The sequence below is a fragment of the Chitinophaga filiformis genome (assembly GCF_900102545.1).
In the GTDB taxonomy this organism is placed as follows: domain Bacteria; phylum Bacteroidota; class Bacteroidia; order Chitinophagales; family Chitinophagaceae; genus Chitinophaga; species Chitinophaga filiformis.
Map to the genome: position 1 here is coordinate 668,477 of NZ_FNBN01000001.1, position 115,343 is coordinate 783,819.

Sequence of the window (115,343 nt, forward strand, 5' to 3'; positions counted from 1 at the left end):
GCAGCGAATGATTGCGTTATATGCATATCCCGATTGTACACAACTGGGAGATTGCACCCACCCGGGGTTATCATCCCAACCGGGGTTACACCCCGCCCGGGGTTGCACCCCGCGCTATAAACACGCAGCTCCTAGCGGAGCGGATCGCAGCGAATGATTGCGTTATATACACCCGGGATTGTACCAAACGGAGACATGGTGCTTATTATTCTCACATCGTCCAGTGTTCACGGCGGATAATATCTTCCAGCCGAGCCTTATCTGCCCCCATCTGGGGTTCCAATCCTAATTGCTGCATCAGGCTGTAGCTGTTAATTACACCCTCCTTGAACCAGGGCATTTCTTTGCTTAACACCATCAGCTTTGCGAATCCCTTCATATGCTCTCCTTTCTGGATCAGGAAATACGCATGGGCGGCCCTGAAATGAGGATAATGATAGAATTCACCAGCTATGTTGTCCCAGGTTGCTTCGGTGACAGCCGGATCGGCTTTCAGTAACGAGATAGCATATACGGGGGAATGTAGCAGGTCCTGTTCAAAACAGACCAGTTCCGGAATCGTCAGCGATTTCCGGTTGTCGTTCAAAAACCGGATACGCAGTACTTCGTTATATAGTTCGTGGGCACGTTCTTCTTTATGGGTATAATGCAGGATATCCCCCAGCAGGATCTTTGCTTTCAGATGATTAGGCGCCAGGTTAAGGGCTTTCTCGGCACGTTCTTCCGCCTCTTTGTATTTAGTGAGGATGAAATAAGACCTGGCCACTGCCATGTGAAAATTGGCATCCGTAAGATCAGGGCCGGTGGCATGTTCTGCCGCCATCTTCAGGGCATGCTCCGGATAGCGGTCTATATTGAAACGCTCTATTACCTGCCAAAGCTTCATGGAATCACCAATAGAATTGTCTAAGATCTTATAAATGATACCACGCCTATCCCAGATGGATTTCACTTCTTTCCAGGCTTCAAACTCCTCAGGAAAAGCGATGGCGAAAGGGATTACTTCATTAGTTTCTTCTGAGCGGACCCTCATACTCATCTCTTCTTTGGGTCTGCTGGTATAACGTGCGGCAGCTGCCAGGAATTCTTTGTCAAATAACTCTATATCTGTCAATACCGGGGCAGGAATGCCCTGCCTGTTCCTGTTGTTTCTAAGGCCAAATAAGTTAGCGAAAATGCCCATATCCGAAAATCTGAAATTGTTTTGCAAGATATACAAAATATATACATATTATTTATAATACCATTTGAATAAATTAAAGGGAACAGTCGCCAATTATCTTTAAATTAGGACAGGAAGCGAAGTATTCAGGATTTATCATATATCAACCAAATGTCAATTTCAAGAAGAGCCTTCTTATCCCAGACAGGGAAAGTAGCCGCTGCCTATCCCGCTATGCTGGCACTGGGAATGTTACAAAAAGCCCCCGCCCATGCCTTTGACCTGCAGGGCAATGGAAATGGTAAACGTATCATTATCCTCGGAGCAGGACTTGCCGGTCTGACAGCTGCTTATGAGTTAACGAAGCTGGGATACCAGTGTACCATCCTGGAGGCACGTAACAGAGCCGGTGGACGATGCTGGAGTATCCGTAAGGGTACCGTTCATCAGGAAACAGATATCGCCCCGCAGACTGCCGCCTTCGACAGTGATCAGTACTTTAATGCAGGCCCCTCCCGCATTCCGCATCATCATGAGCTGACTATGCATTACTGCCGGGAACTGGGTGTGCCCATACAGGTATACAATAATGTGAACGAGGCCACCTATTTCTTCAGTGAAGGTAAAGGGCCTCTCTCCAATAAGAAGATCAGGGCCAGAGAGATCCATAATGACCTGCGCGGTTATACGAGCGAACTACTGGCCAAAGCCATTGATCAACAAAAGATTGATACCGCGCTGAGTAAAGAGGATACTCAAAAGATCCTGGAATATCTCAGGGCCGAAGGCGGACTGGATATCGACAAGCTGTATAAGGCATCCGACAGACGCGGGTTTATTGAATCCCCCGGGGCAGGTGATAAACCAGGCAAGATAGGTGATCCTCACCGGCTGGCGGATATCATTTCCTCCGGACTGGCAGACCCCGACTTCTATAACGTGGCGGAGTATACGTATGAACTACAGATGACCATGTTCCAGGCCATCGGTGGTATGGATAATATCGCCAGGGCTTTTGAACAACGGGTAGGTAAGATGATCCGCTTCGGATGTGAGGTAACAGATATTCTGAATCAGCCGGAAGGCGTGAAGGTCATTTATAAGGATAAGAAAGGCAGCAACGAACTGCAGGGTGACCTTTGCATCTGTACGCTGCCATTGCCGGTATTGAGCAATGTCCAGCATAATTTCTCTTCCGATGTGAGCCGCGCTATCGATTATGTACCTTATATGGTCACCGGGAAGATCGGCTTACAATTCAAAAGAAGGTTCTGGGAAGAAGATGAGCAGATCTTTGGTGGTATTACTCATACCAACAATGAACTGACACAGATCTTCTACCCTTCTTACGACTATCTCGGTAAAAAAGGTATCCTGCTGGGTTACTATAACTTTCACGACAAAGCAAAGCGGGTAGGCAATCTCACACATACAGAACGGGAGAAACTGGCGCTGGAGAAAGGCAGCCTGATACATCCGCAGTATATGAAAGAGTTTGAAACCTCCTTCTCAGTGAGCTGGCATAAGACTCCCTACAGCATGGGAGGATGGGCATTGTACACCGGCGCTACCCGGCAAACAAACTACAAGAGCTTATTACAAGCAGACAAACAGGTATACTTCGCAGGTGAACACACTACCTACCTGAATGCCTGGATGGCAGGAGCATTTGAATCGGCCAGAAGAACAGTAGCTGATATCCATGCCAGGGTAACAGAACAACGTATCACTTATCCCACTGCTACAGGCAGTTGATGACATAGATTTTTTTACAACCAAAACGAATTGCTATGAGTACCACCAACTCCATGAACAGGCGTGACTGGCTGAAGACCACAGCACTGTTTACCGGAGGATTAACAATGCTTCCTCCGGCCCTCAGCCAGCTGCAGGCAGCACCTGCGGTTCCTGTCGCCAGTACTAGCCCCGCTTATGCCAATGACATGGCTATCGGCCCCAAGCTACCTGCCAACTTAAAAGCCAGACTGTTTGCCAACGAGAATCCATTCGGTCCTTCTGCCAATGCGAAAAAGGCTATTATGGACAGCATTATGACCAGCTATCAGTATCCCATCAGATTGATGCCGGAGCTGGAAGAGAAGATCTGTGCATATGAAGGCATCACACCGGAAATGCTGATGCTCAGTTCCGGTTCTTCTCCCCTGCTTTTAGGTACTGCTGTGAGTCTGTGCAGGGATGGCGGCAACATTGTTACCGCCGATCCTACTTATGACGATCTTCCTACCCGCTGTGAAAAGGTGAACGCCAAATGGATCAAAGTCCCGCTGACTAAAGAATATACACATGACCTGGATGCTATGGAGAAAGCTATTACACCAGATACTAAGCTGGTGTACATCTGCAATCCTAATAACCCAACAGGTACAATTGTAGATAGCGATAAGCTGAAAGCATTCTGTGAAAGAGTGTCGCAAAAGACGACTGTATTTGTGGACGAGGCATATATAGATTATCTGCCGGATGCCGCTGGCACCACATTGATCAGCAGTGTAAAGAAAGGACAGAATATCATTGTGGCCCGTACCTTCTCAAAAGTATACGGACTGGCAGGATTGCGGTTAGGTTATATTGTGGCACAACCAGCCACCATAGCGAAACTGCAGCCGCATACATCCTGCAGCTGGGCGGCGCTCTCTGCACCGGCTATCAGCGGTGCATTGGCCAGTTACCAGGACAAGGCCTATATGCAGGAAATAGTGCAAAAAACAACAGAGAGCAAACAGTTCCTGTATGATACACTGAAGGCGGAAGGCTACAGTTATATTCCGTCACACACGAACTTCGTCATGTTCCCGCTCAAAATGGACGGTGAACGTTTTGCGGAGGAAATGCTGAAAAGAAGTGTAGGCTTACGCAACTGGAAGATGAACAACCAGGAATGGTGCAGAATCAGTATCGGACGTATGGATGAAATGCAGGCATTTGCTGCTGCATTCAAGGAATTATCTTAACTAACAGACTGTATGAAAAAATATCTGCTTACATTAATCTCTTCTGTTTGCATACTGCAGGCAATGGCGCAATCCCGCCCTATCACTACTGCTGAATATGTGAAGGCAAAGTCGTTTACGGTGAAAGACCTGGATAACGATACTTATGTAAAGTTCAACAATGCCTATGTATTAGACCGCTATGAAATGCGGAAACCTTATTTCATTACCGGCGATGATGGTCAGAAAAAAAGGATAGACCTGTACCGGTTGGTAGCGAAAGATAGCATGCAGGAGATTGCAACTGTCATCTTTTACACCAATGAAAGCGGCAAGCTGTATACTGCTGTAATGCCACTTTTCAACAGCAATGCTGATATCTGGAACCAATATTTTGAGGATATTCATGCTATTGATAAAGTTGAGAAGAACTATGTGCTGAAACTGTCTTATGTATTGTCCAAAGAGTTCAGTTATCAGTTGTACAAAACCATGAACGCAGGTAAGAACGTGAAAGAAGAAGCAGGCACTTATGGTACGGATATCTGTTTCCCGGGAGACCAGCTGGTTACATTAGCCAATGGAACGCAGAAAGAATTGCGGGATATCCATCCGGGAGATGAGATCATCAGTCCTGATGCAGCTACTCACCAGACCAGCATTATTCGTGTAAAGGAGCTGGTGAAACATACCGCTGAAAACTATGCTATCACGCGTTTGCTGGTTATGCATGCAGCTGAACAGGAAGCCGCAGGTGCACATGTCGTTACCTTGTCAGGCAAGGTATTACAGGCAACACCGAACCATCCCGTGCTGACGATTGCAGGTAAAAAGCAGATGGGTACTGTGACAGCAGGCGATCAGCTGCTTTGTATGGATGAACACACCAAAACACTCGTCACATATACCGTTGTAAATAAAACAGAAGCTGCCGGGGGCAAGCAGGCTGTCTACAACATTGTAGCAGAAGGCGGAGACGCCTTTATGATGAACAATATCATGGTATTACAGAAATAGAAAAAGAGGGAGCATCAAAAATAAATTTGTGTCCTTAGAATTGCTTAAATAACTACCTGTCACCATCAGGTACCCGAATAAGAAGAGCCTGCATCATGTTTTTGATACAGGCTCTTCTTCTTTGTTAGTGTTCCACCAGTATTTTACTGGCAATACTATTCGGTACCAGTTGATAATCCTGGAATGTAACAGATGCAGCAGCTCTTCCTGAGGAAAGCGTACGCAAGGTGGTCACATATCCGAACAGATCTGACAAGGGTACTTCCGCTTTGATATACTGGGCACTCGCCTTCATCTCCATTCCACGGATCACACCACGACGCCTGTTCAGATCACCCGTGATAGCGCCGGTATGTTCTTCCGGCAGGGTCACTTCCACACTCATGAAAGGCTCCAGCAAACGGGGAGCCGCTTTCGCAGCTGCCACACGGAAGCCCATCAGGGCAGCATGTTCAAAGTCCAGCGCATGAGAGTCTTTCTCATGGATATCGCCGTCCAGCAAGCGCACCCGCATGGATTGTACTGGATAACCCGCCAGCACACCATTCTGCATCGCTTCTTCAAAGCCTTTCTTCACAGAAGGGATGAACTCACGCGGGATAGCGCCGCCGGTGACTTCATTAATAAACTCCAGACCTGGTTGTCCGTCTTCACGCGGCGACAGTTCAAATACGATCTCCGCAAAGTTGCCAGAGCCACCGTTCTGTTTCTTATACACCTCTTTGTGTTGCACTGTGTTGGTGAACACTTCTTTGTAAGCGATCTGCGGTTGGCCTTTGTTGATCTCCAACTGGTAATTGGTGGCCAGTTTTTCCAGCACCACTTCCAGGTGCAACTCGCCCATTCCTTTGAGGATGGTCTGACCGGAAGCCGCATCGACGGTTACTGTCAGGGTAGGATCTTCTTCCACCAACTTCGCAAGCGCCTCACCCAGTCTGTTCACATCCTTGGCTACCTTCGCCTCGATAGCATAACCCATCATCGGTTCAGGGAAGCTGATCTTCTCCAGCAATACAGGTCTGTCCGGATCGGACAGGGTATCGCCGGTACGCACATCCTTCAGACCTACTACCGCACCGATATCACCAGCACTGATCACATCTGCGGTTTCATATTTGTCAGACATGATACGCATCAGACGACTGATACGCACCTTCTTACCGGTACGACCATTCCATACAGTATCACCTGTACGTAAAGTACCTGCGTATACTCTCACAAAGGTCAATTTGCCGGCATAATCATCAGAGATGATCTTAAAGGCCAGGGCAGCAAACGGACTTTCTTCTGTAGTAGTGACCTGCATGCTTTCCTCCGTTTCCGGGTCCGTAACATGTATCTCTTTCACATCTGCCGGAGCAGGGAGATAGCGGACTACAGCATCCAGCAATGGCTGTACACCTTTATTGCGATAGGCAGCACCTGCCAGTACAGGAATAACCTGCATCTGTAAGGTAGCACTGCGCAAGGCACGATAGATTTCTTCTACGGATACAGTAGCAGGATCAGTGGTATAGCTTTCAAAAATGCGTTCGTCATATAATGACAGCTCTTCCAGCAATGTAATACGTGCCTGTTCAGCATCCGCTAGCATATCGGCCGGGATGTCTGTAACGGTATATGTTTTACCATCCTGACTATCCCATACATAAGCCTTCATCGTGATCAGATCAATCACACCGGAGAAAGCATCTTCTGCACCAATAGGCAATTGCACGGGCACTGCATTCGTATGTAATACATCACGGATCTCTTTCACGACGCGACGGAAGTCAGCGCCCTGTCTGTCCATCTTATTGATCATCACAATACGTGGCACATGATAACGATTGGCCTGTTGCCATACCGTTTCAGACTGTGGCTGTACACCTGATTTCGCACAGAACACCGCAATGGCGCCATCCAGTACACGCAGGGAGCGTTCTACTTCTGCAGTGAAATCAACGTGACCCGGCGTGTCTATAATATTCACCTGGTATTTATTACCATCGAGTTGCCACCAGGTAGTGATAGCCGCAGAGGATATGGTGATACCACGTTTCTCTTCCTGCGGATCGCTATCCATGACGGTATTTCCTTCATCAACACTACCTAACTTGTGTGTAAGTCCTGTGTAATACAGCATGCGTTCTGTAACGGTTGTTTTACCGGCATCCACATGCGCCATGATTCCTATATTTCTGAACAGTTCCTGTCGTTTCATTTCTATTAATTTTAAAGCAATAAAAAAAGCCTTCCGCTCTGGTAACGGAAGGCTCGCTGCAATATGCATAGCACTATACGTTACCGGACATGCCGTGTAAAGAATATTGTCAATGTTTTGATAATGGCTATCATATTGCGTGTTATAAATGTTGTTAATGAAAATTTAGTTGAAGCTTAGTGTACGGATATACATATCCCATGTAACAGTTGTTTGTAACTGCTGATGACATGTAACTAAACATTGCTGACTGAAGAATAGGGGGAGACAAATAAAAAGGCCCCTTCGGATGAAGAGGCCTCTGAAGAATATCCAGACACAATAATTAACCTCTCATATCCGGGCAAGGATCTGCCTCCCCGTCTTTAATTAAGACAATGCAGGTGCTTGCAATTACTGCTCTGATGGCAGCACTTGCGTTGAACGCTGATTGATATGAAAGAATCTTTTTCATTGTGATTAATGCTTTTAAATTTCGCGTACAAATGTACGAAGAATTTCGATATAAACAACAGTGCATATAGTCAGAAGGTAGTTGCATACAACTTCAACTACCTCTTAATTATTGCAGGAACATTGCTGTTCAAGGATTGTAATAACGTTCACTGGAAGCTTCTGCAATGCTGAATGCTGTATATCTATCTCATTGTCCACAGCTTATTCAAGTATATGAGTTTTGCATTTACAGTTGTAATTGAGTATCTACAATATTCAGCTGTCTGTCTTTTTCATTATTGATCATCCATGCTCCCATATTAAACCAGGCAGCACATTCATCCAATATCCAGGCATCTGAACTACAGACTATTTTATCACCTGTTATCAGGAATTTATCAGGGGAATTTTCAAGATGTATTTCCCAGGGGAATTGATGTTTCTCCGCCAGTTCATAACAAAAGCCTTTCAATTTTCCGCTATTGGAAATGGGTGCATCGAAAATCCAGATCGCTTTTGCTACTTCCAATCTGCGAAGCATTTCACCGATCAATACCAGTACATCTCCGGTTTGATTGATCATTTTATAGGCGCCGTGAACGGATGAGATGTCGCGATAGCATCCGTCCAATCCTTTAAATACAAAACCACCGGAATAAGCTGTTTCTAACAGGATTAGCAGATTAAAGCCATCTATATAGATCGTTTTGCTGCGTAATGCTTCAGGAAGTAGTTCTTTCTGTTTCCGTTGTTGCAGTTGCAGCCCGGAGCAGCTCATTCCCTGTAAAGCCGTCAACTGCCGTTTGACCAGGTTATACCTGTTGCCGACTAAAGCCAGCGAAGCCTTTATCGGATAGTCTCTGTTGATCAGATAATACATATCTTCCAGCCCCTGCCGTAGTCGATCCTGTGCAGCAGGGTCGCCGAATAATGTATGGTCTTCCGGATGCTTTTCTTTGTTTCTGTCGGCTTGTATCCCGTTGTTGTCCATAGCAGGCAATCGCAATTTAAGGTGCCAGATTAAGCTTTTTCCCTGAAGTAATGGCCTGGATATCTAACTAATATAATAAACCGGTTTTCCGGCCTCAGAAATGCGAAATGTGAGATTGATACGGGCACCGATCTTTCTGGACGTTTTAGGGATATGATGTTCGTAAAGCTCCTGCATGGCTTCTCCCATCAGCAGGAAGCTGCCATGGGTTAAGGGGATGTCCAGGAGGGCCACTCCCACATGATTCTTAGGTCTTACCTTAAAAAGCCTGGTTTCTCCGAAGGTGACAGAGGCTATAGGGTGGTGCCTGCCGTCCTTGGGTAATGTATCACTGTGCCAGGAAACGGAATCATTTCCGTCCCGGTAGTAGTTCAGCAGCACCCGGTCAAATTCGATACCGCATTCTGCTTCAACTTTAGCTTTGATCTCCAGCAGCTCTGCCGTCCATTCCAATCCCTTGTCGCCTCCATAATAGGCGGTTAAACGGGGATCCGGGAGGATTCTGTCATACATTTTCCGGGTTCGCTGTTGCCAGGGGGGGGTGTCTTTGAGTAATTTGAAGTATTTATCTGACTCGGCCTTAGAGAAAAATTGCTCCCAGAGTCTGAGCTCTGTACCGGGTAATTGAAAATCTACATAACGCCTTGTCCCCTCATCAAACAGTTCACAATCATCAAAAAGTTGCATAGGGTACAAAGGTACGGGAATAATATCAAAATGCTAAAAATATTAGCATTTTGATAACTTCGCCGAGGGATATCCGACACGCTTTATACACGGCGTATACACGGGATATACACGACGCATCCCCGACGCATACGTGGACCGATAACATTTTGTGACGGACACCACACGGGGCCGGGCCGCCGCCCGCATTTTGTCCCCGGGGTTATCACCCCGCGCTATAAACACAAAGACCCCTACCGGGGTCTATGGACGCGGATAATCCGGTATTGTTAGTATGTCTTGCTTAGTGAGGGCCTCCAGTCCCGCGGTAATGCCCACATTTTTATGCCAGTTTGACATTAATCGCTTTACCGTCGGAGATTCGACGCTAGTTCGACGCTTGTTCGACGCTTGTTCGACCACTGATATCGGCCCCAAAAATGCCAGTTTTGCAGCATCACACTGAGAAAGACCTAGTCCTTCTCCTCTCTTAGCCTTTTTAGCTTATCGCGCCCTCAATATAACCAATACAATGATGGCAATAAAGGCGATGATTGTTCCGATATCCATGTCTCTATTACTTTATAACCATATCAGTGGATGCCGTATGGGCAGATTACGCACCACCTCGGCATTGGACGGCTGGTGGTCCAGTTTTTTCCAGGTATCTAACCATTCCTGTTGCTGATACGCCTCAGCGCCAAATACCAGGAAAGGGTGTGCTACCGGCCATTCGTCCCAATACATGACATCTTTTTTATAAGGCCATTTTCCCTTGTCGGCTACATATGGGTACAGGAAAGTGATCCCTTTTTTAATGCTGCGGCCGTCAGGTAACTGGTATGTCCATAAGTCATTTTCCTTGTCGGAAAGGATCTGGCAGGTAGTGACCATGGCATCCAGGTTGAACAGGGAGTACCCGTAAGGCTTCGTTCTGGCCAATTCCAGCGGGAAGCTGCCATCGGCAGCCATCTGGTTAGGTAGTAGCACCTGTTTGTACCTGTCCCGGCAAAAGCGCAATAAAGCCGTATCACCGGTGAAGCGGGCAAAACAGGCTGTCTGCATCACCCAGCAGGTGCCGTGATTGTTCTTCGCATTCATCTCATCCTTGCCATACTGATGGGTTGTCAGCCAATGCAGGTAATCTGTAAACCATCCCCGGATACCTTTTAACAACCTTTTATCAAAGGCAGGGGCATCCTGCATGACAAATACTCCCTGGGCCACCTCCATGAGGTGGATGGCGTCAATAATACCGATGCCCCTGCCGGAGAATCTACCCTTAATAGCCTGGGCATATTGCAGGTTAGGATGCATAAGGGTAGCGGTATCTGTGAACCATGCACGTAAATGCGGCAAGGCTTCCCGAACATAGACGGTATTACCCGTAATACGATAGGCAGACGCTAATGCGCCTATGATCCGGCTGAAACGGATCATCGCATGACGATGGGCAACAAAGTTGTCAGGGTTAGTCATACCATCCTTTTGGATATAAGGACTATCCGGATGAGCAGGATTAGGCCACCAATAATCGCCTTCAGAGTAAAAATCATGCTTACCTCCTACACTGCGTGAACAGGTTTCTGCTGTTACCGTGACAGGTTTCTGCTGTTTCGCCCAGGCAGCTTCTTTGAGTACCTGCTCACGCAATACATTGACGATGGTTTTATCCGGTAGATTAAATGCACTGCATATCAGTAGTATCAGTAAAATCGTAACGTGTTTCATGGGTTATCAACATTCTGTTCTACATAATACAAAAACTCCTGTGATAATTTTTGCTAAATTGCCCGGATGAGAAAAGGACTACCTATATTTATCCTGACTGCCTGCATATTGGGTGCATTCTCCTGTTCAGGACAGACCCTCAAGCCGCTTGATGTAGCCAAAGCGATCTTTGACCCAAAAACTACTCCTGATTTTGTCAATCAACATAGTACCGGCGATTATAGCGGCCACCCGAACGGACTGGATATGCCTGCAACAGCAAACGCGTCTTTCCTGCTTATCCAGCAGACAGACAGTAATGCAGTAGTCGCGATGAACACCCAGGACAGTAAAGGAAAGACAACAGATAAATATCTTTTCTTTACAAAAGACAGTTCCCGCTGGAAAATGTATGCTATGGCAACTCCTACACTTGCCCGCCTGCACGAACATAGAAAGCAGGAAATGGAAGCAATATCTTCAGCTCAGCTGGATAGTCTTATCGCTATTTATCAGCACCAGGAGTATTCGCCCTATAAAAGTAAAGAAGAGTTTTTCTTTATACTGAATAGCCTGCGCCTGAAGTTAGCTCCTGATGATAGTCTCGTTGCACATTTCCATCGACATAAAGCAACATTTAACCAGCTATTGAAGGAGGTAAATAAGACGTCAAAATCTCCCGAAACAGAAACTCCGACATTAGTAAATACGCGAACACCAGCGTATAGCCCGCTATTGATCAGCAATGTTACCACTGGTGGATTCCTGCCTGCTGAATGTATCGACTTTCATATAATGAACGATCAGGTGGGATATCTTTATACTCCTCACAAAAAATATCTGCCTGAATTACGACCAGACAAGGTCATCATGTTAAGATCGCTGGGAGGCGGATGGTACTTATATAAAGTGAATATCTATTTATAGCATGTTATTTTTTCTCCTGGTATCAAAGTATGTTTTAACGGTGTTGTCTAATCTTTAAACATCCATTTAGAAATACAAAAAGGATAACCATGAGAAAAACACAATTGTTAAGCTATTGCCTGTTGGCAATGGCAGGGATCACTGCATGCTCAAAGAAAAATGATGCACAGGAACCCAAAAAGAATGAGACAGCTATTGTAGCAGCAGAACCACCTACCGTACAGGTACCCGGTGTTTGCGAATATGACCTGAACGAGGCTACATTAATCTCACAAGGCTATACGAAAGTATTTGAAGACAACTTCAATACGCTTGACAGTACAAAGTGGGACCGCTGGAACAGTGGTGCTTATAATAACGAACTGCAGCTGTATACTCCTAAAAACCTTCGCATTGTTGATGGCAAGCTGGTAATTAAACCTGTAAGAGAGAAAGTGACCGGGGCTACCGATCCTGATGATCCTACGAAGAAAACATTCAATTTCACTTCCGGCAGAATTGAGTCCAACTATAATTTCAAGGCATCTACGGCTACTCCCAAAGTGCGTATCTCAGCCCGTATGAAGCTACCTTTGGGTCTTGGTATGTGGCCGGCATTCTGGTCGTACGGTGGTGAATGGCCAACCAATGGTGAACTGGATATCCTGGAAGGATTTGGAGAAAGAGATCTCTATAACACCAATATCTGGTATGGCGCCCAGGCTGGCACTCCTGATCACGATTACACACTTTCTATGACCTATGTAAAGTCGCAGTCCGATCAAACTACCTGCTATCACGTATATGAAGCGATCTGGCAGAAAGATACCGTTACCTTCCTGTTTGATGGAAACATTATAAGGAAATTAGTGTCATCAACGCCTGCGGGACAATTCATTCCAAAGTTCTTTAACAGAACACAGCATATTACTTTGAATGCAGCTATTGGCGGGGATCAGTTTGGAACACTTGATCCGGCAAAAATTGTATTGGGTGATACTTATGTTGACTGGGTGAGAGTGTATACTGCAAAATAATTAAGGTAAGACAGCCGGCCTGGTGGTTGCCGGCTGTCTTATCTTAATTCGCTTCTTCTGTTATTAATCCAACAGATTCATACTCACAGGTAATAAAAAAACCTGCTAATAAGCAGGTTTCAATATTTTATATCTAGTAATCAATTTAGTGATTACTCCATCTTTCTATTAAGGATACTTCTATACAAGTATGCATTTGTATCCATCTGAATGATTTTAGCTTCAGATCTTTCTTTCGCTGTAGAATTGGTAAGAGTACTACGACTACTCAAGTCTTTGTCACCAGTGTTTCCCTGGTCTAAACATTGTCCAGACGTGTTGATATTACTGGTATTATCCTTCTTATCTTTCATCAGTTTTAATTAAATGCTTACTTTTCAATTCCTTAATAACTTCCTTTTCTAAAATAGGAATCGCTTGCAAAGATATGGTTTTCTTCGGCAAGGCATTTTTTTTCTCTGTTACTACCTTTTTCCCCTGGTCCTTCCTTATATGACCAGAAGACATTTTAAAAAGTTCAAGGAACCGCCTTGGAGAAACTCCATCAAATAAAAGAATCCTGAGTTTATCCTCTTCTGTTTCATTTTCAGTAATAGAATCATAGTGCAACTTCAGCGCCAAACTTTTCCGATAAGGTTCAATATAGTAAACCTCTGTAATACCAGCAGCAACAATATGCCTCGCACAATTGTGGCATGGATAGGTTGTGCAATATAATTTGCCTCCTCTCATCCCTTGCGCACCTTTCTGGCTGCCCTCTATGATAGCATGCATTTCAGCATGAACAGCCCGTGAAAACTCTATCAATTCCTTTAAGCGGGAGCTTTTTATAACGGCAGTAACCTCTGCTATATCTTCTTTCTTAACAAAGTTCCTTGCCACAAGTTCACTGACCAGGACATCACGTATTAAAGCTTTTTCCTCATCATTGGAGCACTTGCCTCCCTCAAAATTCATACATCTGTGATCTTCCTGCCCTAATGGATCCTGTACTATTGATTTATATACTCCTCCTTTAAATCTCGGTACATCATTCCAACCAACCGAGATAATTTCGCCTTTTTCATCTATGATAGAGGCCCCTACCTGCCTACTTAAACATGCTGAATTACCTGCCGCGGCAAACGCCTGATACATAGCCGTCTCATGGCTTGTCGGAGTTACAATATCTGAGTTAAATATTAAGTTTAAGAAACGTGATATTTTAGATACAATAACAGGAGGATGAGATTGTTCCAAACGAAGAAAAAAATCTGCCTGAACAAATGTTTCAGAGACTCTTTGACCAAATTTCAATTCTTCGCCTGAATCCCTGTCTATCAGATTATATATATCCTCCTTTTTCAATCCCTTTTTCTCAAGATTTTTCTCTCGTGTCTGAACATTTGAGAAAACACCAACAAAGTAAAAAAGTTCTGAGTAAATAAGCCGGAATAATTCCAATTCCTCGTGATTCTTGATAGAATCCACGATATAGCACACCCTTTTTGTTTTAAATGTGTCGTCTTGTGCTTTTAGTTTCAATTTTTCCCTATGGATAGCAATCTCACTGATGGCCAATTGGGCTAGTATATTAGCTCCATTTTGTTTCCTAAAATCATTTCCCGCATTGATTAACGCTTCAAGCTCCGCATATTTTGAAGCAAGAACTGTTGACGGTCCCCCATGTGCATTCTTCCTGATAATCGAACTGAGTTTAATAATACGACACTCATAATTATACTCATTTTCCAAAATACGCTTAAACTGATCCGCCACGAAATGAATGTCTGTTCCAATTGGACCACACAATCCTATTATAAGCTCTTCTGTATGTGTGGAAGATATTCTTTCCTTCAACTCCTTTTCCTCAACCTTTTTTCTGGTATTATTAGCTTCATCACTCGACTCAACGATCTTAAGTGCTGGTTCTGGCATAAGACTAAATTTAAATAATTGATTTATTGATTATAATATCCTGTTGCTATAACCATAAAATCATAACATTCATTCCATCAATTATTCTTAGTCGACTACCAATACAGTACACAGCACATCGCCAACGGTGTATAAATTCAATGTGAATAAACAAACATTACAGAACTAGTATTCACTTTAATCTTTTTAAGGGTGGACAGGCTGCTATAATACCATCGTTTGTTATCAGCAGTTCTGTAAATGCAAGGCCAGGAGGCAGACCATTACTACTCTTCTCCCAACTGCCACCATTATTATCAGACTTATATATTCCATCCCATTGGCAGGCGATCAGTCTTTCCTCTGTGCGCTGTAACTGAAATGTATATAACTCAGGTAATCCTTTATCTGATTGTATCCAGTGTGCACCATCATCTTTTGTTTTCAACACAATCGGGCCATAACAAAGTGCAAATATGTATTCACCATCATTGGAGATATTATGCAAAGTATGTGCATTGAAGATGGAACGCCAGCTATCACCGTTATCCACAGATAATAAAATACCCTTATTGACACCTGCATAAAGCTTCCCATTCAGCGCTGTAAAACCATTGACCTGCATGTCTGCTAATACATGCTTCCATGTTTTCCCCTTATTGCGGGAAATGAAGATACCGTCATTAGTACCAGCCAATATAGAAGTACCATAAACATATAAACAGCGTACCGTCCTATTTGTCAATCCATCGTTGGAAGCATGCCAACCCGCGCCATTATCTGTAGAAACATAGATACCATGTTGATTACTACCTAATACCAGCACGTCGCCTATTCCTTCAATAGCATCTATCTTGATATCAGCCGGAAGTCCGGTTCCTGTTTTGTTCCAGCTACGCAAATGATCTTTGCTTACATACACGCCATGCCCTTCGGTACCTGCAAAGTACATCCCTTTATGAAATGCAAAGTCATTTACAACAGCTGCAGCAGGGAAACCCTTATCTATGTGTTGCCAGCTTTCGCCCTGATCAACAGAACGATAGATCCTGCCTGCTACCACAGGTGTATTTTGGCCATGGCTGGCCGGTATGAAGATCATCAGTACAGACAGGAATACCAGTACGCTGTTCAGATATTTCATGTAATACAATTTATAACGTTATCTACCAACTACCGGAAACTGCGAAATCCTGAGTCTTGTACAACCATAAGGCACCAGAATAATATCCTCCGCTTCTCCTGTCTCTAATCCATACGTCATAGTATATGGAATAGGCCCGCTCATTTCATTGTATAAATTCCAGGAAGGAATACGTTTTGCTTTAGTTCTGATCAATACCGGCGCATGTTCCAGCTTCCACGGATAACTAACCGTACTATCTTTTTTTTCCACAATATAACTCTCCTGCAGTTTATCATCAGGTACTTCTATCAGGCCATAATTCCAGGGAGTGGTAGGGCGTACTTCGAAATAAGTGCCTCCATATTCTATCGGGTCTTTATCATTTGTTACTTTTTTTATCTCTTCACCTATTTTCAATGCGTAAGTAATAGGACCACGCTCAACAGACATGGAATTTTCATACCATCTGCTTTTGGAGATCTGCATAGGTAGCAACAGTTCCACTACATCTCCAGCATTCCAGGTACGATCAACCTTTACCACCTGGTTGCCTTCTACTTCTTTCCATACCTGTCCGTTCACTTTCACAGTGGCCTGCTTACACCAGGCAGGAATGCGCAGATGAAAAGGGAATGCCACCTTTGTATTTTTCTTTCCGGTGGATAAGGTGAAGCGGATGGATTCTCCAAACGGATAGCTGGTCTCCTCTTTAAAAGAGATTTCTGTATGATCTCCTACGTAGGTAGTCACTTCGCTGGGCGCATACAGCAATGCAGCAATGCCTTTATCTGCGGTAGCATACCAGAGGTTCTGGGTGAACTTAGGCCAACCCTGATGCATATTGGAAGTGCAGCAGGGATACCCTGAGAGTAGACCATAACAAAGATCTGTACCGCTATGGTTCACATCAAAATTGCGGGTATACCGGGTAGCCATCACCTGGTTGGCCTGCTGAAAATATTGTCTTTGTATAAAGTCTTCCGCGATCTGCGAAGGCAACGCATTGAATGCAATCTTCTCCAGTTGATCTGCATAACTAACATCACCGCTGATCTCCAGTATGCTTTCCAATGTGAACATCATTTCCACAGCTGTACAAAGTTCAGATCCCTGGGTAGGATTATTGCCATGTAAGGCTTCATCTCCGCCGTACAAGCCATGAGCCATGCCATTATATCTCCGCAGATCTTCAAAGCCTGTTTTTGTAGCGTCCAGGTATATTTTATCCGGATGTTGCTGATAATATATCACAGGTTCTTTCATACCCTGCGCCAGGTTCACGCCATGAATACTGCCGGGACGGCGCAACATATCGCTGTGTAAAAAGGCCGTTGTAAAGTCGAAGGTCTGTTTGTGCATCAGGTTAGCAAGGTCCAGCAGGAACTGGTCGCCGGTAATATTATACAACCAGTATATCACCATCAGATTATCTCCGGCACGGTACCTGCCCCAGAAAGACCAATGATCCAGTGGGAAGGTGGGTAATTGTTTCAGCTGATACCTGAAATAATTGGTCAGCAGGGTAATGACCCGCTGATCGCCGGTAGCGGAATAGTATTGTTTCAGTACTTTCAGCATGACCATCTTAGGCCACCAGTCACGACTATTGTCACGTTGTATACCCGGCTCATAAGGATAATCCCTGGAGGGACCAAAGTAGCCATCTGGCTGCTGGCTTTTGATCGTCCATTCCACCCAGGGTTTTACCCGGGCGATCAGCATCGTGTCTTTCAGGATGTAGGCCAGCGGCAGCAGTCCGTCAATCCAGTAAGGACCACGTTCCCACTGATCGCCATCACCACCCAGCCAGCCATTTCGCGGACCCATTACCAATGGATAAAGCTTATCAAGCTGACCGGTAGCGCCTTCCTTCTGATTGACGAGCATTGTTTTCAGCCACCCCTGCGGTTCGATAGCTCCTAAAGGTAGCTCGATGTAAGGTTTCTGATAGAGTGGAGCGCGGTTGCCTGTGTACTGTGAGACCTGCGGGACTTTTTGTTGTTTCTTCTTCACCTGACCTGTAGCGGTGTAAGAGAGGCCCATAACGAGTAGTGGAATAATAGCAATGTTCTTCATATAAAGTGCTTAGAATAAAAATAAGAGGACGGGTAATCCTCCGGCATGAAGAACTAAAATATAAATAATTGCCTGCTTATCAGAACAGAATTTATGGATGGTGAATGCCATCTACGGCTTGATTAAAATAACTGATGATCTTCTCTTTATAAGCTTCCTTGTGCGGTGATTTCATCATCAGGATATGATCAGCATTTTCAACGGTCCACAGTTCTGTAGGCACCGGACTATTCCGCCTGAGTCTTTCGCCCATTTCCACAGACACCAGCTCGTCTGCATAAGAATAAATAAGCAGCAGGGATTTCAGGTTCTTCGCATCTTTGATACGGTCTATCACCCTGACCTTCCTCGCATACCGGGGCATCAGATAATTCAGGACCTTCAATATTTTATATGCAAGCGGATATCTGAACCAGAACTCTTCCGGTGTGGTAACAGCACTTTCAATAATAGCAAATTCAAATGGATGCTGGTTGTCGGCAAATGCAACGATGCCCCATTGCCCGCCTAAAGAAATGCCATGGTAACCAACAGGAAGATCAGGAATGATCTCTTTTGCTTCTTTACCGATAGCAATAATATCTTCAAAATAAGAGAAGCTTCCGTTCGTGCTTTCACCAAAGCCATTAAAGTCAAAGACAAGGGTATGAAAACCATTGTCTCTTAGCAGATCCGTATATCCATTCTTGAGGAAATATGCTTTTGCTTCTCTTTTCATCGGATGTCCCAGCACGATCGTAGCCTTAGCTGTTTCTGTTCTTGCTGCGGCAAAAAGCGCCTGTATCATACCACCAGACCTACTCTTAACAGCAATAGGCTGCCAGTCGCGTTTTTCCAGCTCCGTCAACGGGCTTTGCCATTTTACCATATACGTTCCGACGAAAGGCCATTTGATAATCTTAAAAAGCATAGTTCTCTTTTTGGGTATCCAAAGCTGGTAAACGATCTGGTGAAATTCTACAAATAAAAGATAACTACAAATCCCCAAATCCGGGGGCCCTATTCTATCTAATGCAAAAGAGGAAAACTCAAAAGTAAAAATAAGCGCTGAGAATCGCTTAAATGACTACCTGACTCCATCAGGTACCCGAATAAAAAGAGCCTGCATCATGTTTTTGATACAGGCTCTTCTGATTATCAAAGTGAGGCGTTATTCCGTCACGGTGAACGATACTTCATTTACTTTGGTAAGACCACTCATACCGCTGTCCTGGTAGGTTACTTTATACGTTCCGGGAGCAGTGATCCTGTAGCCTGTCAGCAGGTCGATCTCGGAAGATACCTTACCCTTTGCAGGTACTTTGATGTAAGCATCTGCAGGGGGTGGCATGATCCTTTTAGCCATGATACCCTTGTACTGTACAGGCTCGCCTTTGCTGTCCTGGATCTCAAAGTAAGAGTTCATGAACTTCTCAAATGGGGTATGCCATTTACAGAACTGCAATTCCTTGCCGGAATTATTGTTGACTGTAAATTTCAGCATAACAGGGCTACCCACTTTTACTTTTTCAGGTACAGACATAGTGGTTACGAGTTCCTCTGCAGTTGACGGGGCAGATGTTGTAGTGGCTGCTTTCTGCGCATGTTTGCAGGCAGTGAATGAAAAAACGGACAGACAAGCTGCCAAAGTGATAAGCTGGTTTCGCATTTAAATAAATTGAGGGAGGAAAATTAAATGAAATAATTTAATTATTCTTATCTAGCCGTCAGGTTTAGCGTTAAGGCTTCGTGAAAATTGAAAGTTTCTTACACCTGCACAGCGGAAAGAAATGACGATTTTTGATACATGGAATTCAATACAATCATCGAGGGAGCACATGGTGTATCTTTAAGAAACCTGGAACCGGCAGATGCGGATCCCATGTCAGTGCTGGCCAATAATCCGGCGATTGCCCGCAATTTAAGGAATGCATTTCCCCATCCTTATACACGGGAGGATGCCCTCTTTTACATCGAAAAGGCCCGGGAGGGCGCATGGGGATACTGTCAGGCCATTCATTATCAGGACATATTTGCGGGCGTTATCAGCCTGGTACCACAGCAGGATGTGTACCGGCATACTGCAGAGATAGGGTATTGGCTGGGAGAGCCTTACTGGCATAAAGGCATTATGACGGAAGCGATCCGTCTTGTGTGCCATCATGCTTTCCGTCAGACGGGTATCATCCGCATTTACGCAGGTGTGTTTTCCTACAACCGGCATTCCGCAGCGGCGCTGGAAAAGAATGGATTTGTACTGGAAGGGATTAAAAAGAAAGCTGTATTAAAGTATAACGAACTATTTGACGAGCATTTTTATGCACTATTAAAATCTTGACATGCAGGAGATCTTAGAGAAAATACGACACAGAACAGGCATCGATCTGGTTACCATCCTGGCAGAAGAGCTTTCAGGATCAGCATTGAATTCGCTGTTACTGGAAGTTTTTGACCGGAAAGCCAGGCAGCTGAAACCTTCACAGCTCTTACAGCAATACCGCATGAACAGGTTTGTACAGCCGGCGGCTGTAGACGTACTGCAAGTTCGGGCTAAAGAGTTAAGTACACTACAATGGCTGCAGCAATGCGGTTTTGTGCCGTTGGAGCTTTCCCCTGTTTCACCGTTGGGAACCTGTGCAGCCGTGGGGCCTGTTAGTCAGAAGAAAATTATCAGCGCCATCAGGGGCACAGAAGTATTGTCTGACGCAACAAATGCGATAGCCTTGCATATTGCTGATCAGAAGAAGAGAAAGAAAAATACCGATCTGCTGAAGTTTTGTACTACCCACCGGCATGTACGTACACCGCCGGTAAAGGTCAAAGGACATAGTCCGCATTTTACCATTGCCTGTTGTGTCAGTGCAGGCATAGATACCGGCAATCTGGCTTTCGAGATAAATGCTGTCAGAGAACATTTTCTTGCATTACAATCCGTGCTGCTACAGGTATTTCAGACCGAAGTAAAATACTTTAAATTACAACCAAGAGCAGGATATAAACAGGGCGATCAGCTGGCGGGCAGGATATTTGATGAGATCAAAAACATGTTCCCTGTTGTAGTAGATACAACGGCAGTGCCAAATGATTATTACCAGGGCATCCAATACAAAGCTGTTATCAACGTGCATGGGGAAGAAATAGAAATTGCAGATGGAGGATTTGTAAACTGGACACAACAGCTATTGGAGAATAAAAAGGAACGGTGTTTTATATCCGGTTTAGGTATCGACTATCTTAGTCAAATAATGTAAGGCATGATAAAAAGAGGTCAGCTTTTAACAGAAGACGCAAAGGAGCATTTCTTTAAAATTGCTTATCCTTATGCTCCTTTCCAGGAGTATGTTGACTACTATTTTGAAATCAGCACCAGTACTGATGCCGCTGACTTCTATATCAACGGTCTGCCATCTTCCAATACACTGATTGCTTTTAACCTGAATAAGCAGTCATGGTGTTCGCTGAGGGATGGAGGTGATACGCCCACCATTTTCAGCCATGCGCACCTGTTAGGACATACATCTATATTGCATACCGGCATTTATGCCGGCGGCATGCATACTTTCTTTGTAAAGCTAAAGCCCGGTATCGCAGCATTACTATTCAGAGAAGAGGCGGCATCGTTTGTCAATACGCATATAGACCTTTCCTGCTTATGGAAAAAGGAGTTATCGTTAGAGCAGTTAGTGGAAGCGGGTAGCTTCAGGGAAAGGATAACATTGTTTCAGCATGTGCTGTTGAAACAATTTGTCAATGATCGTCACCACATAAAAGTGCAACGGCTACATCAGATGATGAAGGCCTTTCACTCGCTGCAGCTAAAAGGGGAAAAGGAAATAGAAAAAATATGTCAGGCTAGCTGGGTGAGTTATGCATCAGCCAGAAGGGATTTTTTGAAGTACATCGGATTTACACCTAAATATTGTCAACGGATCAGCAGGCTAAAGCGTGCGCTGAAAGAATATAAAAAGCAGGGGTATCATTTCTATTATGAAGATTTTGGCTACACTGATTTTTCCCATTTCGCAAAAGATAGCAGGCAAATAACAGGACGTCCTCCATCCTTATTAATATAAGATGATCGTTGATGAAAAATATTTTTATGAATTAGAAATATGCCTTAACTTAACAATACAACCGTGCATTGCGCTATTCGAATTACACCTCAAAGAAACACCTTAAAATAACATTCTACCATTAACGTTCACCAGACAACATTTATAAGCTGCTTGTTTTTACATAACAACGTTTAACGCGTCAGGCAATATCCATGAACTCAATGCCCGGTAGCTATTAACCGGAAGGGAAAGTATTTTTTCTCACCACTCGTCAGCATCATATCCAAACCATTAATTCTTTTAATGATGAAAAACTCTATTATCAACACTCCCGATCAGCATGGGTTTATATTGAATGGCACAGGGGCATTGTACATATGCCATCTGCCTATGTTCAATATGAAAAACCATATGTACCAGGTAACCCTGGAAGTTACTATTTCACCTGAAGCGAAAGCAGCCTATCTGAAAGACCGGCAAACCAATCCCGGCAATTATTATGTATTAGGCAACCTACAAACTGATCTGTTCACTATTCCGGATGTCATGCTGGGCAAAACCCAAAACTTCCAGGCAGACATTTTCAGGGGCATGCCTGCAGATCCCAACAAAGACAAGCCGCTTATCCACAATGTAACAACAACGATCACAAGGATTGTATATGCACGTCATTTCGATTATACCATCCCTTATCCTGATGATATGACTTATATCATTTTCGGGAATGAGAAAGAAGCCTTTATCGATCACTATCTGACAGAAGAAGACGACTTTCTGCATATTATGTCGCTGTACAAAGTTCCTGACTGGTTACCCATTGATCAACTGGCCATCTCAGCCAATGTAGGTTTTATTGGCTTACCGTCTACTCCCATGCCGGAAAATCCACCACTGGCCACCGGCAGTTATAAAGTGACTTTCCAGGGACAGGGTCAGGTGTATGAATTGCAGGTCGGAGATGAAATTTTCTTCGACACGGAAATCGTGAACATGCCTGCCGAGCAAACGGCCATGAAAGGCTTCTATGTTTATTAAGGAAGACCATTACTTCACATTCACACCCAATCAAACGTTACCGTCATGAAACAGCCTTTAAGCTCTCAGCAAATCTTTGCGCGTAACCTGACGCAGCAACATGAAGAACTTTTATCCAAGCTTAAGAGAAAGGGAACCGGTTCCGATGATCTTGCCGGTTGGTTCCTGGGACCTAAGGCAGAAAATACAGAACTCCTGAAAGAGCTGATCCGGCAGGCGTTGGACAATCATTGTAATGACCGTAAGAACCTTTATCCCAATGATCCGGTATATGTGACAGAAGAGATGAAACAAACACCGGAATACCAGGAAACCGTAAGAATACTGAAAGACAAACTGGACATACTGCTGCAACAGCTGAAAGGCTCTGTACCTTTCTGGAGTTACCGCTGGCAGTCGCATATGAACTGGGACACTACTCTACCCAGCATGGCCGGTTATTTCGGCACTATGCTGTACAATCCTAACAATGTTGCTGCAGAGGCATCTCCGGTTACAACAGTGCTGGAAATGATTGTTGGTGATGAACTGTGCAAGATGCTGGGATATAACATTTCAGGCGAATCGAAGACACAGGGGCCTAAAGCCTGGGGACATATTACCTGCGATGGCTCCATTGCCAATAACGAAGCGATGTGGGCGGCACGTAACCTGAAGTATTATCCCATCAGCCTTGCTGCTGCTATCAAAAACGAGCCGTTACTACAGAAAGCCGGCGCTTTGAAAATAAGACTGGCGGATGGTTCTGTTACGACTATTGCCCAGGCAGACAGCTGGGATCTGCTGAATCTTTCTGTTGATGAAGTATTAAGTCTGCCAGATAGGCTCAACTCAGAATTTCACATCAACCTGGATCTGCTTAATGATGTCATGAACGACTACAGCATCCAGAATATCGGGTTTGATGGTCTCAATAAGTATATCGATAGCGGTATCAAATCGCCTGTGCTGATGGCTGCATCCACCTGTCACTATTCGTGGCCTAAATCGGCCGCAGTACTGGGCATTGGCGCCAATAACCTGATCAAGATCTATGTGGATGAAAATGCACGGCTACACATAGGCCGTTTAAAAGAAGAGCTGCAAAATGCCCTGGACAACCGTATGCCCGTACTGATGGTAGTGGCAGTCATAGGTACTACAGAAGAAAGTGCGGTAGATCCGTTGAAAGATATTGTAGAGGTAAGGGAAGAGTTCAGGAAAAAAGGATTGAACTTCGTTATCCACTCTGATGCAGCCTGGGGTGGTTATTTTACGGCTATTCTCCGGCAACCGGAACGTCAGATATCCAACAGGTTTGTATTATATACGCCTACACTGACCATGAATGCGTATGTGACAGAACAGTATGCACATATTCACCAGTCAGACTCTATTACCATAGATCCGCATAAAGCAGGATATATTCCTTATCCGGCAGGAGGACTATGTTATAAGAACGGGGCGATGCGAAACCTGGTAGCATTCGCAGCACCTGTTGTATATCATGGTGGTGTAGACCCAACTGTGGGCATCTATGGACTGGAAGGCTCCAAGCCTGGCGCCGCTGCAGCAGCCGCGTATATGAGTCACCAGGTGATCCCGCTGGACCAGAGCGGTTATGGTCAGATCCTCGGTAAATGTCTCTTTAACAGCAAACGCCTATACAGTGCCTTTATAACAATGGCAGAACCGGATGATCCGTTCATCATTGTACCATTCCAACGGCTGCCGGCAGAGAAAAATGGCGAAGGACCTGATAAGATCAAACAACAATATGAGTTCATCAAAGAAGAGATTGTGCCTAAGACCAATGAACAGATCATGGCCAATCCGCAAGCTGTGGCCTTATTACCGGAACTGGGCAGTGATCAGATCATTATTACCTACACTTTCAACTTCAAAGAAAACGGTGTGCTTAACAAGAGTGTAGATAAACTGAATGAGCTTAACCTGAACATCTTCCAGGCATTAAGCTTGTCGCCGGGCGATCATGATCATCCATCCAAAACCCCGATGTATTTAACACAATCACAGTTTGACAATGAATCGTACGGCAAGTCATTTGTCGATGATTATAAAAAACGATTGGGTCTGTCCATTGATAACGATGAACCGGTAAATATCCTGATCTCTACAACCATGAACCCATGGTTGACAGATACGTCTGAAGGTAACTTCATCCCCGAGCTGGTGAAGGCTTTACGTCAGACAGTATTGGAGCAGGTAGAAAAGCTGGTTGGTGCACTCGAAGAAGCATAAGGATCGGTTAAAAAGGGTGTCATAAAAACGAGAAGCCACATCAATGCGATGTGGCTTTCTGATATGCCAAGATTCAATAAAAGACAGTAGCGTTTGTCACCGAAGTTTGGGCGAAACCCTCACCGATTATGTGGTATGTCCCCGTATTGCATATCCGATCGTCATAGGAGGAAACCATACTATGACAAAAAGAACAGACAAAATTATCTACCTGGCAAGTACCGTCTTTGTGGCACTGTTTTCTGCACTGGGGGCCTGGGGTTTACTTGCGTTACCCTTTTTTATTGACACGGTGAATGCTATGGGATATCCTCGTTATTTCAGGATCACACTGGCGGTATTCAAGATACTCGGCGGTATTGTAATATTGCTGCCGGTTCCCGCCAGAATGAAAGAATGGGTTTATGCCGGGATTGGCATTAATGTCATATCGGCTATTATTTCATTTTGTGCCATCCAGGCGCCGGTGTCCAGCTTTGTATCGCCTGTTATTGCGTTGCTGGCGTTAATCATTTCTTACGTTTACTTTTGCAGAACAGCTCAGGTGTCCCCCCTGGGCACTTTCGATCGTCATGAAAGGGTACAATAAAATTCATAGTAATGAAAGAGTTCGTATTAATTTTCAGGACCAGCAACCATGCTGATTTTAAACCATCGCCAGAGCAGATGCAGGAAAGAATGAACTGGCTGGCGGGGATTGCTTCTCAGAACAAACTGGTTGATAAAGGCAATTCCCTCTCTCCTGTCAGTGCCAGGACGGTGAGGTCAGGTAATGTTGTAACGGACGGCCCTTTTACAGAGATCAAGGAGTTTGTTGCCGGTTATGTGATTGTCAGAGCTGAAAGTATTGATGACGCGGTGGAACTGGCTAAAGACAATCCTGTATTGAAGTCTGGTGGCAATGTGGAAGTCAGGGAAGTGTTAAAACGCGATAGCAACAATTAACGCCAATGGAAGGAAAGGTAACATCTCAACAGCTTTTGCCCCATCTGTTCAGGTTGGAGTACGCTAAAATGACGGCCGTGATATGCCGTCATTTTGGCTTGCAACATATAGAGATAGCTGAAGATATTGCCAGTGAAACATTCCTGAAGGCAACGGAGGTCTGGGGTGTAAATGGGATCCCTGATAATCCGACGGCCTGGCTTTATACCGTGGCAAGAAACAAAACTAAGGACTTTCTCAAAAGGCAGAAGATCTTCGACACACAGGTGAAAGAGAATATCCAGGCAGATGAGCGGCAACCTGCACCTGATATCGAATTCACACAGCAGCTATTTAATGATAGCCAACTGGCCATGATCTTCGCTGTTTGTAACCCGGCTAATTCTCCCGGGTCGCAGATCTGTCTGGCGTTGCAAATCCTTTGTGGTTTTAGTGTGGAAGAAATAGCGGATGCTTTTCTTACAAAAACCGAAACTATCAAAAAGCGATTGCTGAGAGCGAGAACAAATCTTCGTAATGACGATTTCAGGATTACGACTTTACAGGAGGATGTGATTCAACCCAGGCTTGACACGGTGCTCAGAACTTTATACCTGTTATTTAATGAAGGATATTTTTCTGCATCTAATAATCATGTTATCCGGAAAGAGCTCTGCTCGGAAGCTATCCGGCTTACGCTTATATTGACAGAGCATCCATTAACTAATGGTACGAAGGTGAATGCGCTTCTTGCGCTGATGTGTTATCAGAGTTCACGACTGGATGCAAGAGCTGATGAAGCAGGGGAAACCATTCTGTTTGAACAACAGGATAAGGAGTTGTGGAGCAGAGAGCTGATTGACAAGGGGAATTACTACCTGGTGAATGCCTGCTCAGGGAATGAAGTGTCGAAATATCATCTGGAAGCGGGTATTGCGTATTGGCATACAACACCGACTGACAGTAAGAAATGGGAGCATATTCTGCAGTTATATAATGAGCTTATATTGATTGAATATTCTCCGATGACTGCGCTGAACAGGACGTTCGCTTTTGCGAAAGTGTATGGGTATGATAAGGGGATTGCAGAAGCGGAGAAGTTGCAACTGGAGGCTAATAGTTATTATCATTCGCTGCTGGGATATTTGTATGCGGGCAGGGATGTTAATAGAGCTATTAGCCATTATAATACAGCGATTAGATTGACCAAGTCAGCGGCGGAGAAGAAGACGTTGAGGAAGGAGGTAGAGCGGTTGAAGTCATCGTTTTCCTAAATCAAGTGATCGATATAAAATACTCAGAAACGTTGGTTATGATGCTTTCAATATTCCCTTTGTAAAAACCAGCCCCGTTCATACATCCACATTCTACAATAAAATATTCATCCCCACATAAACAAACATCCATCACGAATACATCATGAGGGGTATACTCCTGGCATCTCTGTTCCGCAAAAGTTATTACAGCAGCAGGACATCCTTCTTCCTTCCTTAGTTTAAAATACTCCCTGTACTTAGAGGCAGCAACAACTTTCTTATTGACAATCCACAGCCGCCATTCATATTGTATATTATATGGCTCTGATACTACAATCTTACTTTCAGCGGATAAAGTACTATTTTCTACCCCTATAAGCATGTTGAACCATCCTTCTATTTCATCAAATCGTTTTGTTTCACCGGCAAAGGATTTACTATCATCATCAGGACGAATAAACAGCAATTTATCAGCAGTATGCTGCCTGCTTTCCATGAGCTCCTTAAAAGTGCAGATACTTGCTTCATAGTTTAGCATATACTGCCCCCACTGACCGTTATAATTCTCAATTGAGAACTTATGCTTATCAAAGAAGATTCCTTCACGTAGTGTGTCATCCTCATAAGCTAATGCATTAAAAGTGGTTGATCCATAAATGATAGACCTGCAACTTCTATCAAATTGGGGAAGTTCTGCGGTAAAAGGAATAATATCTAATGCTATAAAAGGCACTCCGATCTTTCCACAGGCCATCTTCATTCCTTCAAAATCTGCCTGACTTGTCAGGTTCCGTTGTACAACCCATTGAATGCGCTTATACTTTTCCATAGGAGGGATTTATCAGCGAAAATAAGAATATGCATTAAATTACACCCACAATCACTCCATTATGCTGCCAATTAAAATAGCTACTGCACAGTTTGAAAACCGAAGTAACGACAAAGCTTATAACCTGAGTATCATCCGTTCCCTTTCTGCACAAGCGAAATCTCAGGGCGCACAGGTGATCGCTTTCCATGAATGCGCTATCACCGGTTATACTTTTGCCCGGCACCTGGACAGGCAACAGCTAACTGACGTTGCGGAATTCATTCCGGATGGTGAAAGCATACAGGCTTTAATTGCCATTGCAAAAGAACTGGATATTGTAATCCTGGCAGGGTTGTTTGAAAAAACAGATGACGGTAACCTGTATAAAGCTTATGTATGTGTGGACAAAACAGGCCTGCTGGCTAAATACCGCAAGCTGCATCCTTTCATTAACCCACATCTTACACCGGGCGACGAATATGTTGTATTTGACCTGTTGGGATGGAAATGCGGTGTATTGATCTGCTATGACAATAACATCATTGAAAATGTCAGAGCCACTGCTTTACTGGGCGCTGATATTATTTTCATGCCACATGTGACTATGTGTACGCCATCTACCAGGCCGGGAGCAGGATTTGTGGATCCGGCATTATGGGCTGCCCGCGAGACGGACCCGACGTCCCTGCGTGCGGAATTCGACGGATTAAAAGGCCGCAGCTGGCTGATGAAATGGCTGCCGGCAAGAGCATATGATAATGGCATTTACGCTATCTTTTCCAATCCTATTGGCATGGACGATGATCAGTTAAAGAATGGCTGCTCTATGATACTTGATCCATTCGGAGATGTGATTGCAGAATGCAGGCGCTTAGGCGATGATATTGCTATTGCGACACTTACACCAGAGAAGCTCACGCAATCCGGTGGCCACCGGTACAGGAATGCAAGAAGGCCTGAGTTGTATGGAGACATCCTTTCTGCTCCCCATCAATCGGTACAGAAAGTGGTCTGGATGCAGGCGACCGAAGAATAAAATCATTAAAAAGGTCGCCCGAAAGCGGGCGACCTGATACATTATCACTGTTTCCTATTGCATTGTCAGGGGGCGGCGCAGAATCTGCACCACGAGTGTGTCTTTATTATTCTGCTGACTTAATTTAGATGTTACATTACGATCGAAAAGCATGGCAGGGCCTGCAAGGTGTTTGAAGTCGGTCAACTCCATTGGCACTCCAAATGGCGAAGGCTCCCACCAGGTTGATGTAGCTGTAGCCACTACATATGCAAAATAATATTGCCCATTTACAATCCTCACAGGGAACTTCCTCCTGTACTTACACGGAGCAGTGTAATAAGTCGGGCACTCTGACGCGGGACCACCCAATTGCGCCAGATTGATGATTGAGTCAGCCACATTCGTATTAGGATAAGGACTGTCTTGTGTATAATCTACTGCCGCAAGCATCATTAATGTATCGTTTTTGCTAATGATCTCTGTTTTTATGTTGCCCAGTAACACGTTTTTCTCATCCTGGAATTCCAGGGTATATGAGGAAAGGTGCGCTCCTGAGCCGGTTGCAGCATCTAATATGTAAGAGGAGGCCTGTCCCCTGCGTGTCAAATAGTCCTTTATGAGCGCTTTATCATATATCGGCGCACCACCAGTATACATAACAGTTTCATCCACCGTTACTACATCGCTGGGGCTGTATGATTTTTTGGAATCAGGAGAGTTTCCGTCGTCTTTACTGCAGGCAAATGCACAGGCACATATCACTACTAAAATCAGTATCTTTTTCATGGTTTAATCAGGCTTTACTTTTAAACTTGTTTAAAGGTGAATTCGCGAATATTTACAGTAAAGACAGGAGACATTAAAAAACTCCTACGCGGTGACAGTGTTTTTTTTAAAAAAAGTTCCACAGGATAAGTATAGGGGTCCTTCCGTATGATTATCTATATAATAAAAGAAAAGGACAGCATAGCCCAGTGCCATGCTGTCCTTCCATTCATCTGATAATATGGTTATTCTACAACCAGTTTATAGTTAGATTTAAATCCTTTGTTACCTATTACAGTTACATAATACAATCCCGGCTTTCTGTTACTCAGATTCAACACCACTTTCTGAGCGCCTCCGGCAACAGATCTGATAGTAACAGGATTATCAACCGTACGGCCCTGTGCATCATATATTTTTACAACAGCCTGCTCGTTTTTGCTCAATGTTATATTTATCGTTGCACTGCCGCTGGTAGGGTTCGGATAGATACCTGTAGATATCTGACCTTCACCTATATGATCAGGCATTGATAAAGCGGTGGTATTTGCTGTCAGACCAGCGCAATTTGCCGCAGATGGTGCATTTCCTGTTATCTCAATCCAGTCAATATCAGCGGTGGCGCTGGATGCTACTGATTGCAGACGAATAGTATTAGCACCAGCTTTTAGTGACACCGTAGCGGTTGTATTTGCAAATACTGTACTCCCACTCGTTCTGGGGAACGGCTGGGCGTTATTAACAGTTGTACCGTTTATGATCAGCGCCATGGTATAAGTATTACTGCTGCTGCTATTCACATAACGCCAGTTAAGCGCATAAGTACCTGCAACAGGTGCATTCACCATCCAGTTCACTCCTTTACCAGCGGAATTGGTCAGGTTAATTACCTTACCATTGCTGGCGCCACCGTTACTACTAATAGCGCCTTCATATACGCAGAGTCCCTGAGCAGTCGTTGCATTGTCTTCAATTCGGATGGTATTGGAGCCACCTGGATCCTGTGCCTGGAAGTTTGCGGTGACGGATTTATTGCCATTCATTGTTATGCTTACGGAAGTAGCTGTTCCTGACGCAGCGCCACTCCATCCTGTAAAAGTATATCCAGATGCAGGTGTTGCAGTTACAGTTACCACTGCTCCGGAATCATACGTTCCTGCCCCTGTTACAGTGCCACCAGCTGTGGGCACTGTCGCTGTACTGAGTGTATAGGTAGTGGGATTAGGGTTAGGATTAGTGCCACAGGTGGGACTTGTTAACGTAGCACCTGCACTGGCGCTAACAAGACCTTTCACCTGCGCAGCGGGTGTTACAGTCAGGGAATAAGGAGGCGTGAATGCCGTACCGCTACCTGCAGTATTACCGGAGGTATTGGTAAAGATATTATTCCGGGAAGTGATAGCAGTAAAGGTGTTATCCATCAGATCAATGGGGCTGGTTACATTTTCAAATACATTACTTTCAACCAGCAGATCTGCTTCAAAGCCGGCCATTACACATTGTGATGCAACAGTACTGTTGAACAGATTGTTGACTACATGCACCTTTCCAAACCGCACCCTTGGCATACGGGCCTTGCAACCCTGCGCCCACCAGCAATACTGCATAGTGATACGCAGCTTACCTCTGTCGCCCGTAGCGCCATCGCTGGACCCGAAAAGATTAGAGAACCTGTGATCATCTGAACCGCCAGATCCGCCAGGTCTTGGAGCTTTGTTGTAGATGAACTTACACCAGGTGACAGAAATATAATCCGAAGCGTTCTTAATATCGAGGTTACCATCTACTCCGTCCTGAAATTCGCAGTGATCCACCCAGATATTAGTACTCGCATCCACGGTAACATTATCCCAACCATCAGTGTCATAAGCACCAGGACCTTCAAATGTGATGTTTCTGAAAATAATATTAGAACATCTTTTCACACTCAATATACCTGAACCGTCTTTTGTCTGATCGCTTGATACTAAGCGGGAACCTGGTAAACCATAAATCGTCTTTCCTGACTGATCCTGGAAACTGATACGTCCTCCCGCAGGGAAAGTGATAGTGCCGGATATATGGACAACTTTCACAGCAGAAGAAGTAACAGCAGTTTTAAAATCATTGTAGTTGGTGACAACTGTGGCAGCGGCTGTTCCGCCACCTGTTACGCCACCATTTTGACTTGCCCAGCCAACTAAATTACATTGTTGGCTATGCGCAGATAAACCGGCAAGGCATATTACAGCACTTAATGCCAGTGAGAGTAAACGGCTTGATTGCATAGGGTTTGTTTTATGATATTGGTTAAAAAAAACTCATAAAGTGGAACGGCAGTTAAAATGCCACAGCGCTGGGCCAACGTAATTGTTCACAGTGTCAAGTTCCTTCTTTTTTGCTGTTTTTTCTTTTCCTGATGATAATTTATTTACGCAATCGTTGCCGGAAATATTGAGCAGTATACAGGTTCTAAAGATGCAAACTCATGCTATATAAAAAAGAAACAGCCCGGAAACGGGCCGTAACTTCTCCTTTCATTTTTTACCCTCCTATTATTGTTTCTTTTTATGCGGCTGCATTAAATTTTCAGGTGATTGTTTATAGGAATCAATGACTGTTTTAGTGGCTCTGCTACGAGTCATTATTGATCCCAGATAAATGATCAATACGACAATAACGACTATCGGCCATATTCTCTGTTTGAGAATTTCCTTCATTGTTTGCAGGATAATTTGGTTATGTATGACGCGAAGAGACAATAGCTTTACAGGCAGCTGTTAGTCCTGCCGTGTATGATTGAATGAATAGTTATGATGTATTAAAGCTTCAGGCTATTGCCGTGCAGTTTATCAAATAAGGTTTTGTTAGAAAATAGCGTTCAAGATTGATTAATGATGTACTATGGTTATGGTTTTCTGAGTGTATACTTTTTTGAGGTCAGTCTTGATGTTAAATATACTGATTATTTACGTACAGAATGAAAAAAATTTAACCTAATTATTTTAGAATGAAGTAGTTATTATTAATCCATTTTATCAAATGTGAGGGAAACTTAATTTATCATAGAGGGTAAACTTAGAAGGAAAGTTATTTTAAATATCTTTAAAAGAAAATTCGCTTTGATTGACAGGAAGAAAAAGCAGATCAATTGAATGGTGGATAACATCTGTTCAAATCCTATTTATTAAATTCGGCGATGTAAACAGAATTTCTAATTTAAATTGAAATATATGAAGCAAACAGTACCTGCTTTTATCCTGCTGCTTACCCTGGCCGCATGTGGTGGCGCCTCAACTGACAAGGCGAAAACAGAAGAAAAGAAAGAAGCGGCCGCAACTACCGGCGCAGCTTATACTATTGACACAACAGCTACTACTGTCCAGTGGCGTGCTACTCACAAAGGTGGATTTGCTCCACGCTTTGGAAGCATTAAAGTCGTAGATGGTAGCCTCAATGTTGAAAACGGCGCTGTTACCGGTGGTAGCTTTGATGTAAACATGAACACACTGCTTACAGATCCAGCATCTGTTACCGAGCCTGATAAGAAATCAACTGATCTGGATGGTCATCTGAAAAGCCCTGACTTTTTCGATGCAGCCAAGCATCCAACTGCTAAATTCGTTATCACCAGCGTTGCTCCATATGACAGCACCAAGGAGAAAAGCCTTCTTCCTGGCGCTACCAATCTTATCAGCGGTAACCTGACCCTGAAAGACAGTACGCTGAACATCACTTTCCCTGCACAAATCACTGTTGCTGAAAATGACGTTACTGCTAATGCAAAATTTGTGATTGACAGAACTGCATGGGGTATTAACTACAAAACAGAGGGTAGCCCTGAGAACTGGGTGATCAGCAAAGATGTTGAAATTGGTTTCAGCCTGAAGGCTGTGAAGAAATAATATTTGACGAAGTTGGCAAACAAAACAGCCTGGCATTATGTCAGGCTGTTTTGTTTATTCGTTCTGAGCATCTCATAAATGACTAACGACTTCCGAATAGAAAGAAAGTGTATCGTACTTAGAATACACCCTCCTATACAGCGCCTCCTCAGGCCATATTAACCTCTTCCACCAAAAACGCTACCTGGTAGAACGTATTTACCTGAGCAATGGGCTTTAAGCGAATATAAAAGTTCTCAGTAAACTCTTTAAACGCTTTGAATTCATGCATGGGAACGTTGAATTCATCAAATAATATAATATCCCCTTTTTTGAGTAAAGGATAAAGCTGGCTTAAAACGAAAATAGTAGCAGAATACAAATCTGCATCACAATGTATTATTCTGATTTCAGCGTTCTTTATCTGCTCACTATAGCGCTCAATAAAGCCCGGTAAAGTATTTTGAAACAGCCCTTTGAAGAAAAGCCCTCTTTTATCTGAGATCTCAGGAATAGCATTACTCATGGATCCTTTCTTGAAATGCATGCCCCAGTCCTCCGGTAAGCCTTCAAAAGTATCAAAGCCCGCAAAAAAGGATTGTTCATTTTTATTTCGTTCAAGCCACCACTTAAATGAGAACCCGGCGGCAACTCCAAATTCCAGATAGCTAACCTTTGATTGTTCTAATTGATAGTGATTTTTAACCTGATCGTACAATTCATACCGTAAAGAATAGTCCCTTGTTAGTTTCAAGGGGCTTTTAATAATGAGCTCCTTTTTATTTTTCAGTATCCACATGTTCAATTCCGTCAGATATGAAGAAAACAGGAAGAATTTTCTAAAAGGATATAGAACCAGGCTAACTGGAAATAAAAGAAGGAAATTCTTTATGATTTGTACGATTTTTAACATGATCTAGCTGTTGTGGGCTATTATTCTTTCGGTTTAAAATTGCGTATAAAGATATAGTTTATAGGAGAAAATATTATGCAATCCAAAATAATGTAACACGCAATTGATGTGTAGGCATAAAGCAAAAAAGGAGATCATTTCTGATCTCCTTTCTGTCGGGGCGGCAGGATTCGAACCTGCGACCTCCTGCTCCCAAAGCAGGCGCGATACCGGGCTACGCTACGCCCCGAACCCGTTAAACATCTCGCTTTGTTGCCATCGCTTTCGATGTTTGGGATTGCAAAGGTAGACGATTTTTTGATATAACCAAAAATGATTCAAAAAAAATATCAGATTTTTTAAAATAACTTTCGGACGCGGTCAGTGAGACGCATTCCCCCAAAGGGAAAATGTGCATGTACACTCGAGAAATGAAGAACACTATGAGCCTTGCTAAACTATTCTGGCTGGGTAGCCTGGCGCTCGCCCTCCAATCCTATGGACAAACAAAAAAATTGCCGCTGGTAAGAGAACAACTCTTCGACGACAACTGGCGGTTTAAAAAAGACAGTCTGACCGGAGCGGAACAACCTGACTATCCTGACGCCGGCTGGCGGATGCTGCACCTGCCGCATGACTGGGCGATAGAAGATCTCCCCGGACAAAACGACAGCACCATCATCGGTCCATTCTATAAGTACAGTCCGGCGAAAGAAGAAGGGGCCTACGTTGTGGGGGGCACCGCCTGGTACCGCAAGCAATTTATCTTACCGGCCCTTCCTTCCGGGCAAACCGTTGCCATTCGCTTCGATGGAGTGTACATGGACAGCGATGTCTGGATCAACGGACATCACCTCGGTAACCACCCATATGGTTATACGCCCTTTACATACGACCTGACGCCTTACCTCTCAGCTCCCGGACAAAAGAACATATTGGCCGTCCGGGTAAAAAATGAAGGACTCAATTCACGCTGGTATACCGGGGCGGGTATCTACCGGCATGTGCACCTGATAATGCCTCCTCCCGTACACCTGATAAAAGACGGCATCTTCATTACCACTCAGGAAGCCGGGAAACAAAAAGCCGTGATACAGGTAGCCGCAGCGATGACAGGTAGCGGAACAGGCGCCGCTAACCGAATGTTCCAGATCCGTCTGAAAGACAGTACCGGCCAGGTGGTTGCCTATGCATCACAGCCTGTTAGTATTCTGACAGACGACACTACCACCGTCATCAAACAACTCACTGTGAACAACCCGGCCTTATGGTCGCCGGGAAGACCTTACCTGTATACCACGGAAATCAGACTGCTGGATACCACGAATGCCAAGCAAACCAGTGCCGCAGACCAACTGGAGATTAAAACCGGTATCCGGAAGATCAGCATTAATGCCACCAAAGGACTGACCATCAATGGAGAGAAAGTGCTGCTGAAAGGAGGTTGCCTCCATCATGACAACGGCCTGTTAGGAGCTGCCGCCTTTGACCGGGCAGAAGAAAGGAAAGTAGAACTGATGAAGGCTTATGGGTTCAATGCCATCCGCACCAGCCATAACCCTCCTTCTGAGAAATTCCTGGAAACCTGCGACAGGCTGGGTATGCTGGTAATCGACGAGGCTTTTGACATGTGGATGGACCAGAAACATCCGCAGGACTATCACCGGTTTTTTAAAGCATGGTGGCAGCGCGATCTGCAAAGTATGGTACTACGCGACAGGAATCATCCGAGCATTATTATGTGGAGTATTGGTAATGAAATACCCGAACGGGCAGATAGTGCAGGACTCATACTCACCCGGCAGATGGTGAAAGCAATTCGCCGCCTGGACAGTACCCGTGCTATTACAGAAGCCGAGAACGATTTCTGGGAAAGACCCTATAAATGGACCGCCACAGATGCCTCCTTTGCATTGCTGGACGTTGCAGGATATAACTACCAATGGCGGAACTATGCAATAGACGAAAGACGTGTGCCTGGTCGTGTGATGTATGGATCAGAAACCGTTCCGGCAGAATTATACCATGCCTGGAACCAGGTGCAGGGACTTCCTTTTGTGATCGGCGATTTCGTCTGGACTGCCATGGATTACCTGGGAGAAGCAGGTATAGGGCATAGTACCTACACCGGCAATGGCTCCGGAAGGCTCACCTACCCCTGGTTCAATGCCTGGTGTGGCGATATAGATCTGATTGGTAATAAAAAACCTCAATCCTATTTCCGGGATGTGGTGTGGGGCAAAAGCACAGTGGAAATGCTGGTGCATGCTCCCATCCCTGAGGGATCGAAAGAAAAAGTCAGCTGGTGGGGATGGCCGGATGAAGTACCTTCCTGGACATGGCCCGGCATGAATGGTAAAAACATGCAGGTACGGGTCTTTACGAGAGGAGAAAAAGTAGAGCTTGTATTGAACGACTTCCGGGTGGCGACAAAAAACGTAACTGATAGTACACCGCTCACGGCCACTTTTGACATTCCTTATACACCCGGCGTACTGACGGCCTTTGTATATGATCGCAAAGGCAATGAGATCGGCGTCAAAACCCTGGCGATGACCAATCCGCCACAGGCCATCAAGCTGACGGCCGACCGTACACAGATAGCTGCAGACGCTAACGAATTGGTATATGTGAATGTGGATATTGTAGATGACCTGGGAAGGGTGGTACCGAATGCAAATGTACCATTGAAGCTCACCGTCGGCGGACCAGCCACGCTGGCAGCTGCGGGTAGTGCCTGTCCAAACTGTCCGGCCAGTTTCCAACAATCGGCTCTGACCACCTTCAGAGGACGCGGATTAGCCATTTTAAGGGCAAATGGACGGTCAGGCAGTATAACACTCCAGATTGAAGGTCAGGGGCTAAAAATGGCTAAAATCAGCATCCGGGCAAAATAAGTGTGCTTGTTCTCTCCGTCTTCTCTGCTTGTTCTCTGCTTGTTCTCTGCTTGTTCTCTGCTTGTTCGACGCATCTTCGACGCTTGTTCGACGCTCATACTCTCATGGCTATTCCGGCCTCCCTCTTCCTATCTTGATTTAGATAGATTGGGATTTCCCGATATGTTTGAATAATTTTGCACCCTTAAACGTGGATAATGGAAGCTAATATGACGACCCGCCAGTATTGGTCACTGATACTTATATTGGGATTAATGACGGCCCTTGGGCCATTTTCAATTGATATGTACCTTTCCGGCTATCAGGCTATTGCGGAAGACCTGCACACGACGACAGCCAGGATCGGACTTTCACTTGCCAGCTATTTCATCGGTATATCTGCCGGGCAATTACTATACGGTCCATTACTGGACCGCTTTGGCAGGAAGAAACCGCTCTATGTGGGATTGATCGTTTACATCCTGGCTTCTGCCGGTTGTATCGTTGCCAGATCACTGGATTTCTTCGTAGCAGTACGTTTTATACAGGCTGTAGGCAGTTGCGCCGCTACTGTGGCATCTGTAGCAATGGTGCGGGATTTCTTCCCGATAAAAGACAGCGCAAAAGTATTTGCCCTGCTCATGCTGGTAGTGGGCGCTTCTCCCATGCTGGCGCCGACCATAGGGGGCTACATCACAGCAGCCTGGGGCTGGCAGATTATATTTGTCGTGCTGGGACTCATGGGATTGCTCCTGATGCTGGCCTGCTTTTTCTTCCTGCCGGAAAGCCATCAGCCGGATACTTCCATGTCCCTGAAACCAGGTCCTATCATTAATGGTTTCTGGTCAGTAATGAGAGAGCCGCAGTTTTACACTTATGCATTGACGGGAGCACTCGCCTTTTCAGGATTGTTCGTATATGTGTCTTCTTCACCTGTAGTGTTCATGGATATTTTCCATGTATCTGAACGGCACTTCGGCTGGATCTTCGCAGGTCTGTCTGTTGGATTTATTGGCTCCAGCCAGTTGAACAGCCTGACTTTACGTTATTTCCGCAGTGAGCAGATCATCCGCATTGCCCTGTTTGGACAAGCATTTGTCGCGATTGTATTCTGTATCGGCACCTATATGGGATGGCTGGGATTAGGTACTACCATTTTCATGCTGTTCCTTTTCCTGAGCTGCCTGGGATTTGTTAATCCGAATGCTTCTGCACTCAGTATCGCACCTTTTAAAAAGAATGCGGGAACTGCCGCGGCGCTCATGGGCGCACTGCAAATGGGTATTGGCGGACTCGCATCCACAATAAGCAGCCTGTTTGATATGAGCACCGCTGTGCCTATGACCGTTATCATGGCCGCTACTGCTGTGTTGTCGCTGACAATGCTGCTGGCAGGAAGCACACGCATCACTAATCCTGTTTTACTGCACGAGGGAGGAGACGCTGTGGTCATTCACTAAAAGATGCTATCTTGCAGTCAGCCATATATCCTATGAAAAAGACTTTCTTATTTCTGCTTGCCCTATTGAGCTTTCAATGTAACAGGCATACTGCCAATAAGAACTTCGATCTGAAGATCAATGTAGATATTGGTAACTACAAGTATACAAGTCATCCTGTTACGGAAGCGGAGTTTCATGTTTTGAAGGCGAATATCGCGAAAACATGGCCGCAGCAGATACTGACCAGCAGCAGGACTACAACGGGGAGTAATCAGGAAGCCACTTCGGTGTTGCCATCAAAATATTCTATAGAAGAGTATATCCGTATCGCCAACGATATGGAAACTTTCAAAAAAGCACTCGTTGCTCCCGGTCAATATCTGAAAAGTACTGCGGCTTCACCGGAAATAGCCGTGCTGGAATACAACAAGGTGTTTGCGTCTTTATCTGATGAATGCATCGCCGAACCTGTCAACTATAGTGATCTGATCACTACTGCTATGCAGCCCATTCTGGCCGACAACAATATCAAACTGGAGATCTGTTATGGTTTCAAACAGATCTCCACCTTTGAAACCAAGTATACCATCTACGCCAAACTGGACCACACACTGCATACGGTCACTTTCTCCAATACCAAAGGATGTACTCCTGATAACACTTCCATTTACCTGTTGCTGAATAAAATACTGATGAGCACTGAGATAAAAGAGCGCCTGGTCAGATACAGCGATCATAACAGCCTCATATTTGTGCAGCCGGCCAGGTATGAAAGACTGGCAAGAAGACTTGCACAACCCTGATACGACTGCCTCCACTGCTGCCAGGTGAATGTAAAATTTTATACATTCACGTTATAAACACGTTAGAAAAAGATGACCATGTCAATAACCGGAACCCCAGTCGCCCTGCTCTATCAGGCGCAGCAGCCACCTGCCAGAAATGGCATTCTTAAGCCTATGAAACCCGGAGGCTATTCAGACAGCGGTGCAGATATTGCTTATGCGCTGCGCGAAAAACAGGTGCCTATAAGTACGCCTGCCATCCATCCACAACTCTCCATCGACCTGGATTGGGTATTTCCCGACACGGAAGCCGGTATACTACATGCCCTGGCTAAAGGTGCGCAGGTATTGTGGCTCAATACGATCTTATTTAACGGGCATCCTGTGGAAGCATTTCTGAAAAAAGGTATTGCTGCAGTCGGACAACTGCCCCATAATACAGACCTGTATGACGATAAGTGGATCACCAATAAACTACTGCAAAAAAATAACCTCCCTATTCCACCAGCCGTTCTGATCAGCAAAGACAATATGTACGATTATCAGCTGTCTTTTTCCTTTCCGGTAGTGGCCAAGCCTATACGCGGCAGGGGAAGCGAAGGTGTTATCGTTGCCAATACCCAGGAAGAACTGGATGCGATACTGGAAGAAATGCTGGCCGGAGAAAAATATGGTAGTGCTGTTTATGTAGAGAAATTCCTCGAGGGACAGGAAGTAACGGTGACGGTAATGCCGCCAGGTAAATATGAGATCAAAGGGGTATGCCAGGAAAAGATCAACTACTGGAGCCTGCCGGCCGTAGAACGTTTCAATCACCAGAATGGCGTAGCTCCTTACAACGGTGCTGTTGCTGTTGTTCATAACAGCAGGGTGTTGGACGATGCACAACTGCAATCTCAAAAGATCATTGCACTCTGTAAACAATGCGAATCTGCTGCGGCGCTGGTAGGAGCGAGAGCACCTGTAAGAATAGACTGCCGGCAGGATGAGCAGGGAAATTACTTCATCTTCGACCTGAATATGAAACCGAATATGACCGGAGCTGCTCGTCCACACCGGCAAGACCAGGACAGTCTATCAGCATTGGCAGCTCGGAAAATAGGCTGGACCTTTCCAGACCTGCTGGTCAATATGCTGCGGCAGCAATGGCGTCTATAGGGCACCTGCGCGTTTGCAGCAACCATGCTGACAGACAACAGCGCCTATTTGATCTTCAGCTTCTGCAGCATTTCTCCGGTAAAGGCATCAGAAGAAGCGCCATAACCCGTTACCAATACACCCTTGATACCGTTGGTGGATTCTATGGCATATACGGCCGCTTCATCTGACGGATCCGTATTGCCTTCATAACGATACACATCTACGATGTTGAAATCATTCACGCCAATTTTATTCCCCTCATTTACCAGGTAATCTCCTTCCAGGTTAAAATCAACGGTAAATCCCTGCCGTTTCAGGGAATTAATTGCATTGGAGACAGTGTCATAATGATATTCCATATCTGTTATTTTAGATAATAGTAATTGTTAATTGAGGCCTGCCGGACTTTTCTTCCATATGGCCTGTATCTTCAACAGCTTAATCAGATAAATGATCAGCAACACAAGTTCCAGCCTGAAAGAAGCGATATAGCTGCCGGTGCCGAACATTGTATAGAAACCTACAAACAGGCAAACAAGAATACCCACCGCTGCATCAACCAGCCCTATTTCAATGGCCCAATCCTTTTCAAGCAATAAACCATAAGCAACAGCTCCTTTTAAAAGGAACAATACGACTACTGCCAAGGTGATGAAAGAACTACGGTCTGAGCTTTCCAATCCATACAAAGCTACCCTGTAATCGTTCTCCATCAGGAATGCCAGTGGGTACATTGCCAGCGCTGCTACTCCTGTGAATAAAAAGAGATAACTGAATATCTTCAACCACCAGGTTAACAGCGTTCTTCTTCTTGGCAGCAACAGTTCTTCCAGGTCATCCAGTTTGTCGGCGATGATAGACTTGTCTTTCATACACTCGGGTATTAAGGGTTACTCCAGACAAATATACGAACTACCGCTGCAGCCTGCCGTAAAAAAAGGACCGTTCCTGGAGAGAAACGGCCATTAACAATCAAGCTCCACTGTATGAATAAAAGGAAGGATATACTTTGAAAATAATATCGTAGCTCATCACATTCCATACTGGCATTCCATAGTCGATAGACTAATAGTTCATAGTAAAACACCGGTTAATATTCCTGGCTAGTTTAACTATGTCTGATTGGGCTGATGTTCATTGTTAAGCGCTATCTTCTATGAACTATTGCCTATCGTCTACAGATTGCTCACTATCCTTATAAGCTACTGACTGACTTCCGTCACACACTGCCAAAACCCTCGTTCATCCTCTTTACCTATGAGTTTTACTGTCTGTTGATCCCTGTTTTTTACTGTTCGTTGATTTCTCTACAAAACTACCCTCATAGCGCCTGAATGTCAATTGCCTAATCACCTGTTCTGTTGTACTTTTTATGGAGAACTTTATAACGTATGCCGCTTCACAATACCGAGTTTCTTCATCTTTGAAGCGAGTGTGGAAGGCGGCAGGTTCAGTAATTCTGCTGCTCCACCCGGACCGGATATTTTGTGATTACACTTTTTCAGTACGCTAAGTATATGTTCTCTTTCTAATTCTACAATTGTCTTAATATCTTTTTCGGCAGTAACTACTACCGTTTCTTTCTTGGCAGATACCGGCAGCGATACTTCTTTGATCATGCTGTCACGTGCCAGCAACACACTTCTCTCTATCAGGTTCTGCAGCTCACGTACATTACCTGGCCAGCTGTAGTCCACCAGTTGCTTCAATACTGCCGGCACTATTCCATCCACCACTTTTCCTGTTGCCGCAGCATACAAACGGATGAAATGATTGATGAGTAGCGGAATATCTTCCCGGCGCTCGCGTAGCGCTGACAGCATGATAGGGAACACATGCAACCTGTAATACAGATCGAGGCGGAAGCGCCCTTCAGCGATCTCTTTTTCCAGGTTACGGTTGGTCGCTGCAATGATGCGTACATTGACTTTCAGGGGTCCGTTACCACCGATCCTTTCAATCTCCTTTTCCTGTAAAACACGCAATAGCTTTACCTGCAGATCGGCCGGCATATCCCCTATTTCATCCAGGAAAATAGTACCACCATCTGCTCGTTCAAACTTCCCGATCCTTTTCTCGAGTGCACCGGTAAAAGCGCCTTTCTCATGACCGAAAAGTTCTGATTCTATCAAGTGCACAGGCAAGGCCGCACAGTTCACTTTGACGAGTGGTTTTGCTTTACGGGGCGATAACTTATGAATACAATTCGCCACGCCTTCTTTACCGGTTCCGGTTTCTCCCAATATCAGCACAGAGGTATCCAGCGGAGCTACCTGGCGGATCAGTTCAAATACCCGTAACATGGGAGTGCTTTGCCCGATAATGCCTTCAAAGTTGGGAATAGGCGGCAGCTTGTCTTGTTGCGCCTCCACCACTTTATCCGGCTGGAACGCAGGCAGACGCGGAGGTTCCATCAGCTGTTCGCTACCTGGCTGTATATTTAACGCACGATGATGTTCATAACGATAGCGGGCAATATCCAATGTTACCAGCAGGTCTTTCTCCCGGAATGGCTTCACTATAAAACCATAGGGCTGGGTTATTTTTGCTGCTTCCAGCACCTGGCGGTTGCAATTGGCAGAGAGGTACACAAAAGGTATGTTTGCTTTATTCAGTTCTACTGCCAGGTCTATGCCTGTCTGGTCTCCTTTCAGGTAGATGTCCAGCAATACGAGGTCTGGCCTTTCCGTTTCTATGATCTCCAACGCCCGGTGTACAGAACGGGCCACGCCTGAGACCTTATAGCCAGCGCGCTCCAGCGTTAACCGTATGTCGCCCGCAACAATCAGCTCGTCTTCTACGATCATAATTTTTTCTTCCATACTAAGCAGTTTTGTTTACTAATTTCAGTAAGCCGGGAACTTTTTCCCTGGTATGTTGTGGTTTAAATATCATAATGACGGATACTCCATCCTTATTCTTAACGGATAGTTTTCCCTCCAGTTGCTCGCTTAATGTTTCCATGAGGGTGATGCCCATGGAAGCATGTCTCCTTTTTTCAAAATCTGCCGGTAGTCCTTTCCCGTCGTCTTTCACTGAGAGCAGGACATTATTATCTGCGATATAATGCAGGTTAACTGTTATGGTTCCTTCACTACCGGCCGGGAATGCGTATTTGAATGAATTGGTGATAGCCTCATTCAGGATCAGCCCGATTGGGACGGCCTGACAAACCTCCAGGTATACATCGGCTATCTGCAAATCAAAAGAAATCTGCTGTAATCCGGCAAAGCTATCTCTAAAATATGCAACAAGTTCCCTGATATATATATCCATATCAACTACGGCCATACTTCCGGACAGGTACAATTTCTGATGAATGAGAGAAATGGCCTGCATCCGGTGCCGGCTTTCCTGGATGGCCGCCAGCGCATTTTCATCGTCCAGGTGGGCCGCTTGTGCGTTCAGCAGCCGCATGATGATCTGCAGGTTATCCCTCACCCGGTGATGGATTTCCTTTACGAGCCATTCCTTCTCTGCCACCAGTTTGCGTTGTGTGCAAAGCAATACATGCAGGGATTTATGTTGCTCATGGATCTCCCGCTGCTGTAAATGCAATTGCCGGTTGACGTTCTGTTTCAGCTGATAACGGTTATAACCCAGTATCAGTAATATCACCAGCATCAATGTGCCTCCTATGATCACATTTCCTTCCAGGCGGGCCCGTTGCAGATCGTTCTTTTGCAGCAGTCCCTGGCGGGTCAGCAATTGTATGCTCTGTTCCTTCAGCAACAGGTCCTGGTCTTTTTTCTCGATTTCATATTGCATCTGCAGCTGTGCGATCTCCCTTGTTTTTTCTTCACCGTAGAGAGAATCCTGCAGCGATTTATACTGTTGATAATAGACGATCGCATCAGCATAATTTCCCAACGCAGAATCTGCCCGGAAAAGGTACTTGTAATCATTTAACAGCTCGTAAGTATACCCACCGTTTTTACAATAGATCTCATAGTTTTTCCCGTACCACTTTACTTGTTCATAATCTTTTGTTGCCAGGAAATATTTGATCATAGCCACATATATTCCATCCTGCATATAGTGGGAGGCGCCGAACAGCCTGGATAAACATTTTAACTTTTTCACACGGGCATAAGCTTCTTCATACCGGCCCAGGCTGAGATAGCTGTTAACCAGTCCCGCTGACAAAGTGATCTTGTCTTCATCAGAAGTAATATGGTAGTGTTTCTCCATATCGTTCAATATGTGAATAGCCTCCTCCGATCTGCCCAGGCTTTGCAGCGTGTTGGCAATGTTCGGAAGCAAGGTCAGAATAGAAGTCGTATCATTCCATTTCTTTGCTACGCCCAATGATTTTTTAAAATATGTCAATGCCTGTGCATAGTCTGCCAGGTGATAGAATGTAAGTCCTAACCTGTTGTAAATGGTACAAAGCATCAGGGTGGTGTCCTGTTGACTTTCTGCAGTTTTTACCGCCAGAAAACCATTCTTCAGGGCTATTTTATAGTTACCCATCTGGCCGTGTACATTTCCCAGCAGGTCATAAATACCCTGCAAATTGGGATACTGTATCTCCTTATAAATAGCCAGTGCCTCTTCCAGTGCTGACAGCGCTGGTGCCAGCACACCCCGGTGATTATGGCAGTCGCCCAACATCTGTAACGCCATTGCCTCTTTCAGCTTGTTAGCAGCTGTTTTATACAGTGCAACAGCCTTTTCATAACAGGCAATTTTTTGTGTCAGTCCATCCTCCGAATAGGTATCATATCCTCTTGCCATTTCCATCCAGGCATCTCCGATCCCTTCGGGCACAGGATGCTGCACCTTCTGCCGGGTAGAAAGTGACTGTATCAAATTTAGTTGTGCAACTACTACAGTGGGCCAGGAACATAATATCACAAAATAGAGCCGCAGTACCCATGTATAGCAACTGCTAATATGGTCCCCATGTCTTTCAGGCATAGTTCGTGATTTCCTCCTTAAATTCTGCTGGTCCGGTAAAAGCTTGTTTTTCCCGGTATTTAAAGTTGACCGTAATTATTACACCGTTATGGTGCTGTATGTTCAATGTGCCCTCCAATTGTTCACTCAATGTATTTATCAGCGTCATTCCCATTGACTTTTTACGGAGCGTCCCGCCGTCGGCAGGGAAACCCTTCCCGTTATCTGCCACAACAAGTGTCAGTTGCTGATCGCCTGTTTGCTGCAGGGAAACGAGGATCGTACCATTGCCAGTAAACGCATATTTAATGGCATTGGTAATTGCTTCATTCAGGATCAGCCCCACAGGTACGGCCTGCGATACATCCAGCTTTACGGGTGCGATCTGCAGGTCGAAACTGATCCTGTTCATACCCGGAAAGCCATCCTTGAGATAGATCACCAGCTCATGGATGTAGGTATGCATGTCTATCAGCGCCATATTCTCCGACTGGTAAAGCTTCTGATGGATCAGGGAGATGGCCTGCATCCGGTACCTGCTTTCCCTGATGGCATTCAGTGCATCCTTATCATCCAGGAAGGCGGCCTGTGTATTCAACAAGCTCATAACAATCTGGAGGTTATTCTTCACCCGGTGATGGATCTCTTTCAAGAGCCACTCCTTTTCTTCCAGCAGTTTATCCTGGGTGCTGATCAGCTCCTGCAGGGAGAGATTCTGCTTATAAATTTCCTCCTGCTGCTGTTTCATCTGCCTGTTGCTACGTAATTTCAACTGGTACCGGTTATATCCCAGCAACAATAATAGCAGCAACATACCCGCTCCACCAAAGATCACATTTCTGATAAACCAGGCACTTTGCAGTCTTGCGTCCTGCAACTGCGCTTCCCGGGTCAGCAGCTCGATGTTCTGTTGTTTCAGTTTCAGCGTCTGGTCTTTCTGTTCCGTTTTAAACTGTGCCTCCAGCTGGTTCAGTTGATGATGCTTTATTATTTTAAATAAGGAATCATGCAATGCTTTATACAACTGGTAGTGCCGGATAGCATCCTGGTAATGGCCCATTGCAGAATCAGCCTTAAACCAGGTGGCATAACTCCGGGCCAGCACCTCCAGCCGACCGTCTCTTTCCGCTGCAGCTACCAGCGCGGCAGAATATCGCCTTACAGCCTCATATTGTTTTTTATCGTGATAATACCTGATCAATCCTGTATATATGGTTATGCTATCAGTCACTTTGTTTTCCCTCTCCATAAAAGATGCATAGCGTGCCTCTGCCTTCCCCAGGACAATATTATCTCCTGTATCCGGCAACTTGTTTAAAAGCTGTTGCAGCTTTACTTCTGATGGAAGTAGTTTGTTCAGTGCCACGCACTGTAACAAGCAGCCCATCACGCAATAGGAAAGCAACAGTAGCCTAATCATAAATTAATTATTTTAATACGTCTCTCCTACGACCAATGTTTTCTATTATTTGCGCTAATTGTTCTTGTCTTATATTGGGACGGCTAGCTGGCATTGTATTTTAAAGATTGGCTTGATTGCTTGAGGGACAGGAAAAGTACAACATTTTTTACGTCCAGGCAATGTCTTATCCCGCCGCTTATCCGATTTGTTGTTTAAATGACACAATCACCGATACACCTTCATCCTCCCGGATGCTGATAGTGCCCTCCAGTTGTTCTGCAAGCGTTTCCATCAGGCGGGTGCCCATAGAGCCTTGTGTAAACACATCAAATCCCGGCAGGAACCCCTGTCCGTTGTCGGAAACACTGAGTATTAACTGGCCGTCCAGTGTGCGAAGTAAGGATACAATAATAGTTCCCTGCTCATTCCCACCGAAGGCATACTTAATAGCATTTGTAAGTGCTTCATTGAGTATGAGGCCAACGGGTACCGCCTGGGATACGTCCAGCTGTACCGGGGCAATCTGCAGATCAAAATAAATCCGCTGTATACCTTCAAAATTATCTTTCAGGTAAGCGATCAGCTCACGGATATAGGTTGGCATATCTATCAATGCCATATTTTCTGACTGATATAATTTCTGATGGATCAGGGAAATTGCTTGCATGCGGTGTTTACTCTCACTGATGGCCCTCACGGCATCCGCATCGTGCAGGTAAGCTGCCTGGGTATTCAGCAGGCTCATAACAATTTGCAGGTTATTCTTTACCCGGTGGTGGATCTCTTTTACCAGCCATTCCTTTTCCTCCAGCAGCTTGTCCTGCGTGGTGATCAGTTCCTGCAGGGCAAGGTTTTGTTTATAAATTTCATCCTGTTTCTGCTGCAATTGTTTATTGTTCTGCTGTTTCATCAGGTAACGGTTAAAGCCCAGTCCCAGCAGCAGCAATAGCATAAAGGCCCCGAAGATGATCACATTGCGCGTAAGCCTGGCCTGGTTCAGCGCTGACTGCTGCAATTGTCCCTGCCGGGTCAGCAGTTGAATATTCTGTTGTTGCAGCCGGATATCCTTGTCTTTTTTATCGATGTCAAACTGCACCTGTAACCTGGCAATCTGGCCAGCTTTCGCTACATGAAATAACGAATCGTTCATTAGCTTATATTCCTGGTAATGTTTGATGGCGGCGGGATAATTCTTCAATGCGGAATCTGCCTGGAACCAGCATAAATAGTTATGGGATAAGACATTGACCAATCCTATATTTCTACAAACGTCATCCTGCAATGAACAATAGTAGGACGCTTCCACGTACTGTCGGTTGGCAAGGTAGTACATGACCAATGCATCATAGATCATTGTCTGATAATAATTGTATGCCGACATCTGCCGCGAGAAGCTTTGCAGCTGTGGAATAAACGCCTTTGCCTTGTCATACTGACCCATTGCCGTATAACATTTCACCATATTGGCAGAGATCCAGAGGCGATCTTTAAAGATCGGTCGCCGGTATATTTCAACGATCTTGTTCAATAATGCCAGCGCAGCTTCCGGTTGCCCGGTCTGAAGATAGGTACCGACAATATTGGTGCTCACGACCAGGAAAGAAACGGTGTCTTTGTAGCGGTTGGCAATTTTCAGCGCCGCACGCAGGCTTTCCATTGCCTCTTTATAGTCGCCCAGCTGATAATAAGTAATCCCCAACCTATTGTAAATAGTGCAGAGCTGCAAGCTGCTGTCATGCTGTTCTTCCGCCGTTTTTACGGCCATGAGCCCGTAAGTCATACCCAGGCTGTAGTCGCCCGAACTCGTAGCTATAATCCCCAGCAGGTCATACACTCCCTGGAGGTCTTTCTTTCCTGTCTCCTTATAAAGTACAAGCGATTTATTTAAAAGGACGACCGCCTCCCTGAATTTACCCCAGCAGTGGTAACAATCACCTGTCATTTTCAGGGCATAGGCCTCATTCTTCTTATCACCGGCGCTATGGTACAGGGCCGTCGCCTGCTCATACAGATGGATTCTTTCTTTCAGCGGCGGTTCTTCATCAATTGAAAAGTAGTTGCCGTACTCCATTAATACATCGCCAAGGTCGCCTGGCAGGTCGGCAGACTGTAAGATGGTCCGTGCTTTCAGAATGGCAGCTTTTCCATCCTCGGGCATCCCTTTTTCCCTGTACACTTTCGAGTAGTAATAAAGACATCTGGCCTCCAAACGAGGATCTTTCACATGCGCATTAATCCGGGAGGCCCGTTCTACATATAATTGTCCGCTGTCCAGATCGGCTGTCTTTTCACCATTCCGGTCCACATAAGCATGGGCAAGTTGTAAGAGGATATTGATCTTTAGTGTATCTGTATTGGCTTTCAACAGCTTTTGCTGTAATATAGGGACAGAGGGTTCAGGCTGGCCCATACACGATAGTATGCCCCAAAGCATCATATGGAAGACCAGCGATAGCCTATACATAAGTTAAATAGTTTTTGTCCCTGCAGCCGTAGGTAGCTACAATAATCCGATATTGTTTTTAATAATTCTTTCTATTCGATAATATGTACAAGAGAATCGATAAAACGGCAGTTGCCGTGAGAGGATTTATTCAATAGTACGCAGGAACTCGAGCAATAATTTGTCTTTCAGCATGCCGGTATAAAGGGCTTTCGTTCTGTAAGAAGTATCCAGCACCACCCAGGCAGGATATGCTGCATGATGTTGCATCAGCTTCGCGGCCAGCGCATGTACACCTTGGGTACCGTAGGGGATAAAGGAATAAGTAGTATCATTAAACACAATGGGTTGGCGACTTTCAGCATTCAGGGCTACATAGTAGTATTTCTCAGATAACAGTTGCTGCACTGCCGGGGAACGTTCGATCTGCCTATCCTGCATTTTGCAGTAACTGCACCAGTCGGTATAGATCTTAATGACTATAGGTTTCGGATGTACTGCCATACTATCCTGCAGATAGGTAAAAGTAACCGGCCCTTGTTGAGCAAGGAGCGGTGCTGTTAGCAATATATATATGATGCAGATGAAAAACTTGCGTATCATTATTTGAACAGGTTATATCTCACTCCCAGAAATCCCCTGATACCCTGCAGCGGCGCATAGTTATATTCAGTGTCGAATGTATAACCATTGGGATTATTCACCGGATCATTCACATGTTTATCAAAGGGATCAAAAGGTCTCATCAATGCATATTTAGGTACATAGTTCAGCAGATTCTTTACACCACCGTATACCTCCCATCCTTTGGCAAACTTCTTTGTGACCTGTGCGTTGGCCAGCAGGAACCACGGTGAATATTCGGGCCTGTAGTCTTTAGGTTGTATGGGCAGGCGCATAGGGCCATTCCAGTTGCCGGTAAGATCAATTCCAAAACCAGCCGGCAGACTATAGCTGATAGTAAAAGTACCAGACCATTTAGGCGCATCTATTTGCCTGCTTTTTACCGGGATACCTGCCGCATTTTCATCTATCTGGTATACATCCATGTAAGTGATACCGGCAAGCACTTTCAGTGGGAAAGCAAAGGCGGCATCCACATTCAGCGAGGCACCTTGTGAAACTGCATGTCCGCGTAGATTATCATAGATGATCTTATCAGGGTCGGTATCGAAATCACCAGTGATCTTATTGGTGAAATAAGAGTAGAAGCCGGTAGCATCGAGGTTGATGAAGGCGGTATTCATCGGGATCTTCAGCACATAGTTCAGGTTCGCGTTGTAAGATTTCTCAGGTTTCAGCGCTTCTGCTATGACTACCTGCCGGGAGCCGGTCAGTGCCGCATGATCTTCCGTAAACAGGTTCACTACACGGAAGCCAGTACCCAGGCTGGCCCTGAGCGTATTATTCGCGTCAGGCGTCCACTTATAGGCGATACGGGGAGAATGGATACTACCGTGATTTTTGTCATGGTCGTAGCGATACCCCAGCAGCAGTTTATGTTTTCTGGCAAAAGACCACTCGTCCTGTACAAAGGCACCCGGTAGAGGCGTTTTAGCGGGCATGTTAAGCTTACCATCTTCTGAAAGTGTAGCGGGTGTGTTATCGTCATACCAGGTGTAGCGGTAAGAGATGCCGGTCAGCAGGTTATGCTTTTCACCCAATTGTTTATCCCAGTAGAGTTGTGTAAATCCTACATGTTGTGTAGCCATGTAGGGCACTCGACCATAGTAAGAGTTCTGTTCATGCCTGTTGTAAGAGTATTGCAGCATGATCTTTTCTTTTACCGGAAGCTGGTACATACCGATCAGTTCTACTCTTTTGGTATAAATGCTTTCTCCGTAGATGCTGTCGCTACCGCGCCAGGCTTTCGTCCAGCGCATATCGCCACCCCAGCGGTCCTCATATACATATCTGGCAGCGATACTGGCCTGCCGGTTTTCCTTACGGCGGAAGGACCATTTATTAAAAACGGAGATACGGTTTTGTATGGTCAGGTCGGTGAAGCCGTCGCCGTTATTATCTTTTGGGTGCTGATAGTTGAACCAGCTGACGCCAAATAAGCCGGAGGCTTTGCCTGCATTGACTTTCATGGCGGCGTCTATATTATACTCTCCCCAGCTGGAACTAAATATGTCTGCGCTGACGAGGGGAGCGTTTAATGGGTTTCTCGTGATCACGTTCACAATACCTCCCATTGCTTCAGAGCCGTATAAGGAGGAGCCAGGGCCTTTTACTACTTCAATACGTTCCACCATGCTCATAGGAATACCACTCAGGCCATATACGGTCGACAAGGCACTTACGATCGGCATACCATCTATCAGGATCATGGTGTATGCGCCTTCCATCCCGTTGATGTGAATGTCGCCTGTATTACAAACGTTACAGTTCAGCTGAGGCCTTACGCCATTTACCATACCGATGGACTCTAACAGGGAGGGGGAGGGATTTTTCTGAAAATATTTAGGGGTATAGACTTCTACTGGCACCGGACTTTCTGTCCTGCTAACCGGCTTCAGGGTACCGGTCACTACGACATCATTCAGTTTGGTTACGTCCTGCTGCAGTCTTATCTGCAGGGAGATCTTTCCAGCTGCGGTAACCGTCACTTTCCTGGAGTAGGACATAAAGCCTGTAGCGGAGGATTTTAGCGTATAAGTGCCTGCTTTCACATTGTTCAACCTGAAATAGCCGGTAGAGTCGGTGGCTACACCTGCCTTGTTTTCTGCCAGGTACACGTTGGCCAGGTAGACTGGTTGTCCTTCAGACAGTACATATCCGCTGATGGTACCTGTGGAAGATTGCGCTGTCCCTGCCGAGGGAAACGCCAGGCAAACAACGGATATCAATAAAGATATTTTTAAATATGCAAAAGTATAAGTACGGATCATTTCTTAATATTATTTAGCCTTATCTAAATTATTATTTTAGACAAATCTAATTATTTATTCAGAAAGTTGTACTCCTTAAGTTAATAATCTGGCATTTTTCAGAGAAAGTAAAGTGAATATCAAGCCTTACCGGTATAACTATACCGGCAACGTACAAGGCATTTGAAGCGGAATTTATTGTTTCCGGCTCAGTAATTCCTGGACCAGGGGAATGTAAGCGCTTTTAGGGAAGTTGGTTTTGAAATAATAGAACAGCTCTATCTGGGCAGCATTTCCCTTATGGTGATCGGGGATATTAGCCAGGAATTCATTGCCTGCCACCATTTCATGCAGATTGGCGGGGGCGTAGGCGAAAAGCCTGTAGGACTCGTCGAAGCGCTGCCAGAAGTCCATCATACTGGCGCCGCCCCGGATATATCCTTTTTTAATGAGGTAGCACTTTTTAGCGATCAGCTGGTCCACACCGGGGCTGGAGACATATTTTACATCAAAGGGATCATACAGGTCTGAGGCGTCCTGGACAATCTGTTTCAGTTCCTTTTCATTCAGGGCTTTGTTTTTTCTGTCGGCGGGATTTTCCAGGCGTTTGCCTACGCTGTTGAGCAGGTAGTATACCAGCCGGCTTTCCAGGGTAGTGACCATACTTTCATAGAATCCTACTGATACCTGCCCTTTTCTGAGGTGCACCAGTAAGGGCGCTTTCAGATCAAAGAGGGTGGAGCGCATCCCCCAGAGGGCTCCATTCACAGATCTGGCCGTATCCATGACGCGGTCCATAGCGCTGCTCAGCTGGTCAGGTGAAAAGGGAGTATCATTATTGAACAGGTCGTGTCCGGCGGCATTGCTGCCAGAATAGATCTTTTTGTCTGCGCTGCCTTCCCGGCTGATGCCAATATCCACGGAATCGCCTGGTTCTACATAGAGGACTGACTTAACGTATTTGTTCTCTACGGTGATATAACCGGGTGCATCCATTGGCACTGTCAGGGTAAACTGGTGATTGGTTACTTTTCCGGCGCTTTGTTTATAGAGTGAGTTGAAATATGTTCCGATAGGCTTGTAGACAAATACATCAATACTATCGGGAGCATCCGGTACTTTTCCTGTAATAACAACCTGTTGCGCGAATGCGGTGAATGGAATCAATAGGATAAATAGTACTTTTCTCATATCATTTTCTTTCAAATCGGACCCTCTTGAGCTGCCGGGTAACATTTAAGTTGGCACATTAATATTACACAAAAAAAAGAAATCCCCGGGATGAATATACCGGGGAGCCTGCTTTTTTTATAATCCTTCATCATTTTTCGTCTATGGAAACTTACACATTGATGGATAATATAGCAGGAAAGTATAGGGCATAGGATATAAGGGTCTCGTTTTGAATGTGAATTAATTGTAATACAAAGCTACACTCCGGCTGTCTTCCGGAAACTGACAACCATCATTCCTTATCGTGATACTGGTCTGGTAATCCGGTTTCTCAGGGGTAATTAATAGTTCTGGGGAGAAATAGGCGGCAGAGGCATCGCCTCATGATAACTTTATGCAGGTGGGCTAGTTCGGGAGGCTTATATCGAGAAGGCTGAAAAGGGGAAAGCACCCCTTCGTAAAGGAATGCTATGTCAATTTTGCGGGTAGGGTGACTGACGAACACCTGTATTTAGTGAGGGGAATTAGTAGCTGGCCTGTCCGATATCCAGCCTGTTGATCTTTCCGGCTGCATTGATATGGAACTTAAAATAGGTCTTGAAATCGCCCCATTGATCACTGTGAAATTTACCATAGAGATCCAGTCCGTTGTTTTCCACCTTATCGATGCTGGTGAAGCGTTCATGTCCCAGGGCCTTTTCGAAGAAACTTCTGAAGTTCATTTTATTCCCATCGTCGTATAACGCTGCGTCTGCGGTGAATAAAGCGAACCAGGCTTTGCTATCGGCAGTTTGCAGTGCGTCGATTGCTTTTTTAACGGTGGTATTAGTCAGTTTATCAGTGTTCATTGTATTGGATTTACTTTGTCCTTTAACGGTCAATGTGCATATCATCAATGCCATTGTATAGATGAAGATCCTCATTTAGTGGGTTTTAGCGAGTGGGTGCTGTAAAAAGATAGCGACCAGGTTCATCATGAGGAAGGGCAGTTCAATAGCAGCGCCTTTGAGATCTTTTAAAGATAACTGCAGACAGAGTACCAGTAAAATGGCGGCCGCCATGAGGAAGTTTCCTGCTACGAAGGTCCTTGGGAATAAGATCAGCACTGCACTTAACAATGTTACGATCCCATTGATCAATACAGCGGGCCTGTTGAAGTGAAAACGGCTCAGCATCTCTACCATTTCCGGCTTACCGGAGATCATTGCCCATCCCTGCTTTACACCCATGAACACAATTACCAGGACCAGGGCTGTATTTAATATTCTGACGAACATGCTACTATTTTTTAAGTGAATGGCGGGCGGAGTCTTAGTTTGTGGCTCCGCCGTTTACCAACAAATGCTGACCAGATACGAAAGAAGACAGATCACTTGCGAAGAATTCAGCGATGTTAGCCACATCTTCCACTTCTGCCAACCGGCCCATCGGACAGCTGTCCAGCAGTTGTTTTCTCAATTCAGGATATGCCGCAGGATCCACGAAGATACCGGAATGGTCTACCGCGAAAGGAATGATCGAGTTCACTGTCACCCCTCTGTAACCGATCTCTTTTGACAGGATGTCTACCAGGTAACGCGGAGTTGTTTTGCTACCGCCATATACAGCCATACCTGGAACGGGGAAGGAAGTGGTGCTGGATGCGATATAAATGATACGTCCATTATCTTCTACATGTTTTGCAGCCTGCTGCATGGTGAAATAAGAACCTTTGGTATTGATAGAGAACACGCGGTCAAACTGTTCTTCTGTGAAGTCAGTTACCGGGGTTTCTACCAGCTCAATACCTGCGTTTGCCACTATGATATCGAGCTTTCCGAAAGCAGCTTTTGCTTCTGCAAACAGGCGTTCGATATCTTTTACTTTACTCACATCTGCCTGTACTGCGATCACATTAGCGCCCATGGCTTTGATATTGCTTACTACTTCTTCTGCGGATGCTTTATCTCTGGAATAGTTGATGACGATGTCTGCGCCCAGTGCAGCATAACGTTCTGCGATGGCTTTACCTAATCCTCTTGCTGATCCTGTGATGAGTGCTACCTTACCTTTTAAGCTATTCATGATTGACATTTATTAAAATTGTTACTGTTTATTGTTAATTGATGTTTTATTTAAGCCATACCACCGTTTACGCCTATGTTTTGTCCGGTGATCCAGGCTGCGGCATCACTTGCCAGGAACGCCACTACTTCTGCAATTTCTTCAGGCTTACCGAGACGGTTAAAAGCAGCCATAGATGCCAGGCGGTCTATTACTTCCTGTGATTTTCCGTTCATAAATAAATCGGTGCTGGTTGGGCCAGGAGAAACAGAGTTCACATTGATACCTCTGGCGCCCATTTCTTTTGAGAATACGCGGGTTAATTGTTCTACTGCTGATTTAGTAGCTACGTAAGTTGCGTAGGTAGGTATCATCACACGGTTTACAGTAGTGGAGAAGTTGATGATAGATCCTTTATCGGCCAGCTTGGTGGCCGCTTCACGGAGTGTATTAAACGTTCCTTTTACATTTATATCGAACTGACGTTCGAAGTCTTCATCTGTGGTATCCTTGATGGGTTTTAGGATCATGATGCCGGCATTGTTCACCAGTACATCAATCCTGCCATAATGTGCGATGGCTGCATCGAACAGGTTCTTTACATCGGCGCTCTTGCTGACATCTGCCTGTACAGCGATAGCGTCGCCACCTTTTTCTTTGATGTCTGCTACAACCTGGTCAGCAGCGTCTTTACCACCGGCATAGTTGACAATAATTTTCGCTCCTTCTGATGAAAGTTTGTGTGCAATGGCAGCGCCGATACCTCTTGAAGCGCCTGTTACTAAGATTACTTTGTTTGTTAGTGTGTTCATGTTGCTCTGTTTTTGTTTGTCGTTGTTGACATAACAAAGATGGAACATAAACACGCCCTAAAATTGCAAGATTTACACTATTAGTTGCAAAAATCTAAGACACCCCTGTTCCGAGGTGTTTTCTGTATAAAACAGGGGTGGTATCGGTGTATTTCTTGAAATAGTTACTGAAGTGTGCGGTCTCCGCAAACCCAAGCTGGTCTGCGATCTGCTTAATAGGAGTAGCGGAATTCTGTAATAATGACTTCGCTTCTGTAATGGTCTTATCAATGATCCAGGTACTGACAGATTTACCTGTTTTCGTTTTAATCACGTTATTCAGGTAATTGGGGTGTAGGTTTTGTTCGTTTGCATAGTCCTGTGCCCTGAAAACGCGTTTAGCCTTTCCGGTGCTTAGTTCACGGTAATGCTTTTCCAGGGTTCTTTTGAAGTTCTTCACAATCTGGGAGCTGCGGTTACCTTCGTAGATCGGGTTGTAGTCTTCCCAGAAGTATTCTTTTATCTTTAATAATAGTACTACAAACAGGTTCCCGATCATCTTATTCTTATAAGGAGAGTTCGAGAAGTACTCTTTATAGATCTGGAGGTATAATGGTTCAAATTCGGCAAATACCTCTGGTTGTAATACTCTTGCAGGGACAGTTTCTGCCAGCAGGAAAGGGAATTCCTCAAATATGTTAGCATGGACGTTCTCCTTCAGGAAAGACTCACTCATGGTCACCAGATAGACCTCCTTCAGGCAATGCCATTCAAAAGACTTATAGTGCCCCGGATTGGTAAAGTATATAGTATGCGGTTTTGTACAGAACTCCAGATCGTCTGTAGTATATCTCCCTTCCCCATCCTTTATAAACAGAAAAGAGTAAAAATTGGCCCTGTATACGCAGGATTTAAAGGGCAGTTCCCCATGGATGTCCATCAGCTTGTGGATCGTAAAGTCGTTCTTTGGGTCGATCAGGTCTACCGGTAAGCCGAGATACTCGTAATTCTCGATCAGATTATTAAAAACGGGGGGCCTGTCTGTTGTTTTCTGCCTAGTCATGGTAACGGAGGAGGTTTAGATAGGGTTAAAGTTACAAAAGGTTTAAGCCATCTTGCAACATATAACCCCTAATCATTATAAGACCTCTCTTGCGCTGGCTGCCGGGGTCAATATTTCAATCTGGGGAGGGGAGATTAGGCCGCTGTCATCCCGCTGTTGTTGGAAGACTTTGAAGGAAGGCGTATTTAATACTGCAGTCTGGATGTCTTCGTTTTTGTAATGGGAGATATGGGTGAAGATGTTTTCGTTGGTGTAGACGGTGTATTGGAAGTCGTTCATTTTCCTGAAATCCTGCATAAAGGTTTGGATATTCTGCAGGTTCTGGGCTACGAAGGATGGTTTTACTGTGTAAGTTACTTTTACTGCTATCATGTTTTTTTACGTTTTATATAGAGATAGACAGTCGTGGGTATAAAAACGTGACGGGATCTCCAAAGTTTTATTGCTGTCTAGTAACCAGGATCGTTTAGGGCTGAGTTAAATTGCAGGTGTATCGCAGTAGAGTACATAGTTTACCTGTAGGCCACTGCCCTATATACAGCTTTTTTCGCCAAAAGAGTTCTGTCTGCGCAACAGAACTCTTTTGGTTTTTATAGGGATCGGTTGCTATGATTTTTTATCCGTGATCTCCAAAGTTTGAGATTTTATTCCTAAGTAAAAGGATTCCTATCGATCATATCTTTGTTTTAGAGAGTCAACGAGCTCTCACCATTAATTGAAAAAACATCATATGCTACCATTGCTATCGTTAAAGAAGATATTCATGAAAAATAAACTTGTTACCCGTAAACGATTCACCGCATAATATATTTTTATATCCACGCCATAGGGCAACCTATGAGGAGATGGCTTTGAGAAACCTGTAATCCATATTATGCCAATGACTTACTCCGGTAATTATTTAATATAAAAATATTGTCCTGGCCAGGATAGGCCCCTTTATGGGGGTATTCAATGGGGAAGCCGAAAACCATTAGAAAAGAGTAGGCGTTAATCCAAATACATAAGTTTAGCCTTTTGATTTATAAAGGCGCTAAGATTATGAAGAAAGCAAAAATCGTTTTATCTGCGGTTGCATTGTTCGCAGTAGTTGGTGGTGCGTTTGCATTTAAAGCTACAAAATATCAATCTCGTAACGTATATAGTTCATACGCTACTACTACTAATGGACAGCCAACAATTTTATGTAGTACAACTAATCTTCATGCAGGTCCTAATGGTAACCCTACTACAACATATACGACAGTGTTGGCAGGAGGTCTTTGCCCAGCTCCTGTTGCAACATTTACAGTGGTTGCAGACATCTAAACATCAATTATGTTTGAATTAGGTAATTAATTCAACATACACTAGATAACTGTATTAGTAATAAAGGGTGCCCTTAATGAGAGCACCCTTTATCATTTGCAATAAGATCAGCTTTTTTTTTATTAAACTGTTATGGAATTAATCCAGAACTATCGATCCCCAAGCCACTATCATATTCTCTCAAATTGATAGCTATCCCTCGCGTCATCCAATACGGCGGCTTACAATCCTTCAAATAATAGTCAAAGAATTGTTGCATTCTTATTGTAAAATCAAGTTGATTATTGGGATCTAAAATATCATGCCCCTCTTTATCGTATTCCAACAGCCATACCTTTTTGCGTGCGCGTCGCATATTTAGATAGAGCTCTAAACCTTGTGAATAACTTATAGCTCCATCATCTTTATTGTGCACGATTAGCAGCGGAGTTGTCATTTTTCCAATATGGAAAATTGGGGAATTTTCAATAAAAATGTCGGGATGCTCCCAAGGGAATACTCGCAAATTGCGTTGACCCACATCAGATGAAGCTTGATTATTAATTCCACCTACACGTATGCTTCCATACTCGCTTATTAAATCAGTAGGTCCAGCCATCTGACATGCCGCTGCAAAGATATTCGTTTGAGTAGCAAGAACATTAGTTTCATATCCTCCAAAACTCTGTCCTTGAATGCCCAACTTCTCTTTATTGATGTATTTTCTCATTGATAGATAATTGACCGCCGACGTTACAACATCTACTATACTCTGCGCCGTCTTTCCTGGCCTATAATAGATATCTGGTTCGAAAATTAAATATCCTCTACTAACATACCAAGCGATATCTATATTGTGACCTGACAACCTCGGCATTCTAAAAACATTCAAGCCATCACTTCGCCGCTCGTAATAATTTAGGATAACTGGGTATTTTCTTGAGGAATCGAAATTTTCAGGCTTATACAAAATCCCACTACAAACAAACCCATCGGGCAATTTCCAGCGAACCAATTCTGAAGTCATCCAATTATAAGTGGCTTGAGGCTTTAGTTTTGTAACTTCTTTAAAGTCTCTAAAATCAGATGTAAAGAATAAATTGGGAGCCTCATCTATGCTCATTCTCCTGACGATAAAGATATTAGTTGATTTTGATTTTATTGGCTTATAACTCAAACTTCCAGGATCCTCACATGCTTGAGATGTATTTAGGCTAGTCGAAGATGCAAAATAGTAAGCATACGAATCCATTATTCTTTTCTTAGGATTTGATAATTTATTCAAATCAATGGACCAAAAACCATTTTCTTTATTCACTGGATTAAACGCAGATAAAAGCAACTCATTAGGATAAATATAAAGTGGATTTTTATTTTCAGCAATTGTTCTGAATATAATTGAGTTTTTCTTGCCAAACCCTCTAGTAATATTAACAGGTTCCAATCGCCCAAATGGGTCAATTTTCCAGATATCATATTGCCCATAAATCAGAAGAGCCTCTTGATTGCTGACCCAATTTGAAACTCCATAAGGCCATTGAACATCCCGAAGTCTATCAGCCTCTCCTCTTTGTGATTTACACAAAGGCTCGTCGATCTTTGATGAAATACTATAACTGCGATTCTCATCAATACTATAACACCAATATTCCTTCATCGTGGCATCAAACCAAACCACGAATTTCTCCGTAGGAGACAATAATACATTATTATAAGCCGGATATCCAGATGCAAAAACTTCTCTTTTTCTCCCATCTTTTAAAGTCACTAAAAACAGCCGCTTAATCTGACCATTCCAATAAAATTCGTCATCCATTACTCTAGTACTAACCAAAGCAAAGCCATCACCTACACAGCCATACTCCACAAATAAACTATCATCTTCTAGTTGAACAATATTCTTAGTATTAATATTTACAACGGCCATGTAATTGCCATTCTCTAGTTCATCAAGCCGCCGCTTTTGCATTTCAGGAATTCCCAAGTCTTTATAGTTCCATACTGTCACTGCATTTGTAATTTTACGGATGTCACGCTGAAAAATCTGCTCCTTATTTTTTTTTAGACAGAAAACAACGGCTGCCTCGCCTTTACTAAAAGATACAGGAAAATCACCAACTGAAAAATCACCATTAATTCCATTGAATGATTTATCAGCTAAAATGATGGGAGCAGGCATTCCCTTCTTAAAATATTTCAGTTCATTACCATTAGATTTAGTAATGAAAGCGATCTGGCTTCCGGTATTATCAAAGCTTAAAAATCCGCTATTTTTACTTTCTGGAATTAATTCTTCTTTCCACGAATTTAAATCAAGCCAAACCAATCCTTTCGCAGTCCTAATAACCAAATCGTTCCCAAGACCATTAAACCAACTATTATCAGCACCGAAATAGGACCTGCTTTTCCCTGTAGAAAGGTTCTTTACGACTAAACAATCAGGATTCCCTTTAACTATATAACACATCCATTTCCCCAATCCATTATCCGGTATAGAATAAGATCTAACATTCGATATATACTCAATCCTCTTATTTGAAAAAGTTAATATTACTAAGCTATCTGAAGGCAGCAACGCTAAAAACGTTTTGCTATCTTGGCTTATTTTTGGATACATTGCATTGTAAAATGCAAAATATAAAGGTCCCATGAGCTCCTTTATCACTACAAAATTTTGAAAATCTTCTTTCCCATACTGGTACACAACATATTTACCATCATTGCTTAGAATACAACTCTTTCCGGACAACTCATGCAAGGATTCCCAATTATCGCACGCAGCTTTGTCTATGACATTCTTTTGAGCCCAAACATTTTCGCTTATAACGAACAGTAGAAAGTAAATAACAAATATTCTCATCATTTTGCTATGATTTAAAGCATATAGCATCCGGTTCAAATCACCGCTTGTAAAACACAATTAATTATGCAGAAAGCTTTAACCTCCTTCATTGGCTATCGCCAATATAGATAGACAAAGTAGTTAATGTAAGAAATTAAGCCAGAAACATAACCGCAGTGGCTTTAATTTTTTTACAGTCCATGAGTTAACTAAAATTTTGTATCTACTTCCAAGTTGGCTTATTAGATTCCATTTTATCCAAAGTAGTTTTGAGAACATCATCATTGGGTTCAATATCGATAGCTTTACGTTCCCATTCTATTGCTTGATCCTTTAAACCCAGTTTAAATAACAGATTAGCATAAGTATCAACGAAATAGGCATCTTTTACCTTCTCCATGCTGATTTTACTCATCTGCAACGCTGTTTTTAAACTATTGTTATTACTGGATCGCTCAAAGGCAAACCAAGCAATATTATTTAACAATGTAGGCCCTATCCAGCTTCTCTCCCGACCATAGTTCTTATACCAACCATCCACTACTTCATCAAATAGCTTCACGTCCTGATTATTAACTGCGTAAAGCACTTTAGATTGAAGTATAGCCTCTTCGCCAAACACTCCATACTTTGGTATAACTTTTTTCTCTATGAAAGACCACTTAAGAGAATCTATATTTGAATTGAAGGAATCAATATAAGTCCTTGACAGGACTTTAACTATATAAGAGTCAGCAACATCAGCGCCTAATAAAATGTTAATTTTCCGCCTATTCTTCAACAGAATTTCAAATCCATAATCTGTATCAGTCTGAACAAACTTCAAAATATATTTCAAATTACTTGAACTGAGAGGTTGTTCAACTTTGTGCAGATAGTCATTCATCAACATTCTAACCATTTCATAGTCTTTGTTGGCATTTGCCATAATAGTAAGATTCCTAAGAAATGTCGAATCATTCCTGCCCGCTCTATACTCTTTTATACGGTCTGAATACCTCATAACAACTTGTTCCGCCACTTCCAATTTTAAATCATTTACATCACGATTCCATGTCGAGGGCCATATTTTTTCATTTATTTTTTTTACTATTGGCAATGGCACTTTTATTAAAGCCCTGTCATAGGTAATCAAGCCATTCTGCTCAGATTCAACATCAGTCAATTGGGTATAAATTGACGCTGATAGCCCTTCTTGTTTTAACGAATTAATCGAATCCACCATATTCCTATACTTGCTTTTCATTACTTCTGGTTGAACAACTCCATCATATCCCCAACCAGCTACAAGATCGTCCCACAAATGATCCTCCACTGGCACTCCAATTCCACCAAACTCGCCAAGTACTCTCGCTTTACCTGGCATTGGAAGTGCATTACGAGGGATGGGATAAGAATGTACATCTGTCATATCTGAAGAAATATATGCATTGGGAGATGGGCTTCTCAATTGATCATCAACATATAATAACTCTCCTGAGTGACCATTTACTAAGCGAGAAGGATCTAATTTTTTAACCTTCTCAGTAATACGCTGCTGGTCGTATTGTCCCCATTTTTCATTAAAAATGATCCATGTCGTAATACATGGATGACTATAAAGCTGATTAATAGTTTCGTCTATCTGCGTTTCAAAAAAAGACTTAGCTTCATTCCCAAGTTTCTGATTAGGGCTTACAAAATCTTGCCACACCAACATTCCAAGCCTGTCCGCATGAAAATACCAGCGTGCTGGTTCTATTTTCATATGTTTCCGAATGGTATTAAATCCCATAGCTTTTGAAGCCTTTATATCGAACATTAGAGCTTCATCTGTTGGCGAGGTATATAATCCCTCCGGCCAGTATCCTTGGTCTAGTATACCAAGATTGTATGTATACTTATTATTTAGAAAGATGCGATCATATCCTTTTTCATCTTTCCTAATCTCAATTTTCCTCATGCCGAAATAAGTATCAATGCTATCTATCACTTTATCATTATGAATTAGTTTTAAGTTCATACTATATAAATAAGGATCTTCCGGAGACCATAAATGAGCATTGCCTAAACGAATATTTAATCCGTCACTTAGGTTGCTTGTAGAAAAATCTGACTGTACATTGCCAACCCGGGCCTGTATTGAATAGCCCATCGGAATATCTATATTAGTTTTAACATTCAATTTTAACACTGCAGAATCAATATCAGGAGTCATGGCAAGTGAAGTTATAAACACCTCTGGAACAATCTCTAACCACACGGTTTGCCAAATACCGGAATTGGCGGTATAATAAATACTTGAAGGGTTTAATAACTGTTTTCCATGTGGTCCATATCCCTGATCAGTAGGGTCATACACCTTTACGACCAAATCATTATTTCCATTTTTAATAGCAGATGTAATATCCAATGTAAATTCAGTATATCCACCTGTATGAGATCCTACTTCTTTCCCATTCACCCAAACAGTAGCCCGCCAATCAACAGCACCAAAATGCAGCAATGTTCTTACACCTCCTTTTGGATCTAGCCGAATATTTCTTTGATACCACAAGCTCTCATCTGCGGACAGCCGCCTTTTAACTCCAGACAAAGCAGATTCCAAAGGGTAGGGCACTAAAATCTGTCCGATATAACGTACAGGTCGAGCTGAATCTCTGGATGTTATAGCATAATTCCATAATCCGTTGAGATTCTCCCATTTGGTATTCCTTACCAACTGAGGTCTTGGATATTCCGGCAGAGGACAGTCAGGATTCACATCACTTGCCCATCTGGTTTGAATGGAAGTCGCCTGAATTTGCCATTTCCCCTTTCCTTGAGCCTTTAAATCATGTATACCTAATAACAAAATCCCTATTATAAAATGTATGCTTATTCGAATCATGTATTTACTATTTATTACATTTTGTATCTGATGATTAAACATCTGGCCTGATAATTTCATCCGTAGACTTAAACCGGTAAAGGAGCTATTCAATTAAAGATTAAAACAATGCATTAATTAAAAAACGATTCTGCGTCACCGCCTTTTAAGCGGGAAATTTATTGTTCTGCATATCCTAAATTTTGGTGCCCGATTAGGCTTGGATTAGTTTTAATATCATAAACCGGTATAGGAAACAAAGCCTTAAATGAACTCCAAGTCCCCCCTTTTGCCGCACAAACTTCTTGCATTACTTGGTCAACTTTATTTCTACGTTTTAAATCAAACCATCTATTTCCCCACTCAGTGAATAATTCTACCTGACGTTCTCTATCAATGGCCTCTAATAAAGCATCTTGCGTACCCAAATTTATTGAAGGCAATCCTGCCCGTTCTCTTATTAAATTAAGATCTGACTGTGCACTATTATCACCCGTTAACTTTCCCTGCTGTGCGCGAGCTTCAGCTCTTATTAAATATTGTTCACCTAAACGTAAAACTATAGGATATTCTGTCACAACAGTACTATTTAAATCTGTTTTATATTTGTTGGGATAATAGTAAGTTACACCGACATTCATCACAGATTTTATCCACTCTTTCTTTCTATTGTCATTAGGCTCAAATGCATTCATCAAATAATCACTCAAATAAGATGGCCTGGCAGTATTTGGACCGAGATCTGTTGATAAAAAATTAAAAAGAAGTCCATCTAAATTGTTGATCGTTGCATTTCGGCTTTGTAGAGCAAAAATGGTTTCCGAGCTGTTCATTAAAAAAACTTCCGTAATAGGTGCCAGTTTATAGCTCGTATTTTCTATTACCTCAGACGCCTCACCCTCTGCCTTTTCCCATTCATTGATGTAAAGATAAACTCTGGCCAATAGCGCGTGAGCAGCAGCTCTATTGGGTCTCACTCTTTCTGTTGATGTAACAATGGCATCAGCAGCTACGTAGTTATCATTCAACAAATTCTGTGCATCAATTAAGTCCTCTTCGATTTTCCTATATACCAACATCTTATCAGATCTAGGTGCAATTACATTTATATCAGGATCAGTGCCGGTCAAAAGAGGCACATCTCCATATAAATTCACTAAATAGAAATAGTAAAAGGCTCTCAAAAATTTGGATTCTCCCAACAGCCTATTTTTTACGGGTTCCGTAATTCCCTTTGACAAACTTATTCCCTCAATTGCGGCATTGACTCTAAAAATATATGCATACAAAGATGACCAAAACGTGTTTCCTATTGCACTGTTGGACGAATTCCGATACAAGTAATCCAGATTAACGTCGGTATTACCATCATAAAGCTTCAACTCATCCGCCGACAACCCTAACCTAAATGAAACCCCCTCTCTTCCATGCACAAAGCTATTCTCTGCCATACCCGCGTAAATTCCCGTCAAAACAGAAGCGGCTCCTGCATTACTATTATAAATTTCTTTTCCAACAATAGATTGAATAGGTGGATCAACTTCTATCAACTTTTTACAACCCACTAATGCAGAAAATATAAAAAAAAGGAGACCCCCAAAGTGGCTAAAACTTAGATAGCCTTTTTGAATTTTGAATTTCATAACTCTCTTTTATAAAAGTGAATCACATAAATGCTATAATCCTAACTGTAATCCTGCCGTAATGGTCCTTAATGGAGGCAAAAAGGATAAGCTTTGAGTTTCAGGATCCAATCCGTCGTATTTCGTTATTGTCCAAAGATTCTGACCTTGAACATAAATCCGAAGGTTTTTAACATGCAGACTACGTCTAATATTTTCATTTAGGGTATAGGATAGCGATATATTTTTAAACCTAATGAAAGTGGCATCTACAAACCCTTTGTCGCTATTAGCATAATATGAATATCTATCATAAGCTCCCTCGGCACTAGTGGTAGTAAACTTCTGATACATTGCGACATCACCTTCCTTTTTCCATTGCTTACCAAATATTTCCGCAGGCTGATTCATTCTTGACGCACCTGGAAAAACTTCCACCTGATACAACGGATTCACCCCCATTTGCTTTTTAAATTCTATAAATACATCTAGGCTTAAATTCTTGAAAGTAAATGAATTTAAAAGCCCTCCATAGAATTTAGGAGCAGTAACTATACGAATATCTTTTCCATATTTGGGGAAGTCACTTGTATTAGGGTTTGATACTACTTCGCCCTTTTGACTTTGAAACTGATATAGTCCAGAAATAGGATCTACACCTGCAGACTTAAACACATCAACAAATCCCCAAAATGGCTGCCCTACAATGCTTTGAGCAAATGCCGAATTTTGTAAATTAGGATATTTCAAAAGCTTATTTCTATTTACAGTTACATTTAAATTAGCTGACCAAGAAAAATTTTTATTCTTAATATTGGTAGTTGCTAAAATAATTTCTATCCCAGAATTCTGTGTTAATGCTGGCAAATTTTTGATCAAACTTCCATATCCTGCCATTGATGGATATGGATAGCTTATTAGCTGATTATCTGATCTATGCCTATAATAATTGGCAGTAAGAAGTATTCTATCCTTTAGTGTCCCTATTTCCAAAGCCATCTCCAATTTCCTACTTGTTTCCCAGTGGTAGTAAGGATTGAAAAGCCCGGTAGTCTGATACCCCATTGCACCTTGGTAAGGATTAGCAAGTATGTTCTGATACTGCTCTAAATATTGATAATTTCCTATTCCGTCATTACCAGCGGTTCCGTAACTGAGACGTAGTTTTCCAAAGCTCAAAATTGATTTATTAATTTTGATAAACTCTTCATCTGAGAATACCCAAGCAGCACCTATTGAGCCAAAGTTCCCAAACTGATTACCTGGCCCAAATCTGCTACTACCATCTCTTCGTGCATTTATATTTAAAAGATATTTTCCATTCAAATTATATCCAATTCGCGCAAAAACTGCACAGTATTTATACTGTGATGTCGTATTATTTTTATATTGCACTGAACTAGCCGCACTTTTGCTTTTTAGCAATAAATCGCTTGGGAAATCAAATAAAATTAAATCGTTGGTCATTGCGGTGTTACTTTGAAATGACCCTCCGATAAGTATATCTGCTTTCCCTTTAAAAATATCGCCAGCATAAGAAATTTGAGGCTCTACACTAATATTCCTTATAATATTATCACTATATGCAGCATTTCTTAAGAAATTAAAACTGGCATAAGCTGGTTGAAATGACTGTATAGTTGTCCCCTTAAAAGAATTTCCTCTTATCTCGTTATACCCAGCATTAACCTTCAGCATCACGGGTCTAAACTGATATTTAATCTCCGTAGATGTTGTCAGATTGTTTATTTTTAATTCGTAAGGGTTCAGTAAAGTAGCCGAATAAGGAGGTGTCTGCCATGTTGTATAAATACCGGTAGCAGGAAATAACGCCCAGTTCACTGTTCCATCTGGGTTATATCCAGCCGGTGCGTTTGGCTCATTTGTAATAGCCTGATTTGTGAAATCAGTTGGAGGAATACTGGATTTACTAGCAAGATAGCTTCCTGTTAAAGTTGCAGAAAATTTTTTATCATTGGAATTTCCTGTTATGCTAAAGTGTCCTCCCCCTCTACTGTTCGCATTCTCTCCAGGAAAAACTGTAGTTTCTCTATGATAGTTACCTCCAATTAAATATTGCATAACTTCGGTACCTCCAGTTATTGAAGACTGAGCATTGGTATAGGAGGCATTATTCCCTATAAGCACTTTTTGCCAATCTGTATATCGACTTTGATCCCACAACATTAGGTCTGGATATATCTCCGAAAATGAAGGATCATTTAACCTGTCTATTAATCCATCATTCTTCAGAGCTTCCTTCCTCATTGCCAAATATTGCTCGGTATTCATCGTCTTAATACGCTTTGCTACCTGCGAAATCCCCTGCTGAATATTTATATCTACTTTTGTTACACCATATTTACCCTTTTTAGTAGTAATCAAAATTACGCCATTAGCACCTCGCGAACCGTATATTGCCGTAGCATCGGCATCTTTGAGAACACTTATTGATTCTATGTCACTTGGGTTAATAAAATTTAAAGGTGACATGCCCAATCCTAGCGCCCCAACACCAACTACCAATGCAGACATTGAATTATTATAAGGCACCCCATCTATTATAAACAACGGTTCACTTCCAGCATTCAAGCTACTTCTACCTCTAATTTGTACTGTTACGGGTGCACCAGGCAAGCCAGATGTAGGCGTTACAATGAGCCCTGGTATCCTCCCCTGCAAAGCATATAATGGGTTACTTACCGGTTGCTTTTCAATATCAGCAGTTCTTAATACGCCAACAGAACCGGTCGCAAATCTTTTTGTCGTCTGCCCATATGCTATAACTACAGCTTCATCTAGTACTCCAACATATTCTTTTAGTTGAATACTTCCAATAGAGGTACGTCCCTTTACTGCAATTTCCTGAGTTAAAAAGGAAATATTAGAAATGATAAGCGATGAATTATCCTTGACACCCTTCAATAAAAAGGCACCATCAGCACTCGTTATTGTTCCATTTTTACTTCCTTTCACTGCGATTGACGCTCCAATTACCGGTTCTCCCTTCTCGTCCACAACCTTACCCGTCACAGTTATTGTTGACACGCTATCCCCCTCAATCCTCCTTTCTAACTCCGGATCGGGCTTTTTTTTAACCGCTATCGTATTCTCCCCAACTTCCACCCACGAAAACCCTCTCCCATCCAGCAACTCATGCAACACGCTCTCCACCGGCTTATTCCTAACGTCAATGGTTACGTTCTTATGCGCCTCCAAATCCGCATCCTGAAAATATATATACAAACCGCTCTTTTTCGAGACCTGTCGCAACACCTCAGCCAGGGACGAATTCTTTATAGTAAGACTCACAGGTTTCCCCTGTGTCGGAGCAGCGGCATAGCTCTTAAAATACAAGCTGAATAGAACAACCATACAGCAGTATAGGAGTGCCCGGTTGAGTTTGACATTCTTTTGCATAGTCACACAGCGATTTTGGTTAGTTAAATGGTTGGTCGCGATATCAAAAAATTAGCTAGTTATAAATACCCTTGCATACAGAAACGGGATAAACATCCTGTGCACAGTGAGAGCAGGACGCAGATAAGTCTGGTATATTGCTCTGTCTTGAGTGCGACAGCGAGGATGTCTATGGTTACTGGGAAAAATCCTATGTCGATAAAAGCATTACACGCGTTGTAGGTACCCAACGAGTTGTCTTAGTTCATTTCAAGGCATAGTAAAACTTCGAACATTCAGTATTTTGATATTGTTCCCAATTATAAAAAGTAAAATTTAACAGTAAGGTAACGTCCATAAGCAAACTTTTTTTCTGAGAAATTTTCGCAGTACCGGTCCTTAATAATTTCGCCCCTTCTACAGGTTGGTTTTTCAAAAAGATAAAATGAGTCATTGGGTAATTGTCTCCCCAATACTCCTCGTGACGTATTCGGATTATTTTATTTATTATAACACGATATTATTTTCAATTGTTCTCAAAAAATAATGTTGTTACACGCATAAAAATGTATTACCTTTTAACTAACTTCAGCCGAAACTGACACCTCCGGGTTTTATAAAGGAATGCCAGTGGTCGGCAGTATCCCGGAATCTTTTCCCAAGAACATAACTGTATTAATATATGCCAGGGTTTGTTATTCTATGTTAATAACCGGCCTGGTAAACTATTTGCGATACGTACCTAAACCAATGATACCGGCAGTTGAATAAACTGTCGAGACGGAAATATGAAAGGGGAGAGCCTAAATAAGGAAGCCGACATCTTACAACGTCTGAAAAAGGGAGATGAATCTGCCCTGAGAGAACTGGTAGAACTATACCGGCCACAAATGCTAATGGAAGCATACTATGTCATTAGAGATATGGATGAGGCTGAAGATATTGTCCAGGAGGTTTTCATTCGTTTCTGGAATGTAAAAGAGAAGGTGGAACTAAAACCATCCCTCATGGCATACCTGCTTAGAGCTACCCGCAATGAGAGCCTCATAAAGCTCAGAAAAGACAAAACAAGAGATAAGAAACAGGACCTATACAACTACTTCCAGGATTCCACCACTCAGATGAAGCCGTTCGAGAGCGCAGAACTCGCCAAACAGCTGAAGAATGCAATGGAATATATTCCACCTGCCGCCCGTAAATCTTTCGTTAAACTGTACCTGGAAGACAAAAGCCAGAAAACTATCGCCGCCGAACAGAATATCAGCCTGCAGGTGGTAAAAAATAATATCAGTAAGGCACTAAAGATATTGCGCGAGAAACTGCATACAGCAAAATTATTCTAGGGAGGGACGTTACCTGTGAACTAATTTTTACTTTATATATTGGAAATGAATACGAATCTCGAAGATATTAGAATTTTGGTCTTAGACGAAATATCCGGAACCCTTTCTGAAGCCGGACGAGAGACGCTATTCCAGGAAATATCGGTGAACGAGGATGCCAGGGCTATGCGCGATCACATGTTAAGCGTATTAAATACACCCGAGGTACAGGATTATATAAAGCGCCAACCATACGAAGATCCTGCAGATAAAATCCTCAGCCGCATACACCGCCAGAAACGCAGGAAAGTTGTTGCATTAAGTACATTGGCAACCGTCGCAGCTGCCGCCGTCATCGCATTACTAACTATTCCAACTCTTTTTAAATCAGAGTTCTCAGGAAAAACCAGTAACGATTTCAAAACAGCACAAATAACTACCAACAAACAGCAGATCCAGTTGAAAATGGCAAATGGCCAGGTCATCACCCTGAACAATGATACCAGCCAGGTGGTTGCCGGCAATGCCCTGCTGAAAACACACAATAAAACACTGACATATACCACAACATCTGCCACCAACGCTGCGGAATTTGCCACACTTACCGTGCCCGCCGGAAAAGATTATACCATACACTTATCCGACGGTACCCAGGTGCAACTGAACGCAGCCACCTCTATCCGCTTCCCGCTGGCATTTAAAGCCGGAAACAGGGAAGTATATATTAACGGCGAAGCCTATCTCATGATAGCTAAAAACGCCAGCCAGCCATTTATTGTACATCTCCCGAATTCTACCGTCCGTGTACTCGGTACAGAATTCAATGTCAATACCTACGACAGCGGCGTGGCCAGAATAGCATTAGTGCAGGGCGCCGTTAAGGTGATCAGTAAAACAGATAGCCTTCAGCTGACACCCGGACAGCAAGCCACCTATGCTTCCAATAAGATCAGTACCAGGCCTTTTGACGAAACAGATGTACTGAGCTGGAGACTGGGGAGATTCATCTTCAGCAATGCCAGGTTAGATGAGGTATGCCGGGTAATCCCCCGCCTCTATGGCATCTCCCTGGAACTGGATAATAAAGAAGTGGCCGGAAAACGTTTCTCAGGCGTCATAGACAGACATCAGCCTGTCGAAAATGTACTGAAAGCATTAAAAGCTACCAACGGCATAGATTACTATACAGATAAAAGTGGAACATTCCACATCAAATAATCAACCATTAACCTTGTTTATCGCCATCTCTACTCACTCATCCAACGTCGGCAGGTTAACCATTAATCATTCCCTTTTCGTTCCCCAACAATGTGAATTCGCCTTCATCCATTGTATCCCCATCTTCTACCCCTTGCCATAACCCCCTCCCACATACACATATTCTAATATTTATTACTATCTTGTCAGCAATGTTCGTATCTGATATCGTAAGCGGGGCAATTAAACATTTCACTATCAATTAATTAACGTTCGGGGAAATCACCTATCTATGAAAAAACTATTCTCTATCATTGTGACTTCGGTCGCACTGTATTCCTGTAGTTCAACTAATCTCGTCTACATCAGCGTTCAGCAACCGGCACCTGTGACCATCTCCCCTGATATCAAAAACGTGGGGATCGTCAACAGAAGTAACGTTGCAGACAAAAACAAAGCCCTGGACATCATCGACAAGGTACTTACCGTGGAAGGCGATAGCCTTGACAGGCAAGCCGCCCAGGCAGGCGTTATCGGACTGGCTGATGAACTGATCAAAAATAACAGGTTCACCAATGTCACCGCTTTCAATAGCATCGACCTGAGAACGAACGTACCGGGACAATTCCCAGCACCATTAACATGGGACGTGGTGGAGAAGATCTGCCGGGAAAAACATGTAGACGCCTTGTTCTCACTGGAAATGTTTGACACAGACTCAAAAGTGAGCTATGCGGCCGTTCCTGTATCAATGAAAACACCACTAGGCAATATCCCAGGTATCGAGCACCACGCCAATATGCTTACAACCGTGAAAACAGGCTGGAGGATCTATGATCCTGTCGAAAGGCTGATACTGGATGAATATCCGATCACAAAGGACGTTACATTCACCGGCAAAGGTATCAACCCGGTAGCTGCAGCCGGCGCTATCATCAACAGGAAAGAAGCATTGCTGGATGTTAGTAGAAAAACAGGCCAGGACTATGCCATGCGACTGATCCCTTATTGGATAAGAGTGACCAGGGACTACTACATAAAAGGCACCGACAACTTCAGCATCGCCACCCGCAAAGCACGAACAGGCAACTGGGACGGCGCCGCCGAATTATGGAAGAAAGAAACCACTTCCTCCAGCAGCAAGATTGCCGGCAGAGCGTGTTATAATATGGCGATCATCTGTGAAATAAACGGTCAGCTGGACAAAGCGATAGAATGGGCACAGAAGGCCTATGAGAACTATAATAACAAGCTGGCATTGAGGTATGTCAACATACTTAAAAACAGAAAGGCAAATAATAATGTGCTGCAATATCAGCAACAAAGCTAAAGTGCAAGGTCTATGGGAGAGCAAACTTTCCCATAGACCTGTCCTTTGAATGTAAACAGCCCCAGACTACAACGCCTCCCCATTAATATCCGTCGTCAGCACATCACTCATGTAATCGAAAAACGGACGCATATGCTTAAACGTCTGATTCGCTTCTTTCAGGAATTCACCACTCATGACCACTTCATCTGAAAAATTCCGGACCAGAAGGAATTGCTTATAGCGCAACAGATCAATCCCTTCATGATTAGCATCAAAACCTTTCGGCGCAGTTTTCAGCTGCTCACCTTTCAGCTCACCAAATGTCGAAACAAAGGATTTGGCTTTTAGGATTTTCCGCAGCGGAGAGGGGTCAAATGCAATGTCCTCCCTGATCCGTTTCAGGTCCTCTGTACTGGGCCCAAAGAAACCACCCGCAACAAAGCTATTACCAGGCTCAATATGGAAATAATACCCGCCCCGGCGATACTTGGTCGCACGTTTGAAGCTACCGCTCCAATGCGTCTTATAAGGCGTTTTATCTGTGGAAAAACGGGTATCTCTATAAATACGATACAGACTTTTCTTACCGGAAGGAGTTTCTATTTCATCATGCGCGCTAAGCGCCTGTAACAATGCTTCTGCGAAGTGCTCTACAATCGCCAGCTCATTCAGGAAAGTATCCTTATGCGCGTTGAACCATTCCCTGTTATTGTTCTTTTTAAGTTTATTCAGAAAATCAAAGCCTGATGGAAGTAATAATGCCTGCTTGGCCATAAGATCCGGTTTAAAATGACCCTGCAAAGATACTAACACAAAAAACGATATTTCGCAAATCCACACAACAATAGCGATATATAACTAAAAAACGTTTTCCCGAAAAAACACTATCTTACTGTTGAACAACTACTTAACCAAATGGCATTCCCCTTGCCATCCTTACCTCACTCTAATACTTACAACTATGATTCACCTCACCACATTAGGCTACATCCACACAATAATCGGTGTGCTGGCCCTCATCCCCGCATTTATATCACTATTTAGCTTTGGCGCGATCGCCCCCCAGAAAAGAGCAGGAAAAATCTATATACTGCTGACGGTATTGGCCTGCCTGACCTCCTTCCCCATCATGAGAAGCGGCCATTTATCTGCCGGACATTTCCTGGCTATTATGATCCTGGTAATGCTTCCCCTGGCGTATTATGCCCCTTCAATAAAATTATTCGGTCAGAAATGGCAGTACATTCAGGTGGTCTTAATGTCGCTCACATTATTTTTCTCGCTGATACCTGCATTCGTAGAAACGCTTACACGCGTTCCATTAGGGCATCCATTTGCAGCCGGACAGGAAGACCCTGCACTTAAATCTGTCCTGGGTGTATTGGCCCTCGTATTCGTTGTAGGTATATGCTATCAGCTATACAGACTGAGAACACAAAACAGGGGGCTTCAATCAGTATAGCAATTCATAGAAATAGCAGGCGACCGGCCTGCTATTTCTTAAAAGGATACCTCATCTGAAATCGCTTAATTTATCCGCAATCACCTTCTTGTCTGCTTTCGACTTCGCCAGTTCCAAAGCCTGCTCAAAATGAGCTATAGCCTTGCCATCATCAATACCAGTATATAGCTCTCCTAAAAGCGAATGATACAAATGATTGTTCTCCAATTTCAACTTCTCTGCTTCTGCAATGGCCGTTGCCTTTCCCTGCACTTTATACAGCGCAAAAGTCCGGTTCAGGGCCGTAATAGGCGAATATTCTATTTGTAGTAAATGATTATATAACTGCAGGATATTCTCCCATTTCTCTGTACTGTCAGCCCGATGGGTATGCCAGTACGCAATAGCCGCCTGGTAATGATATCTGGATATCTGTCCCGCTTCGAAAGCCCGGTAAAGATAGGACTTACCCCTTTCTATCAATTCCTTATTCCAGAGCGCTTCATTTTGCTTTTCATATAAAATGTTCTCCCCATCTTCATCTACCCTGGCTTCAAACCTGGAAGAATGAAAACACATTAATGATAAAAGCGCCTGGATAAAGGGGTAATTGGTGGCTTTATTGGAAGCCAGTAAATAGGTTAACTGCATAGCTTCAAGACAAAACTTTTCCTGTAGCTTAACATCCTTGTGAGTAGAAAAATAGCCTTCGTTAAAAAGCAGGTACAAGGTTGTGGCAACTGTCTCCAGTCGGCCGGTAATTTCCGATGCTGCGGGAAATTCGATTTTTATATCATCCTTCCTTAATTTCTCTTTCGCTCTGAAAAGCCGCTTGTTGATAGTTTCCTTATTCGTCTGGAATGCGTTCGCAATTTCGTCAATGCTGAATCCGCAGAGCAAGCGCAGAGACAATGCAATCTGGGCTTCGGAAGGAATAGAAGGATGACAAATCGCAAACATCATTTGCAGTTGGCTGTCCTCTATATTTTTGGGGGAAAGATCCAGTTCGAGCTCCACATCTGCGGATGAACGCTTTAAGATCTCCGTCTGTATTTTTTCCCGGAAAAGGTTATTCCGTTTTAAATAATCTTTCGTCCTGTTTTTCGAAACCAGGTAGATCCAGGCCGTCGGATTTTCAGGCAAGCCTTTCAGTCCCCAGGTTTCACAAGCCAGCATGAACACATCGCTTACAATATCCTCTGCTATTTCCATATGCTCCAGCCCGAAGAGCTTACATAATACCGATACAATTTTCCGGTATTCAGTTTTAAATAGCTGCGATACGACATCCTGTTGCATGACAATGAAATCTTCAATACTACAAATGTACTTGTAGTATTGAAGAGATCAACGATTAGTTTTACTTCTCTGCGAGGAAAGCCTTTGACTTTACATCCTGGTCAATAGACATGACAGCTCTTATTTCCACATTGCCGCCATACTTAAGATTAGGGCAACCTTTAGCCATTTCCTGGGCTGCCTGCAGACTATCTGCCTTTACAATCAGGTAACCGCCTACAACCTCTTTCAACTCAGCATAAGGACCGTCCAAAACAGTACCATCAGGCAGCAAAGTACTGCCTTCACTGTACAGCCGGTTTGTTGATACAAATTTACCCTGGGAGGCAATCCCGCCTATCCAGTTCTGCCATTCCTGCATTACAAGCTGCATTTGTTCGGCGGATGGAGCGGCGCCACCCTCCCTTTTCTCGTTTCTGAAGATCATTAAAAACTCTTTCATGTCTTATTTTTTTTAGAATATAAATGAACGTTTATGCTCCGGTTACATAGCAGGCATAGGCGCTATTTCACGCACTTCAATGTTTCCTTCATTGGCAATATGAGGACACTTCTTTGCAATTTCAACAGCCTCGTCCAGACTATTCGCTTTTACGATCAGATAACCGCCTACAATCCCTTCTTTGGCAGAAGTGACTGCTTCAGCAGTAACACCACTTCCGGAAACTGTCTTTCCTCCACTCACCAATGGCAATCCTCCCACCAGTTGCCCCGCTTGTCCGAGGCCTCCCATATAAACGCCCCAGGCCTGCATTTCTTCCTTATTTTGTGCTTCAGTCTTGCTGGTCATGGGTATTCCACCACGTAATAACAATAAGTAGTCTTTCATGTTTATTGATTTTTGAGTGTAAAAACCTATGACGATCGAAAAAACCGATATTGGACAGCAAAAGGAAAATATTTTTATAAAATCTGTCCCTGCCCGACAAATGACGCATTTAACCTATGGTACACCTCGAAACATATATCCCCACCGGCGCACTGGCCAAATTTGTAAATGCCATCATCTACCTGGAAGACTACGGCTCTGGGCTGGCTTTGCAACGGGTTTACCAGAACATTATCATCAACCTGGGTGACAATTTCTGGACATCCGACCCTTATACATACCAAAAAGGAACTGAAAATAAAAGCCCCGTCTGGATCAATGGCAAACACGAAACACCGCTGATGATCGAAAATTATGGAAAGGTTAAGTTCTTCGTCATTGCCGTTAAGCCGGGTTTACTTCCCTACTTTATATCCACCGCCGTTAGTGCGACCAATGAGAAAGCGCTCTCTTATCAATATTGGTCCTCCGATAACATCATCAGCCTCAGAAAGCGCTTACTTTCGCATGATAATATCCAATCCTGCTTTGCCGAAATTGAAGACTATTTCGAGGCAATCATCTCGAAACACCAGCATACCATCCCCTCACACATCACCTATTTACCAACGGCACTGAAAGATTACAATGTTGATGAAATCTGCAAACAATTAGGATTCACCAGGAAAAAGCTTTGGAAAGAAGTAAACTTATATTTCGGCTCATCGGTAAAAACAATGCAGGGCATTATCCGCTTTGATAAGCACCTTGCCGAAATGGCCAACGATAATGGGAAAAGTCTTTCGGCCATACACGACTTTTACGATCAGCCGCATTTCAACAATGATTTCAAAAGAAGAACAGGCCTCACTCCCAGACAATACAAAATGTTATGTCAACGCTATCCTGATGCCAGGCACACGCCGAATTTCATCCCGCTGACGAAAGAAACATTTTTACAATTTCTTGCGTTAAACAAGACATAGCTTTGCAGTGTTAAAACAAAAAAAATCACCCTATGGCACATGCAATTAACTGGTTTGAAATTCCAGCTGCAAACTTCGAAAGAGCGAAGTCCTTCTATGAAACAGTGCTTGATATTAAACTGTTAACACCCTTTCCCCATATGAAATATGCCCTGTTTCCTGCTGATATGCAACAGGGTGAGATAGGAGGTGGTCTTGTAGAAGAAAAAGGTTATGAACCCTCTCAGTCAGGCGCATTGATATACCTTAACGGTGGAGACGATCTGACAATTCCTCTTTCAAGAGTAGAGGCCGCAGGAGGTAAAGTTATTATGCCTAAAACATCCCTGGGAGGTAATGGATTTATGGCCCGGTTTGTAGATACAGAAGGGAACAGGGTGGCATTTCATTCCATGAAATGATCATGGATAAAAGAGTTGCCGGGCATTCTGTAAATTTGTACGATGTCGCACCCTTTAAGAACACATATAGAATCTGTCTCTCAACTGACGGATGAAGAATTTGACTATATTCTATCTCATTTTACCCCCGTAAAGCTCAAAAAGCACAGCTCCCTGGTAAGAGAAGGCGATCTGGTTAAGCATGAATATTTCGTACTGAAAGGCTGTCTCAGATCATATATAACAGACAACGCCGGAAAAGAATTCACCTATCAGTTTGCCGTTGAGAACTGGTGGATCTCTGAAAGGGAGGCTTTTATGAAACACATCCCTGCGTCTACTGCCATTGAATGTATGGAAGATTGCGAGTTGCTGGCTTTATCTTATGACGACCGCGCAAAGCTGGGCAGGGAGTTCTGGAAATACGAGCATTATCTGGCCGTAAAATCCAACATGGGCTATGTGGCATTACAGAAAAGGTTGCAACTCCTGATCATGGGTAGTGCAAAGGAACGCTTTGAAAACTTCGTCCACCAGTATCCACATCTGTACAACCGGATACCTAAGACGCATATCGCCTCTTATCTGGGTGTTTCCAGAGAAACCATAAGCCGTTTATACCGGAAATAACGGCACATTTGTCACAATTTTTAAGTGACAAATGTCCTTTCACCCCGGAGATCACTACAGGAAATTTGTGCTCTAATTTTTAAAGACAATGAAATTTCTAAGTGTATTTTCCTTGAAAGGAATATTGGCGTTACTATCCTTGACTGTAATGTTTACAGCCAAGGCCCAGACAACAAGTACTCAACTTCCTGAGCAGCCAGGCTTTTACCGGATGCAGCTTGGCGATTACCAGGTGATCGCTCTTTCTGACGGCACCATCCCTTTAAATCTTAAAACACTCCTGCATGAGACCAGGCCCGGAGAAATACAGGACTTACTGCAACACAACTTTCTTGATACCATCGCCGAGACCTCTATCACCGGTTTCCTTATTCTGGCAAACGATCAGCAGATCCTGATTGACGCAGGCTGTGGTACCTTCTTCGGACCTACCCTGGGTAAATTAAAAAAGCATTTAATCGAAGCAGGTTTTCATCCTGAAGATATCGACGCTGTACTGCTAACACACCTGCACACTGATCACGTAGGCGGTCTTATAGAAGGTGATAAAATGGTATTCCCCAACGCAACCATTTATATCAACAGAAAAGAAGCAGAGTTCTGGTTAACTACCGGCAACAAGGAAAAAGCTAATAAAAGAGCGCAGCCTTTCTTCGATCCGGCGCAGGCTGCGATCATGCCTTATCAGAAAGCAGGTAAAGTAAAGACCTTCGATCCGGGTACACAATTGTTCCCAGGCATCTCATCTGCCACTGCTACAGGCCATACGCCAGGTCATAGTTTGTACCTGATAGAAAGCAAAGGACAAAAGCTTGTTTTCTGGGGAGATGTGATACACGCAGGAGCTGTTCAGTTCACCGATCCTTTGGTAACGATTGATTTTGATGTAGACCTGTCTGCCGCAGCTGCTGCACGTCGCAAGGCCTTCAATGAAGCGGCTAAGAGCGGCTACTGGATTGCGACTTCGCATCTTTCCTTCCCGGGAATCGGGCATGTAAAAGCGGTTGGTAAACAGTATGAGTGGGTACCGGCTAACTATACAACGATATTTCAAGAAAAATAAAGTAAAGAGGGTGCCTTTCTTACTTTTTAAGGAAAGGCACCCTGATCAATTTCGCCCTAAGGCTGCTGTAATAAATATCTACTTCGTTTCAAGGCCATCGAGCATTATTATAAACCCGTTTCTATCAATAGGCTTGCCTCCAATAGCCAGTAATCTTTTTCCCATCACAGCAAACGAAAGAGTATCTGAAACAGGAAACAGCAGTTTTAAGGTATCGTTTACTGTCGTCCATTTTCCCTTAGTTTCACTAACGGATTCTTTCACCGCTGCCCGGGTGTCAATTTCCTTTATGGTGTAAACGAAATTCGAGTCCTTTTTTAAAGTCAATGTCCACGTAACATCCAAAACTTGACTACCAGAACAGAGCTGCTTATGCCGCGTATAAACACCGCTAAGCTCAGGTTGTAAAAGCGACAGTAATACTATTAGTGACAGATATTTTATCATGTTTGTGTTTATTAACTTTATTGATCAGGTGGCTATTTAGGTGTCGTAATTACTCCTCTCGTGGGCAACACAAAACTCCCCATCTCTTTTGCCGATGTCATTTCCGATCTGCTACTACTTGCGGCCCTGATATGGGGTAGTGCTTTCTGTAATAACAAAAGAGCACTTTTACTCATTGGTATGTAATTATTCATTCCAATTTCCAAAGTAGTATAAGATGTTCTCTGGCCCCAGGATTTTCCCATTTCGTTTCTTATTTGGTTCATTCTTTCATCAACCTCATCAATCACACCAAAGGATGTTATTGTCGTATAGGAATGCTCAAAGTTATTATGAAGGAACGTATGTCCCAACTCATGCAATACAGTCATACCTGTAGCAAACGTCATCGGGTTAAGATCTGAAGAAGTGCCGTTCTGTTGATTCTCCATGTCTGCAGGATTTATTACTATCTCATCTTCATCACCTTTTGTTATAACTCTCCAATCCTTCGCAATTGTCTGTGATGGCAAATTACGAAAATCAATATAAACTTTCCCTTTGGAATTAATCAGATTCAATACTTCATTACGGGCTGTCATGCTTATCCCTTTATTGGTTCTGATACCTCCATTTACCAGTACACCATCTTTCAGTGTTAAATTCAATCCGGTTATTTGTGCCCATTCATTAATAAGATTATTTATAAGCGTTGCTCTGTCGTACTTCCTGGTTCTCACCTCAACAACTGGCAATGTCCTAGTCCCGATTATCCCAGTATCACCTAGCAGATCACTGATCAACACTGGATTATCATACATACCGGCGTATAAACTCAAACCTTCGACGGGTTTAGGGTCAGGCTGCCACCATCGTCCTATCTGAGGATCATAATTTCTGAAGAACGCATCATACTGATTCAGTCCCAGATCCTTGTTCGACTCAATTCCATTAAACTTCAACCTATTCTCCGCATATTTTTGCCCTTTTAGCGCATTGGAAGATATCGCCTCCATAGTAAGACCAAATGGGTAGTAATGAGTTTCCTCCAATACAGGTCCACTTATAAGTAACACCTGAAGGTTATCGAAATAGACATCTTGCTCTGTTTCATTGCCTGTATATACGTAAAAGAATCCGCTTTTTTCCATAACCATTCTATCCACTACCAATTTTTGCAGTTCATCCGGTTCAGCCTTCATCTGTCTCACGCCGCTATTCTGCTCCACCATACGGAACTGATCATCAAACAATACAAAATTAAGATACGCTCTGGGCCGGCCCGAAGCGCCCCCATCGGTGTCCCGCTTTTTCAACCTTTGATATTCATTATTATAAAATCCCGTACTGAAGTCAGCATTACCTAAGCCAACTACATTATGTGTCCCTTCTGTGGCACGGCTTCCTCCAAATGATTGGATAAGCCCAATCACAATATCCTCAACTGGCACTTGGTTTGTACTTTTATCTGGCCCTTGTGTTTTGTAAAAACCATCAGAACTGATTTGCACCGTGTCACCCGCCATCACTCTCAATACGAGTGAAGGACCTATCTTTCGACCACCAACTTTTGCATTCAACTTGGCCACATATTCATTTTGTTCCACCGTTTTACTTTTTGGATAACCAACAGGCTTATCCGTACGGGTCTCCTCAATATTGCTAAATATGGCTACCTCCGACGTCGCCGCCGCACTTTCCATACTAGCAGCATAAGCACTGGAATCCGGTTGATCTGTTAATATCATACGGGTACTGCCAAGATGATCTTTCTCAAAATAGTCAAAAGCATAACTTATGGGTTTTCCTGTCATATATAACGGTCGTATTCGGCCCTCCTCATGACCAACTAACTCCAGACTATCCTGTTTGTATATGAACCCGCCCGAATAATCTGTCACTAGAGTTTTGGCAGTTCCGCTGCTATTATCAACTACAGTCTTATTCAGTTTATTTCCCAGCGCATCGTACTGGTAACTTATGTTTCCTTTACCTGCTACTGTAATAACAGTGGGAAGATTTAAATGATTATATGAGATAGAGGTGATATTTTTATTCAAATCCGATGTTATATTACCATTCCCATCATACGAATAATCATCACCTGTATTCGTTCCATTGACAAAATCACCCAAGGCTGTCGTAGATTTTGTATTTCCATCCGCCACCGTTCGCAGCCTATTGGTATTGCTAAAATAATTGTAAGTCAGATTATCCATTGATTCGATAGCCGTTCCATTCATCCCTTGTTGTTTCATGGTACTGATTCCTCCATTTGCATCATATGTGAGATTACTTACCGAGAAGTCCATCTTATCACGGGTCCACGCAGCATTGGCAACATTCTGCTGAGAAAAATCTGCTGTAGTCAGCCGGCTTGCTTTATCATAACTATACCCGTATGCGCGAGGAATACCATCCGATCGGCTTTTCCACTTACTTCCGGCTATATTACCATTGAAATAATTGGTAACAAATCCATAATCATAACTTAACTCTTCACCAAACCAATTACTGGCACTACTATTTGTTAATACAAAGTTTCTATTGATACTATTCAGCCAACCGCGAATGTTATAAGTATACACTAATGAATCCAATGCGCCGCCTCCGCTTGTAACTCCCAGCCTTTTTTTGCCGACCTGCCCCAGTTCATCGTAAACATAAGAGGCAATAATCCGCTCAAATCGCGCATCATCATTTAACCGTTTTTTAATACCGGTTAGCCGCCCTGCATGGTCATAGGTCATACTCGTCAGTATTGTTATTTCCGGCGTAATGCTTTTGGGATTCTGATGGCGCATATAACTTGCCAGCATTAAACCTTTAAAACTATAAAGCGATGTATATATATCCTTTCCACCAACACTATTGTCAGCTACTACCTGTATTGGCCGACCCTTATCATTATAGTAAGTCGTTGTGGTAAGCCATTTGTCAGTTCCCAATACCCGCACCTTCATGCCTGTAGGAAGACCATTCGTCAACATACTATAGGTGCCGGAGAAAGCTTCCGGGTAAAGCGTATCTGCCGAAAACAGCTTAGCAAAATCATCGTTTTTTAAGTTCAATTTCCCGGGATAATTGTAGTCATCATAGTACATATATATCAGCGGCGTCAATGAAGTCATTGAAATACCCGGCAATGCATAACTGGCGTTCATGAAAGAAGTGCTGCCTGCACCATCTGCATCTATTTCTATTGTAAACTCCGCATTATTTTGCGAGTCAAAGCCATTCATAACGCTGACGCTGTTAGATGCTGTATATAGCGGACTACCGTCATCATAATACAAAGCAAGATCTGACTGCAAAGGCGACTGATAAGAAATTGATGTAGAAGCAGATGCAGTATTAATATTTGCTTGCAAAACTTCTCTTGTTGTGGTACTTTTATAAATAGCCGTCATCACAGACCGGTTTCTTGCATCGTAAAAAACCGCGTACCACTCCATAGGAGATTTGAGCCGCTGTACAGAATCCTGCGTAAAAGCAAGTCTGTCCCGTAGATCATACACCTTGAATACACGGCCAGTACCAGGTCTTTCTTCAACTATTTGCCTATTACGATCATCATATTGATACCGGTAACATAATTCTTTGGCGACTGTACTTACATTCCAGCTGTTGCGCATTGCATATTCCGTAGCCAAGGGAGGAATTACAAAACAAAGGTTTCCGACATTATCATATACGTAATAAGTGCATAGCCATCCTGCATGCGCCGTCGCATTGGGGGATTGTTGAACTTTTTTAAGAATTATGCGGCCCTCCTTATCCTTATACACAATGATCTGGTTACCTTGCTCATTAATTAGCACCTCCTTAAATAGTTCTCCTTCTGCATAAGTATTATTACTTGTAGGAATACCACTACCAAGGTTCCAGATACGCACTGAATCACCTGCAATATTCAACTGATATTTATTTTCAGCAGGATGGTTACTCCAGCTATTGCCAGGTGAATATGTTTTTAATATTCTTCCCAACGATGATGCCTCATATTCTACTTTACGGTAAAAAATGCTTTCATTCGCCATACCTGGATTAAGAATCGTATCCTGATAGAATGCTTTCTGCGCGTTAAAAGGATCCGATTTAAATTTACCATCATTGACGTTACCGTTTTTTTGCGTATAAGCCATATATTTATACTGTTCTCGTCCAAAGGAGTCATACACAACAGGCACGACCATATCTCTTCCCAGGGCGCTAATTCCTTTTGCGACCGTTTGTTGCAAACGACCTAAACCATCGTAATATTCTGTAGATTGTTTCACCTCCCTGATAGTTCTCGAAGCAGCAATTACAGATACTGTATCAGTGATTGGCATATCTGGCTCCCATACACGTATATAGTTTATCGAGTTATTACCGGGAACTGGCGGTAACGGTACAGGTGTAGCATTCTGACGCACAGATCCGTTGGGATAATTATTCTGTGCCTTAACTTTAAACGAAGTAATAACGCATCCCGTTACTAAATATAATGTAATAGTATATCTTAAAAATTTCATACAGGGTCTCTATTAAACCTTTGAAAATGTCTGATACCATTGAAAGGACATCGTCTGTCGGTCCATTTATTTGGAAACAGGTTGCTGATATTGATAGTCGATGAATTTTAATACCTTGCCATCTGCATTCCGCACTGTTTTTAAACGGCTAAAACTATCATATTCATAATAAATAACCTTGCCTGAAGGATCTTTTATGCTTGTTGTACCTAATAATGGCTCATAAGTAAAAGTGGTCACGTCCACACCAGGCAGCAATTGCACATTGCGCAACTTGGACAACTCTGTATCCAACGCAGCAGCACTCGCAGGATGCTGTATAATTGCATTGCTAACAAGGTTCGATACTGAACTATAAGTGGCATTAAGTACCTGAGCTATCGGATAAGCTTTATTATATCCCCATAAATACACTTCATGTACACCGTTACGTGTGGCTCTTTCCAGCATATTTCCATGCTCATCATATCCAAATATCTCATACATATCCTGTATAGCTCCCCCACCTAATCTTACCTTGTTCTTTTTCAAACCGACCAACCCATTTCCGCCACCCCATAAATTGTATTCAAAATGCGCCAACGCTACAGATACATCACCTATAAACTGTTCCTTTTCAATAAGAGCGGAAACCATATTTCTTGCTTTCATTGTATCAACGGCTATTGATTCGGCAGCCGTCAGCCCCATAATCGAGGCTTTATCGCTAGGATACTTGTTAACTTCTTTCACTATCTCACCTTTGCTGTTTTTGCTAGTAATCGTTGCCGGAAGGAAATTGGAAGTGTTGTAGGTATAACTTATACCTGCGGACATAGTTGTGTTATCTTCCGAATAATTTTTATTCACAGTATTTGTTATTTTTTTTATCCCTGACATTACTGGATATTCGAAGTAGAAAAAGTCCCGGCTCAGCTCAAATCCTGTATGAGGATTTCCCTGCGTTGGTCGGCAGGTACCATCCCCTACAAATATTGTTTTCGCACGGACCTTTAAACCATAAATCGTATCTATACTATATAATGAATACTCGTTAGCTGATTCCGCTACCAGCTGGTAAGTACCATCAGTTTTTCTCTTATATTTTCTTTCCGATAAAAGATTCCCGCTCTTCCATCCTGCACTAACCAGCAACTGTGGTTCCGGATAATTGGCATCTATTTTATCATCCAGCTCATAATCATAATTATATACTGTCTTTCCATTATCACGACCACTGCCAACTTCATATTTCGTCACCTCGGGATAAAAAATACTGCTGCCACCAAAATCGGAATAACCGAATATAGGCCGGCTCAGTATCTCTAACCTATTAACAGGAAACGAATATGATATCCATCCTTCTGATCCTCCGGGCGTTCCTTTCGGAAGGCAATACACATAATCCTGCACATATGTCCTTCTCGAAAATAGATAATCAAGGAACCCTATTTCTCCCAATCCTGATTCATTTGTACCATACCTATAGTCTTCCTGTTTCGCTAAGGCACCGGTTGCGGTGTAATTCTTAATACTCTTTATTCGCAATCCGGGCCCCTTTTGCACTACGCTTATGGTCTGATTCTGACCACTTGGCCATTTTACGGTAGCCAATACATCCTCATCAGTATCATCATTAGGATCATTGGGATTAGGAAATATACTGGCGGTCACCAGATAAACATCGCCTTCATTAAGTGCGATATTTACAGTTCTGAATGTTGCATCCCCTGGATAGGTTCTGTAGCGTTCAAACGAACCTTTTGTTAAGTTTTGAAAAATAATCTCAGGCTTTTTTATATCACTCCATAAGGGGAGATTTAACGTCAACGTGGCTGGGGTCTGAGAAGAAATGCCCAGCGTTATAGGAGAAATAAATTTAGCATAACGTGTAGAATCATTTACTACATCATCCTTTTTTGCAGCTACAAAGATAGTGGCACCAGGTTTTTCCACTACCTTGTCTATAGCTATTCTGTTAGCTTCAAAGTCAAAATCTGTATATCCTCCGGTTGGATAATAGATCCTTTTTAGCATTCCGGCCTTCATATAATCCTCATTGGAAGTGCGGTCAGCAGGCTTACTGATTGTTGATATATCACTCATTCCATTCCTGTCCACAAATGTGTATTGACGACCATTATCATCAAGTGGAATCAACTGTTCATTAGTATTCTTTCCGTTATAATAGCCCCAGAAATCTATCCCACAATTTTTACGCGGTGGTAATTGATATTGCTCTTCGTATTGGAAGATGTGTTTTAAAGGGGCTGTGCCTGCCGCTCCAATTTCATTAACTTCAGTTAGTTTCAGCCGGTATTTATCCTGCGGCAATGCGAATACATTATACCCTTGATCATTATAAAAATAACTATGCGTTAATCCCACCTGTTTGATTATATTGCCATTTATATTCGTAACAGTCATTTTATCAAGTATATGACCGTAATCCTGCCTGGTCGCATTTAAAGTAAAGTCCACCTTACCACTGGGGAATGTAATATTACTCACATACCAAAAGCTATAGTTCTCGTAAGTAACCATTTTCATAGGCAATGAATTTGGCTTGTACCAGTAGATAAAAGGACAAATATCCCCATGGCACTCTGTAATTTCTTTAATAACCTCCTTACCAAGCGAAAGTTCATAGTCAATAGTCTCCATTCTTCCTGGAGTAAACCCTGAATATGCAAAAGTGATAGAATCTAGTTTATTTGCCAGTAGGATAGTAGTAAGATACCAACTAGTGGTTGGATAGTATTTTACAGCACCAAACTCAGTTGATGAGGTACTATAGGATGTCTTCTCAAACTTATAAATAGTACCGTCATCATCAGTGATAGCAAAAAGCCCGTTGTCATATCTCACCTTGAGATTATTATGAGGCACCATCCTTATCTCTTTGTCGGGGCTGATAATGAATTTTCCGGATTTATTACCAAAATTAAAAGAGAAGATATCCGGTTCAGTATCTGCGTCATCTTCTATTGCATCAAGAAATGTATCATAGTCCGTTTCATTGATAGCAGCCTCCCGTTTTATCTTCAATTTGAAACTGCCATGGGCAGGATCCTCATCAGGCACTCCCATTACTGTCCTGGTAATGACCCCTCCTGCATTTATATTCCAGCCCAATCCTACACAACTGGCCAAATCATCAACCTTAATTCCGGATGAGTGGTAATCAAGACTTATTGGCAAAGAATAATCCCCTATCTCAATGTTATACAGCGGTATACTAATATTGGGAAGTCCAGTGAACATGCTCACAGGATATATTCCGTATTTGCTGATTGACGCTGCCTCCGGCGCCGGTGGGGTGATCCTTGCTAATGGTGATGTATTCGATTGTGCTTTTAAAGTTCCTGATGTTAACAGGGCAACAGTTAGTAACAATAACCTTGGCTTCATATTCATCTATTATTTTTATTCTGCTTATAAACTTTCTTCGTTCGAATACGCAGGCATCGAGTTATAACTCCTGGTACAAAAACCATAGAATATTACGGGAAACATGTGCGTTTAACTATTTACTTATGGGTCATATTTAAAAGGTAATAATGAGGCTTACTGGGTATGCAGAAATAGAATTTTACTTTATAGGCCTATAGGGCAAACTCAAAACCTCGGGGAAACAAAAATATAAATTTGCCAGTCATATGCCCTAACACGTTAGTAGTACCGAAAAAAAAACATAACATTGAAACAGTACTATTCTACAAGTACTCCTTACAAAGCTACAAAGTAGCTGCGCAATGTATATACGCTGTAGCAAAGAATGGTGATCTACCACACATTAACATTGATAATATAATCCTTAATTGAAAAGTGAATAACAAAAACAGACAGTATCCATTATAGCGTGCTTAACGAAAAAGGTGCTTTCGAAGAGTGATTCTACTATCTATAGTCAATCCGTCCACCGCCCAGCATCAAACCAGTCTGATACTTTCTTCTGTTCCCAGCCCACATCCCCTTTAAAGAAATACTCATTTGAACTGCCATCATAATAATAATCCTTCTCCCATTCCCGGATATTGGCGACAGTTATCTCAATGGCATCCAGTATAAAGTTTATCTCGGCATTGGTCATGGTAGGATGTATCGATAGCCTGACCCATCCAGGCTTACAGGATAAATCTCCTCCTCGAATTGATTCGCGTATAGCATACGACTGTGCTTTATCAACATGCAGCAACATATGCCCATAAGTCCCGGCACAGGAGCATCCACCTCTCATTTGAATGCCGAACCTGTCATTCAGCAGCCTGACAACTAAATTATAATGCGCTCCGGTTACTATAAATGAGATCACACCTAAGCGCTTTGTTACATTCGCCTGCAGTACTTTTACGCGCCTTATCTCAGATAGTCTGGAAAAAATAATATACAACAATTCCTCTTCCCGCTTCAGCATCCTGCCTACTCCCATTACTTCTTTCAGCCGGACACACATCGCTGCTTTTATTCCCTGAAGAAATGGAGGCGTGCCGCTGTCTTCTCGTTGTTCGATATCTTCCACATATTCCCGTGCACCCCAGGGATTGGTATATATCACCGTACCTCCTCCCGGTTGATCAGGAACCTTATTATTATAAAGATGTCTGTTAAAGATCAATACCCCCGGAGTGCCTGGTCCGCCCAGGAACTTATGCATTGAGAAATAGATGGCATCTAAATAGGCGTCACCTTCATCAGGATGCATATCTATCTCACAATAAGCAGCCGAGCAGGCAAAGTCTACAAAGCACAATCCACCATATGCATGTATAAGTTTAGCCATTTCATGATAATCCGTCCGGATACCGGTAACGTTGGAACACGCTGTTATAGCTGCAATCTTATGCTTTCGCCCCTTGAACTGTTCCAGCAAGAATCTGAAGTGTGCCATATCCACATTTCCATCTTCTCCCATCTGAATGAGCTCCACTGTTGCAATGGTTTCCAGCCAGCTGATATGATTACTATGATGCTCCATATGTGTCACAAAAACAACAGGCTTCAATGCATCATCACAGGGTAGTGCATGTGTAGTAATACGCTCCGGTACTCTCATTCCCAGTATCCGTTGCAATTTGTTTACAGCCGCTGTCATTCCGCTGCCACAAAAGAGCAGCACATCATCGTTACTGGCATTAACATGTTCTTTGATAATGTGCTTTGCTCCTTCATAAGCTTTGGACATCGAACTTCCCGTAACGGTAGTTGCCGTGTGGGTATTCCCAACAAACGGAAGTATCTCCCGCTGTATATAATTTTCAATAGGCCCATAGCATCTACCGCTGGCAGTCCAGTCGGCATAAATAATCCTCCTGATTCCAAACGGGGACTCAAAATGCTGCTGATTGCCGATAATATTCATCCTGTAAGCAGAAAAGTAATCTTCCAGCCCGCTTTCACGGCTCATAGATAACGGTACCATATCTATCTGGTTTTAGCGGTGGCAGGGGCTTTAAACAGATCATGCGGAGGCTTGCTGTAGTAGTCATTTAGTTGACCGGATGCAAAGAAGATCAGGGCAATAAATAGCAACAATACCGTCAACTGTGCTACAGACACTTTCTGTATCGCCTGCCTGGACTTCACATCACAAACTTCTCCCGGGCAATGCTGCACTTTCTTCCTGTTAAACAATGGGTAAACCTTACAACCGAGACAAATACCAAAGGCCGCCTCGAAAAACAGGAATAAAAGGCAAACCATACAAACCGATCCGGTAATAACGCTGTAGGCGTTAACGATGATGAAGAAATAGAACATAGTAGCCGATAAGACAATACCAATGATCCAGGCGAATCTCTTTTGCGGTGCACCTACGTATTCAGGTACCTGGTTACGGACTATCAGCCGGCCTGCTATCATTGTCGGGGAAAACCTGGGATTGATCAACACACGGATCAGTAAGTCAAGCAGGAAGAAGGTGAGCACATATTTCACCAGTATAAAATTGCCGCTAAAGAGAATAAACATCAATGATGTATAGACGGCCAGGAACAGGATACCAGCTGCGGCCCTGATCTCCCTTTCATTTAGTACAGGAATATCATATCCCTCTACTATTTCTCCGAATTGTAACAAGTTGTTCATGTTTTGATTAATATTGGGTGTGAACGTTTGAATTTTGGCTTGTCGACAATACAAGAATAGCGCATCCGGTTTATTGTAATAATGCATGGTCAACGAACAACAGATCATCGTCAACGAACGGCGGAATTAAGTCAATTACGACTGCGGATTGTGAAACCAAAAACATTTTATCGACATTTACCTCATCAAACTTCAGTATGAAGCTATTGTCCCGCGTAAAACGAGCTGAATTATACGTCTGGCTGGTGCCTGCCTTTTTATTACTGAACCTGTTCGGAGAGGTCGTACAACACTCCAGTGATTTGCTTCCGAGGGCTGTTAATGAAGTATGGTTAGCATGTTATGTGTCAGTTATTAACTACCGCCTGTTTGAATACAGTTGGCCTAAGATGAGTTGGAAAAGATTTTTCGATTCATTCCTTCTTGCGCTCCCGTATTTCCTTGCTTATTCCCTGGGTATTTTTATCTGGAGAGCACTGGGTGTAACACTGCATATTGTTACGGTGCTGGATAAAACGATTACCACAGACAAAAGGATTGGCGACCTGATAGGATACTGCATCGGATCGCTGCTATTCTTCGGAGTGATCAGGCACGTTTTCAATTATCTGAAGCTGAAACAATCAGCGCAGCAATTGCTGATAGCTAGTCAGCAGGCAGAACTAAATTATCTCAGGTCCCAGACCAACCCTCACTTTTTATTCAACACGCTGAATAATATTTATTCACTAGCCAGAGATAAGTCAGACCTGGCACCGGAGTCCATTCTCCGCTTATCAAAGATCCTGCGGTACATGTTGTATGAAACCAGTGCGCCATACACGGCCATTGAACAGGAAATTAAAATTATTGACGATTATATTGAGTTGGAGAAACTACGTTACGACGAATCACTGCATGTTAATTTCAACCATGATCTGGAAGACAGGAAACAGAGCATTCCACCACTGCTGCTTATTCCACTGGTAGAAAATGCCTTTAAGCACGGCGTATCAGAAACCAGGGACCGCCCATCAGTAACGATTCATCTCTCTGTAAAAAACAGGGTTTTACTCTTTACTGTTGAAAATTCAACCGGCGAGCCCGCAGAAAATAATAACGTAAAGGAAAATATTGGCCTGTCCAATTTACGCCGCCAGCTAGCATTGCTATACACGAATTACAGCCTTGATGTACGCCCCGGGGACTTTACGTTTACAGCTACCTTGAAAATAAATCTCGACAGCCATGTCTAAAATAAAATGCATTGTTATAGAAGACGAGCCGCTGGCAGCAAAGGTGCTCTGTGATTATATCTCAGCAGTTCCTTTCCTGGAATTACAAAAAACATTTAAAGATGCGATCCTTGCCGCCGAGTTCCTGCTGCACAATACCACAGATCTCATCTTCCTGGATATCCATCTGCCAAAGCTGAAAGGAATGGCGTTTCTCAGAACACTTGTCAACCCGCCATCTGTAATTGTTACCACTGCCTATCATCAATATGCTGTAGAAGGATTTAACCTGAATGTTACCGATTACCTGCTAAAACCTTTTGAATTCGAACGATTCCTAACAGCAGTTAACAAAGTAAAAGCGGAACAGCGCCGTACCACCGGAGAGGCCAAAGACTTCATTTTTGTGAATGTACAGAAGCGGAAAGTCAAGATCCTGTTTTCGGAGATACTGTATATCGAAAGTCAGCGTGAATATATTAAAATCGTTACCACCAAAAGCGAATATCTATCCAAGATGAGTACTAATGAGATCGAGGATATACTACCCGAACACATTTTCAAACGCATCCATCGTTCTTTCATTATTTCTGTTAATCAGATTGATTCCTATACAGCCGAAATGGTGGAGATAAAAGGAATACCGATTCCGATTGGGAGGGGGTATAAGGATGTTATTGATAAATTATAAGCATCACGTTTATTTTTCTACTATGCTGCATTACCATGTTCAGATATTGAGCATCGCAACCACGCCACACCCCTATTGCTACAAGGGCCTATTTTAATACGCCGAGAATATCTTTTTTCGATATTCTCCAAACCACAGCCGACTGGCATTTACGGTTGTCAAACACCACCCGAGTCACTTTTGAATACTATGCAATCCCCTTCGTCTCAGTCTTAGATAACCTTCAATACACCCCTGAAACGCGTTCCACAGGTTATCCTACTTTTATATATCATCAAAATCATCTCAAATGGCAAAACAAACATCTATCATTCCTTTTACCGGTAAACTCGGTAATCTCATTGGCTATGAGCGCAATGGTGAATACTTCCTGCGCAGCATGCCCGAAATAGTTCGACAAACCCATGCCACCCGTCGTGCCGCCCGGCGCTTTGGTATGGCCAGCAGGAAAGGCGCGCTTATCCGTCATGCTTTCTACTGCGATCTGGATATCCGTTGTGACGGTGGCCATATCAATCGCCTGAATAAGACACTCATCGCAGCTGGGAGCAATCATACAGCTCTCACAGGCTTCCGTTTTAATCAGCATACGGGAACAGACCGTTTCTTTACTGTAGCACCTAGTCTTCTCAGGAATGATATATTGCATATTCCTTCGCAGACCATCGCTCAATACAAAGGTTTCATTGCGCTGGAAGTAAAAGTGATCGCAGCGCGTATTGATTTTATTAAAGGTCAGGTTACTGGTACAGATACGGTCGTACTGATGATAAATCCTGGTACGTCTTTCCAGGAAACAAATATTCCACTGGATGTACCCGGAGCAGGAACACTTGTCATCACTTTGCAGGTGAGAGGTATGCTCAAAGATGGTGCATCCTGCAACAGGCAACACCTGGCTGCTGATATTATTGCCGTGGCAGCACCACAAATACTGAAGTATCGTATTAAACCGACTTACTCCAGGCGAAAAGGATTGCAGCCGTTAATGACTTCCACCCTTATCTACGCGCACGCGTATCAGTCTACCATTCAACGGGAATAAAGCGCTTACCGCCAGCAGGATGAATTTTGATGAGTAATACCTTATACCTCGTATCACAGAATATTATACCTCTATCCATAGCTACAGCCTGTCCCTGAAGCAGGCTTGTTATTGCCAGCTCACGCCTACCCTCGTCTTCTCTTTAAATTTTATCGTGATGATATGACAGGAGATCAAGACCAGATCAACTCCACGTCCAGTCCTGTGCTACTATATGCTTACGCCCTTCTTCAGCCGATCAGAATAACTATCAGCTATGTCGACCCGACATGATTGATAACTTTTTCGCTGCAGGGTATACCAATGAAAGCCTTGTTGATACGCTATTGATATAAAAAGGATAGATTACGCTAGCCGCAAACCAATGACCCTTCTTTTTCTGAAAGCTTTTCCGTGGAGGTCTAAGCCCGCTAACAGCATGATTACATGGATAGGTAACCCACATTTTTTTAATAGTTTTTACCTTCTAAATGGTGGCGCACTGGGTGACGACTTAGGAAAGGTCTATTATTTTTCGCCAGACAATTTAGAGTATGAACCACTTGACCTCACCTATACCCAATTCCTGGATTTCTGTTTCAATAATGACTTAGATAAATTTTATGAAGGCAATAGGTGGACAGATTGGCGAAACGAAGTATCAAAGTTAAACGGCGATGAAGTCTTTAACTTTTATCCTTTTCTTTGGACGCAGGAAGGAAAAGACATTAATGCAAACTCAAGGAAAGCTATCTCAATTGAGGAGCTATATCATGTTAATGTTGACATGAGAAAGCAGCTTGGACTGGACAAGTAAAGCGATGGCTTGCAGAGTAAAATAAATAGTAAACTATCATAGAGAGAAATAATCATGGACAGGAAAAATCAGTACTACCCCCAATCAATACCACATCCGGGGAACACTTTAAGAGAGAAGCTAGACGAAATGAATATGGGACCAAAAGAATTCGCTCTTCGTACAGGGAAGCCTGAAAAAACTATAATTACCATCATCAAAGGGCATAGTTCCATCACCCCTGATATGGCTGTCCAATTTGAAGGTATAACCAGGATTCCTGCTAATTTTTGGCTGAACTACCAGAGAAATTATGATAAATATATTGCAAGAAAGAGTGGTTCAATTTGAAATTGGAAACCTTCAATTCAAATTATTAATTTACTGTATATCTGGCCATAAATCATTTTTTTATATAAGTTATGGCGGAATATAGATTTTTATATCTCGCCATAACTATATATTTTTATACAGTTTTGGCGAGATATAAATAATATACAATGGAACATCTCATAGGAAGAGAAGAAGAAAAAGCCATACTACAAAAAGCTTTATTATCTGATGAGGCTGAGTTGGTGGCTATATACGGCAGACGAAGAATTGGAAAAACTTTTCTGATCCGGAACTTTTACCAGAAGCAGATGATTTTTGAATTTTCAGGCGTCCATAATGCGACCTTGAGTGATCAACTGGCTAATTTCGCTCAGGCCCTTACACACTCAATGAAAAGTTTACCTGTTGAAACCCCGGTTAACTGGAGGCAGGCTTTTAGCCTGTTAGAAAGTTACGTAGCACCCCTTATAAAAAAGCAAAAACGAGTGCTATTCTTTGATGAATTTCCTTGGATACACACACCAAGGTCAGGCTTTATGCAGGCATTTGAGAATTTCTGGAACATGTGGGCTTCCCGGCAGGAAAACCTGGTTGTGGTAATCTGTGGGTCTGCTGCTTCATGGATGATACAGAAAGTAATTAATAACCGCGGAGGGCTTCATAACAGGGTAACACAAAGGATTCGCCTGTTACCTTTTAACCTTAGTGAGACGGAGGCCTATCTGAGTAGTAGAAAAGTAAAGCTGGATCAATATCAGTTATTGCAGCTTTACATGGCAATGGGTGGCGTTCCTTTATATCTTAAAGAAGTAAATATAGGAGAGAGTACAGCACAAGCATTAGATAGAACGTGTTTTAAAAAGAGCGGATTGTTGCATAATGAATTCAAAATACTATATCATTCATTATTTGAAGAAGCCGTGCATCACATGGATGTGATCAGGGCTTTAGCAGCCAAACCCGGCGGACTTACAAGGAATGAAATAATTGAAGTTTGCTCGTTGACATCCGGAGGAGGCACTACGCAGTTATTAGAGGAACTGTCAGAATCTGGATTTATTACGCCATATGTACCTTTCGAAAAAACTTCCCGGGACAGCATATATAAGCTAACAGATGAATATTCACTTTTTTACATAAAATTCATAGAGAACAGTAAATCACACGGAGCAGGCACCTGGATCAGGCTATCGGAAAGCACATCATGGAAAAGCTGGAGCGGGCTTGCATTCGAAAGTATATGTCTTAAACACGATCAACAGATAAAAAAAGCAATAGGAATAGCTGATGTTTATACCGAAGTATCTCCATGGCGCCATACTGCAGAAAAAAAGGAAGATGGAGCCCAAATAGACCTCCTTTTTGATAGGAAAGATAATTGTATCAATCTGTGTGAAATTAAATTTTCCCGTTTTGAATTTGTTATAGATAAAAAATACGCTGCTATACTAGAACAAAAGGAAAGGGTTTTCCGGCAGAAAACCAAAACCCATAAAACGCTTTTTTTTACTCTTATCACTACCTATGGTGCTAAAAAGAATGACAATTACGCTAACCTCATACAGAAAGAAATAACCATGGAGGCTTTATTCAAAGCGTAGCTACCGCCTCGGCTTACTTGTTCTACAACAAAAAAGCCCTCAAACCTCTCGAATTGCTGACGCCAACGCCATCCCCCACACAAGGCCCCCGCCTGGCCACTCAATTTAAAAATAACTTATGTAATATCATTGCTATGTTTTATCTTAACGATGTTTGGGGATACACAATCAATTAACGTTGGTATTTATGACCTACCCAGGATAGCTGCTAACATTAATTTAAGATTTCCATAACTATAATTTCACGAATGACCGGTAATTACCATTCATTCAAAAGGTAAGTTTGCGTAATATTTATTAAACCTACAACGTACAATGACTGCATTCAAAAAAATGGGGCCATTCAGCATATTTATGCTGTGGATGTCAATGCTTTTGCCCCAAATATCCCTATCACAACACGTAACTGTCCTTGAGAATGCATACGCTCATAATGACTATTGGCACAAGCGCCCTGTGTTCGATGCCCTGGACAATGGATTCACTTACATGGAGGCAGACATATACCTTAGGAAAGGGCAACTGGTGGTGGCGCATTTTTTACCTTCCTTACAGCCGTCCAGGACAATCGACAAATTATACCTTGATCCGTTGAAGTCTTTTTTCGAAAATGATACGATGGGGCTTACGCATCCGCCTATTACGCTGATGATAGATATAAAAAGTAGTCCGGAAAAAAGCTATCGCTCACTGGCGCTTTTGTTACAGAATTACAAACCGCTGTTGTCCTTTTATGAGAACGGAACACTATACAAACGTGCTATTACTGTTGTAATAACTGGCAGGAAACCTGTCTGGACGATAGCGCACCAGGATTGCAGGTATGTGTTTATTGATGAAAACCTCATACAAATGGCGAAGGAAAAAAATCCTGCAGATCTATGCCCCATCGCCAGTTGTCAATATAATCGGATAGTAGGCCGGAAGGGCCGGGAAACGATATCCAGGAAGGAAAAAGATGCGCTTTGCAGATATGTGCAAATAGCACATCAAAATGGCAAGAAAGTAAGATTGTGGGCCTCCCCTGAAGATGCCGGAGTCTGGAAAGAGCTGTTGAATTGTGGGGTAGACCTGATTAATACGGATAACCTGGTTGAACTGAAAACCTTTTTACTGAATAGATACCAGGACTTTGCCAGGACGAAGTAATTGGTACTGAAGATAAAAACCCACGATATTCCTCAAACAAAAGAGCCTTCGGATATATCTAAAGGCTCTTTATTGCTGAGGCCTGGAGGGGACAATTATCGAACCTTTTTACAGATGATTTATCTGAAATTCAGGGGATTGTTAAACCATTTACAAATTCCATATAATTAGTTCTGTTGATAATATTGGCTATACTATCAGGATAGGCATCCAAAAATGCTTTCGGAATTTTAGCTTTAGCCTTTTCATTCCACTTAAACTCCCATGCATAAAGTTTTCCTCCCGACTCTTCAATCAAGTCAACTTCCTGTTGTTGGTGAGTGCGCCAAAAATAAGCATTCACATAATGATTTGCATAATGATTAGCTTTCATTCTTTCGCTGACCAGAAAGTTCTCAAAGAGAGCGCCAATATCTTGCCTTAACTCTAGTGGGGAAAAATTCTTGATCAACGCATTTCTAATGCCATTATCATAGAAATATATCTTTTTCCCTTTTTTGATTTCATTACGCAGATTACGACTAAATCCGCCAATCTGAAATACCACAAAACACTTCTCCAATAGTTCAATATACCGATCAACTGTTTTATTATCGGTACCAATGGTTTGTCCTATTTCGTTATAAGAAATTTCGCTACCTACCTGTAACGCAATTGCTATCAGTAATCTTTCTAATAAGGCTGGTTTACGTACATCCTGTAATGAAAGTACATCCTTAAAAAGATAGTTATTAGACAATTCTAACAGGTTGGCTTGTGCATCTGTTGGGTAATTTACAATATCAGGATAAAATCCATATATCATACGTTGTTCAAGTAGCCTGTTTTCTTGTAGTATAGAGCTATTGGCTACCATTTCTGTAGTTGAGAAGGGATATAAATGATATTCCCGTTTACGACCTGTGAGGGGTTCATTGATTTCATTAGCCAACTCCAATGCTGAAGAACCAGTTGCAATGATCTGCACATTTTTGAAGTTATCAACAAGCAGTTTTAAGGTAACACCAATATTATTAACCCGTTGGGCTTCGTCTATTAATACTAGCGTATTATCTCCTATAAGCGATTTCAGAGATGTTGAACTTGCATTTGTCAATAATGGCCGAATATCAGGCTCATCACAATTCAAGTAAAGTACTTTTCCTTCCGCTTGTTCCATTATAGCCTGAAGTAAGGTCGTCTTGCCAACCTGTCTTGGACCAGTGATGATAATAGCTTTCCCTTTAAAAAGATTGCTAAGAATTTGATCATATATCGCTCTTTTAACCATTTAGGCAAAATTATTAACAAATATAAGGATCATAAACCTAAAATTCATATGAATACTAGGTTTATAATCCCTAAATTTTATCAAATTCTAGGTTTTCAGTATGCTAGTATGGGGCTTAAAATAAGCAAGCCGTTCTCTTTGATTGAAGACATTTATTATGTAATTGGAATAAAATATTATGTGGAAAGTGCAGCTATTTTGATGTGATGGCTGCTAAATTGACTGGGATAAATGTTCCTCAGATTCGATAATTCATTGAAAACAAAAAAGCCTCCAATCTTTCGACTTGAAGGCTTTAAAGCTTGCGGTGAGAGAGGGATTCGAACCCTCGGTACAGTTTAACCCGTACGACGGTTTAGCAAACCGTTCCTTTCGGCCACTCAGGCATCTCACCGAATCAATTTCCCCGTTAGGGGTTGCAAAAATAGGAATTATTCTAATTTATCCAAAAGTTTTTTAGAATAAGATTTATCCGATTTATTCGTTTAACTTAATATAACCAATGCGATCAGACCTAAACAACTGTTAATGAAAATATTCACAGGGGTACTCACCGATCCGGTATACATTAGCCCCGCCAGGCCAGACAATACTTTCCAGCGATTTTGTAAATCCTTGATCCGCGATGAACGCGACCTGCCCTTTGTTTATCTCACATTGGAACTGACACTTATATTATTGCCACTGGCAATCATTTTATATTTACCTGTGCCCGGATGGCTATGGTGGACCGCCGCCATTGCTTACCAGATTCTGAACAACTTCCGGTATAAAGGCTCCTTTGGTCTCATGCTCCATTGCACCAGCCATCGGGTGTTCTTTAAGAAGGAATACGGTTTTCTGAACCATTACCTCCCCTGGGTAATAGGACCACTCTTTGGACAAACACCCGAAACCTACTACAGCCATCATATCGGTATGCACCATCCGGAGAACAATATGCCGGACGACGAAAGCAGCACCATGGCCTACCAGCGTGACTCTTTCAGAGACTTCAGCAAATACCTGGCAAGTTTTGTATTTATGGGTATTGTCACCCTCTGCCAGTATTTTATCCGCAAGCACCGCCAGAAACTGATGGTCAGAGCCGCCAGGGGAGAGCTGCTCTTTTTCCTCGCCTGTATCGGACTCTCTTTCATCAACTTCCCGGCTACCCTAACGGTATTTATCATCCCCTTTGTGATCTCCCGGATCATTATGATGGTGGGCAACTGGGCACAACATGCCTTTATCGACGCCAACGAGCCCGACAACTCATATAAAAACAGTATTACCTGTATCAATACCAAATACAACCATAAATGCTGGAATGACGGCTACCACATCAGCCATCACGTAAAACCCTCCATGCACTGGACAGAACATCCGCACTATTTCCGGAAAACACTACCAGAGTATATTGCCAACGACGCTATCGTATTTGACGGTATCCACTTCCTGCACGTCTGGCTTTACCTCATGGGGAAACGCTACGACCTCCTGGCCAGGAATTTTGTGAATATTGGCAACAGATTCAACTCAGATGAGGAAATTATTGCTTTTCTGAAGGCCCGGACACAAAAAATAGACGTGGCCGCCGTGCCGGCAACCAGCGCCGTAGCCTGATAAATTGCTCCCTTTTTATTTATATGACACATAAATCTTATGAATATGCGTAATCATAAGAATAAGTGACTAAATTTGCGCTCTAACTTTCGATTTTAAAGTCAAAGCATTATGCGCACTGTTACGTTAAAAAGGGTTGTGGTTACCGGGCTGGGGGCCTTAACGCCTATCGGAAACGATGTAAACACATTCTGGAATAGTCTGAAATCTGGTACCGGTGGTGCTGGTCCTATTACCCGTTTCGACACTACGGAGTTTAAAACTAAGTTCGCCTGCGAACTGAAGGGTTTCGATATAGAAAAATTCATGGAGAAGAAGGAAGCCCGTAAAATGGACATGTTTACGCAATATGCCATGGTAGCTGCCCAGGAAGCTGTTGAACATGCAGGCCTCCACCTGGATGGTGTGGACAAGACACAAATCGGTGTGATCTGGGCGTCTGGTAACGGTGGTATGCAAACCTTCGAAGACCAGATCGTTGAATTTGCCCAGGGCAACTTCGTTCCTAAATTCAATCCTTTCTTTATTCCCAAACTGATCTCCGATATCGCAGCAGGTCAGATCTCCATGAAATATGGTTTCATGGGTGTGAACTACTGTACTGTATCTGCCTGCGCTTCTTCCAGCAGTGCACTGGTAGATGCTTTCAACTATATCCGCCTGGGTAAGGCCAACGCTATCGTAGCTGGTGGCTCCGAAGCACCTGTTACCCGCGCAGGTATTGCCGGTTTCAATGCCCTCAAGGCACTGTCTACCCGCAATGACGATCATGCTACCGCTTCCCGTCCGTTTGACGCTGACCGTGATGGTTTCGTAATGGGCGAAGGCGCTGGCGCCATCATCCTGGAAGAGTATGAGCACGCAGTGAAAAGAGGTGCTACCATCTATGCAGAAATGGTAGGTGGCGCTATGACCGCTGACGCTTATCACCTCACCGCTACCCATCCTGAAGGCCTCGGTGCCCGCCTGGGTATGCAAAGAGCCCTGGAAGATGCTGATCTGAAACCTGAAGATGTTGATTATATCAACGCACACGCTACCTCTACCCCGCTGGGTGATGTTAGCGAACTGAAAGGTATCACCGGCGTGTTCGGCGATCATATCACCAAACTGAACATCAGCGCTACCAAATCAATGACCGGTCACCTGCTGGGTGCTGCCGGCGCAATTGAAGCGATCGCTTGTATCAAGGCAACACAGTTCGACCTGGTACCTCCAACCATCAATACCTCCACATTGGGTGAAGGTATCCCTACCAACCTGAACCTGACCCTCGGTAAGGCACAGGAACGTACGGTAAATGTTGCTATGAGCAATACCTTCGGTTTTGGTGGTCACAACGCGATCGTAATATTCAAAAAATACAAGGCTTAATCGGCCAGACCATATTATAATGAAAAGAGCGAATTACAGCAGTAATTCGCTCTTTTCATATCTGCTTCGCTGTTGGTCCGAATTGCCACAGGTCCAACTTAAAGGTATAGCAAAGCCATATCAAAGGCATGGTAAAGGCATGGATAAAGCGTACTTTTTCCTTCGGATAAAATCTGGTACAGTATCACCGATAAAACAACTCCCACACCTACCGCTAAATAGAGCCGGGGCGACCAAAATTCACCAGATTATCTGTAGGGTTCTTCCTCCTCAAGACAAATTTTTCGCATACACTATACACCTACCCGTTTCTCACTTGAATTGACAGTCAATCTGTTACTACTCAGCCTCACTAAAATTTTTAGTAAACTCGTAATTATGCCGTAGTTTAGTAGTCTAAATTAGTCCGTGGTACCTCTTCCGATGGACCTCGGCTTTTTAAACCGATATGGCAAAGAAGAAAGAGAATGTAATAACGCCCGACCCGGCACCGGTCACGGCAGATGACCATATAGCAGTGTTTGGCGCCAGGTCACATAACCTGAAAAACCTGGACCTGCAGTTACCCAAGAATAAACTGGTAGTCATTACAGGCATCAGCGGAAGCGGAAAATCCTCCCTTGCGTTCGATACTATTTATGCCGAAGGACAAAGGCGATACATGGAGAGCTTCTCCGCCTACGCCCGCCAGTTTATCGGTGATATGGAAAGACCTGACGTGGATAAGATCACCGGCCTTTCCCCGGTAATCTCCATCGAACAGAAAACGACCAACAAAAACCCCCGTTCTACGGTGGGTACCATCACGGAGATCTATGACTTCCTCCGTCTGCTCTACGCACGTGTAGGCGTTGCCTATTCATATAATACCGGCAAACGCATGACCCGTTTCTCCGAAGAAGAGATCCTGGACCATGTGTTCAAAAACTACCCGAAGAAAAAGCTGGTCATACTAGCTCCGCTGATCCGTGGCCGTAAAGGACACTACCGCGAGCTGTTCGAACAACTCCGTAAACAGGGCTACCTCAAAGTACGCGTCAACGGTGAGATCCTTGACCTGAAAGAACGTATGCAGGTAGACCGTTACAAGATCCATGACATTGAACTGGTGGTGGACCGCATCCAGGTACAGGATGATGCCCGCACCCGTATCAGCCAGAGCGTGCAGAAAGCCCTCCAGATGGGTAAAGGCCTGCTCTTTATCATGGACAACGACAGCGGAAAAGTCAGCCAGTACAGTAAACAACTGATGTGTGAGGACACCGGCCTTTCCTACGAAGAGCCATCTCCCAACACTTTCTCCTTTAACTCTCCCTACGGAGCCTGCCCCCGCTGTAAAGGTCTGGGTACCATCTACCAGGTAGATATGGATGCCATCATCCCGGATAATTCCGTTTCTATCAACGACGGAGGCCTTGCGCCCCTCGGTGAAGCCCGTGATACCTTTACCTTCAAACAGGTACAGCAGCTGGCCCGTAAACATAAATTCTCCCTGACAGCACCTATCTCCGAACTGCCGCAGAAGACATTAAACCTCCTGCTGTTCGGCGACGAGAACGGTAAGCTGGAAATGGACATGGAGTTTGGCGACAGTGCAGAAGAAGCTTACAATAACGAATTTGAAGGGGTGATCAACACCGTACGCCGCTATTTCAACGATACCTCCTCCGATGCTGTACGCAACTGGGCAGAAAGCTTCATGAAGCTGCACTCCTGCCCGGAATGTAATGGCACCCGCCTGAAAAAGGAGAGCCTCTTCTTTAAAGTGGATGAGAAGAATATCGCGGAACTGGGCAGTATGGACCTCGACAAATTACAGGTCTGGTTCAAAGACATTGAGAAGCGCCTGGATAAGAAGCAGAACGTCATTGCCAAAGATATCCTCAAAGAGATCCGTGAGCGTCTGGGCTTCCTGCTCAATGTAGGCCTGAACTATCTCACCCTCTACCGCTCCACCCGTACACTGAGTGGCGGCGAGAGTCAGCGTATACGCCTGGCTACACAGATAGGCTCCCAGCTGATGGGGATTACTTACATACTGGATGAACCCAGTATCGGACTTCACCAGCGGGATAACATGCAACTGATCGATGCCCTCCGCAACCTGAAAGAGATGGGCAACACAGTAATCGTAGTGGAACATGACAAAGACATCATGCTGCACGCCGATTACCTGGTGGACATTGGTCCCGGAGCCGGTGTACACGGTGGCCAGATCATCGCTCAGGGCACACCTACTCATATATTAAAAATGGACACGCCTACCGCCGGTTACCTGAACGGGAAACGGGTAGTACCAGTACCTGCCGAACGCCGTAAAGGCAATGGTAAGGCCCTGGAACTGAAAGGCGCCACCGGTAATAACCTGAAAAACGTCAGCGTGAAATTCCCGCTCGGGGTATTCATCTGCGTTACAGGCGTATCCGGTAGTGGAAAGTCCACCCTGATCAACGAAACATTGTACCCTATCCTCAGTAAACATGCCTACGACTCCAAACTGGAGCCGATGCCTTACAAAAGCATCAAAGGCCTGGAGAACATCGATAAGGTAATAGAAATAGACCAGTCCCCGATCGGACGTACTCCCCGGAGCAACCCTGCTACTTACTGCGGATTCTTTACAGACATCCGTCAGCTGTTCTCCCAGGTACCGGAAGCCAAGATCAGGGGTTACAATGCAGGCCGTTTCTCCTTCAATGTGAAAAGCGGACGCTGTGATGTTTGTGAAGGCGGCGGCATGCGCGTGATTGAAATGAACTTCCTCCCGGATGTATACGTACACTGCGAGAAATGTAACGGACGCCGCTACAACAGGGAAACACTTGAAATCCGGTATAAAGGGAAATCCATTTCCGACGTACTGGATATGACCGTAGATGAAGCAGTGGAGTTCTTCCAGCCTGTCAACTACATCTACCGCAAGGTTAAAACGCTCCAGGATGTGGGCTTAGGCTACATCACCCTGGGACAATCGGCAGTAACACTTTCCGGTGGGGAAGCCCAGCGCGTGAAGCTGGCTACTGAACTGTCCAAGAAAGATACCGGCAAGACCATCTACATCCTGGACGAGCCTACTACAGGTCTTCATTTCCAGGATATCCAGCTGCTCCTGAACGTTCTCAATAAACTGGTAGACCGGGGTAATACCGTACTGGTAATTGAACATAACCTGGACGTGATCAAAATGGCCGATCATATTATCGACCTGGGGCCTGAAGGAGGCGGCGGTGGAGGTACGATCCTCTGCAGCGGTACACCTGAAGAAGTGGCTAACTGTAAAGACAGCCATACCGCCCGATTCCTGAAGCTGGAACTGAAAAATTAACAGCCGGCACACCATTTTATTATTGGCGCCTTCTCAGGCACATATGATATAGCCGCTTTCTGGGGGTGATTAATTTCACCTGCGGAAAGCGGAACTTGTAAAGGGAACTCGTAATTTGCAGGCATGAAATACATTTCTGGGATTATAGCAATACTGCTGTTGTCAGTATTTGCGGCCTGTGAAGATGAAACCAAAAGTTGTGACCAGACCCTGATCAGTGATCTGGGCATGAACTTTAAGAAGGACACATTGCAAGGCTTTTTAGTGAAAGATACCATCTGGCCAAAGGTGACCCTGTTTGCACTGGGAAAAGACTCAATCGTCAGGAACGTGCCAAGATCGAGCGTGTTTATGTCTTTAGACCCACTGGCAGATAGCAGCAGGTTTTACCTGAAACTGGATTCCACTATGGTTCCCGACACCCTGACCTTCCGGTATAAAAGGAAACAGAACTTTGTGTCGCCAGGATGTGGATTTGCCACCTTCTTTACCCTCGATACGGTGATTACCACCTATAACACCATCGACTCTTTACATATTAATAACAGGGAAGTAAACAGCACGAATGATACGCACATTTCTTTATTCTTTATCTATTAGTCTGGCCGGCCTGCTCACACAAGCTGCTCAGGCTCAGGTAAAACCTGCGGGAGATACCAGTATCAAAAAAACGGCTGTTGATACCACCGCCCGAAAACCTGCGCAACGTCCGCCGGTAACAGCTGCCCCCACCAAAAAGGCAGTGGATACATCCGGTCCCAGGACAGCGCAACGTCCGACGGCAGCCCCTGTTCCGGCAAAGAAACCGGATTCCATCTATTACGTTCCCGGCGGCCTCCGTCTAGGTATAGACATCAGCCGCTTTGCACTGCACTTCTTCCAGCCCTACAGAACTGACGTAGCGGTACAGGCAGACGTACGCCTCAATAAAAAGCTCTATGGCGCTTTCGAAGTCGGCTACAACCGTACCTCTCACAGCGACAGCAGCTATACTTATAAAGGCAGTGGCGCATATGCCACCGTTGGGATAGACTATGATTTCCTGAAAAAGAAAGATCCCAGTGATAAAAATATGGTATACGGCGGTATCCACTATGGCTTTGCCCGAAATACCTACGAAGTTCCTGCCTACAATATCCACAATAAATACTGGGATTCTGAAACGCCCGGCTCATTCCCTAAAACAAACATGACCGCCCACTGGATCGAGCTGACATTCGGTATGAGAGTAGAAGCGCTCCCTAATTTCTTCCTGGGATGGGCAGTACGGGAAAAGATCATGGTCAGCAACAATGCAGTTGAAGGGTTTGATCCTATTATTATTCCGGGTTTTGGCAGCGGCTCCAAGAGTTCGCAGTTCGATATGACCTATACGGTATCTTATTACCTGCCACTGTACAAACTAAAGATCCGCGAATCCCGGGAGCCTAAAAAGAAGAAGGACTAAACTTCCCTGATCATTTCAATATGTGGGATGTTATCTTCCAGGTACATCTCACTGCTTTGTTTAAAGCCTAAAGAAGCGTAGAACTTCTCCAGGTACTGCTGTGCGCCTATTTTGATAGGCACTTTACCGAACCGCTCTTCCACTACGGCAATAGAATGTTCCATCAGCTTTTTGCCAATACCAGTTCTCCGGGCGCGGGGAGAAGTCACCACCCTTCCAATGGAACACATATCAAACTTGATCCCCGGACCAAACACACGGGTATAGGCAACCAGTTCATTCTCCAGCTCATCATCAAATCCCATGATATGCACAGCCAGCTGGTCGGCATTATCCATATCCTGGAAAACGCAGTTCTGTTCCACCACAAACACCTCGCTCCTCAGGCGTAATAATGCGTATAACTCCTGCGTCGTTAACTCTTCAAACGTCTTGGTAATCCAATGTATCATAAGATTGTTGTTTATTGATTTGAGCCTTCTTCCCAATTGCAAACGGGCCTATATAATAATGCCACCCTCCTTCATAAAAAATCGCGTGTCTACAACAAATGTAATTAACAAAACATAATAGGACGCCGTCAGGTGTCCCGTTGTTTGTAGCGCGGGGTTGAAAACCCCGGGGACGAAAAATAATTGCAGGCCCCGGATTGAATAATGACGTTTCCCCGGGGTTGTTGTGTGGGTTTTCAACCCCGGGAACGACAACAAACACAACAAATACCAAATGCTACAATAAAAAATAATTAACAAAACACAATAGGACTCCGTCAGGTGTCCCGTTGTTTGTAGCGCGGGGTTGAAAACCCCGGGGACGAAAAATAATTGCAGGCCCCGGATTGAATAATGACGTTTCCCCGGGGTTGTTGTGCGGGTTTTCAACCCCGGGAACGACAACAAACACAACAAATACCAAATGCTACAATAAAAAATAATTAACAAAACACAATAGGACTCCGTTAGGAGTCCCGTTGTTTGTAACGCGGGGTTGAAAACCCCGGGGACGAAAAATAATTGCGGGCCCCGGATTGAATAATAACGTTTCCCCGGGGGTGTTGTGCGGGTTTTTTACCCCAGGAACGACAACAAACACAACAAATACCAAATCCCACAATAAAAAATAATTAACAAAACACAATAGGACTCCGGTAGGAGTCCCGTTGTTTGTAGCGCGGGGTTGAAAACCCCGGGTATGAAAAATGATTGGGGCCCCGGATTGAATAATGACGTTCCCCCGGGGGTGTTGTGCGGGTTTTCTACCCCGGGAACGGCAACAAACAACAAATACCAAATCCCACAATAAAAAATAATTAACAAAACACAATAGGACTCCGTTAGGAGTCCCGTTGTTTGTAGCGCGGGGTTGAAAACCCCGGGATAATGATAACGTTCCCCCGTTGTTTGTTGCGCGGTTCGCCCCCGGTAACGGCAACAAACACAACAAATACCTAATCCCACAATAAAAAATAATTAACAAAACACAATAGGACTCCGTTAGGAGTCCCGTTGTTTGTAGCGCGGGGTTGAAAACCCCGGGATAATGATAACGTTCCCCCGTTGTTTGTTGCGCGGTTCGCCCCCGGTAACGGCAACAAACAACAAATACCAAATCCCACAATAAAAAATAATAAATTAGCCCTCGAATTTCGAGAAACAGCAACATTATGAGTACCCATGCCATTCCATTCCTATCACTTGAGCACATCACTGTTCGTTACCTGGATAAAACCCTTTTCACCGGTCTGGACTGGCATATCAATACAGGAGAACAATGGGCGATCACCGGCCCCAGTGGCTCCGGTAAATCCGCCCTTCTCAGTACAATAGCAGGAAAGTTCAATGTGATCAATGGCAGTATACATCATCATTTCAGCGAAACTTACCGCCAGCAGCATACCATCACCGACCCATATTTCAGTTACCGCGACCTGCAGGCATTGGTAGGACACCACCATACCTTCAGAAACCGCTCCAATACCACCACAGACTTCTACTATCAGCAGCGGTTCAATAGCATGGACTCTTCAGACGCACCTACCGTACGGGAATACCTCTACGGAGAATCCGGCGGTACGCCTGAACAGACGCCCATCCTGGAACCACTGAAGATCCCGGCATTGATGGATAAAGAGCTGATCAAGCTCTCCAACGGAGAAACCCGCCGTGTGATGATTGCAAAATCATTGTTAAAACAGCCGGTATTGCTGATGCTGGACAATCCTTTCAGTGGTTTGGACGTTCAAACGAGAAAGCACTTCAGTGACATGGTGAACAGGATCATTGCCGGAGGTACGACCGTATTGCTGGTCACTTCCCCTACGGAAATACCGGAAAATATCACCCATGTCCTGACATTGGAAGAAGGCCGTATAACAGGGAAGTACACACGGGAAGAATACCTGAAAATACCTCAGGCAACTACTACCCAAAGCTGGCAGGTAGACGAAGAAAAGATAAGGGCGATTGTGAAAAACACGCCGTCTCCATATGAAACCATCATCAGGATGGAGCACATAAAAGTACAGTATGGCGAACATTTGATCCTCGACGATGTTAACTGGATAGTAAAGCCTAATGAAAAATGGGCTTTGCTCGGTCATAACGGCGCAGGGAAATCGACCCTGCTAAGCCTGATCAATGGCGATAATCCACAGGCTTATGCACAGGAACTGTACCTGTTTGACCGGAAGAGAGGTAGCGGAGAAAGCATCTGGGATATTAAAAAGAAGATAGGCTTTGTATCACCCGAATTACACCAATACTTCCAGGCCGGCAGTAATTGCCTGCAGGTAGTAGTATCAGGCTTCTTTGATATTATCGGTAGCAACCGCCAGGGCACTGCTGAACAACAGGAACACGCCGCTGCGTGGATGGATATACTGGACATTGCATCATATGCAAACCAGGCTTTTAAAGGAGTTCCCGAAAGTGTACAGCGACTGACCCTCCTGGCCCGCGCCCTGGTAAAAGAACCCCCATTGCTCATTTTCGATGAACCCTGCCAGGGATTGGACCAGCAACAAAAGGATCATTTCAAACATGTTATCGATATCCTATGTGGTGTGATGGATCTGACCCTTATATTCGTTACGCACTACCAGGAAGAAATTCCGGCAGCAGTTACCAATGTCTTGAAACTGGAAAGGGGAAGATCCATATAATAAAATTCTTATACATTTAGTTTACCTTTATATCTTAAACAGCATTTAAACCTCATGGGTCCCAAAAAACGCCTGGCGGTCGTCTCCGCCTTCGCTGTGTGCCTGCTCATTACTTGCATCACAGCCTGTAAAAACACGAAAACAGTCATGAACCCTGCCCTGGCAAAGTACATTGAAGCCTATACCGCCGGGGTTATTTCGAGGCAAAGTACAATCCGGGTACAACTGACGAACAATGTGAATGTTACTCATACACAGAATGAACCTGTGGAAGAGGAACTCTTCGATTTCAGCCCCAATATCAAAGGAAAGGCTTACTGGGTAGATGCCACTACAGTCGAGTTCAGGCCCGATGCCAATCTCGAACCCGGCAAAAACTACAAGGCTACCTTTAAACTGGGTAAGGTCATGAAGGTGGAAAAAGATCTGAAGGAGTTCGACTTCGAATTCCTCGTTATCAAGCCATCGTATGCCATAGAAGAGTATGGCCTGAAAGCGGCAGGCAGCAATGTCCTGAATAAAATGACCTTCTCGGGTGCTATCAGTACCGCCGATAACGAAGATCCACAAAAGATCGAAAAGGTAGTCAACGCTACCTATGAGGGTAAAAAAGTGGCCATTACCTGGCAGCATAATGCGGCAGATAAAGTATCTACGTTCACCATCGAAAACCTGGTACGTGCAGACAAAGGCAATGGCTCCCGTAAACTTGAACTGATCTGGGACGGTAAACCACTGAATGTGGACCTCTCCGGTAAGAAGACAGTAGAAGTACCTGCTATCTCCGACTTTAAAGTATTGGACGTACGTGCAGTAGCTGAAACAGAACAATACGTACTCGTACAGTTCTCCGACCCTGTCAGCGTAGCACAGACACTGGACGGTCTGATCGGTGTGAGCGGCGTAAGCGATCTCCGCTTCTCTATTGAAGGAAGTGAGGTGAAAGTGTTCGCCCCAAAAAGACTGGAAGGAGACTATAACGTGGTGGTAAATGAAGGTATCCTGAATGTGGCCGATAGCAAACTGGAACAAAGCTTCTCTGCGAATATCGTCTTCGAAAATACCCAGCCTTCCGTGACCATCCCCGGCAAAGGAGTGATACTACCGGAAAGCAATAAACTGGTGATGCCTTTTGAAGCAGTGAACCTAAGTGCTGTAGACGTTACCATCATCAAGATCTACGAGAACAATATCCCACAATATTTACAACAGAATGGACTGGACGGTAACGCGGAATTACGCCGTGTTGGTCGTCCCGTAGTGGAAAAGACCATCCGCCTGGATGCTGATAAATCACTCAACCTCCACAAACGCAACCGCTTCTACCTGGATATGGAGAAACTGCTGCGTACCGAACCGGGAGCTATTTACCGTGTAACCATCGGTTTCCGGAAGTCCTATTCCCTCCTGGGATGTTCTTCCACCGAAACTGCAACTGAAAACAACAGCGGTGAAGGAGAAAGTGATGAAGAATACTATGGTGGCTATTACGGTAACGAAAAGGTAGATGAAGACGATGATTTCTGGCGCCGTTACGATAGCTACTACCCATATGGTTATTCCTGGGATGAGCGTGATAACCCATGCGCCAATTCTTACTACAATAAAGACAGATGGGCTTCCCGCAACGTCTTCTCCTCTAATATCGGCCTTACCGCCAAAAGAGGAAATGACAACAGCATGCTGATTGCCGTAACAGATATCCGCGATACCAAACCAATGATCGGTGTTGAACTGGAACTGCTCGACTACCAGAACCAGGTTATCTTCAAGACCAAGAGTGATGGTGACGGTCTGGCTACTTTCGATTTGAAACGCAAGCCTTACCTCCTCATCGCTAAAAAAGATGATGAAAGAGGATACCTGAAACTGGATGATGGTAACTCACTGCCACTCGGTCGTTTTGATGTAAAAGGTGAAGAAGTACAGAGCGGTATCAAAGGCTTCCTGTATGGCGAACGTGGTGTATGGCGCCCCGGCGATACCCTGTTCCTGACCTTCATCCTGGAAGATAAACAACAGAAACTGCCACCTAATCACCCGGTAACACTGGAACTGTACAATCCTAAAGGACAGTTATACAGACAGCTGAACGGACTGCAGTCGGTAAATGGTTTCTACCGCTTTACAACAGCTACTTCTCCGGATGATCTGACTGGTAACTGGACGGCGAAAGTAAAGGTAGGTGGTGCCGTATTTACCAAAAACCTCCGCATAGAAACTGTTAAGCCAAACAGGCTGAAAATAGATCTCAACTTTGGCAGGAATACAACGCTCTCAAAGACCTCTCCGACTGAAGGTACACTGAATGCCCGCTGGTTATTCGGCGCAGCTGCACAGAACCTGAAAGCGAAGGTGGATGTATCCCTGACACAGCAGACTACCAGCTTTAAGAACTTTAAGGATTACCACTTCGATGATCCGATCACTCACTTCGAAGCTGAAAGCAAGACCATCTTTGAAAGCAGCCTGGGCGAGAATGGTACCGCACCTGTAAAGGTAGACCTGCCATTGGGTAAACTGGCTCCTGGTCAGCTGAAGGCCAGCTTTGAGATCAAAGTATTTGAACCAGGTGGCGATTTCAGTATTGACCACTTCTCCATGCCATACAATCCGTTTGCATCTTATACCGGTATCAGAATGCCGGAAGGCGATCGTATGACAGGTATGCTGCTGACCGATAAAGCACATCCTATCAGCATTGTGAACGTAGATGAAAATGGTAATCTGCTGAGCGGTAACCAGGAAGTACAGGTAGAACTGTACAAGATCCGCTGGCGCTGGTGGTGGGACGAGAACAGTGAAGATGAATTCAGCAACTTCACACAGGATAGCTACAACCAGCTGCTGAAGAAAGAAACAATGACCCTGCACGGTGGTAAAGGCACCTGGAACCTTCAGATTGCCTACCCTGACTGGGGGCGCTACCTCGTACGTGTAAAAGACCTGAAGAGCGGTCATACCAGCGGTCAGGCAGTGTATATCGACTGGCCGGGATGGGCAGAAAGGGTGCAGAAAGAGAATCCTTCTGAAGCCTCTATGCTGGTGTTTACATCAGATAAAAGCCAGTACAACGTAGGTGATGATATCACACTCACCATTCCGAGCAGCGAAGGCGGCCGCGGGCTGGTCAGCATCGAATCCGGCAGCAAGGTGTTGAAAACCTTCTGGATCGATACACAGAAAGGCCAGACCGTTTACAAGTTCAAGGCAGAGAAAGAAATGGCGCCAAACATTTATGTGAACGTCAGCCTGCTGCAAAAACATGCCAATACCAAAAACGATCTGCCTATCCGCATGTACGGCGTGATCCCGATCACCATCGATGATGCGAATACCGTATTAAAACCGGTGATCACCATGCCTGACAAACTGGAACCTGAACAGAATGCCAGCATCACTGTATCTGAAGCCAACGGAAAGGCAATGACCTATACCATTGCACTGGTAGATGAAGGCCTGCTGGACCTGACCCGTTTCAAAACACCTGATCCGCACAGTGCTTTTTACGCACGTGAAGCGCTGGGTGTGAAAACATGGGATCTGTTTGACTATGTGATCGGTGCATGGGGTGGCGACTTAGAACGTATCCTGAGCATTGGTGGTGACGAAGGACTGAATAAAAATGCAGGTAATGCAAAAGCGAACCGCTTCAAACCTGTTGTATTATACATGGGTCCATTCACACTGAAAGGTGGCAAACAAACCCATAACTTCAAACTGCCTCCATATGTAGGCTCTGTGAAAGCAATGGTAGTAGCAGGTCAGGATGGTGCTTACGGTGCTGCTGAAAAAGTAGTAGCTGTGAAGAAACCACTCATGCTGCTGACCACACTGCCACGTGTACTGGGACCTTCAGAAACTATCCAGTTACCGGTAACCGTATTCGGACTGGAAAACAATATCCGCTCTGCGAAAGTAACGCTGGCTACCAGCGCGCTGCTGGAAGTGGTGGGTGAGCGTACCAAGACGGTTACCTTCGCTCAGCCGGGAGAGCAGATCGTTTACTTTGATGTGCGTGTAAGACCACAGGTAGGTATCGCAAAAGTGAAAGTGACTGCTACCAGCGGCGCTGCGAAAGCAGAGGATGAAACCGAGCTGGAAATACGTAATCCGAACCCGGTAATTACCACTGTACAGGAAACAACCCTGCAGGCGGGTCAGAGCTGGAGCGCTACCTATAAACCTGCTGGTATGGCCGGTACCAATACCGGTGTGCTGGAAGTATCTACTATTCCTGCACTGAACCTGGCGAAACGACTGAATTACCTGATCCAGTATCCGCATGGATGTGTGGAACAAACCACCTCCAGCGTATTCCCTCAACTGGCGTTGAACCAGCTGATGGACCTGAAACAGGGTGAACTGGCGAATATTGACCGTAATATCAAAGCTGGTATCAACCGCCTGAAAGGCTTCCAGACTTCCGATGGAGGTATGAGCTACTGGCCGGGAGAAGGACAGTCGGACGAGTGGGGCACGAACTATGCCGGTCACTTCCTGCTGGAAGCACAGGCGAAAGGCTATGAATTGCCGGCCGGCATGCTGGACCAGTGGAAGAAATACCAGCGTAACAAAGCTGGTTCATGGGCGCCGTCCACTACCAACTTCTATGGTGGCGATCTGACACAGGCTTATCGTCTGTACCTGCTGGCACTGGCCAAGGTGCCTGAACTGGGTGCGATGAACCGCCTGAAAGAATTCAAGTACCTGTCTAACGAAGCGAAATGGAGACTGGCAGCAGCTTATAAACTGTCTGGTCAGCCGGAATTGGCCAATACCCTGGTAAGAACATTACCTACAGATGTGAAACCATACAATCAACTGGGTGGCACCTTCGGTTCCGACCTGCGTGATAAAGCTATGATACTGGAAACGCTCACCATCCTGGGGCAGCGTACACGTGCAAACGAGCTGCTGAAACAGATAGCGTCTAACCTTGCACAGGATAGCTGGTACAGTAC

86 protein-coding genes and 2 tRNA genes (1 of these 88 cut by a window edge) are annotated in these 115,343 nt (G+C 43.7%); 42 read left to right on the plus strand and 46 right to left on the minus strand.

Going from position 1 to position 115,343, the window contains the following annotated elements; all coding sequences use genetic code 11:
- Nucleotides 1-211: 211 nt before the first annotated feature.
- Nucleotides 212-1,183, minus strand: coding sequence for a tetratricopeptide repeat protein (locus tag BLR32_RS02755; protein ID WP_089828709.1), 972 nt, complete (start codon nucleotides 1,181-1,183; stop codon nucleotides 212-214).
- A gap of 150 nt (nucleotides 1,184-1,333) precedes the next feature.
- Here BLR32_RS02755 and BLR32_RS02760 point away from each other — a divergent pair, with 150 nt between their 5' ends.
- The 3 genes from BLR32_RS02760 to BLR32_RS02770 are packed head-to-tail and all read left to right on the plus strand — an operon-like array spanning nucleotide 1,334 to nucleotide 5,130.
- Nucleotides 1,334-2,917 (plus strand): flavin monoamine oxidase family protein, encoded by a 1,584-nt coding sequence (locus BLR32_RS02760; RefSeq protein ID WP_176842141.1) that lies wholly within the window; start codon nucleotides 1,334-1,336, stop codon nucleotides 2,915-2,917.
- Nucleotides 2,918-2,952: 35 nt separating this feature from the next.
- Nucleotides 2,953-4,134, plus strand: a complete 1,182-nt coding sequence (locus BLR32_RS02765) for a pyridoxal phosphate-dependent aminotransferase (RefSeq protein ID WP_089828710.1) — start codon at nucleotides 2,953-2,955, stop codon at nucleotides 4,132-4,134.
- 12 nt (nucleotides 4,135-4,146) lie between these two features.
- On the plus strand, nucleotides 4,147-5,130 hold the full coding sequence (locus BLR32_RS02770) for a Hint domain-containing protein (protein ID WP_089828711.1): 984 nt from the start codon (nucleotides 4,147-4,149) through the stop codon (nucleotides 5,128-5,130).
- Between the two features lie 124 nt (nucleotides 5,131-5,254).
- Here the strand turns inward: BLR32_RS02770 and fusA are convergent, their stop codons facing one another.
- The 4 genes from fusA to BLR32_RS02790 form a co-directional block, all read right to left on the minus strand.
- On the minus strand, nucleotides 5,255-7,333 hold the full coding sequence (gene fusA / locus BLR32_RS02775; protein WP_089828712.1) for an elongation factor G: 2,079 nt from the start codon (nucleotides 7,331-7,333) through the stop codon (nucleotides 5,255-5,257).
- A gap of 682 nt (nucleotides 7,334-8,015) precedes the next feature.
- Nucleotides 8,016-8,759: a DUF434 domain-containing protein gene (locus BLR32_RS02780; RefSeq protein ID WP_089828713.1), complete on the minus strand. Its 744-nt coding sequence runs from the start codon at nucleotides 8,757-8,759 to the stop codon at nucleotides 8,016-8,018.
- 63 nt (nucleotides 8,760-8,822) lie between these two features.
- A complete protein-coding gene (locus BLR32_RS02785) occupies nucleotides 8,823-9,272 on the minus strand; it encodes an alpha-ketoglutarate-dependent dioxygenase AlkB family protein (protein ID WP_176842142.1) in 450 nt (149 codons plus the stop codon).
- Between the two features lie 735 nt (nucleotides 9,273-10,007).
- Nucleotides 10,008-11,156 (minus strand): alginate lyase family protein, encoded by a 1,149-nt coding sequence (locus BLR32_RS02790; RefSeq protein ID WP_089828715.1) that lies wholly within the window; start codon nucleotides 11,154-11,156, stop codon nucleotides 10,008-10,010.
- Nucleotides 11,157-11,222: 66 nt separating this feature from the next.
- On the opposite strand from BLR32_RS02790, the gene BLR32_RS02795 reads away from it, so the two are divergent.
- A complete protein-coding gene (locus BLR32_RS02795) occupies nucleotides 11,223-12,062 on the plus strand; it encodes a hypothetical protein (RefSeq protein ID WP_089828716.1) in 840 nt (279 codons plus the stop codon).
- 89 nt (nucleotides 12,063-12,151) lie between these two features.
- Nucleotides 12,152-13,078 carry a glycoside hydrolase family 16 protein gene (locus BLR32_RS02800; protein ID WP_089828717.1) on the plus strand — a complete coding sequence of 309 codons (927 nt, stop codon included), beginning with the start codon at nucleotides 12,152-12,154 and terminating at the stop codon, nucleotides 13,076-13,078.
- Between the two features lie 342 nt (nucleotides 13,079-13,420).
- Here the strand turns inward: BLR32_RS02800 and BLR32_RS02810 are convergent, their stop codons facing one another.
- From BLR32_RS02810 to BLR32_RS02830, 5 genes are all read right to left on the minus strand, one after another.
- Nucleotides 13,421-14,995, minus strand: a complete 1,575-nt coding sequence (locus BLR32_RS02810) for an anti-phage dCTP deaminase (protein WP_089828719.1) — start codon at nucleotides 14,993-14,995, stop codon at nucleotides 13,421-13,423.
- A gap of 172 nt (nucleotides 14,996-15,167) precedes the next feature.
- The gene (locus BLR32_RS02815) at nucleotides 15,168-16,118 is read right to left on the minus strand and encodes a sialidase family protein (RefSeq protein WP_089828720.1); all 951 of its coding nucleotides are present in this window, start codon (nucleotides 16,116-16,118) and stop codon (nucleotides 15,168-15,170) included.
- An 18-nt stretch (nucleotides 16,119-16,136) separates the two neighbouring features.
- Nucleotides 16,137-18,176 carry a beta-L-arabinofuranosidase domain-containing protein gene (locus BLR32_RS02820; RefSeq protein WP_089828721.1) on the minus strand — a complete coding sequence of 680 codons (2,040 nt, stop codon included), beginning with the start codon at nucleotides 18,174-18,176 and terminating at the stop codon, nucleotides 16,137-16,139.
- Between the two features lie 91 nt (nucleotides 18,177-18,267).
- Entirely contained in the window at nucleotides 18,268-19,086 is an 819-nt protein-coding gene (locus BLR32_RS02825) for an alpha/beta hydrolase (RefSeq protein WP_089828722.1), read from the minus strand.
- 240 nt (nucleotides 19,087-19,326) lie between these two features.
- Nucleotides 19,327-19,824: a hypothetical protein gene (locus BLR32_RS02830; protein ID WP_089828723.1), complete on the minus strand. Its 498-nt coding sequence runs from the start codon at nucleotides 19,822-19,824 to the stop codon at nucleotides 19,327-19,329.
- Between the two features lie 138 nt (nucleotides 19,825-19,962).
- Here BLR32_RS02830 and BLR32_RS02835 point away from each other — a divergent pair, with 138 nt between their 5' ends.
- The 8 genes from BLR32_RS02835 (at nucleotide 19,963) to BLR32_RS02870 (ending at nucleotide 27,684) form a co-directional block, all read left to right on the plus strand.
- On the plus strand, nucleotides 19,963-20,493 hold the full coding sequence (locus BLR32_RS02835) for a GNAT family N-acetyltransferase (protein WP_089828724.1): 531 nt from the start codon (nucleotides 19,963-19,965) through the stop codon (nucleotides 20,491-20,493).
- A 1-nt stretch (nucleotide 20,494) separates the two neighbouring features.
- Entirely contained in the window at nucleotides 20,495-21,406 is a 912-nt protein-coding gene (locus BLR32_RS02840) for a hypothetical protein (RefSeq protein WP_089828725.1), read from the plus strand.
- Between the two features lie 3 nt (nucleotides 21,407-21,409).
- Complete coding sequence (locus BLR32_RS02845; protein ID WP_089828726.1) at nucleotides 21,410-22,228, plus strand: DUF6597 domain-containing transcriptional factor; 819 nt, start codon at nucleotides 21,410-21,412, stop codon at nucleotides 22,226-22,228.
- Between the two features lie 288 nt (nucleotides 22,229-22,516).
- On the plus strand, nucleotides 22,517-23,245 hold the full coding sequence (locus BLR32_RS02850; protein WP_089828727.1) for a hypothetical protein: 729 nt from the start codon (nucleotides 22,517-22,519) through the stop codon (nucleotides 23,243-23,245).
- Nucleotides 23,246-23,290: 45 nt separating this feature from the next.
- Nucleotides 23,291-25,486 (plus strand): pyridoxal-dependent decarboxylase, encoded by a 2,196-nt coding sequence (locus tag BLR32_RS02855; RefSeq protein ID WP_089828728.1) that lies wholly within the window; start codon nucleotides 23,291-23,293, stop codon nucleotides 25,484-25,486.
- A gap of 181 nt (nucleotides 25,487-25,667) precedes the next feature.
- Nucleotides 25,668-26,075, plus strand: a complete 408-nt coding sequence (locus BLR32_RS02860) for a DoxX family protein (RefSeq protein WP_176842143.1) — start codon at nucleotides 25,668-25,670, stop codon at nucleotides 26,073-26,075.
- 11 nt (nucleotides 26,076-26,086) lie between these two features.
- On the plus strand, nucleotides 26,087-26,431 hold the full coding sequence (locus BLR32_RS02865; RefSeq protein WP_089828730.1) for a YciI family protein: 345 nt from the start codon (nucleotides 26,087-26,089) through the stop codon (nucleotides 26,429-26,431).
- A 5-nt stretch (nucleotides 26,432-26,436) separates the two neighbouring features.
- The gene (locus BLR32_RS02870; protein WP_218124142.1) at nucleotides 26,437-27,684 is read left to right on the plus strand and encodes an RNA polymerase sigma factor; all 1,248 of its coding nucleotides are present in this window, start codon (nucleotides 26,437-26,439) and stop codon (nucleotides 27,682-27,684) included.
- 1 nt (nucleotide 27,685) lies between these two features.
- Here the strand turns inward: BLR32_RS02870 and BLR32_RS02875 are convergent, their stop codons facing one another.
- A complete protein-coding gene (locus BLR32_RS02875) occupies nucleotides 27,686-28,495 on the minus strand; it encodes an ATP-grasp domain-containing protein (RefSeq protein ID WP_089828731.1) in 810 nt (269 codons plus the stop codon).
- A gap of 61 nt (nucleotides 28,496-28,556) precedes the next feature.
- On the opposite strand from BLR32_RS02875, the gene BLR32_RS02880 reads away from it, so the two are divergent.
- A complete protein-coding gene (locus BLR32_RS02880) occupies nucleotides 28,557-29,513 on the plus strand; it encodes a nitrilase family protein (RefSeq protein WP_089828732.1) in 957 nt (318 codons plus the stop codon).
- 54 nt (nucleotides 29,514-29,567) lie between these two features.
- Here the strand turns inward: BLR32_RS02880 and BLR32_RS02885 are convergent, their stop codons facing one another.
- On the minus strand, nucleotides 29,568-30,281 hold the full coding sequence (locus BLR32_RS02885; RefSeq protein ID WP_089828733.1) for a hypothetical protein: 714 nt from the start codon (nucleotides 30,279-30,281) through the stop codon (nucleotides 29,568-29,570).
- Between the two features lie 224 nt (nucleotides 30,282-30,505).
- On the minus strand, nucleotides 30,506-32,527 hold the full coding sequence (locus tag BLR32_RS02890; protein WP_089828734.1) for a pectate lyase family protein: 2,022 nt from the start codon (nucleotides 32,525-32,527) through the stop codon (nucleotides 30,506-30,508).
- Nucleotides 32,528-33,472: 945 nt separating this feature from the next.
- Here BLR32_RS02890 and BLR32_RS02895 point away from each other — a divergent pair.
- Nucleotides 33,473-34,144, plus strand: coding sequence for a YceI family protein (locus tag BLR32_RS02895; protein ID WP_089828735.1), 672 nt, complete (start codon nucleotides 33,473-33,475; stop codon nucleotides 34,142-34,144).
- 148 nt (nucleotides 34,145-34,292) lie between these two features.
- Here BLR32_RS02895 and BLR32_RS02900 read toward each other — a convergent pair whose 3' ends face one another.
- Nucleotides 34,293-35,036 carry a class I SAM-dependent methyltransferase gene (locus BLR32_RS02900; RefSeq protein ID WP_089828736.1) on the minus strand — a complete coding sequence of 248 codons (744 nt, stop codon included), beginning with the start codon at nucleotides 35,034-35,036 and terminating at the stop codon, nucleotides 34,293-34,295.
- Nucleotides 35,037-35,191: 155 nt separating this feature from the next.
- Nucleotides 35,192-35,265: transfer RNA gene (locus BLR32_RS02905), tRNA-Pro, on the minus strand.
- Between the two features lie 181 nt (nucleotides 35,266-35,446).
- Here BLR32_RS02905 and BLR32_RS02910 point away from each other — a divergent pair.
- The 4 genes from BLR32_RS02910 (at nucleotide 35,447) to BLR32_RS02925 (ending at nucleotide 41,276) form a co-directional block, all read left to right on the plus strand.
- Nucleotides 35,447-37,912 carry a glycoside hydrolase family 2 TIM barrel-domain containing protein gene (locus tag BLR32_RS02910; RefSeq protein ID WP_176842144.1) on the plus strand — a complete coding sequence of 822 codons (2,466 nt, stop codon included), beginning with the start codon at nucleotides 35,447-35,449 and terminating at the stop codon, nucleotides 37,910-37,912.
- A gap of 197 nt (nucleotides 37,913-38,109) precedes the next feature.
- Nucleotides 38,110-39,351: a multidrug effflux MFS transporter gene (locus BLR32_RS02915; RefSeq protein ID WP_245705337.1), complete on the plus strand. Its 1,242-nt coding sequence runs from the start codon at nucleotides 38,110-38,112 to the stop codon at nucleotides 39,349-39,351.
- Between the two features lie 32 nt (nucleotides 39,352-39,383).
- Nucleotides 39,384-40,136 carry a hypothetical protein gene (locus BLR32_RS02920; RefSeq protein ID WP_089828738.1) on the plus strand — a complete coding sequence of 251 codons (753 nt, stop codon included), beginning with the start codon at nucleotides 39,384-39,386 and terminating at the stop codon, nucleotides 40,134-40,136.
- A 78-nt stretch (nucleotides 40,137-40,214) separates the two neighbouring features.
- Nucleotides 40,215-41,276: an ATP-grasp domain-containing protein gene (locus BLR32_RS02925; protein WP_089829897.1), complete on the plus strand. Its 1,062-nt coding sequence runs from the start codon at nucleotides 40,215-40,217 to the stop codon at nucleotides 41,274-41,276.
- 44 nt (nucleotides 41,277-41,320) lie between these two features.
- Here the strand turns inward: BLR32_RS02925 and BLR32_RS02930 are convergent, their stop codons facing one another.
- From BLR32_RS02930 to BLR32_RS03000, 15 genes are all read right to left on the minus strand, one after another.
- Nucleotides 41,321-41,617: a hypothetical protein gene (locus BLR32_RS02930; protein ID WP_089828739.1), complete on the minus strand. Its 297-nt coding sequence runs from the start codon at nucleotides 41,615-41,617 to the stop codon at nucleotides 41,321-41,323.
- A 27-nt stretch (nucleotides 41,618-41,644) separates the two neighbouring features.
- Nucleotides 41,645-42,130, minus strand: coding sequence for a hypothetical protein (locus tag BLR32_RS02935; RefSeq protein ID WP_089828740.1), 486 nt, complete (start codon nucleotides 42,128-42,130; stop codon nucleotides 41,645-41,647).
- Nucleotides 42,131-42,640: 510 nt separating this feature from the next.
- Nucleotides 42,641-44,080, minus strand: coding sequence for a sigma-54-dependent transcriptional regulator (locus BLR32_RS02940; protein WP_089828741.1), 1,440 nt, complete (start codon nucleotides 44,078-44,080; stop codon nucleotides 42,641-42,643).
- A 1-nt stretch (nucleotide 44,081) separates the two neighbouring features.
- A complete protein-coding gene (locus BLR32_RS02945; protein ID WP_176842145.1) occupies nucleotides 44,082-46,070 on the minus strand; it encodes a tetratricopeptide repeat-containing sensor histidine kinase in 1,989 nt (662 codons plus the stop codon).
- Nucleotides 46,071-46,170: 100 nt separating this feature from the next.
- The gene (locus BLR32_RS02950; protein WP_089828743.1) at nucleotides 46,171-47,577 is read right to left on the minus strand and encodes a sensor histidine kinase; all 1,407 of its coding nucleotides are present in this window, start codon (nucleotides 47,575-47,577) and stop codon (nucleotides 46,171-46,173) included.
- Nucleotides 47,578-47,755: 178 nt separating this feature from the next.
- The gene (locus BLR32_RS02955) at nucleotides 47,756-50,023 is read right to left on the minus strand and encodes a tetratricopeptide repeat-containing sensor histidine kinase (RefSeq protein WP_089828744.1); all 2,268 of its coding nucleotides are present in this window, start codon (nucleotides 50,021-50,023) and stop codon (nucleotides 47,756-47,758) included.
- Nucleotides 50,024-50,149: 126 nt separating this feature from the next.
- Nucleotides 50,150-50,605: a thioredoxin family protein gene (locus BLR32_RS02960; protein WP_089828745.1), complete on the minus strand. Its 456-nt coding sequence runs from the start codon at nucleotides 50,603-50,605 to the stop codon at nucleotides 50,150-50,152.
- Entirely contained in the window at nucleotides 50,605-52,854 is a 2,250-nt protein-coding gene (locus BLR32_RS02965; protein WP_245705338.1) for a TonB-dependent receptor, read from the minus strand. The genes BLR32_RS02960 and BLR32_RS02965 overlap by 1 nt, the downstream gene beginning before the upstream one ends.
- A 216-nt stretch (nucleotides 52,855-53,070) precedes the next feature.
- Nucleotides 53,071-54,066, minus strand: a complete 996-nt coding sequence (locus BLR32_RS02970) for a hypothetical protein (protein WP_143011342.1) — start codon at nucleotides 54,064-54,066, stop codon at nucleotides 53,071-53,073.
- Between the two features lie 506 nt (nucleotides 54,067-54,572).
- Nucleotides 54,573-54,971, minus strand: a complete 399-nt coding sequence (locus BLR32_RS02975; RefSeq protein ID WP_089828747.1) for a hypothetical protein — start codon at nucleotides 54,969-54,971, stop codon at nucleotides 54,573-54,575.
- Nucleotides 54,972-55,325, minus strand: a complete 354-nt coding sequence (locus tag BLR32_RS02980; RefSeq protein WP_089828748.1) for a hypothetical protein — start codon at nucleotides 55,323-55,325, stop codon at nucleotides 54,972-54,974.
- 34 nt (nucleotides 55,326-55,359) lie between these two features.
- Complete coding sequence (locus tag BLR32_RS02985; protein WP_089828749.1) at nucleotides 55,360-56,112, minus strand: SDR family oxidoreductase; 753 nt, start codon at nucleotides 56,110-56,112, stop codon at nucleotides 55,360-55,362.
- Nucleotides 56,113-56,162: 50 nt separating this feature from the next.
- Nucleotides 56,163-56,903 (minus strand): SDR family oxidoreductase, encoded by a 741-nt coding sequence (locus tag BLR32_RS02990; RefSeq protein ID WP_089828750.1) that lies wholly within the window; start codon nucleotides 56,901-56,903, stop codon nucleotides 56,163-56,165.
- A 94-nt stretch (nucleotides 56,904-56,997) separates the two neighbouring features.
- Complete coding sequence (locus BLR32_RS02995) at nucleotides 56,998-57,945, minus strand: helix-turn-helix domain-containing protein (protein WP_089828751.1); 948 nt, start codon at nucleotides 57,943-57,945, stop codon at nucleotides 56,998-57,000.
- A 75-nt stretch (nucleotides 57,946-58,020) separates the two neighbouring features.
- Nucleotides 58,021-58,317 (minus strand): hypothetical protein, encoded by a 297-nt coding sequence (locus BLR32_RS03000; RefSeq protein WP_089828752.1) that lies wholly within the window; start codon nucleotides 58,315-58,317, stop codon nucleotides 58,021-58,023.
- A gap of 669 nt (nucleotides 58,318-58,986) precedes the next feature.
- Between BLR32_RS03000 and BLR32_RS03005 the strand changes: the two genes are divergently transcribed.
- Nucleotides 58,987-59,253: a DUF6520 family protein gene (locus BLR32_RS03005; protein ID WP_089828753.1), complete on the plus strand. Its 267-nt coding sequence runs from the start codon at nucleotides 58,987-58,989 to the stop codon at nucleotides 59,251-59,253.
- A gap of 130 nt (nucleotides 59,254-59,383) precedes the next feature.
- Here the strand turns inward: BLR32_RS03005 and BLR32_RS03010 are convergent, their stop codons facing one another.
- From BLR32_RS03010 to BLR32_RS03025, 4 genes are all read right to left on the minus strand, one after another.
- The gene (locus BLR32_RS03010; protein WP_176842147.1) at nucleotides 59,384-62,095 is read right to left on the minus strand and encodes an alpha/beta hydrolase family protein; all 2,712 of its coding nucleotides are present in this window, start codon (nucleotides 62,093-62,095) and stop codon (nucleotides 59,384-59,386) included.
- A gap of 202 nt (nucleotides 62,096-62,297) precedes the next feature.
- Entirely contained in the window at nucleotides 62,298-64,943 is a 2,646-nt protein-coding gene (locus tag BLR32_RS03015) for a glycoside hydrolase family 2 protein (RefSeq protein WP_089829902.1), read from the minus strand.
- A gap of 158 nt (nucleotides 64,944-65,101) precedes the next feature.
- Nucleotides 65,102-66,565, minus strand: a complete 1,464-nt coding sequence (locus BLR32_RS03020) for a RagB/SusD family nutrient uptake outer membrane protein (protein WP_089828755.1) — start codon at nucleotides 66,563-66,565, stop codon at nucleotides 65,102-65,104.
- A 33-nt stretch (nucleotides 66,566-66,598) separates the two neighbouring features.
- Nucleotides 66,599-69,964, minus strand: coding sequence for a SusC/RagA family TonB-linked outer membrane protein (locus BLR32_RS03025; protein WP_089828756.1), 3,366 nt, complete (start codon nucleotides 69,962-69,964; stop codon nucleotides 66,599-66,601).
- Between the two features lie 767 nt (nucleotides 69,965-70,731).
- On the opposite strand from BLR32_RS03025, the gene BLR32_RS03035 reads away from it, so the two are divergent.
- The 3 genes from BLR32_RS03035 to BLR32_RS03050 all read left to right on the plus strand — a co-directional run bounded on the left by BLR32_RS03035 (nucleotide 70,732) and on the right by BLR32_RS03050 (nucleotide 73,792).
- Nucleotides 70,732-71,286 (plus strand): RNA polymerase sigma factor, encoded by a 555-nt coding sequence (locus tag BLR32_RS03035; protein WP_089828758.1) that lies wholly within the window; start codon nucleotides 70,732-70,734, stop codon nucleotides 71,284-71,286.
- Nucleotides 71,287-71,331: 45 nt separating this feature from the next.
- Complete coding sequence (locus tag BLR32_RS03040; protein WP_089828759.1) at nucleotides 71,332-72,483, plus strand: FecR family protein; 1,152 nt, start codon at nucleotides 71,332-71,334, stop codon at nucleotides 72,481-72,483.
- A gap of 271 nt (nucleotides 72,484-72,754) precedes the next feature.
- A complete protein-coding gene (locus BLR32_RS03050) occupies nucleotides 72,755-73,792 on the plus strand; it encodes a DUF6340 family protein (protein ID WP_089828761.1) in 1,038 nt (345 codons plus the stop codon).
- 66 nt (nucleotides 73,793-73,858) lie between these two features.
- Here BLR32_RS03050 and BLR32_RS03055 read toward each other — a convergent pair whose 3' ends face one another.
- Nucleotides 73,859-74,548, minus strand: coding sequence for a DUF2461 domain-containing protein (locus BLR32_RS03055; RefSeq protein WP_089828762.1), 690 nt, complete (start codon nucleotides 74,546-74,548; stop codon nucleotides 73,859-73,861).
- Nucleotides 74,549-74,735: 187 nt separating this feature from the next.
- Here BLR32_RS03055 and BLR32_RS03060 point away from each other — a divergent pair, with 187 nt between their 5' ends.
- Complete coding sequence (locus tag BLR32_RS03060) at nucleotides 74,736-75,236, plus strand: hypothetical protein (RefSeq protein ID WP_089828763.1); 501 nt, start codon at nucleotides 74,736-74,738, stop codon at nucleotides 75,234-75,236.
- Nucleotides 75,237-75,287: 51 nt separating this feature from the next.
- Here the strand turns inward: BLR32_RS03060 and BLR32_RS03065 are convergent, their stop codons facing one another.
- The 3 genes from BLR32_RS03065 to BLR32_RS03075 form a co-directional block, all read right to left on the minus strand.
- Entirely contained in the window at nucleotides 75,288-76,514 is a 1,227-nt protein-coding gene (locus BLR32_RS03065) for an RNA polymerase sigma factor (protein ID WP_089828764.1), read from the minus strand.
- 61 nt (nucleotides 76,515-76,575) lie between these two features.
- A complete protein-coding gene (locus BLR32_RS03070; RefSeq protein ID WP_089828765.1) occupies nucleotides 76,576-76,956 on the minus strand; it encodes a YciI family protein in 381 nt (126 codons plus the stop codon).
- A gap of 42 nt (nucleotides 76,957-76,998) precedes the next feature.
- Nucleotides 76,999-77,343 (minus strand): YciI family protein, encoded by a 345-nt coding sequence (locus BLR32_RS03075; RefSeq protein ID WP_089828766.1) that lies wholly within the window; start codon nucleotides 77,341-77,343, stop codon nucleotides 76,999-77,001.
- 116 nt (nucleotides 77,344-77,459) lie between these two features.
- Between BLR32_RS03075 and BLR32_RS03080 the strand changes: the two genes are divergently transcribed.
- The 4 genes from BLR32_RS03080 (at nucleotide 77,460) to BLR32_RS03095 (ending at nucleotide 80,381) form a co-directional block, all read left to right on the plus strand.
- Complete coding sequence (locus tag BLR32_RS03080) at nucleotides 77,460-78,308, plus strand: helix-turn-helix domain-containing protein (RefSeq protein ID WP_089828767.1); 849 nt, start codon at nucleotides 77,460-77,462, stop codon at nucleotides 78,306-78,308.
- 32 nt (nucleotides 78,309-78,340) lie between these two features.
- Nucleotides 78,341-78,709 carry a VOC family protein gene (locus BLR32_RS03085; protein ID WP_089828768.1) on the plus strand — a complete coding sequence of 123 codons (369 nt, stop codon included), beginning with the start codon at nucleotides 78,341-78,343 and terminating at the stop codon, nucleotides 78,707-78,709.
- A gap of 42 nt (nucleotides 78,710-78,751) precedes the next feature.
- The gene (locus tag BLR32_RS03090) at nucleotides 78,752-79,318 is read left to right on the plus strand and encodes a Crp/Fnr family transcriptional regulator (RefSeq protein WP_089828769.1); all 567 of its coding nucleotides are present in this window, start codon (nucleotides 78,752-78,754) and stop codon (nucleotides 79,316-79,318) included.
- 148 nt (nucleotides 79,319-79,466) lie between these two features.
- Nucleotides 79,467-80,381 carry an MBL fold metallo-hydrolase gene (locus BLR32_RS03095; RefSeq protein WP_245705339.1) on the plus strand — a complete coding sequence of 305 codons (915 nt, stop codon included), beginning with the start codon at nucleotides 79,467-79,469 and terminating at the stop codon, nucleotides 80,379-80,381.
- A gap of 78 nt (nucleotides 80,382-80,459) precedes the next feature.
- Here BLR32_RS03095 and BLR32_RS03100 read toward each other — a convergent pair whose 3' ends face one another.
- The 5 genes from BLR32_RS03100 to BLR32_RS03120 all read right to left on the minus strand — a co-directional run bounded on the left by BLR32_RS03100 (nucleotide 80,460) and on the right by BLR32_RS03120 (nucleotide 91,390).
- The gene (locus tag BLR32_RS03100) at nucleotides 80,460-80,828 is read right to left on the minus strand and encodes a hypothetical protein (RefSeq protein ID WP_089828771.1); all 369 of its coding nucleotides are present in this window, start codon (nucleotides 80,826-80,828) and stop codon (nucleotides 80,460-80,462) included.
- A 32-nt stretch (nucleotides 80,829-80,860) separates the two neighbouring features.
- Nucleotides 80,861-85,324 (minus strand): DUF6443 domain-containing protein, encoded by a 4,464-nt coding sequence (locus tag BLR32_RS03105; protein WP_089828772.1) that lies wholly within the window; start codon nucleotides 85,322-85,324, stop codon nucleotides 80,861-80,863.
- Between the two features lie 66 nt (nucleotides 85,325-85,390).
- Nucleotides 85,391-88,714, minus strand: coding sequence for an RHS repeat domain-containing protein (locus BLR32_RS03110; RefSeq protein WP_176842148.1), 3,324 nt, complete (start codon nucleotides 88,712-88,714; stop codon nucleotides 85,391-85,393).
- 499 nt (nucleotides 88,715-89,213) lie between these two features.
- Nucleotides 89,214-90,725 (minus strand): aminotransferase class V-fold PLP-dependent enzyme, encoded by a 1,512-nt coding sequence (locus BLR32_RS03115; RefSeq protein ID WP_218124143.1) that lies wholly within the window; start codon nucleotides 90,723-90,725, stop codon nucleotides 89,214-89,216.
- Between the two features lie 2 nt (nucleotides 90,726-90,727).
- Nucleotides 90,728-91,390, minus strand: coding sequence for a DUF4395 domain-containing protein (locus tag BLR32_RS03120; RefSeq protein ID WP_089828774.1), 663 nt, complete (start codon nucleotides 91,388-91,390; stop codon nucleotides 90,728-90,730).
- Between the two features lie 197 nt (nucleotides 91,391-91,587).
- On the opposite strand from BLR32_RS03120, the gene BLR32_RS03125 reads away from it, so the two are divergent.
- The 7 genes from BLR32_RS03125 to BLR32_RS03155 all read left to right on the plus strand — a co-directional run bounded on the left by BLR32_RS03125 (nucleotide 91,588) and on the right by BLR32_RS03155 (nucleotide 98,198).
- Nucleotides 91,588-92,625 (plus strand): sensor histidine kinase, encoded by a 1,038-nt coding sequence (locus tag BLR32_RS03125; RefSeq protein WP_089828775.1) that lies wholly within the window; start codon nucleotides 91,588-91,590, stop codon nucleotides 92,623-92,625.
- Complete coding sequence (locus BLR32_RS03130) at nucleotides 92,618-93,295, plus strand: LytR/AlgR family response regulator transcription factor (RefSeq protein WP_089828776.1); 678 nt, start codon at nucleotides 92,618-92,620, stop codon at nucleotides 93,293-93,295. Before BLR32_RS03125 ends, BLR32_RS03130 begins: the two co-directional genes overlap by 8 nt.
- A 289-nt stretch (nucleotides 93,296-93,584) precedes the next feature.
- The gene (locus tag BLR32_RS03135; protein WP_089828777.1) at nucleotides 93,585-94,340 is read left to right on the plus strand and encodes a hypothetical protein; all 756 of its coding nucleotides are present in this window, start codon (nucleotides 93,585-93,587) and stop codon (nucleotides 94,338-94,340) included.
- A 418-nt stretch (nucleotides 94,341-94,758) separates the two neighbouring features.
- Complete coding sequence (locus BLR32_RS03140) at nucleotides 94,759-95,136, plus strand: DUF2625 family protein (protein ID WP_218124144.1); 378 nt, start codon at nucleotides 94,759-94,761, stop codon at nucleotides 95,134-95,136.
- A gap of 54 nt (nucleotides 95,137-95,190) precedes the next feature.
- The gene (locus BLR32_RS03145; RefSeq protein ID WP_089828779.1) at nucleotides 95,191-95,466 is read left to right on the plus strand and encodes a HigA family addiction module antitoxin; all 276 of its coding nucleotides are present in this window, start codon (nucleotides 95,191-95,193) and stop codon (nucleotides 95,464-95,466) included.
- 149 nt (nucleotides 95,467-95,615) lie between these two features.
- Nucleotides 95,616-97,049 carry an AAA family ATPase gene (locus BLR32_RS03150; protein ID WP_089828780.1) on the plus strand — a complete coding sequence of 478 codons (1,434 nt, stop codon included), beginning with the start codon at nucleotides 95,616-95,618 and terminating at the stop codon, nucleotides 97,047-97,049.
- A gap of 315 nt (nucleotides 97,050-97,364) precedes the next feature.
- Nucleotides 97,365-98,198 (plus strand): phosphatidylinositol-specific phospholipase C/glycerophosphodiester phosphodiesterase family protein, encoded by an 834-nt coding sequence (locus tag BLR32_RS03155; RefSeq protein ID WP_089828781.1) that lies wholly within the window; start codon nucleotides 97,365-97,367, stop codon nucleotides 98,196-98,198.
- 130 nt (nucleotides 98,199-98,328) lie between these two features.
- Here the strand turns inward: BLR32_RS03155 and BLR32_RS03160 are convergent, their stop codons facing one another.
- Together BLR32_RS03160 and BLR32_RS03165 are read right to left on the minus strand one after the other, a co-directional pair.
- Entirely contained in the window at nucleotides 98,329-99,468 is a 1,140-nt protein-coding gene (locus BLR32_RS03160; RefSeq protein WP_089828782.1) for an ATP-binding protein, read from the minus strand.
- Nucleotides 99,469-99,773: 305 nt separating this feature from the next.
- Nucleotides 99,774-99,862, minus strand: a tRNA-Ser gene (locus BLR32_RS03165).
- Nucleotides 99,863-99,996: 134 nt separating this feature from the next.
- Here BLR32_RS03165 and BLR32_RS03170 point away from each other — a divergent pair.
- The 5 genes from BLR32_RS03170 (at nucleotide 99,997) to BLR32_RS03195 (ending at nucleotide 107,219) form a co-directional block, all read left to right on the plus strand.
- On the plus strand, nucleotides 99,997-101,073 hold the full coding sequence (locus BLR32_RS03170) for a fatty acid desaturase family protein (RefSeq protein ID WP_089828783.1): 1,077 nt from the start codon (nucleotides 99,997-99,999) through the stop codon (nucleotides 101,071-101,073).
- Between the two features lie 111 nt (nucleotides 101,074-101,184).
- Nucleotides 101,185-102,447 carry a beta-ketoacyl-ACP synthase II gene (gene fabF / locus BLR32_RS03175; RefSeq protein ID WP_089828784.1) on the plus strand — a complete coding sequence of 421 codons (1,263 nt, stop codon included), beginning with the start codon at nucleotides 101,185-101,187 and terminating at the stop codon, nucleotides 102,445-102,447.
- A 448-nt stretch (nucleotides 102,448-102,895) separates the two neighbouring features.
- A complete protein-coding gene (gene uvrA / locus BLR32_RS03185) occupies nucleotides 102,896-105,772 on the plus strand; it encodes an excinuclease ABC subunit UvrA (protein WP_089828786.1) in 2,877 nt (958 codons plus the stop codon).
- 123 nt (nucleotides 105,773-105,895) lie between these two features.
- Complete coding sequence (locus tag BLR32_RS03190) at nucleotides 105,896-106,372, plus strand: DUF6452 family protein (protein WP_089828787.1); 477 nt, start codon at nucleotides 105,896-105,898, stop codon at nucleotides 106,370-106,372.
- Nucleotides 106,338-107,219 (plus strand): DUF6048 family protein, encoded by an 882-nt coding sequence (locus BLR32_RS03195; RefSeq protein ID WP_089828788.1) that lies wholly within the window; start codon nucleotides 106,338-106,340, stop codon nucleotides 107,217-107,219. The genes BLR32_RS03190 and BLR32_RS03195 overlap by 35 nt, the downstream gene beginning before the upstream one ends.
- Here the strand turns inward: BLR32_RS03195 and BLR32_RS03200 are convergent.
- Nucleotides 107,216-107,671 carry a GNAT family N-acetyltransferase gene (locus BLR32_RS03200; protein ID WP_089828789.1) on the minus strand — a complete coding sequence of 152 codons (456 nt, stop codon included), beginning with the start codon at nucleotides 107,669-107,671 and terminating at the stop codon, nucleotides 107,216-107,218. The genes BLR32_RS03195 and BLR32_RS03200 overlap by 4 nt on opposite strands.
- 1,211 nt (nucleotides 107,672-108,882) lie before the next feature.
- On the opposite strand from BLR32_RS03200, the gene BLR32_RS03205 reads away from it, so the two are divergent.
- Nucleotides 108,883-110,379, plus strand: a complete 1,497-nt coding sequence (locus BLR32_RS03205) for an ATP-binding cassette domain-containing protein (protein ID WP_089828790.1) — start codon at nucleotides 108,883-108,885, stop codon at nucleotides 110,377-110,379.
- Between the two features lie 54 nt (nucleotides 110,380-110,433).
- Nucleotides 110,434-115,343, plus strand: partial view of an alpha-2-macroglobulin family protein gene (locus BLR32_RS03210; protein WP_089828791.1) — the 5' portion only. The gene runs 688 nt beyond the window's last position; 4,910 of the gene's 5,598 nt are visible here — the first part of the coding sequence; the start codon lies at nucleotides 110,434-110,436; the stop codon falls past the right edge of the window.

What these genes read in the sequence shown, in the direction of transcription:
- BLR32_RS03130 (WP_089828776.1), top strand. Translation starts at nt 92,618, where the DNA reads ATGTCTAAAATAAAATGCATTGTTATAGAAGACGAGCCGCTGGCAGCA.
- BLR32_RS02765 (WP_089828710.1), top strand. Translation starts at nt 2,953, where the DNA reads ATGAGTACCACCAACTCCATGAACAGGCGTGACTGGCTGAAGACCACA.
- BLR32_RS03025 (WP_089828756.1), bottom strand. Translation starts at nt 69,964, where the DNA reads ATGCAAAAGAATGTCAAACTCAACCGGGCACTCCTATACTGCTGTATG.
- BLR32_RS02830 (WP_089828723.1), bottom strand. Translation starts at nt 19,824, where the DNA reads ATGCGAAACCAGCTTATCACTTTGGCAGCTTGTCTGTCCGTTTTTTCA.
- BLR32_RS02900 (WP_089828736.1), bottom strand. Translation starts at nt 35,036, where the DNA reads ATGTTAAAAATCGTACAAATCATAAAGAATTTCCTTCTTTTATTTCCA.
- BLR32_RS02995 (WP_089828751.1), bottom strand. Translation starts at nt 57,945, where the DNA reads ATGACTAGGCAGAAAACAACAGACAGGCCCCCCGTTTTTAATAATCTG.
- BLR32_RS02950 (WP_089828743.1), bottom strand. Translation starts at nt 47,577, where the DNA reads ATGATTAGGCTACTGTTGCTTTCCTATTGCGTGATGGGCTGCTTGTTA.
- BLR32_RS03065 (WP_089828764.1), bottom strand. Translation starts at nt 76,514, where the DNA reads ATGCAACAGGATGTCGTATCGCAGCTATTTAAAACTGAATACCGGAAA.
- BLR32_RS02895 (WP_089828735.1), top strand. Translation starts at nt 33,473, where the DNA reads ATGAAGCAAACAGTACCTGCTTTTATCCTGCTGCTTACCCTGGCCGCA.
- BLR32_RS02910 (WP_176842144.1), top strand. Translation starts at nt 35,447, where the DNA reads ATGAAGAACACTATGAGCCTTGCTAAACTATTCTGGCTGGGTAGCCTG.
- BLR32_RS02960 (WP_089828745.1), bottom strand. Translation starts at nt 50,605, where the DNA reads ATGATACGCAAGTTTTTCATCTGCATCATATATATATTGCTAACAGCA.
- BLR32_RS03190 (WP_089828787.1), top strand. Translation starts at nt 105,896, where the DNA reads ATGAAATACATTTCTGGGATTATAGCAATACTGCTGTTGTCAGTATTT.
- BLR32_RS03105 (WP_089828772.1), bottom strand. Translation starts at nt 85,324, where the DNA reads ATGAAATTTTTAAGATATACTATTACATTATATTTAGTAACGGGATGC.
- BLR32_RS02760 (WP_176842141.1), top strand. Translation starts at nt 1,334, where the DNA reads ATGTCAATTTCAAGAAGAGCCTTCTTATCCCAGACAGGGAAAGTAGCC.
- BLR32_RS03195 (WP_089828788.1), top strand. Translation starts at nt 106,338, where the DNA reads ATGATACGCACATTTCTTTATTCTTTATCTATTAGTCTGGCCGGCCTG.
- BLR32_RS03080 (WP_089828767.1), top strand. Translation starts at nt 77,460, where the DNA reads ATGGTACACCTCGAAACATATATCCCCACCGGCGCACTGGCCAAATTT.
- BLR32_RS03125 (WP_089828775.1), top strand. Translation starts at nt 91,588, where the DNA reads ATGAAGCTATTGTCCCGCGTAAAACGAGCTGAATTATACGTCTGGCTG.
- BLR32_RS02860 (WP_176842143.1), top strand. Translation starts at nt 25,668, where the DNA reads ATGACAAAAAGAACAGACAAAATTATCTACCTGGCAAGTACCGTCTTT.
- BLR32_RS03070 (WP_089828765.1), bottom strand. Translation starts at nt 76,956, where the DNA reads ATGAAAGAGTTTTTAATGATCTTCAGAAACGAGAAAAGGGAGGGTGGC.
- BLR32_RS02880 (WP_089828732.1), top strand. Translation starts at nt 28,557, where the DNA reads ATGCTGCCAATTAAAATAGCTACTGCACAGTTTGAAAACCGAAGTAAC.
- BLR32_RS02820 (WP_089828721.1), bottom strand. Translation starts at nt 18,176, where the DNA reads ATGAAGAACATTGCTATTATTCCACTACTCGTTATGGGCCTCTCTTAC.
- BLR32_RS02875 (WP_089828731.1), bottom strand. Translation starts at nt 28,495, where the DNA reads ATGGAAAAGTATAAGCGCATTCAATGGGTTGTACAACGGAACCTGACA.
- BLR32_RS03160 (WP_089828782.1), bottom strand. Translation starts at nt 99,468, where the DNA reads ATGGTTAAAAGAGCGATATATGATCAAATTCTTAGCAATCTTTTTAAA.
- BLR32_RS03035 (WP_089828758.1), top strand. Translation starts at nt 70,732, where the DNA reads ATGAAAGGGGAGAGCCTAAATAAGGAAGCCGACATCTTACAACGTCTG.
- BLR32_RS02925 (WP_089829897.1), top strand. Translation starts at nt 40,215, where the DNA reads ATGTCAATAACCGGAACCCCAGTCGCCCTGCTCTATCAGGCGCAGCAG.
- BLR32_RS02870 (WP_218124142.1), top strand. Translation starts at nt 26,437, where the DNA reads ATGGAAGGAAAGGTAACATCTCAACAGCTTTTGCCCCATCTGTTCAGG.
- BLR32_RS02835 (WP_089828724.1), top strand. Translation starts at nt 19,963, where the DNA reads ATGGAATTCAATACAATCATCGAGGGAGCACATGGTGTATCTTTAAGA.
- BLR32_RS03170 (WP_089828783.1), top strand. Translation starts at nt 99,997, where the DNA reads ATGAAAATATTCACAGGGGTACTCACCGATCCGGTATACATTAGCCCC.
- BLR32_RS02755 (WP_089828709.1), bottom strand. Translation starts at nt 1,183, where the DNA reads ATGGGCATTTTCGCTAACTTATTTGGCCTTAGAAACAACAGGAACAGG.
- BLR32_RS02990 (WP_089828750.1), bottom strand. Translation starts at nt 56,903, where the DNA reads ATGAACACACTAACAAACAAAGTAATCTTAGTAACAGGCGCTTCAAGA.
- BLR32_RS03135 (WP_089828777.1), top strand. Translation starts at nt 93,585, where the DNA reads ATGGCAAAACAAACATCTATCATTCCTTTTACCGGTAAACTCGGTAAT.
- BLR32_RS02770 (WP_089828711.1), top strand. Translation starts at nt 4,147, where the DNA reads ATGAAAAAATATCTGCTTACATTAATCTCTTCTGTTTGCATACTGCAG.
- BLR32_RS03155 (WP_089828781.1), top strand. Translation starts at nt 97,365, where the DNA reads ATGACTGCATTCAAAAAAATGGGGCCATTCAGCATATTTATGCTGTGG.
- BLR32_RS03075 (WP_089828766.1), bottom strand. Translation starts at nt 77,343, where the DNA reads ATGAAAGACTACTTATTGTTATTACGTGGTGGAATACCCATGACCAGC.
- BLR32_RS02810 (WP_089828719.1), bottom strand. Translation starts at nt 14,995, where the DNA reads ATGCCAGAACCAGCACTTAAGATCGTTGAGTCGAGTGATGAAGCTAAT.
- BLR32_RS03050 (WP_089828761.1), top strand. Translation starts at nt 72,755, where the DNA reads ATGAAAAAACTATTCTCTATCATTGTGACTTCGGTCGCACTGTATTCC.
- BLR32_RS02975 (WP_089828747.1), bottom strand. Translation starts at nt 54,971, where the DNA reads ATGAGGATCTTCATCTATACAATGGCATTGATGATATGCACATTGACC.
- BLR32_RS02840 (WP_089828725.1), top strand. Translation starts at nt 20,495, where the DNA reads ATGCAGGAGATCTTAGAGAAAATACGACACAGAACAGGCATCGATCTG.
- BLR32_RS02930 (WP_089828739.1), bottom strand. Translation starts at nt 41,617, where the DNA reads ATGGAATATCATTATGACACTGTCTCCAATGCAATTAATTCCCTGAAA.
- BLR32_RS02815 (WP_089828720.1), bottom strand. Translation starts at nt 16,118, where the DNA reads ATGAAATATCTGAACAGCGTACTGGTATTCCTGTCTGTACTGATGATC.
- BLR32_RS02855 (WP_089828728.1), top strand. Translation starts at nt 23,291, where the DNA reads ATGAAACAGCCTTTAAGCTCTCAGCAAATCTTTGCGCGTAACCTGACG.
- BLR32_RS02890 (WP_089828734.1), bottom strand. Translation starts at nt 32,527, where the DNA reads ATGCAATCAAGCCGTTTACTCTCACTGGCATTAAGTGCTGTAATATGC.
- BLR32_RS02850 (WP_089828727.1), top strand. Translation starts at nt 22,517, where the DNA reads ATGAAAAACTCTATTATCAACACTCCCGATCAGCATGGGTTTATATTG.
- BLR32_RS02800 (WP_089828717.1), top strand. Translation starts at nt 12,152, where the DNA reads ATGAGAAAAACACAATTGTTAAGCTATTGCCTGTTGGCAATGGCAGGG.
- BLR32_RS03205 (WP_089828790.1), top strand. Translation starts at nt 108,883, where the DNA reads ATGAGTACCCATGCCATTCCATTCCTATCACTTGAGCACATCACTGTT.
- BLR32_RS03145 (WP_089828779.1), top strand. Translation starts at nt 95,191, where the DNA reads ATGGACAGGAAAAATCAGTACTACCCCCAATCAATACCACATCCGGGG.
- BLR32_RS02970 (WP_143011342.1), bottom strand. Translation starts at nt 54,066, where the DNA reads ATGAGAAAAGTACTATTTATCCTATTGATTCCATTCACCGCATTCGCG.
- BLR32_RS02955 (WP_089828744.1), bottom strand. Translation starts at nt 50,023, where the DNA reads ATGTATAGGCTATCGCTGGTCTTCCATATGATGCTTTGGGGCATACTA.
- BLR32_RS03085 (WP_089828768.1), top strand. Translation starts at nt 78,341, where the DNA reads ATGGCACATGCAATTAACTGGTTTGAAATTCCAGCTGCAAACTTCGAA.
- BLR32_RS02915 (WP_245705337.1), top strand. Translation starts at nt 38,110, where the DNA reads ATGGAAGCTAATATGACGACCCGCCAGTATTGGTCACTGATACTTATA.
- BLR32_RS03020 (WP_089828755.1), bottom strand. Translation starts at nt 66,565, where the DNA reads ATGAAATTCAAAATTCAAAAAGGCTATCTAAGTTTTAGCCACTTTGGG.
- BLR32_RS02790 (WP_089828715.1), bottom strand. Translation starts at nt 11,156, where the DNA reads ATGAAACACGTTACGATTTTACTGATACTACTGATATGCAGTGCATTT.
- BLR32_RS03095 (WP_245705339.1), top strand. Translation starts at nt 79,467, where the DNA reads ATGTTTACAGCCAAGGCCCAGACAACAAGTACTCAACTTCCTGAGCAG.
- BLR32_RS03005 (WP_089828753.1), top strand. Translation starts at nt 58,987, where the DNA reads ATGAAGAAAGCAAAAATCGTTTTATCTGCGGTTGCATTGTTCGCAGTA.
- BLR32_RS03090 (WP_089828769.1), top strand. Translation starts at nt 78,752, where the DNA reads ATGTCGCACCCTTTAAGAACACATATAGAATCTGTCTCTCAACTGACG.
- fusA (WP_089828712.1), bottom strand. Translation starts at nt 7,333, where the DNA reads ATGAAACGACAGGAACTGTTCAGAAATATAGGAATCATGGCGCATGTG.
- BLR32_RS03120 (WP_089828774.1), bottom strand. Translation starts at nt 91,390, where the DNA reads ATGAACAACTTGTTACAATTCGGAGAAATAGTAGAGGGATATGATATT.
- BLR32_RS03000 (WP_089828752.1), bottom strand. Translation starts at nt 58,317, where the DNA reads ATGATAGCAGTAAAAGTAACTTACACAGTAAAACCATCCTTCGTAGCC.
- BLR32_RS03110 (WP_176842148.1), bottom strand. Translation starts at nt 88,714, where the DNA reads ATGAAGCCAAGGTTATTGTTACTAACTGTTGCCCTGTTAACATCAGGA.
- uvrA (WP_089828786.1), top strand. Translation starts at nt 102,896, where the DNA reads ATGGCAAAGAAGAAAGAGAATGTAATAACGCCCGACCCGGCACCGGTC.
- fabF (WP_089828784.1), top strand. Translation starts at nt 101,185, where the DNA reads ATGCGCACTGTTACGTTAAAAAGGGTTGTGGTTACCGGGCTGGGGGCC.
- BLR32_RS02825 (WP_089828722.1), bottom strand. Translation starts at nt 19,086, where the DNA reads ATGCTTTTTAAGATTATCAAATGGCCTTTCGTCGGAACGTATATGGTA.
- BLR32_RS02940 (WP_089828741.1), bottom strand. Translation starts at nt 44,080, where the DNA reads ATGGAAGAAAAAATTATGATCGTAGAAGACGAGCTGATTGTTGCGGGC.
- BLR32_RS02865 (WP_089828730.1), top strand. Translation starts at nt 26,087, where the DNA reads ATGAAAGAGTTCGTATTAATTTTCAGGACCAGCAACCATGCTGATTTT.
- BLR32_RS02985 (WP_089828749.1), bottom strand. Translation starts at nt 56,112, where the DNA reads ATGAATAGCTTAAAAGGTAAGGTAGCACTCATCACAGGATCAGCAAGA.
- BLR32_RS02980 (WP_089828748.1), bottom strand. Translation starts at nt 55,325, where the DNA reads ATGTTCGTCAGAATATTAAATACAGCCCTGGTCCTGGTAATTGTGTTC.
- BLR32_RS03060 (WP_089828763.1), top strand. Translation starts at nt 74,736, where the DNA reads ATGATTCACCTCACCACATTAGGCTACATCCACACAATAATCGGTGTG.
- BLR32_RS03150 (WP_089828780.1), top strand. Translation starts at nt 95,616, where the DNA reads ATGGAACATCTCATAGGAAGAGAAGAAGAAAAAGCCATACTACAAAAA.
- BLR32_RS03040 (WP_089828759.1), top strand. Translation starts at nt 71,332, where the DNA reads ATGAATACGAATCTCGAAGATATTAGAATTTTGGTCTTAGACGAAATA.
- BLR32_RS03055 (WP_089828762.1), bottom strand. Translation starts at nt 74,548, where the DNA reads ATGGCCAAGCAGGCATTATTACTTCCATCAGGCTTTGATTTTCTGAAT.
- BLR32_RS02785 (WP_176842142.1), bottom strand. Translation starts at nt 9,272, where the DNA reads ATGTATGACAGAATCCTCCCGGATCCCCGTTTAACCGCCTATTATGGA.
- BLR32_RS03115 (WP_218124143.1), bottom strand. Translation starts at nt 90,725, where the DNA reads ATGGTACCGTTATCTATGAGCCGTGAAAGCGGGCTGGAAGATTACTTT.
- BLR32_RS02795 (WP_089828716.1), top strand. Translation starts at nt 11,223, where the DNA reads ATGAGAAAAGGACTACCTATATTTATCCTGACTGCCTGCATATTGGGT.
- BLR32_RS03010 (WP_176842147.1), bottom strand. Translation starts at nt 62,095, where the DNA reads ATGATGAGAATATTTGTTATTTACTTTCTACTGTTCGTTATAAGCGAA.
- BLR32_RS03015 (WP_089829902.1), bottom strand. Translation starts at nt 64,943, where the DNA reads ATGATTCGAATAAGCATACATTTTATAATAGGGATTTTGTTATTAGGT.
- BLR32_RS02780 (WP_089828713.1), bottom strand. Translation starts at nt 8,759, where the DNA reads ATGGACAACAACGGGATACAAGCCGACAGAAACAAAGAAAAGCATCCG.
- BLR32_RS02935 (WP_089828740.1), bottom strand. Translation starts at nt 42,130, where the DNA reads ATGAAAGACAAGTCTATCATCGCCGACAAACTGGATGACCTGGAAGAA.
- BLR32_RS02845 (WP_089828726.1), top strand. Translation starts at nt 21,410, where the DNA reads ATGATAAAAAGAGGTCAGCTTTTAACAGAAGACGCAAAGGAGCATTTC.
- BLR32_RS03140 (WP_218124144.1), top strand. Translation starts at nt 94,759, where the DNA reads ATGATTACATGGATAGGTAACCCACATTTTTTTAATAGTTTTTACCTT.
- BLR32_RS02885 (WP_089828733.1), bottom strand. Translation starts at nt 30,281, where the DNA reads ATGAAAAAGATACTGATTTTAGTAGTGATATGTGCCTGTGCATTTGCC.
- BLR32_RS02920 (WP_089828738.1), top strand. Translation starts at nt 39,384, where the DNA reads ATGAAAAAGACTTTCTTATTTCTGCTTGCCCTATTGAGCTTTCAATGT.
- BLR32_RS03200 (WP_089828789.1), bottom strand. Translation starts at nt 107,671, where the DNA reads ATGATACATTGGATTACCAAGACGTTTGAAGAGTTAACGACGCAGGAG.
- BLR32_RS03100 (WP_089828771.1), bottom strand. Translation starts at nt 80,828, where the DNA reads ATGATAAAATATCTGTCACTAATAGTATTACTGTCGCTTTTACAACCT.